Origin of the sequence: Pseudomonas sp. A34-9 (genome assembly GCF_029543085.1) — a bacterium.
Taxonomy (GTDB): domain Bacteria; phylum Pseudomonadota; class Gammaproteobacteria; order Pseudomonadales; family Pseudomonadaceae; genus Aquipseudomonas.
In genome coordinates, this window is sequence record NZ_CP119967.1 from 57,368 (window position 1) to 172,710 (window position 115,343).

The following is a 115,343-nucleotide window of genomic DNA, read 5'->3' on the forward strand; positions in this document are numbered from 1 at the left end:
CATGAAGATCGTCACCGGCAGCAGAGTCAGCGAGGAGGCGTTGAGCACCAGGAAGAGGATTTGCGCGTTGCTGGCGATGGTGGCACTGGGGTTGAGCTCCTGCAGCGCCTTCATGGCTTTCAGGCCGATGGGCGTCGCGGCATTGTCGAGGCCCAGACCGTTGGCGGCGAAGTTCAGGGTGATCAGGCCGAGGGCAGGGTGGCCTGCCGGGACTTCCGGCATCAGCCGCAAAAACAGCGGGCCGAGCACTTTGGCCAGCCATTCAACGATCCCGGCCTTCTCGGCAATGCGCAGGAAACCCAGCCACAGGGTGAGGGTGCCGAACAGCAGCACCATGACTTCGACCGAGAGCTTGGCCATGGCGAAAATGCTTTCCACCATCGCCGCAAAGATCCCGGCGTTGCCGCCGATCAGCCACTGCGCCAGCGCCGATACGGCTGCCACGATGAAGAAGCCAAGCCACAGGCCATTAAGCATCAGTCAAATCCCCCGAAGAATGCCGCGAATGATAGCGGGGTCGCCAGAAACGACAAACCCCGGATTTCTCCGGGGTTTGTATGGATCTGCTGCCACCCGATTTACCGGGTGACTTCAATCTACTGTAGGAGCTGTCGAAGGCTGCGATCTTTTGATTTTGTTTTTAAAAGCAAGATCAACAGATCGCAGCCTGCGGCAGCTCCTACAGGTGGTGTGTCAGTTCTTGGAAATCTCGCCCGCTGGCAGTTTTTCCTTGCTGCGCCAGTGCGGCAGGGAGTTCCAGTATCGCTCGCCCTTGGCGTCGTCGTACATGCCTTCCCAGCGTGCGATAACCAGCACGGCCAGCGCGTTGCCAATCACGTTCAGCGCGGTACGGGCCATGTCCATGATGCGGTCGACACCGGCGATGAACGCCAGGCCTTCCAGTGGAATACCCACGCTGCCCAAAGTGGCCAGCAGCACCACGAAGGACACGCCCGGTACACCGGCGATGCCTTTGGAGGTGACCATCAGGGTCAGGACCAGCAGCAGTTGCTGGCTGATCGACAGGTCGATGCCGTACAGCTGGGCAATGAAGATTGCCGCGATCGACTGGTACAGGGTCGAACCGTCGAGGTTGAACGAGTAACCGGTCGGTACCACGAAGCTGCAGATGGCTTTCGGCGCGCCGTAGGCTTCCATCTTCTCGATCACCCGTGGCAGCACGGTTTCCGAAGAAGCGGTGGAGTAGGCCAGGACCAGCTCATCCTTGAAGATGCGCATCAGCTTGAACACCGAGAAACCGAACATCTTGGCGATCAGGCCCAACACCACGAAGGCGAAGAAGGCGATGGCGAAGTAAACCAGGATGACCAGCTTGGCCAGCGGCAGTAGTGAAGCGAAGCCGAAGTTGGCCACAGTCACCGCGATCAGTGCGAATACGCCGATCGGCGCATAGTTCATGATCATGTGGGTGACTTTGAACATGCTTTCCGAGACGCCCTGGAACATCTTCACCAGCGGCTCGCGCAGGTCCGACTGCAGGCTCGACAGACCGAGACCGAACAGCACGGAGAAGAAGATGATCGGCAGCATTTCGCCGCGAGCCATGGCCGCGAAGATGTTCGACGGAATCAGGTTGAGGATGGTCTCGATGAACGCGTGTTCATGCTGTACTTCGGCAGCGGTCGCCTGGTACTTGGAGATGTCCACCGTGCCCAGCGTGCTCATGTCGATGCCGGCACCTGGATGGACCAGGTTGGCCAGCAGCAGGCCGACGACGATGGCGATGGTGGTGACGATTTCGAAATAGATGATCGTCTTCAGGCCGATTCGCCCGAGCTTCTTGGCGTCGCCCACGCCGGCGATGCCGACAATCAGGGAAGAGATGACGATCGGGATCACGATCATCTTGATCAGACGGATAAAGATATCGCCTGCCGGTTGCAGGACATTGCTGATCCACCAGGCCTTCTCGGCACTGAAGTGGTTGAGCAACGCACCAATTGCAATACCCAAAACCAGACCGATGAGGATCTGCCAGGCGAGGCTAATTTTTGCCTTCTTCATTATCTTTACCCTTACTTGCGTTTGACTCAGGCACATGCAGGAACTGGAACGCTCTTTAGCGGAAAAGTCTGTGCATCTGCCTCCGTATAAGGTGCCCCGAAGCGCGTATTTACGGCTCTTCGGCAGGCGAAAAAAGGCGCAACTATTCCGATGCAAGGTTGCGCCGTCTAATGCCGTAAACGCCTACCCTATGCCGAATCGGCATGAGCTTTTTTAAATGAAACTGGCGTCCCAACCGGTTCGATTGTGACATTTCGGCCGGCATAAGTGCCGTGAACCGGCCATCACAGCCGAGGTTGGTTATTTTTTGAACGAGAAAAATCGACGAAATAATTAGGAAAAAGCCTACGCAGGAAGACTAGAAGTCCTACTGTTTAAGCGGTCTCTTTGTCGATATACGGTCGCCAGGAAACACCGCGTAATGTTTTTGCGCGCAGTGTCAGCGATAAAAAGGATGAGCTGGCCGCTCTGGATCAATGTATTGCGTGTTTGAAAGCTCAGCGCAAGCTCGTCGAACCGCTGTGGGTCGGCGAACCTGCGACGCAGCTTTTACCCTGACCCGGCCCTCGCGCAGGCACTCCCTGTACCCGTAGGTCACTCCGACCCTGCAACAGTCAGAACGTCCCGGCCCCTTGGTCATGCGCCTGCCTTCCTCAGGTGGGCGCAATGGAAGGCAGCAGGGCTGCTGCCTTCATGTTCAAATCAGTACCACTTCGGATCTTTCTTCAGGGTTTCCATCAGCAGATTCTGCATGCCCTGATCAGGCTTGCCGAAGAACCTGTAAGTGGCATGTCGCGTTGGCGACTTGTCGGAAGGCAGGCCTTCGGGCACATCAACCAACATGCCGTAGGCATCGTCCTTGTCGAAGCTGAAAGCAACGATCAAGCGATGATTGAGGCACTTGTCTGCATTTTCGCAGAGCGGTCCGACAATATATTTGTCGCCATCTTCTTCCACAGCATTCATCTGCTGTTCGGAAGTCCCTGACAGATTCATCACCCATTCCGGCAGGCGCTCTTCATGCTTCACAACGCCTTGCCAGGTTTCCCGGTATTGCGGGTCCGAGCTAAGTAGCTCGTTGACCCGCGTCTGGCCGTCATTGGCCGCCATCGCCATGGCACTACCGCCCAGAAGCAGGGCGGCTGCCAGTGTCTTCAAAACAGTCATCGTTAACCTCGGCCGCGACGGCCAAAGAAGAAGGAAGCGATGAACATCACCAGGAACACGACAAAGAGAATCTTGGCGATACCCGTGGCGGTGCCCGCGATACCACCGAAGCCCAGTACTGCAGCGATGATGGCAATGATCAAGAATGTAATTGCCCAGCTCAACATGGTGATTCTCCTTACTTCTCTATTTAGGGGTGTTACGTGTTCCGGCGCTGCGCGCCCGAATTCATTCAATCAGTCAGAAAACCCAACGCTCTTCACGAGGCAGCTGATCCAGCGGCTGCGCCTGATCGACATCCATCATGCGCATCGATGCGCTTTCGGCCTGGCTGCTGCTGACGGCGCTAAAGTGCGTTTGAGTGTTGTGCTGGACCGAGATCAGCGGCTCGACCTGCTGGCTGTTTTCCCAGCGCAGGTATTGCTGGCAAGCGATCAGGGTGATCAACAGCGCAAGTACGCCAAACAGACCTTGCTGGATATGCAGTGGCGAGATACGCACTTGGGCGGCACGTTGGCGAGTCATCCTGGGTTCCTCACTCTTATTCGGTTGGGGCAGTTCAATGTCTGCCCGGGATGAATGAGGTATTGCAGCCTGCATGCCAGTTTTTTAATTGAAAAATATTCAATAAAATCAAGTAGTTAAGAGTGTAGCTAAAAATGTTTGCGACGCATCCTGCACGATGGGTCATCTGGGATCGTGCGCATTGCACGATTTTTTCGTAGGAGATTTCATTCTTATGGAATTGAGAGCAGGGCGCAGATGTCAGAAAAGTACGCAGGGAATGCCCTGCAAATCGGTAATTGTTTAAAAAACCAACAAAATCAACGTATTGGCCGTAAAGGCAGGAGAGAGCTACCCTCCTATGGCTGGCATCGTTCAGAATCAACCATGCAACTTGCCCGATTTTTCCGGGACTAACCCAAGACCAATCACTATGGAGCGTAGGAAAAATGGAATCTGCCACTGAGCAACAAGGCCGCATTCTGCTGGTGGATGATGAATCCGCCATCCTGCGTACCTTCCGTTATTGCCTCGAAGATGAAGGCTATACGGTTGCCACAGCCAACAGCGCGGCTCAGGCCGACGCCTTGCTGCAACGTCAGGTCTTCGACCTGTGCTTCCTTGATTTACGTCTGGGCGAAGACAACGGTCTCGACGTACTGGCACAGATGCGCATTCAGGCGCCGTGGATGCGCGTGGTCATCGTCACCGCGCATTCGGCCGTGGATACCGCCGTCGATGCGATTCAGGCGGGCGCCGCCGATTATCTGGTCAAGCCGTGCAGCCCGGATCAGTTGCGTCTGGCCACCGCCAAGCAGCTGGAAGTGCGCCAACTGTCAGCGCGCCTCGAAGCCCTCGAAGGCGAGATTCGTAAACCGAAGGACGGTCTCGATTCCCACAGCCCGGCGATGAAGGTGGTACTGGAAACGGCACGCCAGGTCGCCGGCACCGACGCCAACATTCTTATCCTCGGCGAGTCCGGCACCGGTAAAGGTGAGCTGGCCCGTGCGATTCACGGCTGGAGCAAGCGCGAGAAGAAATCCTGCGTGACCATCAACTGCCCGTCGCTGACGGCGGAACTGATGGAAAGCGAATTGTTCGGCCACAGTCGCGGTGCGTTTACCGGCGCCAGCGAGAGCACCTTGGGTCGAGTCAATCAGGCCGACGGCGGTACGCTGTTTCTTGACGAGATCGGCGATTTTCCGCTGACCTTGCAACCCAAGTTGCTGCGTTTTATTCAGGACAAGGAATACGAGCGGGTAGGGGATCCGGTCACCCGGCGTGCTGATGTACGCATCCTCGCGGCGACCAACCTCAATCTTGAGGACATGGTCCGTGACGGCCGATTCCGTGAAGACCTGCTCTATCGTCTCAATGTCATTACTCTGCACCTGCCGCCGTTGCGTGAACGCGCCGAGGACATTCTGACCCTGGCGGACCGCTTCCTCGCCCGCTTCGTCAAAGAGTACGCGCGCCCGGCGCGCGGTTTCAGCGACGAGGCTCGCGAGGCGCTGCTCGGCTACCGCTGGCCCGGCAACATCCGTGAGCTGCGCAACGTGGTTGAACGGGCGAGCATCATCTGCCCGCAGGAACGCGTGGAAATCAGCCACTTGGGCATGGCCGAACAACCGGCCAACAACGCACCACGAGTCGGCGCAGCGCTGAGCCTCGATGAGTTGGAGAAAGCGCACATCGGCGCGGTGCTCGCCACCGCCGGCACCCTGGACCAAGCGGCGAAAACCCTGGGCATCGACGCATCGACCCTGTATCGCAAGCGCAAGCAGTACAACCTGTGAGCGCCCGGCGATGAAACTGGCGATGAAGTTGCGGACCCGATTGTTCTTGAGTATTTCCGCGCTCATCACCGTGGCCTTGCTCGGGCTGCTGCTCGGGCTGGTCAGCGTCATGCAGATGGCGGGAACGCAAGAAGCGTTGGTGCGTAGCAACTTCGTCACCCTCGATCTGGGGCTCAAACTGCGCCAGACCCTGGGTGATCAACTGATCATCATGATGGCTGAAAAGCCCGACCCGGTGGCTTTCGAAGCGTCCAGACAACATTACTTCCAGTTGCTGGATGAGGGCATTGCCCAAGAGCAAGAGGGTGATGGTCGGCAATACGGTTTCAGTCAGGCCAAAGCGGATTACCTGAACTTCCTGCAAGCGTTGGATTTGTCGCGTGACTCCGCCGGCTCGATGAGCACCAGCGCGGACTTCAGAGAGCGTTTCAATACGCTGCGTAACGGCCTGATCGCCGAGCACAAGCATGCGTTGGACAACATCAACGCGGTACAGCGTGAGGCGCGCGACCGCGCCTTGTTGATCGCCGGTCTGCTCGGCTTCGTCGGGTTGGCTGTATTGATCATCGGTTTTATCACGGCTCACGGCATCGCCCGGCGTTTCGGCGCACCAATCGAAGCGCTGGCGAAAGCCGCGGACAATATCGGTCAAGGCAATTTTGAAGTGACCCTGCCGATTTCCTCGGCGATGGAAATGAACCTGCTGACCAAACGCTTCGGCCTGATGGCTGAGGCCCTTCGCGAGCATCAGGCGACCAACGTTGATGAATTGCTCGCCGGCCAGCAACGCTTGCAAGCGGTGCTCGACAGCATCGATGACGGCTTGCTGATGATCGACCGGCAAGGACATCTGGAGCACCTCAATCCGGTCGCTCAGCGCCAACTCGGTTGGGAAGATGACCGCCTCGGCCAAGGACTGGGCACGGCGCTGGAACGCCCGGAGCTGGATGCACAGCTGCAACTGGTGCTGCGCGGCGGCACTCTGGAGCGGGCGCCGGAGGACCTGAGTATCGAAGTCGACGGCGAATCGCGCCTGCTGACTTACAGCCTGACCCCGGTCAGCCACACCCAGGGCCATATCCTCGGCGCGGTAATGGTGTTGCACGATGTCACCGAGCAGCGCGCTTTTGAACGGGTACGCAGTGAGTTCGTCTTGCGTGCCTCCCACGAGCTGCGCACGCCGGTCACCGGCATGCACATGGCGTTCGGCCTGTTCCGCGAACGGGCAAAGTTTCCCGCGGAGTCGCGCGAGGCCGATCTGCTCGACACCGTGAACGAGGAAATGCAGCGCCTAATGCAGTTGATCAATGACCTGCTCAACTTCTCGCGTTATCAGAATGGCCTGCAGAAACTCACGCTGGCCCCGTGCTCCATCGAAGCTTTGCTGGAGCAGGCGCAATTGCGCTTTGCCGATTCGGCGGCGGCCAAGGGCGTCGCCCTGAATGTCGAAGTGCAGGGGCCGTTGCCACGTTTGCAGGCCGATCAGGCGCAACTGGATCGCGTGCTGGATAACTTGATCGACAACGCCTTGCGACATACCGCTCGCGACGGGCAGATCCGCTTGCAGGCACGTCGGCATGGCGAGCGGGTGATTATCAGCGTCGAAGACAATGGCGAAGGCATTGCCTATGGCCAGCAGGGGCGGATCTTCGAACCGTTCGTGCAGGTAGGGCGCAAGAAGGGCGGCGCCGGTCTGGGCTTGGCGCTGTGCAAGGAAATCGTCCAGTTGCATGGTGGACGTATGGGCGTTTACTCACGGCCGGGGCAGGGCACGCAGTTTTATATGGCGCTCGCTGTCTAGGCTTCATCATCCATGCGCCGCCCGGCAAGGCGCCGCCCGCGGGTAATCAGTTCGATGAACTGCACCGCGCTCAGCGCATGGGCGAATAACCAGCCCTGACCGAACTTCACGCCTTCGCTGCTGAGCAATTGCGCTTGTGATTCCAGCTCGATGCCTTCGGCAATCACCTTCAAATCCAGTGCCTGGGCCATGTGAATGATGTGCGGGGCGACGCCGCTGCTGGCCGCGTCATGGCCCAATGCATCGATAAACGCTTTGTCGATTTTCAGGCAATCGACTGGCAATGTTTGCAGGTAGGCGAGGCTGCAATAGCCGGTGCCGAAGTCGTCGATCAACACCTGATGGCCAACGTTGCGCAAGGCTTGCAGGTTCTCCCGCGCCACCACCACATCAATCAAGCCACGTTCGGTGACCTCGAAGGCAATCTGCCGCGCCGCAACGCGATGCAGGGTGAGCAGCCGCGCCATGACCTGGCCGATGCGCGGCACCATCACATCGCAAGCTGCCAGGTTGACCGAGATGTACAGCTGCGGATTGGCGCGCAGCAACTGGCCCAGTTGCTCCAGCAGACGCTGCAGGACGAAGTCGGTCATCTGGCGGATCTGCCCGGTGTTTTCCGCCAAGGGAATAAACAGGTCGGGGCTGGTCAGTGTGCCATCGGGTCGGCGCCAGCGCAGCAAGGCTTCGGCGCCGACGCAATTGCGGCTGTCGAGGTCGAAGATCGGTTGGTAGAGCACCTGCAATTCGCCTCGACGGATCGCGCCGTGGAGTTCTGCATCCAGCGACTGGCGCTGGCGCACCAGGAGAAAGGTGAGAAAACCGACAATGACACCGGCCACCAGACAGACCGGGATCATCCACCACCAGACGGCGGGGATGTGCATGCCGGTGCGTGGCGTGATCAGTACCAATTGATATTCCGGGTTGTCGGTGGGCATGCGGTAGATCAGCCGCGTTTGCGTGACTTGCAGGGCATCTCGGCTTTTCGGTGGCCAGTGCTCCGTGGGCGGCCAGTCCTGGGCCGTGCCGAGTACCGGAATCGCGCGGGAGCCATGGTCGAGTACCACCAACAGGCTGCTGCCGGGCGACAGATCAACCATGTCGGTCAAATGTCCACGCGAAGTGGCCACACGGAAATTTCCCCGACCGAGCATCAGCGCTGCGCGGTTTTCATCGGGTTCGGTGGTGGTGTTCAGCCAATAGCTGTAGGTCGGGCCTTTGATATCGGGTGCGCGGACCACCGACAGACCTTCCTGGCGCGGACGGTTCGAGCAGATCCGCGAGGCGTCCATATAAGCCGCTTCATAGACGAAGCGATAATTGAAGGTGACTTGCTGCAGGGTGGCGATCATTTCATCGTCACAACTGCGCAACGGCTGGGCTTCGAGATCGTCGAGGCTTTCGCGCAACTGGCCGAACAATTGTTCGAGGCGGGCGAGGAAACGCTCGCCTTGCGCGTTCATTTCCTGGCTTTCGCTTTGCTCGACCTGGCGCATTGCCACGAACATACCGCCGGCGATCAGCAGGCTGGCACTGAGGACAGCCGCGATCATCGCCAAAAACCAGGGGCGATAAAACCAGCTACGCAGCGTCTCTCGGGTAGCAACCATCATGGAATATCCGAAGAATTACCAATGAGTTATAGCTGCTGATTGCAATTTCGCCCTGACCGTCGGGCGGGCGTCATTATTTTGTCTGATTGAGTACCAGCAATAGCGCGGCTGTTTGCGCATCTGGCGTGCCATCGAAGCGCGAAGGGCGGAAGTGCATCTGGAACGCCGCAAGGACGTGGCGCGTGGCGACGTCCAGCTCGCCGGTCTGCGGTGTGTCATAACCCAAGTGCGCCAGTTGCGCCTGAAACCAGCTGATGCTCGGCAGTTCGCTGCTGTTGAGCAGCATTTGCTGGCGCGCCACTGCCTGTTCGTTCGGCCAGACGCCCAAGCCTTCGGCAGCGAGACGTTTCCACGGGAACAGTGGCCCCGGATCAAGTTTGCGCAGCGGTGCGATGTCGCTGTGACCGATGATGTGGCGCGGGCTGATGCCGTTGCGTTTGCTGATGTCTTTGAGCAGGGCGATCAACGATTGGATCTGCGCCTCGCTGTACGGATACCACAGACGCCCGGTCGGCGTGTCCTTGAAGCCCGGATTGACGATTTCGATGCCGATCGAGCTGGAGTTGAGCCAGGTGCGCCCCTGCCATTGGCTTTCGCCGGCGTGCCAGGCGCGTTGGTTTTCATCCATGAGTTTGTAGACGGTACCGCCCTTGTCATCGCCGATCAGGTAATGGCTGCTGACCTCGCCGTGGGTCAGTAATTGCAGCGAGCGCTCCAGTGAGGCCGACGTGTAATGGACGATCACAAACTGGATGCGACTGTCGTAATTGGCCGAAGGATGGCTGATGTCGTAATGCGGGCTGCTGGAGCAACCGGCCAGAACGAGCAGCGACGCGAGGAAGGCAAAGAATTTCATGGCAGAAGGCAGTACACGCAAGACAGTAATGCAACAGTGTAACGTACTGCCTTGCGTCTCGACGGTCAGCGGGCGGATTTAAACAAAATGGAACAATTTGCTCAGCCCAGCTCGACCCGGTTGCGTCCTGCATTTTTTGCGCGGTAAAGCGCCTGATCGGCTCTTTTCAACACCAGATCACTGTGTTCTCCGGCACGAAATGTCGCCAGGCCCATGGAAATGGTGATCGTCACCCGCTCACCCTTGAAGTGGAAAGGGCAGGCTTCGATCGCTGCGCGCAGCGTTTCCAGGAGCTTGGCGCCGACCGCAGGCGGGGTGGCCGGCAGCAGCAAGACGAACTCCTCACCGCCGAAACGGGCAATGAAGTCAGATCCGCGCAGGCGTTTGCGCAGCACCGTGGCAATGATTTTCAGCACCTTGTCGCCAGCCAGATGGCCGTAGTTGTCATTGATCCGTTTGAAGTGATCAAGGTCGAGCATGGCCAGGCTCAGCGTGTTGCCGTGCTGCTGCCACTGCTTGATTTCATGCTCGAGGCGCTCGCTCCACGCGGCGCGGTTGGGCAGGCCGGTGAGTGGGTCGATCAAGGCTTTCTGGCGCTGTTCTTCGAGGTGCTCGCGGAATCCCTGGGCTTCCTGCTCCATATGCGCCACGCGTTCGGACAGACCTTTGAGCCGCGCCGCCACTTCCTGCTCGCGGGCGTCGCGCTGCTTCTGGTGCTGATCCATGGTGCCGAGCAGGCCTTCGAGATGGTTTTCCAGCACTTGCTTGAGGTCGTCCAGGTCGGCGGCTTCCTGCATGCTGGTCTGCAAGCCGTCGACTTGCTCGCGGATCTGCGTGTCCATGGCCCGCGCCGCCGAACTGTTGTCGGCGTGGCCGTCGCTGGCAGCTTGCAGATTGCTCTGGAACGCTTCGAGGCGTTCGTTGAGTTGCTGCAGATAAGCTTCGAATTCGTGCTGGCCGCTGTCGGTGATCGCCAGCATCAATGTTGCAAGATCGTCGAGGATCGGGATCAGTTCGTACCAGTTCAACCCGTGTTTGAGCCGCTCGCGCATAGCTTCGGCTTGCGGGCGGTGGCGTTCAGGCAGGGTCAGGTCGTCGAGGAGACCGATGAGGGTGTCTTCGATGTGCTTGGCCACCGAACTGTAGGACGGCTCCGGGGAATCTGGCAGGGCGAACAGGATGTCGTGCTCGGATTGATCCGGATCGATGGCGGCCAGCGCCTGCGCGATGGGTTCGGGCAGCGGCAGGCTATCGAGGATCAGTGGCGATGTATCACCGGGGTGAATCAGTTCATCAGGATTGATGGCGGTAAGCGTGGTTGGAGTCTGAGCGGGAGCCGGGGCGAAAACAGGCTCGGGTTCGAAGCGCTCTGCTTGAAGCTCAATCGGGTCACTGCTGCCTTCGCTGCCGACCGTGGGTGGCACGAAGGCAACCACTGCTGCCGATTCCAGTTGAGTCCGGGCGTCTGGCATTGTTGTTTCGACAGGCGCAACTGCTTCGCTGGCAGCCGCTGCCATCACGGGTTCAATCGTCGCGACAGGGGCGGGCTGTGCGGTTTCTGCTGCGGGTGACGGTGCGGCAAGCGGTTGCAGCGGTGGCGCGGCTTGAAGCGGCGCGGGTGATTCTGTCGCTGGGGCTTCTTCGCTGTCGCGGCTTCCGAACAAACGCTGCAACAGACCCGGGCGCCCCGGCTCTGCCGGAGTGTCCAACTGACTTAATGCCTTACCCTGCAAACCGCTGAGCTCACTCAGCAGCAATGGCATTTCCCGCGCCGAACCAACGCGGCTATCCAGTTGTTTGGCGAACTTCTTCAAGGGCTGGGCGACTTCACGCGGCAGCGGCAACGCCTGCAACTGGGTAACCAGCGAGGTCAGCGCGGTGCTGACCTGATCGATGCGGGTTTCGCGGCGTTGCTCGGAATCGAGCACGGCTTTTTCCAGGCGCGGCAGGAGGGCGGCGAGGCCGGCGTCCATGTCGTCGGTGCGCACCACGTCGCGCATCTCTTTCATGCACTGATCAACGACTTTATCGGTGCCTTCAGCCGCCAGCGTGCTGCGCACCAGGCCGCGACGCAGCAAGTCGAGCCTGGCGGCCCAGCGGCGTTCGAGTTTGTCCTGCTGTTCGATGCTTTTGAGGTACTTCTCTTTCCAGCGCTGGGCGTCGTCGCTCATTCAGGGGTTCCGCGAGGGGGCAGGACTCAACGCGGGCAATGCATCGGCCGTGAGCGAACCCGGCAGACGAATCTCTACCGCGACCGGCAGGTGATCGGAAATCGGTTGTGCCAGCACTTCGACCTTTTCCAGGGTCAGGGTCGGGCTGAGCAAAATATGATCAAGGCAACGCTGTGGACGCCAGCTGGGGAAAGTCGCTTCCACTTGTGGCGCCAGCAGGCCGAGATCGCGTAACGGGGAGTGTTGTAGCAGATCGCTGGCGTGGGTGTTCATGTCGCCCATCAACACCTGGTGTTTGTAACCGCCGATCAGCTCACGAATGTAGCCCAGTTGCAGGCTGCGCGTGCGCGCGCCGAGGGCCAGGTGCATCATCACCACCACCAGCGCGTCCGGGCCTTCGCCGAAACGCAGCAGAATCGCACCGCGACCTTTAGGGCCGGGCAACGGGTGATCTTCAATCGCCCACGGGCGCAGGCGACTGAGCACGCCATTGCTGTGCTGGGCCAGTCGACCGAGGTTGCGATTGAGTTGTTGATACCAGTAGGGAAAGGCGCCGAGATGGGCCAGATGTTCGACCTGATTGACGTAGCCCGAACGCAGGCTGCCGCCATCGGCTTCCTGCAGGGCGACCAGATCGAAGTCGCGCAGCAGGTCACCGATCTTTTGCAGATTGCCTGAGCGTCCGTTGTGCGGCAGCAAGTGCTGCCAGCTGCGGGTCAGGTAATGCCGATAGCGCTCGGTACTGATGCCGACCTGGATGTTGAAACTGAGCAAGCGCAGACGCTGGTCTGCGGGCAGGCCCGTGGACTCCAGGTGATGCTCGTTGACCTGCGGATCATGCAGGCCAACGATGCGTTCAGACTTCCAGCGGCGCATGGCGGTCGCCGCGCTTAGTTGGCAGCAGCCTTGGTTGCCGCTCGCTCTTTGGCGACCAGTTGATCAGCCAGTTTCAAGGCTTCTTCGGCACCACCGGCGGAGCCGATGTCGAAGCGGTATTTACCGTTGACGATCATGGTAGGTACGCCAGTGATTTCATACTTCTTGGCCAGTTCGCGAGCTTTGACGATCTGCCCCTTGATGGCGAACGAGTTGAAGGTGGCAAGGAACTTGTCCTTGTCGACGCCTTGGGTGGCGAGGAAGTCAGCCATTTCTTCCGGGGTGACCAACTTCTTGTGTTCTTTCTGGATCGCGTTGAATACCGCCGCGTGAACCTTGTGCTCGACACCCATGGCTTCCAGGGTCAGGAACATCTGGCCGTGAGCGTCCCAAGGGCCGCCGAACATGGCAGGGATGCGCACGAAGTTGACGTCGGACGGCAGTTTTTCAACCCATGGGTTGATCACCGGCTCGAAGGCGTAGCAGTGCGGGCAGCCGTACCAGAACAGCTCGACCACTTCGATCTTGCCAGGCTCTGCCACCGGCACCGGGTTGGCCAATTCGACATAAGGTGCGGCAGGGGCTTCGGCGGCTTGAGCGGTCACGCCGAACAGGCTGGCAGCGACGAGGGCGGCGCTGATGATCAGATTACGCATGCTTTACTCCTGGACAATTTGGGTCGCCTCGCGCGACCTGTTTTCAGACAGATCCTGGCGGGCATGAGTTCTGTAGTGTAACGGCAGCGGCCACAAAAAAGGGCGGCCAAAGCCACCCTTTTTATACTTGCTGCGACGGATTAATCGAGCGTTAACATTGCAGGAGATGTCCATCCCCTGCAGGGCTTGATCCGTAGCGCTTAGTGCAGACCTTGAATGTAGCTTGCGACTGCCGCGATGTCTTCGTCGCTCAGGCGTTTGGCGATGGTCTGCATGGTCATGGTGTCGCCGTCGTTGGTGCGGCCGCCTTCTTCCTTGCGGAAATCGGTCAGTTGTTTGGTGATGTATTGAGCGTGTTGGCCACCCAGGTGCGGGAAGCCGGCAGCGGCGTTGCCGGCGCCATTCGGCGAGTGGCAACCGGTGCAGGCAGGCAGGCCCTTGGCCAGGTTGCCGCCACGGAACAGGGCTTCACCGCGCGCGACGAGCTTAGGATCGGCGGCGCCAACGCTGCCTTTCTGGCTGGCGAAGTAGGCGGCGATGTCGGCCAGGTCCTGATCGCTCAGGTTGGTCAGCAATCCGGTCATCTCCAGTACAGTGCGCTTGCCTGACTTGATATCGTGCAACTGCTTGGTCAGGTAGCGTTCACCTTGACCGGCCAGTTTCGGAAAGTTTGGCGCCATGCTGTTCCCGTCCGGGCCATGGCAGGCTCCACATACAGCGGCTTTTGCCTGGCCCGCTGCGGCATCACCGGCAGCATGGGCGAAGCCTGAAATTCCCACGGTCAACAGCAGACTCACGATCAATTTGTTCATCAGCTAATCCAACTACGGCTAAGGGTTAAGTTATGGACCGGGTTTACTCGCTCATCCACAGGATGATGGCTTGGTAATCCTCGGCACTGCAGTCCATGCACAAACCACGCGGCGGCATCGCCTTGAAACCCTGGGTCACGTGTTGCACCAGCGTCCCCATACCTTTCGCCAACCTCGGCGTCCAAGCTTCCTGATCGCCTCTTTTGGGCGCCATGGGTAGTTGGCCGGAATGACAGGCACCACAAACACGGTTGTACACAGCTTCCGGATCCTGTGTAGCCTGTGCGCTGTAAAGCGGCATCAAGACTCCGGCAGCCAGCAGCCATTTCGTCATAAAACGACCTTTTCAGGGTTGAGAGCGTTCTGCGTTCTAATGCGCAATCAAGGTCTGTCGCTCTCGTGAACTTCATCCTTCGCTGGGACAAAGCACACACAAAATCTGCGGCATTATATACTGGCGTCACTGAAACGGAAGCGACACCGCGTTCCGCGCCCAATCCCGGCGCCGCCCACATCGGAAATCCCATGCAACTCAAGAATCCCATCCTCGGCCTGTGCCAACAGTCCACATTCATGCTCAGTGCCGCCAAAGTCGATCAATGCCCTGACGACGAAGGCTTCGAAGTGGCGTTCGCCGGGCGTTCCAACGCCGGTAAATCCAGCGCACTGAATACCCTGACTCACGCCAGCCTGGCGCGCACCTCGAAAACTCCGGGGCGCACACAGCTGTTGAACTTCTTCAAGCTAGACGAAGATCGCCGTCTGGTCGACCTGCCGGGCTACGGTTACGCAAAAGTACCGATCCCGCTGAAGATGCACTGGCAGCGTCACCTTGAGGCTTACCTCGGTGGCCGCGAGAGTTTGAAGGGGCTGATTCTGATGATGGACATCCGTCATCCAATGACCGACTTCGACCTGCTGATGCTCGACTGGGCGGTTGCCGCCGGCATGCCGATGCACATCCTGCTGACCAAGGCCGACAAACTGACCTACGGCGCAGCGAAGAACACCCTGCTCAAAGTGCAGTCGGAAATCCGCAAAGGTTGGGGTGATCTGGTCACCATCCAGCTCTTCTCCGCGCCAAAACGCATGGGCCTGGAAGAGGCCTACACTGTATTGGCCGGCTGGATGGAACTGGCAGACAAAGGCGCCGAGGCGGCTGAGTAAACAGGGATTAGAAAATTGGCTGGGGTGCGTTCAGGCTGGCTTTCAACGCAGCCTGAGCGTGCCACAGCCGATTTTTGGGCAAAAAAAGCCCCGGATTTCATTGGGGAGGGAGAAATTCCGGGGTTTAAGTTCCGAACCGCTAGGGCGGGGTTCAGATATCTGCCAACACTTAACACAACATAGGAGCATCGAAGGGCTTCACCAGCCATTCAGTATCTCTGAGTAGTGTCCTTCCAGATTAGTTCAGATTTTTTTCAAAAAGCTTTGGAATAATCCCAAGCGCTTTTCGAAATAAGCCGGTTTTACGGGCTTGCCGCGACAACAGGTCGCGGCTGACCGCTTTCAAATGGCTCAGTGAGCCTCATCCCAATTGTTGCCGACACCCACTTCGACCAGCAGCGGCACGTCCAGTTTCGCCGCTTCGCTCATGTGCAGGCGAATCTCGGCGCTGACCTGCTCGACCAGATCCTCGCGAACCTCCAGCACCAATTCATCGTGTACCTGCAGGATGACTTTGGCGTCCAGGCCGGACGTCGCCAGCCAGTTATCTACCGCGACCATGGCTTTCTTGATGATGTCGGCAGCCGTGCCCTGCATCGGCGCGTTGATCGCCGTGCGTTCGGCGGCCGCGCGCTCCTGCGGCTTGTTCGAGTTGATTTCAGGCAGATACAGACGACGACCGAAGAACGTCTCGACATAACCCTGATCCGCCGCCTGCGCGCGGGTGCGATCCATGTACTCGCGCACCCCCGGATAACGGGCGAAGTAAGTATCGATGTAAGCCTTGGCAGTCTTGGTGTCGACGCCGATATCCTTGCCGAGCTTCTGCGCGCCCATGCCGTAGATCAGACCGAAGTTGATCGCCTTGGCGCCACGGCGCTGGTCGGAGGTCACTTCATTGAGTTCGACCTTGAACACTTCGGCAGCGGTGGCGGTGTGCACGTCCAGATTGTTGCGGAAGGCGTTCATCAGACCTTCGTCCTTGGACAGGTGCGCCATGATCCGCAGTTCGATCTGCGAATAGTCCGCCGCCAGCAGTTTGTAGCCTTTTGGCGCGACGAATGCCTGGCGGATACGGCGGCCTTCAGCGGTGCGTACCGGGATGTTCTGCAGGTTCGGGTCGCTGGAGGACAAACGCCCGGTCGACGCCACAGCCTGATGATACGAGGTGTGGATACGGCCGGTACGCGGGTTGATCTGCTCTGGCAGGCGATCGGTGTAAGTGCTTTTCAGCTTGCTCATCGAGCGGTGCTCCATCAGCACCTTCGGCAAGCGGTGATCGTCTTCAGCAAGTTTCGCCAACACTTCTTCGGCGGTGGACGGCTGACCCTTGGCAGTCTTCTTCAGCACCGGAAGACCGAGTTTCTCGTAGAGAATCACACCCAGTTGCTTCGGCGAGCCAAGGTTGAATTCTTCCCCGGCGATCTCGAACGCTTCGCGCTCCAGCGCCACCATTTTGTTGCCCAGTTCGATGCTCTGGATGCCGAGCAACTCAGCGTCGACAAACGCGCCTTGGCGTTCGATGCGCGCCAACACGGGCACCAGCGGAATCTCGATGTCGGTCAGCACGCTGGCCAGACTCGGGATGGCGCTGAGTTTTTCGAACAAGGTCTGGTGCAGACGCAGGGTGATGTCGGCGTCTTCGGCAGCGTACGGCCCGGCCTGTTCCAGGGCGATCTGGTCGAAGGTCAGCTGTTTGGCGCCTTTGCCGGCTATGTCCTGGAAGCTCACGGTGGTGTGATCCAGATACTTCTGCGCGAGGCTGTCCATGTCGTGGCGGGTGGCGGTGGAGTTGAGCACGTAGGACTCAAGCATCGTGTCGAAGGCAATGCCGCGCACGTTGATGCCTTGGCTCTGATCGCCGCCGATGGCGCAGTTGGCCAGGATATTCATGTCGAACTTGGCGTGCTGGCCGACCTTGAGCTTGCTCGGGTCTTCGAGGATCGGCTTGAGCGCGCGCAGCACGGTGTCGCGATCCAGCTGCTCCGGCACGCCGATGTAGGAGTGGGTCAGCGGGATGTACGCGGCTTCGTTGGCCTGCACCGCGAACGACAGGCCGACCAGTTGCGCCTGCTGCGCGTCGATGCCGGTGGTTTCGGTGTCAAAGGCGAACAGCTTGGCGTTGTTGAGTTTTTCCAGCCAGACGTCGAAGCGCGCCTGATCGAGGATGGTTTCGTACGCAGCTTCAGCGGGAGCGGCAGGCGCTTCTTCCGCTGGCGCGCTGAACAGATCGCCGGCCGGTGCAGGCTCGCTGGCCGCGCTCAGTTCCAGCCGCTTGGCGTCGCGATCCAGATCGTTGATCCAGCTTTTGAATTCCAGCAGGGAGTACAACTCGTAGAGCTTGGCCGGGTCTTCTGCGCCCATCTGCAAATCATCGAGTTCTATGTCCAGTGGCACGTCGACCTTGATGGTCGCCAGTTGATAGGAGAGGAACGCCATCTCCTTGTGCTCTTCAAGCTTGGCCGGCAGGGTTTTCGCGCCGCGAATCGGCAAGGTCGGGACGATGTCGAGGTTGGCGTACAGCTTGGTGAGGCCGCCGTTGACCCCGACCAACAGGCCGGAAGCGGTCTTCGGGCCAATGCCCGGAACGCCTGGAATGTTGTCGGACGAATCGCCCATCAGCGCCAGATAATCGATGATCTGCTCCGGTGCGACGCCGAATTTCTCCTTCACGCCTTCCACGTCCATCGAACTACCGGACATGGTGTTGACCAAGGTAATGTGGCCGTCGACCAGTTGCGCCATGTCCTTGTCGCCGGTGGAGATGACCACCGGACGATCCGCCGCCGCGCTGCTGCGGGCGAGGGTGCCGATCACGTCGTCGGCCTCGACGCCTTCCACGCAGAGCAGCGGGAAACCGAGGGCGATCACGCTCTGGTGCAGCGGCTCGATCTGCACGCGCATGTCGTCGGGCATGCTCGGGCGGTTGGCTTTGTATTCGGCGTACATCTCATCGCGAAATGTCCCGCCCTTGGCGTCGAACACCACGGCGAACGGACTGTCCGGGTACTGCTTGCGCAGACTCTTGAGCATGTTCAGCACGCCTTTGACCGCACCGGTCGGCAGGCCTTTGGAGGTGGTCAGTGGTGGCAGCGCGTGAAACGCGCGGTACAGGTAAGACGAACCGTCCACCAGGACGAGGGGGGCTTGGCTCATGAGCAGGATCAACCTTTTCGGCGGGTCCGGCGCTAGAATAGCGGGACCGTTGACGACAAAGGGACAAGGTTATCATGCGTACGTTAAATCGCTTGCTGCTGGTCGGTCTGATTGCTGCCTCACCATTGGCCGCGATGGCGGCGGATGATGCGCCGGCCTCGGAGCCGGAAGTTACCATCAACACGCACACGGAAGGCGACAAGGTCATCCAGGAATACAGCCGCAGTGGCTTCGTGTATGCGATCAAGGTCACACCGAAGGGCGGCAAGCCCTATTTCCTGGTGCGCGCCGATGGTTCGGATGCGAACTACATTCGCTCCGACCAGCCGGATATGCTGATTCCGTCGTGGGAAATCTTTACCTGGAAGTAAGTTTCCCGACTTTTAATCGGCGTCGCCTGATAGCGACGCCTGAACTGAGCAGTTTTTAACCATGTCTGTGTTCACTCCCCTGGCTCGGCCCGAGCTGGAAACCTTTCTCGCCCCTTACGGGCTTGGCCGTCTGCTTGATTTCCAGGGGATCGCCGCCGGCAGCGAAAACACCAATTTCTTTATCAGCCTGGAGCAGGGTGAATTCGTCCTCACCCTGGTCGAGCGCGGCCCGGTGCAGGAGATGCCGTTCTTCATCGACTTGCTCGATGTGCTGCATGAGGCCGATTTGCCAGTGCCTTACGCACTGCGCACCACCGACGGCGAGGCGCTGCGTGAGCTGAAAGGCAAGCCGGCGCTGTTGCAACCGCGCCTGTCCGGCAAGCACATCAAGCTCGCCAATGCCCAGCATTGCGCGCAGGTCGGCGAGTTGCAGGCGCACTTGCACTTGGCGACTCAGGGCGAGCGCATGATCAAGCGCAAGACCGATCGTGGTCTCGACTGGATGCTGGAAGAGGGCACGGCGTTTCTCTCGCACCTGAGTGACGAGCCGCGCGCCTTGCTGCAAAAGGCCCTGGATGAAATCACCGAGCGCAAAGAGAAGATTCTTGCGCTGCCTCGGGCGAACATTCATGCCGATCTGTTTCGCGACAACGCGATGTTCGAAGGCACGCACCTGACCGGGCTGATCGACTTCTACAACGCCTGTTCGGGGCCGATGCTGTACGACGTGGCGATAGCCTTGAACGACTGGTGCTCGGACGAGGACGGTTTGATCGATGGGCCGCGTGCCCGCGCATTCCTTGGCGCCTATGCAGCATTGCGCCCGTTCACGGCAGCCGAGGCCGAGTTGTGGCCGACGATGCTGCGTGTGGCCTGTGTGCGGTTCTGGTTGTCGCGGTTGATCGCGGCGGAGCAGTTTGCCGGGCAGGACGTGTTGATTCACGATCCGCAGGAATTTGAGCTGCGGTTGGCGCAGCGGCAGAGCGTCGGTATTCATCTACCGTTCGCGCTCTAAGATCAAAAGATCGCAGCCTTCGGCAGCTCCTACATTGGATTGATGTACACCCCTGTAGGAGCTGCCGAAGGCTGCGATCTTTTTCTATGGGGCTACAGAGATTCCAGGCATCCCGCCAAATCATTGCCCAATTTTTCCAATACTTGCTCATAACCTTGAGCCGTTGCCGGGGTGTACCCGCCCAACGCATCCAGCTCAGCCAGTTTCACCGGCAGGCCTGCCACCAGTGTCTCGGCCAGGCGCGGCCGCAACGGCGGCTCACTGAACACACAGGTCTTGCCCACTTCCTGCAACCGCTTGCGCATCGCCGCGACGTGCTGCGCGCCCGGCTGCACTTCGGCGGCCACACTGAAAACGCCGGTGTGCTTCAGGCCATAAGCCTCTTCGAAGTAATCAAACGCCTCGTGAAAGACGAAGTACGGTTTGCCTTCAACACTGGCCAGACGCTTCTTCAACCGCTGATCCAGCGCATCCAGACGCTCATCGAACGCCTTGGCATTGCTCTGATAACGCGCGGCATTCGCCGGGTCGGCAGCGCTCAAGTCAGCCGCCATCTTGTCGGCAATGACCCGCGCGTTCACCGGCGACAGCCACAAATGCGCATCCAGCGTGCCCGGGCGGTGATCGTGATCATGCTCGTCGGCATCTTCGGCGTGGGAATGACTGTCTTCAGCAAAGCGCCGCAACTTCATCCCCGGCAAATCCTGCACGGCGACGCTCGGCAGCGTGCGACCATTCAGCACGCGCGGCAGGAAACCTTCCATGTCCGGGCCGATCCAGTAGAGCAGATCGACCGATTGCACCTTCCGTACGTCGGATGGCCGCAGCGCGTAATTGTGCGGCGAGGCACCCGGCGGCAGCAGCACTTCGGGAATCGCTACGCCGTCCTGTACGGCCGCTGCAATCAGCTGCAACGGTTTGATGCTGGTGAGGACTTTGACCTCGGCCTGAGCCGAAACGATCAGCAGAAAACTGGCGACAAAAGCCACAAAAACAGAAAAAAGTCGGGACACGATGACCACTCAAGGAGGCGAGAACGGGTAACATAATAACGTCTCTATCAAAACTCGTCGCCGCCCATGCCTATTACACCGATTGCCAGCCGTCCCCACGACCACTCTCATTGCGTGCACAGCGCTTTGTCCGAGGCCGATACCTTGTGCGCCCAGAAAGGCTTGCGCCTGACCGCGTTGCGCCGCCGGGTGCTGGAATTGGTGTGGCAGAGCCACAAACCGCTGGGCGCCTACGACATTCTCGCCGTGTTGAGCGAGCAGGACGGTCGCCGCGCTGCGCCGCCCACCGTGTACCGCGCACTGGATTTCCTCTTGGAAAACGGCCTGGTGCACCGCATCTCCTCGCTCAACGCATTCGTCGGCTGCGTACACCCGGAACACGCGCATCAAGGCCAGTTCCTGATCTGCCGCGATTGCCACGCCGCCATCGAACTTGAGCAGAAAGTGATCAGCGACGCGATCATCGACAGCGCCAGGGACGTCGGCTTCATCGTCGAAGCGCAGACCGTCGAAGTCGTCGGCCTGTGCTCCGGTTGCCAGGGGGCTTGATGAGCAACGCGCTGATTCGTCTGGAACAGGTCGCCGTCAAGTTTGCCGGACAGGCCGTACTGGACAACATTGAGCTGAGCGTCGAACCGGGACAGATCGTCACCCTGATCGGTCCCAATGGCGCCGGCAAGACCACGCTGGTGCGCGCTGTGCTCGGGTTGCTCAAACCGGACAGCGGCAGTGTCTGGCGCAAGCCGAAACTGCGCGTCGGTTACATGCCGCAAAAGCTTCACGTCGACCCGACCCTGCCGCTGTCGGTGCTGCGCTTCTTGCGCCTGGTGCCGGGTGTCGATCGTCCGCGTGCGCTGGCCGCGTTGAAAGAAGTCGGCGCCGAGCACGTTATCGACAGTCCGGTGCAAAGCGTTTCCGGCGGTGAAATGCAGCGCGTACTGCTCGCTCGCGCGCTGCTGCGCGAACCGGAACTGCTGGTGCTTGATGAGCCGGTGCAAGGTGTCGACGTCGCCGGCCAGGCCGAGCTGTACAGCCTGATCACCCGTCTGCGCGATCGCCATGGTTGCGGCGTGTTGATGGTGTCCCACGATTTGCATCTGGTGATGAGCACCACCGATCAGGTGGTCTGCCTCAACCGTCACGTCTGCTGCTCCGGGCATCCCGAGCAGGTCAGCGGCGATCCGGCATTCGTCGAGCTGTTCGGCAAGAATGCGCAGAGCCTGGCGGTTTATCACCACCATCACGATCATGCTCACGACCTGCACGGTTCGGTCGTCAAAGGGCCGGTTATCGGCCAACCTCACGTTCATGGAGACAACTGCAAGCATGGCTGATTTTCTGTTGTATGCCCTGCTTGCAGGTCTGGCGTTGGCGATCGTTGCAGGTCCGTTGGGTTCGTTTGTGGTCTGGCGCCGCATGGCTTATTTCGGCGACACGCTGTCCCACGCCGCGCTGCTCGGTGTGGCGCTGGGCTTTTTACTGGATGTCAGCCCGACCGTCGCGGTGACGGTAGGCTGCCTGTTGCTGGCGGTGCTGCTGGTCACGCTGCAACAGCGTCAACCGCTGGCGTCTGACACGCTTTTGGGAATTCTCGCACCGAGCACGCTCTCTCTCGGCCTGGTGGTACTAAGCTTCATGCACGAAGTACGGATCGACCTGATGGCCTATCTGTTCGGCGACCTGCTGGCGATCAGCCCGACCGACCTGGCGTGGATCCTCGGCGGCAGCGCGGCGGTGCTGGTGTTGCTGGTGACGCTATGGCGGCCATTGCTGGCGATCACCGTGCATGAAGAGTTGGCCAGGGTCGAAGGCCTGCCGGTCGCGGGTCTGCGCATGGCGCTGATGTTGTTGATCGCGGTGGTGATCGCCGTGGCGATGAAAATCGTCGGTGTGTTGCTGATTACTTCACTGTTGATCATCCCGGCGGCTGCGGCACAGCGTCACGCCCGCTCGCCGGAGCAGATGGCACTGGGCGCGAGCCTGCTGGGCATGCTCGCCGTGTGTGGCGGGCTGGCGCTGTCGTGGTTCAAGGACACCCCGGCCGGGCCGTCAATCGTTGTGACGGCGGCCGCACTGTTTCTGTTGAGTTTTGTTCTGCCCCGTCGTGGGGTGTAGACTTGGCCGCTTTTTGCGCAAATAGAGAGTCGCAGGAATGAAGCCGTTCGCCTCCCGTTATCTGCTCCTTGTCGCATTTTCAGTGCTACTGGGCGCCTGCCAAAGCACGCCGCCGGTGGCCGAAGTCCCCGATGCGCGGGCTACGGCCATCGCACAGCTGGAGCAAAGCCTGGCCAGCAGCGAACTGGCCACCGCCGAAGATCAATTGGCGGCTTTGCAGAAAGAAACTCCAAACGACCAATCCCTTGAGCAATACCAGCGGCAGCTTGCCGAAGCGTATCTGCGTCGCAGCCAGATCGTGCTGCAGAAGGGTGATGTGAATGCAGCGGCCACGGCGTTGAGCCGTGCTCGTGCGTTGATGCCGAAAGCCCCGGCGCTGACCGGTGGCGTCAATGGCGCAATCACCGAAGCGCGCAAGGCCGAGCTGGAAAAGGCGGAGGCCGCGTTGCTGGCAGCCGAGGCCAAGCCGAAAGCCAAGGTCATCGACCCGACCGCTGAAAGCACCACGGTTGCGCTGAACATCACCGATAGTCGCAAACTTCGTCGTCAACTGGATGCGATCGCCGCTGATGTGGTGAATTACGAATGTGCAGTGACCATTCAGGCGCCGCGCACCAATGATTACCCTTGGCTGGCGACTCTGCTGAGCAAGCGGGTGAAGAAGCTGAACCCGGATTTCGATCTGAAGATTGAGAAGCAGGTCGTGCGCACCGTGCCAGCGCAGATGGTCTTGAGTCCGCGTAAACCGTAAAAAAGATCGCAGCCTGCGGCAACTCCTGCATGGGCTTGAGATACACCCTGTAGGAGCTGCCGAAGGCTGCGATTTTTTGCTTTTTACGCAGGAATGGCCTTGGCCTTAGGCTCCCGAGCCCAAACCCGATGCTGCCCGATCGCCGCAAAGAATGGCTTGGTCAGCGCACCAACATCCTTGCCCTCCAGCAACCCGGCATCCGCCTCCAGCTTCAAAACGTCCAACAACTGCTTGGCTTCGCCCTGAAGTGCAATCGCCTTCAGATGCTTGTATGCCTCCAGCACGTAATGCAGAGCCACACCGTCGCCGCTCAACGCCTTGACCGACGCCGCACCACCCGGCACGAACACCGCATCAAAGATCACTGACGGCATGCCTTCCATTGAGGCATCCACCGGCAATGATTTGCCGTCGGCGGTTTTCACCGGTGCCGATGTTGGGCCGAGCAACTTCGCATGCGCACCTTCAGCCGCCAATGCCTTCTTCATCGCATCAATCGCCGCACCATCGACGCCGTTAGCAGCAAGAATCGCCACTTTTCGCGTCTTGATGTTTTCCGGCAGCAGGTTGGCCTGGCTCAACGAAGGCGAGTTGTCGAAGGAGGTTTTGCGCACCTCGACCGTGCCTTTGCTCGGTGCGGGCAGGCCCAGATTGGCCGCTACACGCTTGGCCAGTTCCAGATCGATGTTGGCGAGAATCTCGTTCACTTCCCGCGCACGGATGAACTCGCGCTCCACCTTGCCTAATTCGAAGCTGTAGGCGGCGATGATGTGCTCTTTCTCATGGGCACTCATGCTGTTGAAGAACAACCGCGCTTGCGAGAAGTGATCGCTGAACGACTCGCTGCGCTGGCGGATCTTGGCGGCGTCGATGCGTTCCGGATACGTTTCAAAGCCGCCGTCTTGTGCGGCCGGCGGCGTTTCTTTCGGCCAGCCACCGTCAATCGAGTTCGGCTCGTAGGACGCACGACCCTTGTCGATCACCGTGCGGTGCTGCGCATCGCGCTGGCCGTTGTGGAACGGTGCGACCGGCCGGTTGATCGGCAGCTCGTGAAAATTCGGCCCACCGAGTCGGCTGATTTGCGTGTCGGTGTAGGAAAACAGCCGACCTTGCAGCAACGGGTCGTTGGAGAAGTCGATGCCTGGCACGATGTGGCCCGGGCAGAACGCGACCTGCTCGGTCTCGGCAAAGAAGTTGTCCGGGTTGCGGTTCAACGTCATCTTGCCCAGCGGCGTGATCGGCACGATCTCTTCGGGAATCAGCTTGGTCGGGTCGAGGATGTCGAAATCGAAGTCGTGCTCGTTTTCCTCCTCGATGATCTGTACGCCGAGCTCCCATTCCGGGTAGTCGCCCATCTCGATCGCTTCCCATAGATCGCGACGGTGGTAGTCAGTGTCTTTACCGGCAAGCTTCTGCGCCTCGTCCCAGACCAGCGAGCAAGTGCCGGCGGTAGGGCGCCAGTGGAATTTGACGAAGCGCGATTTGCCCTCGGCATTCACCAGCCTGAACGTATGCACGCCAAAGCCCTGCATGCTGCGCAGGCTTTTCGGAATCGCGCGGTCGGACATCGCCCAGATGACCATGTGCGCCGATTCCGGTACCAAGGACACGAAATCCCAGAACGTATCGTGCGCCGAGCCACCGGTAGGGATTTCATTGTGCGGCTCGGGTTTCACCGCATGGACGAAGTCGGGGAACTTGATCGCGTCCTGAATGAAAAACACCGGCATGTTGTTGCCGACCAGGTCGAAGTTGCCTTCATCGGTGAAGAACTTCACCGCGAAGCCACGCACGTCACGCACGGTATCACCGGAACCACGCGGCCCCTGCACCGTGGAAAAACGCACAAACGCTGGCGTCTTTTTCCCCGGATCCTGTAGGAAGCCGGCCTTGGTCAGCGTCGAATGGTTCTCGTACGCCTGAAAGAAACCATGCGCGCCGGTGCCGCGGGCGTGGACGATGCGCTCCGGGATACGCTCATGGTCAAAGTGCGTGATCTTTTCACGCATGATGAAGTCTTCCAGAAGCGATGGGCCGCGGGCGCCCACCTTGAGGGTGTTCTGGTTGTCGGCGATTTTCACGCCCTGGTTGGTGCGCAGGGCCTGGCCGGTGGCGTCGGAGCGAAATTTCTCCAAGCTGTCGAGTTTGGTATTGGTGTTGGCTCGATCCGGGGTATCGGTTCCAGCCAGTTCACTTTTGCCGGTGGTAGGTTTCTTGGTACTCATCAGACGTAAACTCCTCGTTTGACCCCTTTTCAACGGGGACTCTTGAGCGTTTCCGGGCACGGTTACCCAGGGTTTCAAGTCGCTTAACTAGTGACCGATGAGCAGGAACGGGCGTTCCTTTTTTATGACCTTTGATCTTGTTATTGCCAAATCGAAGGTTAATTGAGAAATAAATGCTAAGAACCTCTATACGGACAGGCTAAAATGCGCGCCCGGCTAACCGCTGATCCTTTTCTAACGCGCCCCACAAGGTTCGCTACGTGATCGAGTTTCAAAACGTCCACAAGACTTACCGCGTCGCCGGTAAGGACATTCCCGCGCTGCACCCGACCAGTCTCGCCATCGAGAACGGGCAGGTGTTCGGCCTGATCGGCCATTCCGGTGCGGGCAAAAGTACCCTGCTGCGTCTGATCAATCGCCTGGAAGACTCCAGTGGCGGCAAGATCTTCGTCGACGGCGAAGAAGTCACCGCGCTGGACGCCAATGGCCTGCGCCGTTTCCGCCAGCAAGTCGGGATGATCTTCCAGCACTTCAACCTGCTCGCTTCCAAGACTGTCGCCGACAACGTTGCGTTGCCGCTGACCCTGGCCGGCGAACTGTCGGGCAGCGAGATCGACAAGCGTGTTGCCGAGTTGCTGGCGCGAGTCGGTCTGTCTGATCACGCCAAAAAGTATCCGGCGCAATTGTCCGGCGGCCAGAAACAGCGCGTCGGCATTGCCCGCGCCCTGGCGACCAAGCCGAAGATTCTGCTGTGCGACGAGGCCACCAGCGCCCTCGACCCGCAGACCACCGCGTCGGTCCTGCAATTGCTGGCCGAGATCAACCGCGAACTGAAACTGACCATCGTCCTGATCACCCACGAGATGGATGTGATCCGTCGCGTCTGCGATCAAGTGGCGGTGATGGACGCTGGCGTGATCGTCGAGCAAGGTTCGGTGGCCGAGGTGTTCCTGCATCCGCAGCACCCGACCACCAAACGCTTCGTTCAGGAAAGCGAGCAGATCGACGAGAGCGAACAGCGTGACGACTTCGCTCACGTGCCGGGGCGCATCGTACGTCTGACCTTCCAGGGCGAAGCGACCTACGCGCCGTTGCTCGGTACCGTCGCCCGCGAAACCGGCGTCGACTACAGCATCCTCGCCGGTCGCATCGACCGCATCAAAGACATTCCGTACGGGCAATTGACCCTCGCCGTCACCGGTGGCGACATGGAAGCGGCGTTCGCCCGCTTCACCGCCGCTGACGTTCACATGGAGGTATTGCGCTAATGGAAGACCTGATCAGTTTCTTCACCAATATCGACTGGTACGAAATCTGGCTGGCCACCGGCGACACGATGCTGATGCTCGGTGGTTCGCTGCTGTTCACTGTGTTGCTCGGCCTGCCGCTGGGCGTGTTGCTGTTCCTTTGCAGCCCGCGCCAGTTGCTGGAAAACCGTGCCCTCTATGCGTTCATGTCGCTGGCAGTGAACATCCTGCGTTCGTTACCGTTCATTATTTTGTTGATCGTGATGATCCCGTTCACCGTGCTGATCACCGGCACGTCGCTGGGCGTGGCCGGTGCGATTCCGCCGTTGGTCGTTGGTGCGACACCGTTCTTCGCACGTCTGGTGGAAACCGCGCTGCGGGAAGTCGATCGCGGCATCATCGAAGCGACCCAGTCGATGGGCGCGACCACCCGGCAGATCATCATCAATGCCTTGCTGCCGGAAGCCCGCCCGGGCATCTTCGCGGCGATTACGGTGACGGCGATTACACTGGTGTCCTACACGGCGATGGCCGGTGTGGTCGGCGCCGGTGGTCTGGGTGACCTGGCCATCCGTTTCGGCTACCAGCGTTTCCAGACTGACGTAATGATTGTCACCGTGGTGCTGTTGCTGATTTTGGTGCAAGTGTTGCAGATGGTCGGTGATCGACTGGTCGTGCACTTCTCGCGCAAATAACCGGTTTTATATTGAACAGATGAGCCGGCCATTCGCTGGCAGGTGCCAGACGGGCGCCTCAAAAGGAGTTAGCTGAATGAAAAAACTGATCGCTGCTTTCGCTGCCGTTGCGGCATTCTCGGCCCACGCCGAAACCCTGACCGTTGCCGCTACGCCGGTGCCGCACGCCGAAATCCTCGAGTTCGTGAAGCCGGCACTGGCCAAAGAAGGCGTGGATCTGAAGGTCAAGGTCTTCACCGACTACATTCAGCCGAACGTACAGGTTGCCGAAAAGCGCCTGGACGCCAACTTCTTCCAGCACCAGCCGTACCTCGATGAGTTCAACAAGGCCAAGGGCACTAATCTGGTTGCTGTGACCGGTGTGCACCTGGAGCCACTGGGCGCCTACTCGAGCAAACTGAAGAACATCAGTGATCTGCCAAGCGGCGCCAACGTGGTGATTCCGAACGACGCCACCAACGGCGGCCGTGCGCTGTTGCTGCTGGCCAAGGCGGGCGTGATCACCCTGAAGGATCCGACCAACATCCTGTCGACCGTCAAAGACATCGCCCAAAACCCGAAAGACCTGAAGATTCGTGAACTGGAAGCCGCGACCATCCCGCGCGTGCTGACCCAGGTCGATCTGGCGCTGATCAACACCAACTACGCGCTGGAAGCCAAGCTTGATCCGTCCAAGGATGCGCTGGTGATCGAAGGCAACGACTCGCCTTACGTGAACATCCTCGTGTCCCGTGCGGACAACAAGGACAGCGACGCGATGAAGAAACTGGCTGCTGCCCTGCATAGCCCGGAAGTGAAGCAATTCATTACCGAGAAGTACAAAGGCGCGGTATTGCCGGCGTTCTGATTTTGATTGTTGCAACGAAAAAGGGGCGCATTTAATGCGCCCCTTTTTTTGTCTTGAGTTCGGCTTTAGAGCAGCGGTGAGTCTGCCCCTCACCCCAGCCCTCTCCCGGAGGGAGAGGGGGCCGACCGAGGTGTCCTGCTTTATACATCGACCTGAAAGATATTGGCGATTATGGATTCAAAGCAGGACGTTCAATTCGGCGTAGCTTCGCAATATCCCCCATTCAGTCCCCTCTCCCTCTGGGCGGTCCGACGTTTCGGGAGGGCTAGGGTGAGGGGCTTTTCGCTCTTCAGCTTTTATTTGCGGTTAAGCATCACCGGCAACTGCGCCACCAGTTTGGCGTTATTCAGCGGCGCTCGAATAAACCCGCGCTGCGTCCCGTCCGGCCCGATCACCGCCAGATTGCCGCTATGGTCGACGGTGTAATTCGGCTTACTCGTATCCGCCGGAATAAACGGAATACTCACCGCATTCGCCACCTTCTGCAGCTCTTCAATCGAAGTCGGCGTCAGGCCAACAAACTGCGGATCGAAGTAGCCCAGGTACTGCTTCAACTGCTTCGGGTTATCGCGGTTCGGGTCAACGCTGACCAGCACGATCTGCAACTTATCCACAGCGTCCTTGGGCAGTTCACTCTTGATCTGCCGCAACTGGGCGAGGGTGGTCGGGCAGATGTCCGGGCAGAAGGTGTAACCGAAGAACAGCAAACTCCACTTACCTTTGAGCTCATTGATCGCCACCGGTTTGCCGTCCTGATCGGTCATCGTCACGTCCGGCAGATTGCGGCTCTGCGGCAGCAGGATAATGCCGGCGTCGATCAGCGCCGTGGGGTCGCCCTGGCCCTTGCCGCTCAGCACTTTGTTGACGGTCAGGCCGAGGATCAGCGCGATCACGGCGACGAGGATGAAGACGGTTTTCTGGGTTCGAGTCATAGGTTCAACAGTAAGTAGTGGTCTACGAGCAGGGCGATGAACAGCAGGAACAAGTAATAAATAGAGTACTTGAAGGTGTTGATCGCCGCGTGCGGCCGAGTGCCACGGTACAGCACCATGGCCCATTGCAGAAATCTTGCGCCCAGGGCGAGGGCGCAAATCAGGTAGAGCACGCCGCTCATGTGGATCACGTACGGCAGCAGACTCACCGCCAGCAGCGCGAAGGTGTACAGCAGAATGTGCACCTTGGTGTAGTGCTCGCCGTGGGTGACCGGCAGCATCGGGATGTCGGCCTTGGCGTATTCCTCTTTGCGATGAATCGCCAGTGCCCAGAAGTGCGGCGGGGTCCAGGCGAAGATGATCAGCACCAGCAACAATGGCTCGGCGCTGACGTGGCCGGTGGCGGCAGTCCAGCCGAGCAGCGGTGGGGCGGCACCGGCGAGGCCACCGATGACGATGTTCTGCGGCGTCGCGCGTTTGAGGAAACCGGTGTAAATCACCGCGTAACCGAGCAACGAGGCCAGCGTCAGCCAGGCGGTCAGCGGATTGGTGAAGGTCAGCAATAAAGCCTGACCGAGCAGCGCCAGGATCAATGCAAACGTCAGCGCCGCCGCCGGTGAAACCCGTCCCTCAGCGAGTGGCCGTTTGTGCGTGCGCGCCATCACCGCATCGATGCGCCGATCCACCACATGATTGACCGCCGCCGCACCCCCAGCACACAGGGCAATCCCCAGATTGCCGAACACCAGCACCGTCCACGGCACCCCGGCGCGGGTCGCGAGGAACATGCCGACCAGCGAGGTGATCAGCATCAGCACCACGACTTTCGGTTTGGTCAGCTCCAGATAATCACGCCAGATCGCCTGATGCGGGCGTTCGCCAATCAGAATCGCCACGGCGTTTCTCCTTTAATAATGATGGGCGCGGCCGCGTGTTTACGCGGGCTCAGACGCCAGCGCGCGAGCACCGGTTGTCTGACCCGAACCAGACTGGTGCGCGCGTGGTAATTGACCAGCACCATGGTCAGCAACAGCGCCGCACCGCCAGCGTTATGCGCGACAGCCACCGGCAGCGGCAGATGGAACAACACATTGCTGATACCGAGGGTGATTTGCGCGGCGAGGGCGATCAGCACCAGACCGGCCAGCCGCGTCATGCCGACCACTTTTAATTGCCAGGCCAGACCGAGCAAGACCAACGTCACCAGCAGCGCGCCGATGCGGTGAGTCAGGTGAATCGCCGTGCGCGCATCACTGTCGAGTTGTCCGCCCAGATAGTTCGGGCCGATGTGTTGAGTCAGGTGAAAACCGTTGGCGAAATCCGCTGGCGGCAGCCATTGCCCGTGACACGTCGGGAAGTCGATGCACGCCACCGCTGCGTAGTTGGAACTGACCCAGCCACCGAGCGCGATCTGGCCAATCACCAACAGCAGTCCCGCCGTCGCCCAATACTGCAAACGCTTGGGCACGGTCAGCGCCGGCAGCACACCGGACAATCGCAACGTCAGTAAAAACAACAGACTCAACGTCGCAAAGCCGCCGAGCAAATGTCCGGTGACCACCTGCGGCCAGAGCTTGAGCGTCACCGTCCACATACCGAACGCCGCTTGCGCAAACACCACTGCGAGCAGAAATAGCGGCAGTTTCAACGGCTGCCCCGGATGACGCCGATTGACCCACGCGCGCCCGGCGAGAATCGAAATCAGCAGGCCGAGGGTGCCGGCAAAGTAGCGGTGAATCATCTCGTTCCAGCCCTTGTGCGCCTCCACTGGCGAGTCGGGATAATGCAGTTCGGCATGGGCCAGTTGGGCTTCGCTTTTCGGCACACTGATAAAACCATAACAGCCCGGCCAGTCCGGGCAGCCGAGGCCGGCGTGGGTCAGGCGCGTATAGGCGCCGAGCAGCACCACAATCAGTGCCAGCAGGGTGGCAAACAGCGCGAGGCGAAATCCAGGTTTGGCCATGACGATGCCCTTATCCGATGTTCGACAGTTTCAGCAGGTGACGCAGGTCGTTGAGCAGATCCTTGCCTTTCACATTCGGCTCGTAACGCAGCACGAGGTTGCCGTGGGGGTCGATGATCCACAGCTGTGGCGTGGCTTTGTCGCCAGTCGTTTTGCTGAACACGCCAGCGTCCAGCGGATAGCGTTGCAGCTGTGGATATTCACGGCTCAGCTTGGCCTCGTAATCGGCGCTCACCGGTTGCGCAACGGCGAGGGCATGGCTGGCGCGCCCGGCATCGCGGCCCAGACCGATCTGGATCTGCCGCGCCAGATACACCAGTTGCTGGCAATCCACTGCGCACGCCTGCGGCGCGGTGACCAGCATCTGCCAGCGATCCTCGTCGGCTTGCACGCCAAGGTCGGCGCGGGTCTGGCCGTTGCCGATCAGTTCGCCGTGATAGCTGCGACCCTCCGGTACCCAGAACTGCAATTTGTACATGCCGGTGGCGAGGATCATCGGACCGATCACGCCGAGCAGGATCAGCAGCAACTGAACGCGGCCACGGCGACGACGGGTAGCGGCAGGTTTCGCCTCAGACATGCTGGGTGGATTCATGGCCGTTCCCATGGTGTTTCTCCTTTGCGTTGTGCAAGCCCAAATAGACGTAGAGGCCGAGCAGGGCGGTGGCCATGGCGAACCACTGCACGGCGTAACCGAGGTGTTTTTCCGGACCCATGGCAACCACCGGCCAATCGGCCTCGTAGCTGGCCGGGCCGGGTTCTGCGCGTAATTCGTAGGCGAAGCCGTCGCGATCGAGGGTTTTCCACAGCTTGGCGGGCTCGACGGCGGTGATGGTTTGCGGCCAGGTGTTGCTGACCGGATCAGCGTGAAGTTGAAAAGTAGCGCCGGGGGCGACGTAGACCCAGGCATCGACATTCAGCACATCGGCAGGCGTGGTGAATTGCGGCGGCACACGGCGATCCGGCCATGGCAGCCAGCCGCGATTGACCAGCAGCCACAGGCCGGTGCGTTGATCCTGAAACGGTTGCAGCAACTCGACACCAACTTTGCCGTTACGTTGGCGGTTATCCAGCAGCAGACTGTGCGCGGCATCGAACTGGCCGTGCAGATGAACGCGGCGATAAGCCGGATCGGCACTGTTCAGCAACTCGCTGCTGGCCATCGGTTCAGCCGTGCGGCGTTCGGCGTAACTGGCGAGCAGGGCGGTTTTCTCGGCGCCACGGCTCAGTTGCCAGAAGCCCAGCGCCACCAGCAGAGGCAGCAACAACGCCACCACCACGGTCGGTATCACGCCCGGACGAAAGCGCTTCATGGCTGTGCCACAAAGTCAGTCGTTGCGATCGCTATACTCAACTGCATCGCCTGTCCCCCGGAGTTCTTCCCATGCTCAAAACAGCGATCGTCCTGATGCTGATTGCCACGGTGATCAGCCTGTTCAGCGGCCTGTTTTTCCTGGTCAAGGACGACAGCAGTTCCAATCGCCTGGTCATCGCCTTGAGTGTTCGGGTGGCATTGGCCGCTGCCACCGTCGGCTTGATCGCCTGGGGCTTTTACAGCGGCCAACTGGTGTCGCATGCGCCTTGGTAGCGTTGCTCCTCAGAGCACGTAAACGAAGATAAAGAGGCCGATCCACACCACGTCGACGAAGTGCCAATACCAGCTCGCCGCTTCGAAGCCGAACTGGTGCTCATTGTCGAAGTGGCCCTTCATGATGCGCATCAGCATCACAAACAGAATGATCGTGCCGATGGTCACGTGGGCGCCGTGGAAACCCGTGAGCATGAAGAACGTCGCGCCATAAATCCCCGAACCGAGGGTCAGGCCCAGTTCGTGATAGGCGTGCATGTATTCCTCAGCCTGGAAACCGAGAAACGCGCAACCAAGTAGCACGGTGATTGCCAGCCAGATTTTCAGCGCGCCGCGATGGCCCTTTTTCAAGGCATGGTGGGCGATGGTGATGGTCACGCTGGAGCTGACCAGCAGAATCGTGTTGATCAGCGGCAGGCCCCACGGGCTGATGACTTCCTTGGGTGGCGGGAACAGTTTCGGGTCCGGCGTGTGCAGCAGCGGCCAGGTGAACTGGAAGTTCGGCCAGAGCATATGCGCGATGCCTTTGGGGCCTTCGCCGCCGAGTGCCGGTCCGGAGACGTGGCGCACATAAAACAGCGCGCCGAAGAAGGCGACGAAGAACATCACCTCGGAAAAGATGAACCAACTCATGCCCCAGCGGAACGAGCGATCCAGCTGCGCGCTATACAGCCCCGCGCGGCTTTCCTTGACCACCGTACCGAACCAGCCGAACAGCATGTACGCCAGCAACAGGCCACCGACGAAAAAGATGTACGGGCCGTGGGATTCCGGACGTGCCGCCTTCAGATCGTTGAACCAGGTGGCGAGGCCGTACACGGTGATGGCCATGCCGAAGGTCGCGATGATGGGCCATTTGCTCTGGGCCGGAACGTAATAATGCTCATGAGTCGCCATTTATTGTTCTCCTTATCGGGCACGCTCAACCGCCAGTGTTTACAGCCACCGGCGGATGTCGGGCGGTGATATCGAACAGCGTGTAGGACAGCGTCAGGTGCTTCACATCCTTGGGCATGTCGCGGTCAACAATGAAGCGCACCGGCATCTCGATCTGCTGACCGGGCTGCAGCACCTGCTGGGTAAAACAAAAGCATTCGGTCTTGTGGAAATACGCCGCCGCATTGCTCGGCGCGATGCTCGGCACGGCTTGCGCACTCATCGGTTTATCGGTGGGGTTGCGCGCGATGAAGATCATCTCGTTGACCGCGCCGGGGTTGGCGGTGAGTTCGTCATGCTTGGGGTAGAAATCCCACGGCATGTCGACGTTATTGGTCGATAGAAACTGCACACGCACCTGGCGCGAGGTGTCGACCACCTGTTCACCCTCGTACTGCCCGGCGGTCTTGCCGTTGATGCCGAAGGCTTTGCACATCACGTCGTAGATCGGCACCAAGGCAAAACCGAAGACGAACATCGCCAGCACCACCCCGAGCAGGCGGGTGACGAGTTTTTTCATCGAGATCGAGTCAGCCATGGTTCATGCCTCTCATCAGATCCCTTGTGGGAGCGAGCCTGCTCGCGAAGCAGACCACTCGGTGCATCAGATGCACCGCGTCATCGTTCTTCGCGAGCAGGCTCGCTCCCACAGGGAGATCTGTGTTCATTTCACTTCCGGCGGCGTTGTGAAGGTGTGATACGGCGCCGGCGACGGCACGCTCCACTCCAGACCTTCCGCGCCATCCCACGGTTTGGCCGGTGCCGGCGGGCCGCCGCGAATGGTCTTGATCACGATGAACAGGAAGAAGATCTGCGTCGCGCCAAACATGAACGCGCCAATCGAGGAGACCATGTTGAAGTCGGCGAACTGCAGGTTGTAGTCCGGAATCCGTCGCGGCATTCCCGCAAGGCCCACGAAGTGCATCGGGAAGAAGGTCAGGTTCATGCCGATGAACGACAGCCAGAAATGCAGCTTGCCGAGGGTTTCGTCGTACATGTGGCCGGTCCATTTCGGCAGCCAGTAGTAGGTCGACGCGAAGATCCCGAAGATCGCCCCCGGCACCAGCACGTAGTGGAAATGCGCGACCACGAAGTAGGTGTCCTGGTACTGGAAGTCCGCCGGGGCGATGGCCAGCATCAGCCCGGAGAAGCCGCCGATGGAGAACAGGATCACGAACGCCACGGCAAACAGCATCGGTGTCTCGAAAGTCAGCGAGCCTTGCCACATGGTGCTGGCCCAGTTGAACACTTTCACCCCGGTCGGCACCGCGATCAGCAGCGTGGCGTACATGAAGAACAGCTCGCCCACCAGCGGAATGCCGACCACGAACATGTGGTGCGCCCAGACGATGAACGACAGGAAGGCGATGCTCGCCGTCGCATAGACCATCGAGGTGTAGCCGAACAGCGGCTTGCGCGAGAAGGTCGGGATGATCGAGCTGACGGCGCCGAACGCCGGCAGGATCATGATGTACACCTCAGGATGCCCGAAGAACCAGAACACATGCTGGAACAACACCGGGTCACCGCCACCGGCGGCGCTGAAGAAACTGGTGCCGAAGTGGATGTCCATCAGCATCATCGTCACGCACCCGGCCAGTACCGGCATCACCGCAATCAGCAGAAACGCGGTGATCAGCCAGGTCCAGACGAACAGCGGCATTTTCATCAGCGTCATGCCGGGGGCGCGCAGGTTGAGGATGGTCGCGATCACGTTGATCGCGCCCATGATCGAACTGATCCCCATCAAGTGGATGGCGAAGATGAAAAAGGTCACGCTTTCCGGTGCGTAGGTCGTCGACAGCGGCGCATAGAACGTCCAGCCGAAGTTCGGCCCGCCACCGGGGGTGAACAGGGTCGACACGAGGATCAGGAACGCCGCCGGCAGCAGCCAGAAGCTGAAGTTGTTCATCCGTGGCAGGGCCATGTCCGGCGCGCCGATCATCAACGGGATCATCCAGTTGGCGAGGCCGACGAACGCTGGCATCACCGCACCGAAGACCATCACCAGACCGTGCATGGTGGTCATCTGGTTGAAGAACGCCGGCTCGACGATTTGCAGCCCCGGCTGGAACAGTTCGGCACGAATCACCATCGCGAACGTACCGCCGAGCAGGAACATGGAAAACGCGAACCACAGGTACAGCGTGCCGATGTCCTTGTGGTTGGTGGTCAGCACCCAGCGCATCAGGCCTTTGGCGGGGCCGTGGGCGTGGTCGGCATGACCGTGGTCATCGATTACAGCGCTCATGGCCGGTCTCCTTTACGTGAACAGGCGAGGTGATTCGCGGCGACTGGCCGCGAACCGTGGCGGGTAGATGTGATAGGCCGGCTCATTTGTCCCCCGCCTGTTTCATCTCCAGCACTTCTTTTGGCGTGACCATGTCGCCCTTGTTGTTGCCCCAGGCGTTACGTTCGTAGGTCACGACCGCTGCGATATCGACTTCCGACAGCTGCTTGCCGAACGCCGCCATGGCGGTGCCCGGTTTGCCGTAGACCACCCGATGCAAGTGATCGGCCTTGCTGCCTTTCATGATCAGTTCGGAGCCCTTGAGCGCCGGGAACATCGGCGGCAGGCCCTGACCTTCGGCCTGGTGACAGGCCACGCAAGTGGTGTGATAGATCTTGTCGCCGCGTTCCTTGAGTTCGTCGAGGGTCCAGTCCTTGCTGGTCAGCTCTTTGAGCTGCGCGGCCTCGGCTTTGCGGTCGGCGAGCCACTTGTCGTAGTCGGCCTTCTCCTTGACCTCGACCACGATTGGCATGAAGCCGTGATCCTTGCCGCACAGTTCGGCGCATTGACCACGGTAGATGCCGGGCTTGTCGATGCGCGTCCACGCCTCGTTGACGAACCCCGGAATCGCATCGCGTTTCACCGCGAAGGCCGGCACCCACCAGGAGTGAATAACGTCGGCGGACGTCACCAGGAAGCGCACTTTGGCGCCGGTCGGCAGCACCAACGGCTTGTCGACCTCGAGCAAGTAGTGCTCGCCCTTGGTTTCCTTGTTGTGGATCTGTTCGGCGGGGGTGGCCAGGTTGCTGAAGAACTCGACGTCCTGACCCAGGTATTTGTAGTGCCACTTCCACTGATAACCGGTGATCTGGATATCGATATCCGGCTCACTGGTGTCGTACATCTTGATCAGGGTGGCGGTCGCCGGCACGGCCATCGCCACCAGAATCAGGAACGGTACGACGGTCCAGAAAATTTCGACGGTGGTGCTTTCGTGGAATTTTGCGGCGACCTGCCCGGTAGAACGGCGGTGCACCATCATCGACCAGAACATGGCGCCGAAGACGATGATCCCGATCACCACACAGATCCAGAAAATGGTCATGTGCAGGTCGAATACTGCGTGACTGATTTCAGTCGCTCCAGGCGCCATATTCACAGTCCATGCGGCATGCGCCGGACTGAAAATCGACCACAACAGGAGGCCCATCCAGACGTGTGGATGTCGCATCATTGCGGGTTCCCCTTATCGTTCTTGTTATCCCGTAGGCGCAACGCCTTCGGCAAGGGAGCGGCTGCATCAGACTACGAACTTGAATCGCCGGGCCTTGCTGCGTGGGCAGTCGGGCGTCATCAGCTAACTCCATTCACTGGCGAGTATAGACAGCGACGGGAAATTGCAATGTGCACACGTAAATCAACTGAAACAGCTGGTACTTGCGTTCAAGGGCACGAATGGAGAAGGATGCAGACGAGTGGTGGCAAACCGATATAACGCAGGTGCATCAAGGATGAAATAATTATGACAAATGCGTCTTAGCATTTTTCGTAAGCCAGCTAAGTTATGTCTTCCCTATTTCACTGCCTTGTTTCCTGGAGTTTTCATGAACACCGCCGCATTGCGCGAGCAGATTAAAAAAGCCCGACAACACGAAAATGAAACCGGACGGCTGACCCGTCAGCTGGAAGAACAACTGCCTCATCTACACCCGTCAATCCAATTGCCGGAGACCGATGCCAAGGCTGTATTGACGCGTTTTGTCGAAGCCTACATCGATGAAGTACCTGACCTGCTGGACGCAGCGAATGAAGTTGCCAGGGAAGCGGGAATCGAATCGCAGATCAAACCGGTGCTGAAAATCGCCGAGCAGTATTTCCTTCAGCCTCCCGTTGGCCTGGAACATCTGCTGGACGAAGCCTATCTGGCGCACCGCTTTGTCGAAGAGGTCAACGACCTGTACATCAAGCATTTCGGCCAGCCACTGATCCCCTTGGACATGACGGTCGCCAATCTGATTGCTCACCAGTTGCTCGGTGAGAAATTTGCCAACGAACTGGATGAAGTCGTCCACCACGCGGTGGACAGCATGCTCGACGATGACAGCTTTGCGCTGGAGTCGGTGGAAGCCTACCGCGAGAAACTCAGCAGCCCGGACACCGGCGCCGCGTGGAAACGCTGGCCGTGCATGGGCCGTCGACTGGGCGTGGGCCTGGAACTCGACCAGCCTGCCGCATAACCTTCATACGCCATAGATCCAATGTGGGAGCGAGCCTGCTCGCGAATGCGGTCGATCATTCAACATCTCTGTTGGCTGATACACCGCTTTCGCGAGCAGGCTCGCTCCCACAGGGTTTATATTCACAACGGATTGTTTAGCCGGCCGCACCGATTCCGGTATTGGTCCGCACCCTGCCCTCAAGCCTGCGCTTCAACCCCCGCGACTCGATCAACAGCTTCGACCCCTTCGCTGCATTCGCCCGGCCCCACTCTTCCAGCAACTCCAGACAGGAATGGTCGATGTAGCTCAGATTATTGAGCGGCACATGCACCGTCGTCCCCTGCGGAATACTGCCCAGCACTTGCGTCAGCGCCGGCACCTTGAGGAATGTCGCCGCACCGACCAGGCGCAATTCCATCTCACCGTCCTGCGGCAGATCGATCAGGCTGATCTTCAGGCGCGAGGCTTTGAACGCCAGTTTCAACAGCGTCAGACCGAAACCGATCAGCACACCGGTCAACAGGTCGGTGAAGATGATCGCCAGCGCCGTTGCGGCGTAGGTGAACATCGGCATCCGCCCATAACGACCCAAGCCTCGAAACGCCTTGAGGTCGACCAGTTTGAAACCGGTATACACCAGCACACCGGCCAGACTCGCCACCGGAATGCTTTGCAGCACGCTCGACAGCAACAGCACGAACGCCAGCAGCCACAGGCCATGGAAGATCGTCGAGTAACGCGTGGTCGCGCCGGCCTGGACGTTGGCCGAACTGCGCACGATCACCCCGGTCATCGGCAACGCGCCGACCAGACCGCAGAGCATATTGCCGACCCCTTGCGCCGACAGCTCACGGTCGAAGTCCGAGCGTACGCCGCTGTGCATGCGATCTACCGCAGCGGCCGACAGCAAGGTTTCCGCACTGGCAATGAACGCTACGGCGAACGCGGCGATCAATAGCGTCGGATCGGCCAGACTGAGCAGGTCAGCAGGCTTCAGCCAATCAATGGCCTCCGCCAGATTCGCCGGCACTTCGACGCGTTTGACCTGCAACGCCAGCAGCAGACTGGCACCCGTCGCCAGACCCACACCCAGCAATGCGCCAGGAACAAAACGCAGCGAATGCGGGCGAAACTTCTCCCACAGCCACATCACCGCAATCGTCGACAGCCCGAGCAGGCCGGCCTGCCAGCCAAACGACGGCAGCGCTTGTGCCACTGCCGCCGGGAATGCCGTGAGGTTATCCAGCCCCGAAGGCTTGGGTGACGCATCAAGCATCACATGCACCTGCGACAGCACGATCAACACGCCAATCCCCGCCAGCATCCCGTAGACCACCGCTGGCGCCGTAACCCGAAACCAGCAACCCAGCTTCAATCGGCCGGCGACCAGTTGCAGGAAACCGGCAAGCAACAGAATCGGCCCGAGCATCTCGATGCCGTGCTGGCGCACCAGTTCGAACACCAACACCGCCAGCCCCGCCGCCGGCCCGCTGACCTGCAACGGTGAGCCCGCCAACCAACCCACCACCAGACCGCCGATGATCCCGGTGATCAGGCCTTTGGCCGGTGGCAACCCTGAGGCGATCGCAATGCCCATGCACAGCGGCAGGGCGACCAGAAACACAACCACTGAAGCGAGCAACTCCCGTGGCAACACCGCTTTCAATTGAGCCGCACGCATGGCGATTCTCCCGAAGTTTTCTTCAGGCATGGCAAGGCCGGGCCGCTGAATCAGCGACCGGCGTCAAACCACACAGATGTTTAGGAAGATTTAGAAGCGCGCTTTGGGCGTCGCCACCGGAATCGGATGGCTGCCATCGAGCGGCAGGAAACGTCCCTGATCCGCGTCGTAAGCTTTGATTTCGCTGGTTTCGATGTCGTAGACCCAACCATGGATGAACAAATGACCGTTCGCCATGCGCGAGGCTACCGAAGGATGGGTACGCAAGTGCTGCAATTGGGCGATGACGTTTTCCTCGGTGAGGATCGGCATGCTTTCTTTTTCGTCGGCGCAGTTACAGTTCTCATGCACCATGGTTTTCGCCACTTCAGCGTGGCGCAGCCAGGCTTTGACCGTCGGCATTTTTTCCAGGCTGTCCGGATTGAGCACTGCACGCATGGCGCCGCAATCGGAGTGGCCGCAGATGATGATGTGCTGTACGCCGAGCGCCAGTACCGCGTATTCGATTGCGGTGGAAACGCCGCCGTTCATCTGCCCGTAAGGCGGGACAACGTTGCCGACGTTACGGGTCACGAACAGATCGCCGGGCGAGCTGTGGGTAATCAGCTCGGGGACGATGCGCGAGTCAGCGCAGGTGATGAACATCGCCTTGGGCGCCTGGGCCGTGGCGAGTTTCTTGAAGAGTTCTTCCTGCTGTGGAAAGACCTCATGATGAAAATGCAAAAAGCCGTCTACGATCTGGCGCAGCGCTGCATCGGCGGATTCCGCTTCAGGGGTTTGCGCCGACGCAGCCAACGGCTGTTTATCCTTGTCACTCATGATTCATCCTCTTTGGCGGATTAGGGGAGTCGTTCCCATGTATTCCGGTATGAAGCCAGTGGCTGTTTAAACATCCGGGCCATCCCGACCCGTCAGTCACTCGATGAACAAGGTAGCCGCCGAAACTTAACTCAAACTGAATCAAACGCTCTAGCACGTGTGTTCCAGGTCACAAAAAACGTGACTGAGTGATTTCGGCGGAAGGATTCCAACCCCTCAACCATAGGCCAATTGTCGCTAAATCAAAGACATCTGGCGACCCGGCGGACAGAAGGCGGTGCAATCGAGGTTATAGCCTTCGCGGTGATTCAAGCCAAGGCGCTTGATCACTTTGGCGAAACGTTGCGCGAGCAGATCGGCGAACACTCCTTCACCGCGCATGCGCGCGCCGAAACGGCTGTCGTAGAGCTCGCCGCCCCGGCTCTGGCGAATCAGGCTCAGCACGTGGGCGGCGCGTTGCGGATAGTGCCCCTGAAGCCATTCTTCGAACAGCGGCGCCACTTCCAGCGGCAGGCGCAGCATCATGTAGGCCGCGCTTTGCGCACCGGCGGCGTGGGCTTCGGTGAGCAGGTTTTCGATCTCGCTGTCATTGATCATCGGAATCATCGGCGAACACAGCACGCCAACGGGAATGCCTGCTTCGCGCATCACCCGAATGGCACGCAATCGCGCCTTGGGCGCCGCAGCGCGGGGTTCGAGGATACGTTTGAGTTCGTCGTCCAGCGTGGTCAGGCTGATCATCACCGCCACCAGCCGTTGCTCGGCCAACTCGGTCAGCAGGTCGAGATCGCGCAGAATCAGCGAACCCTTGGTGACGATGGTCACCGGGTGCCGATAGCGCAGCAGCACTTCGAGGGTCTGGCGGGTGATTTTGTGTTCACGCTCGATCGGCTGATACGGATCGGTATTGGAGCCCAGATTGATCGGCGCGCATTGATAGCCTTTTTTCCCGAGCTGCTCTTCCAGCACTTGCGCGGCGTTGGTCTTGGCAATCAGCTTCGTTTCGAAATCCAGCCCGGGCGACATGTCCCAATAGGCATGGCTGGGCCGTGCATAGCAATAGATGCAGCCGTGTTCGCAGCCACGATAAGGATTGATCGAGCGGTCGAAAGGCAGGTCCGGTGAAGTGTTGCGGGTGATGATGGTTTTTGCGGTTTCGATCATCACCTCGGTGTTTTGTGTCTCAGGCACTTCCTGATACCAGCCGTCATCCTCCACCACCGAGCGGCGCGGCGCGAAGCGGTTGTGCGGGTTGGTCGCGGTGCCGCGACCACGGGGAGGGAGAAGATTGATCATTGGGCAGGCTCCTGATCTGTATATACATACAGTACCTGAGCAAGCCCGGTGTGTTCCAGTACCGTTCAGCGATGGGAGACTGGCGAACTGGAAAAATTTATAGAGAGCTGCAAAAACGAAGTACAACTAGAGACACATATGTTCCGTTGTCGCGACTGGTTATCGAATATAGTCTTGGCTACTTCCATCGGCACGTGTCCGATAACTAGATTAAAAGGATTTAATACATGTCTTATCTTAATCAGCGTGGCGTCTTTATGCAGATGATGCTGCCAAGTGCTTCTGAACCCAACACCATTGTTTCGATGCAACTGGCGCGCAAGGAGCTCGGCTGGAATGCCGAGCAGGAGCTGCCCACCGAGGCTTTGGTGGACTCGACCTACGTGGTGGCGGTGTCCAGCGACCGTGGCATGACATTCACTGTTCGCACCAACAATAACGATGTGGACGGTGATGGCGATATTGATAACGATGACAAAGCGAAGTTGATTGCACTGGCCAAGGCTTATGTAAGTATCGTTAATCCGTAAGTTCGCAGTTTATTGCACTGTACGTATATTAAAAACCCTGCATGAACTGTTCATGCAGGGTTTCTGTTTTTAATGATGTTCTGTTACTTGGCCAAGATCATCAGTGGATGTTGTTTTCATATCGTCACTGCGTAGGCCGGCAACCTCCTTGGCGCTGACCGGCGCACCTTTGTTACCCCAACTGCCGCGGATGAAACTCACCACATCCGCCACTTCCTGATCCGACAGACGCCAGGCGAAACCGGGCATGGTGAAGGTCGACGGCGCCGTGTGCGTCGCCGGCAACGTACCACCCTTGAGCACGATATGGATCAACGAGGTCGGATCTTCCGATTGCAGCACCGGATTGCCCGCCAGCGCCGGGAACACCCGCGTGTAGCCGTGGCCGTCAGTGCGGTGGCACGCCGCGCAGTTATCGATGTACACCGCCGCGCCACGCTGGCTGTCATCACCGCTCCACAAAGCTTTCGCCGCTTTTTCGTCGTACTGATGCGGTTGATCGTTCGGATCAGTGGCCGGCAATGACTTCAGGTAGCGGGCAATGGCGGTCAGGTCGGCGTCGGTCATGTATTGCATGCTGTGGGTGACCACATCGCTCATGCCACCGAACACGGCGCTGCGATCGCTGCGTCCGGTCTTGAGGAACTGCACCAGTTGCTCCTCGCTCCAGCTGCCGAGGCCATCCTTGTGATCGCCGCGCAGGCTCTTGGCGATCCAGCCTTCAAGCGGCGCACTGCCGGCGAGGAAGTTTTTGCCGTCGGCCGCGCTCAAGGATTTTTCCTGCATGGTCAGCGCGCGTGGCGTATGGCAGGCACCGCAATGGCCGAGGCCTTCGACCAGATACGCACCACGGTCGATCACCGGGTCGGCACTTGTTGCCTTGTAGTCCTCGACCTTCGGCGCAAACATCCAGCGCCAGCCCATCAGCGGCCAGCGCATGCTGAGTGGCCAGGGAATATCGCTGGCCTTGTTCTCCTGCGCCACCGGTTCTACGCCGTGCATGAAGTACGCGTACAGCGCTTGCATGTCGGTTTCGCTGACACGGGCGTAGGACGGATACGGCATCGCCGGGTACAACGTACTGCCGTTTTTGGCGACGCCATGGCGCACGGCCTGATCGAAGTCCGCGAAGCTGTAATCACCGACGCCGGTTTTGTCCGGAGTGATGTTGGTCGAATAGATCGTGCCGATCGGGGTTTCCATCGGCAGACCACCGGCAAACGGCTTGCCGTCCTTGGCGGTGTGGCAGGCCACGCAGTCACCGGCGCGGGCGAGGTATTCGCCCTGTTTGATCAAACTTTGATCAACTTCAGCCGCATGGATTGCGGCACTGCCGAGCAGCGCCAGGGTCGCGATAACGAGTGTCTTCATGGTCATCGCTCCTTAAGCCTGAACCAGCGGGCCGGGGTTTTTCAGGTACTGCTCGCGGATCGCCTTCGCCGACCAATAGGTCAATGCGGCAACCAGGCCGGTCGGGTTGTAACCCAGGCCCTGCGGGAACGCCGAGGCGCCCGGAACGAAGACGTTATGCACGTCCCAGCTCTGCAAGTAGCGGTTCAGTGCGCTCTTTTTCGGGTCGGTGCCCATGATCGCGCCGCCGTTAAGGTGGGTGGTCTGGTAGGACGCGGTGTTGAAGTGGTCACCGACTTTCTTGCCGATCACGGCAATGGCTTTCGGCCCCATCGCTTCGGCGACCTTGCCCATTTTCTCGACCATGAAGCGGTTCATCTTGATGTCGTTTTCCTGCCAGTCGAACGTCATCCGCAGCAATGGCAAGCCGTAGGCATCGCGATACACCGGATCGAGATCGAGGTAGTTGCCCCGGTAGGACTGATGCGCGCCGTGGGCGTCCATCGACACCTGATGGGTGTAGTAATCGGCTGTGGCGCGCTTCCACGCACTGCCCCAGGCCGGCGTGCCTGGCGGGTTCGACGTGCCGGCAATCGGCCGGCTACCGGCCTGGTTGACCCACATCGGCGAGCCGCCGACGAAGCCGTGCGGGCCGTGGTCGAAGTTGTCGGCGTTGAAATCGTCCAGCGCCACGCCGTTGCCGCCGGCGCCAATGAAGTTGTTGGTGTGGGTGTCCTTGTCGAAGAACGCCTTGATGGTGGCCATGTTCTGGTAGGCGAAGTTACGCCCGACCACGCCTTCGCCGCTGATCGGGTCGTAGGGCTTGCCGATGCCGGAGAGCAGCATCAGACGCACGTTGTGCAACTGGAACGCGCCGAGGATCACCAGATCGGCCGGTTGCTCGATCTCACGACCCTGGCCGTCGATGTAGGTCACGCCGGTGGCTTTGGATTTGCTGCTGTCGAGATTGACCCGCAGTACGTGCGAATTAGGGCGCAACTCGAAATTCGGCAGTGGCTTCAGCGCCGGCAGAATGTTCACGTTCGGCGAAGCCTTAGAGTACATGTAGCAAACGTAACCGCTGCAAAACCCGCAGAAATTGCACGGCCCCATTTGTGCGCCGTAGGGATTGGTGTACGGCCCTGAAGTATTCGCGGACGGCAGGTTGTAGGGTTTGTAACCGACTTCTGTCGCCGCTTTGCCGAACAGTTGTGCGGAAACCGTATTCTTCTGCGCTTCCAGCGGGAACGGGTTGGAACGATCCGGCGCGTACGGGTTGCCGCCCTTGCCCTGACCGACCAGTTGACCTTTCACTGTCCAGGCCTGACCCGAGGTGCCGAAGACTTTTTCAGCGAAATCGAAGAACGGCTCCAGCTCTTCATAGCTGACGCCGAAGTCCTGAATGGTCATGTCCTTGGGGATGAAGCTTTTGCCGTAGCGCTCTTCATAGTGGCTGCGCATGCGCAACTCGATCGGGTCGACCCGGAAGTGCACGCCCGACCAGTGCAGGCCGGCACCGCCAACGCCATTGCCCGGAAGGAACGCGCCCAACTGGCGGTTCGGCAGGGCGATGTCATTGACGCTGTGGCGAATGGTGACGGTTTCTTTGGAGATGTCCTGAAAGAGTTTTTTCCGCACGCTGTAGGTGAGTTCGTCGATTACCTGCGGATAGTTGCCGTCCGGGTAGGTGTCCTGCATCGGCCCGCGCTCCAGCGCCAGCACGTTGAGACCCGCTTCGGTCAGTTCCTTGGCCATGATCGCGCCGGTCCAGCCGAAACCGACGATGACTGCGTCAACCTTCTTCATTACCGTTGCCATGCTTACGCCCTCTCGCCGCGAATCGAAACTGCCGGGAAGGGGTATTGCTCGTTGCGTTCCACCCAATCCATGAAATCGGCGCGGGCGCCGGGGAAGCCGATCATGGTCCAGCCGACCATGCCTTTGTTGCCGCCGTGGATCGGGTCGCAGAAGAACCCTTCCTTGGTGTTTTGCAGCAGCAGATTGAAGAAAATCTTCGCCGGCACCGCGTCGAATTGCGGTTTGCCGGCTTCGAGTTGCTTGAGCAAATCGTCTCGGGTAGCGCTGTCTTGCTCAGCAAATACTTTACCGTTGAGAGATTTTGCCCACTGATCCGTGGCGGCGATGCCGAGACGATAGATCTCTTTGGGCACCAGTTTGCTCTGCCAACCCATCTCCGGCGCGGCATCGGCGTTGAACGGGCCTTGCATGTACCACAGGGCGCCAGCGGCGTACGGCGTGTTCATCTGGCGGTCGATGTATTCCGGCACACCGGCTTCAAGCGCGCCCGGGCCTTGGGCATCGTTGGGGATCAATTGCGCGACAGCGGCATTGATGAACGCCCATTCTTCAGTCGTGAAGTAACTTGGTTGATAAACACTGGCGTCAGTGCGAGCCGGTTGCGGCGCGGGCGCAGCAGGTGCGGCTTCAGGCGCCGCTTGCAGCACGCTGCTGCCCAGACCGGTGCCGGCCAGGGTGACCAACGGGATCAGGGTCAGGGATTTGCGCAAAAACTCACGCCGCGGGTTGTCTCGACTTTCATCAGACATGGGAGTGCACCTCATCAGGCATCAGGGGTAGCCGTTTCTGCGAACGGCTTGAGGATTTATCGTCGAGACGGATTCGGTCTGACCCGGGAAAGGGCGACGCGTCTGCAACATCGTGTGACAAATGGTAGCAGGCTAAGCTTCGGCATGAACCGATTCAGCGGAAAAAAGAGCGGTTTTTATTAGCGGCCTTCAATGAAACAGCGCGGATTCACGATTCTTTGACAAACGGCTCACGGGGCTTTGACCGCCCAACATCGAAGCTACGGTTCCTCTCATCGATAAATCCCGACACGGTTACCCCAGCATGTCCCGAGTGCGCTTATTTCCTGCTTTGTGTTTATCGCTTGTTGCGCTGTTGCACTGGCTGCCAGCCCAGGCTGCGGCGACAGCGACGGCCCGTCCCTCTGATTGGGCGCAACCGGTCGAAGTGCAATACAACTTGTTCCAGATGTCGCCGACGCTCTATCGCAGTGCACTGCCGGATGGCGGCGCCTTACCGTTGCTGAAAAATCTCAAGGTCGCCACGGTGATCAACTTCCTCCCGGAAGCGGACAGTAATTGGTTGTCCGAGCCGGGCATTAACCAAGTGCAACTGCCGTACCGCACCAATCATGTTGACGACGCCGACGTGCTCAAGACCCTGCGGGCTATTCAGTCTGCCGAAGCCAATGGTCCGGTGTTGATGCACTGCAAGCACGGCTCCGACCGCACCGGCCTGATGGCGGCGATGTACCGCGTGGTGGTGCAGGGCTGGAGTAAGGAAGACGCCCTGAGCGAGATGACCCAGGGCGGTTTTGGTGAAAGCGGGCACTTTCGCGACAGCGTGCGCTATGTGATGCAGGCCGATGTCGACAAGTTGCGCACCGCACTGGCCAATGGCGATTGCAGCACCAGCGCATTCGCCACCTGCTCGATGAAGAGCTGGTTCCAGACCGTCAATCTGAAATGATCGGCCAACTCAATGGGCGATTGCTCCAAACAGCTCGGGATCGACCGGCTGACCGAGGAAGGTTTCCAGAGCGTTCAGCATCGAGTGTGAATCGCCCGGCGCAAGGAACGCCTGGCGAAAATCCCGGCCCGTTTGCGGGTTGAACACCCCGTCGCGCTGAAACCGCTTGAACACCTCGCTGGCCATCACGCCAGACCACAGGTAGGCATACACCGAAGCCTCGTAACCGGTTACCAGAAAATCAAAACTGTTGGCAAAGCGCTGGTAACCCGACAGTTGCAAATGGGGAATTTCGCGTTGCACGTCCGTGAATACCGCTTCGATGCTGCGCCTATCGTCTTGACCGCTGTGCAGTTCCAGATCAAATAGCGTCTCCATTAACAATAGGGCGCTTGCCCGATGGGTGTGAGCGCCAATGGCCTTCAGCGCGGTATTGATCCGCGCTTCGGTCAGTCGCTCGCCGCTCTGGTAATGAGCCGCCAGCCACAACAGAAACTCGGCTGACAGGCAAAAGTGTTCGAACACCTGCCCGGTGAATTCGGTGGTGTCGCGTCCCTGTTGGGAGATATCCGACAAGTTGCGATGGGGCGATTGCGCCAGAACATATTGCAGACAGTGTCCGAATTCGTGGAACAGCGCCCGCAGATTCTCGTGTGAGAGCAGGCAGGGATGCTCATCGGTGGCGGGCGTGAAGTTGCTGTACAGGTGCGCAATTGGCAGCGATGGCCGCCCCTCGGCGTTGATTCGGCGGGTGCGCAAGGCAGTGGTGAACGGGTAATCGGCGTCGTCTTCGCGGTGATAAGGGTCGAAGTAGATATGCCCGATCACTTGCCCGTGTTCGCTGATTTCCAGCAGTCGCACATCGGCGTGCCAGTGGCTGAGCGAGGTCTGCTCGACGATGCTGATCCCGAACAGGCGTTCGCTGAACCGACAGAGCCGGCGCCAGGTGCCATCAAGCGGGAAGTATTCACGCAAACCTTTCAGCGCACCGTTCAATTGCTGCAGACGCAGTTGCTCGGCAAGGAAGTCTTCATCCCACGGCTGTACTTGCGCAATCCCTTGGGTCAGCGCGAACGTTTTCAGAGCCTGGGCATCACGCAACAGGCCCGGCGTGTTCAGCGCCACCAGCCGGCGCACAAAGGCGCCGACTTGCGCAGGCGAAGTGGCCATGCGGTTTACGAGGCGCAACTGGACGAAATCCTCAAACCCCAATAACCGGGCTTTCTCGTGACGCAAAGCGACCAGAACTGTCAGCACTGGCTCGTTATCGAATATACCGGCGTATAAGCCCTGGTCGGACGCGCGAGTGAACCAGGCAGTGAAATACGCTTCGCGTAGCGCCCGGTCCTGCGCATGGGTCATGACTTGGTCGTAGGTGTTTTGATCCAGGGTGAGCAACCAGTCGTCGCGTCCGTCTTCTCGGGCATTGCGGGCCAGGCGCGCCTTCACCGCAGCGGACAGGCCTTCGAGCTGCGTAACGTCGGTGATGTGCTTGGCCCACGCCGCGCTGGACAGCTCCAGATTGCTTTTAAACAGTTGCTGCATACTGGCGATTTCACGGTTCAGGCGCGCGAGGGTCTGCTGTTGTGCAGGCTGCAGTTCGATACCGGACAAGCGAAATGTGCGCAGAGTCTTGGCCAGCGAGGCCTTGCGCTGATCATCGAAACTCTCGGCGATCGAACTCTTCGACAGCTGTTGATAGGTGCGGTACAGCGCCAGATTGGCGTTCTTCTCGGCGATGTACTCAGTTGTGGTGAGACTGCACAGCGCACTTTCCCTGAGCCAGTCGACATCGTCGGTTTTGACCGACGAGAGCGTTTCGATAACGGCCATGGTTTCATCCAGACGGGCATCGGCCTCATCAATCGCCAGCACCAGATCATCCCAGCCTGGATGCTCGGCCTGGCTGGCGATCACTTGGGCAATGACCTGGCGGTTTTCGGCAACGATCACGTTGATGGCCGGCACCAGATGCTCGGCGCGAATCGCCGACCACGGTGGTAGGGTCCAGTGTTGCAGCAGCGGGTTGATATCAGGCATGGCGTCTTCCTTGAGGCGGGGCTGAAAGTGCCAGCCTAGGCAGGAAGCGCAGGGGAAGGGTGGTACATAGTTACCACCTTCCACCGTTGATCGGCGGAAGGTGGTAGCACTCAGTGCTGCTCGTCAGGCTTTTTCGCAAGCTTCGGGTTGGGGAAGAACTGCACGGCCTGGACTTTTTTGTCCGCCGGTGGCTTGAGCGCGCTGGTGTTGACACGCGTGCCCAGTTCTTTCGGTACCGACAGCCCTTGCTCGTTCAGCGTGTCGGAGTAACCGCAGGCCACACACTCGCGGTGCGGCACGCTGTCCTCGTTCCACATCATCAACTTGTCCGGCTCGCTGCACGCCGGGCAGACCGCCCCGGCGATAAATCGCTTCTTGGTAATCACAGGCCCCTCGCTCATGCTGCCGCGTCCTCACTCAGGCCGCTGTGGCGCAACAGTGCGTCAATCGACGGCTCACGGCCACGGAAGTCGACGAACAGCACCATCGGCGCCTGCGAACCGCCGCGCGCCAGAATCGCTTCGCGGAACGCACGACCGGTTTCTGCGTTAAGCACGCCGTCTTCTTCAAACTTCGAGAAGGCATCGGCCGACAGCACTTCCGCCCACTTGTAGCTGTAGTAACCCGCCGCGTAACCGCCGGCAAAGATGTGCGCGAAGCTGTTCGGGAAGCGGTTGTAGGCCGGCGGACGCATCACCGATACCTCGTCACGCACGCCTTCGAGCACTTGCAGTACGCTGCGACCGTCGCCGTGAGTGGCGTGCAGTTCGAAGTCGAACAGCGAGAACTCAAGCTGACGGACCATCATCAGGCCGGACTGGAAATTCTTCGCCGCGAGCATTTTTTCCAGCAGGTCCTGTGGCAGCGGCTCGCCGCTTTCATAGTGACCGGAAATCAGCGCGAGGCCTTCCGGCTCCCAGCACCAGTTTTCCATGAACTGGCTCGGCAGCTCGACCGCATCCCATGCCACACCGTTGATGCCGGAAACACCGGCGTGATCAACACGGGTCAGCAGGTGATGCAGGCCATGGCCGAATTCGTGGAACAACGTGGTCACTTCATCGTGGGTCAGCAGCGCAGGCTTGCCGCTGTCGGCCGGGGTGAAGTTGCACACCAGGTTGGCCACCGGGCTTTGCAGCACGCCGTCGACGGTACGACGACGGTCGCGGGCGCCGTCCATCCACGCACCGCCACGTTTGTTGGCGCGGGCATAGAGGTCGAAGAAGAAGCGGCCGACGTGCTGGCCGTTTTCCTTGATTTCGAACAGGCGAACATCCGGGTGCCAAGTGTCGAAGCCTTTTTGCTCAGCGATTTCGATGCCATACAGACGCTGGACGATGGCGAACAGACCGCCCAGCACTTTATCGATCGGGAAGTACGCACGCAGGGTTTCCTGAGCAACGCTGTAGCGTTGTTCGCGCAGCTTCTCACCGTAGAAACCGCTGTCCCAGCTTTGCAGGTCGGCGCAGCCCTGTTCGGCGGCGTAGGCGCGCAGCTGTTGCAGGTCCTGTGCGGCAAACGGCTTGCTGCGCTTGGCCAGATCACGCAGGAAGCTCAGTACCTGATCGCTGGATTCAGCCATTTTGGTCGCGAGGCTAAGCTCGGAGAAGCTGGCGAAGCCCAACAGTTTGGCCAGCTCCTGACGCAGGTCGAGGATCTCTTCCATCACCGGGCCGTTGTCGTTCTGGCCGGCGTTCGGGCCTTGATCCGACGCGCGGGTGCAGTAGGCGGCGTAGACTTCTTCACGCAGCGCACGGTCTTGCGCGTAGGTCATCACCGCGTAATAGCTCGGGAATTCCAGGGTGATCAGCCAGCCATCGAGGCCTTTGGCCTGTGCGGCGGCAGCCATTTGCGCCTTGGCCGAGTCGGTAAGGCCGGCGAGGGCGGCTTCGTTGGTGACGTGCTTGGTCCACGCTTGCGTGGCGTCGAGCAGTTGATTGGAGAAGCGGCTGCCCAGCTCGGACAGTTTGCTCTGCACTTCGGCGTAGCGTTTCTGTTCGGCTTCCGGCAAGTCGATGCCCGACAGGCGGAAGTCACGCAGGGCGTGTTCCAGAATAGTCTTTTGCGCCACATCGAAACCGGCGGCTTCCGGGCTGTTGGCCAGTGCTTCATAAGCCTGGAACAGTTCGCGGTTCTGGCCCATCTCGGTGGAGTAGGCGCTCAGGGCCGGCAGGCACGACTCGTAGGCTTCGCGCAGTTCGGCGCTGTTGCACACGGCATTGAGGTGGCTGACCGGGCTCCAGGCAGCGCCGAGGCGGTCATTGAGTTCGTCCATCGCCAACACCAGACCGGCCCAGGTTGGATTCTGCACTTGGGTCTTGAGGATTTCGGCAATGGCGGCGCGGTTGTCGGCCAGGATCGTTTCGATAGCGGGCAGGACGTGTTCGGCACGGATCGTGGAGAACGGTGGCAGGTCGTAGGACTGCAGCAGAGGGTTGTTCACGCTCACGGTTGGCACCTTGGCTGGGGAAACATGCAACCATCTTAATTACAATCGGCATTCACCGCAGCTATCGGCGACAGAGAGAGAAATTATCGTGTCCGTTCGCAAGTACCAGAATCACACCCCAAGCCTTTGCAAAGGCGCGTTTGTCGACGGCTCGGCGGTGGTTATCGGCGACGTCGAAATCGGTGAAGACAGCTCGGTCTGGCCGCTGACCGTGATCCGTGGCGACATGCACCGCATCCGCATCGGTGCGCGCACCAGTGTCCAGGACGGCTGCGTACTGCACATCACCCACGCCGGCCCGTTCAACCCGGACGGCTTCCCGCTGCTGATCGGCGACGACGTGACCATCGCCCATAAAGTCATGCTGCATGGCTGCACCGTCGGCAGCCGTGTATTGATTGGCATGGGCAGCATCGTCATGGACGGCGCAGTGGTCGAGGACGATGTGATCATCGGCGCCGGTAGCCTGGTGCCACCGGGCAAGCGTCTGCCAAGCGGTTTCCTTTATGTCGGCAGCCCGGTGAAACAGGTGCGGGCGCTCACCGACAAGGAAAAGGCCTTCTTCACCTACAGTGCGGCGAACTACGTGAAGCTCAAGGACCTGCATTTGGCCGAAGGCTACGACACACTCTGAATCGAATTCGCGACTGCTCAGGAATTCCCATGCATTACCAAACCGTATTGTTTGACCTCGATGGCACCCTCACCGACCCGCGTGAGGGCATCACCCGCTCCATTCAATTTGCCCTGGCCAAGCTCGGCATCGATGAGCCTGACCTGACCAGACTCGAACACTTCATCGGCCCGCCGTTGTTGCAGGCATTCATGCAGTTTTACGGTTTCGACGAGGCCAAAGCCTGGGAAGCAGTGAATTTCTATCGTGAGCGCTTCAAGGTCACGGGGTTGTACGAGAATCATGTGTTCGAAGGCGTCACGCCGTTGCTCGAAACCCTCAGCGGGCAAGGGCGGCAGCTGTATATCGCGACGTCCAAGCCCTGGATATTCGCCCGCGAGATTGCCCGGCACTTCGACTTCGCCAAACACTTCAAGGTGATCTACGGTAGCGAGCTGGATGGCACGCGGACCAACAAGGTTGAGCTGATTGCACATCTGATCAAGGAAGAAGGGCTGGATCCGGCGGATACGCTGATGATCGGCGACCGTAAGCATGACCTCATCGGTGCGCGCAGCAATGGTCTGGATGCGGCGGCGGTCGGTTATGGGTTTGGCAGTTTTGAAGAGTTGAATGCGGAAGCGCCGGCTTATCACTTTGAAACGCTGGACGCGTTGCATCAGGCATTTCTGCGGCGCTGATCAAATTGCTATCGCGAGCAAGCTCACTCCTACATTTGGAATGCATTCCCCTGTAGGAGTGAGCCTGCTCGCGATGACGCCCTTTCAGCCACCTCAGACTTGCGGATCTGCCAACGCTTTCAGTGCCGCCTTTCGCTCAGCCACCGGCAACCGACCCAATCTCTCAACCGCCGCATAAAACCTCACCCAATCCCCCCCGACCTGCTTGAACAACGCCGCAATCGCCGGTACCCACTGGTCATACAGCCCAAACGGCAGCAACCGCGCGTTGTTCAACGGCGCATTCACCCAAGCGTCATAACGCTTGTCGCCGGCCCATTGGCTATCGCGCATCACCCGATAATCCCGGCGAAATTGTTCGAATTCTGCTGCTTTGCGTTCGCGCATGTGCTCAACCGCCAATGGCTGGGTGTAAAGCTTCTCCAGCCGTGCGCGGGTACGTAGCACCAATGCGATGAACTGATCGCGCTGCTGCAGCCGTGAGTCAGTGTCCGCCGGCAACCCGCGAAACGCCCGCCACTGCCGCGTGCCTTCCTGCTCGACAAACGTGGCGAAGGACTCGTTAAACTCGGTGTCGTCCTTCACATAGAAGCGTTGATGCGCCAGCTCATGAAAGATCAGCGTGGCCAGGCGCTCATCACCCCAGCCCATCATCGTGTTGATGATCGGGTCATTGAACCAGCCGAGCGTCGAATAGGCCTCGACGCCGCCAATCGATACATCCATGCCCTGCAATCGCTGGATGGCCGCCTCACCGCGCGCCGCGCCCTGGCTGTAGTAGCCGCGATAGGCCACACACCCGGCAATCGGGAAGCAATGGTTTTGCGGCGTCAGGGAGAACTCCTGGGTGGCGAACACATTCCACACCACGTACGGGCGATGGATGTCGGCGTAAAGACGATAGCTCTGGTTATCCGGCAAATGCAGATGCTCGCTGGCGAAGGCGCGGGCCTTCTGCGATTTAGCCAGATGGTTTCGCAGTGTCGCGTCGCGGCTCGGGTCGTTGATCACCTTTTCCACAGGCTCGCGCGCCCGCAGCAATTGCAACTGGCCGCTGGCCAACTGGCTGTAATAGCTGACGCTGGAACAACCGTTGAGCAACAAAAGCATCACACCCGGAAACAAAACCCGAAAAACACGATCAAGTAACCCAAGGCTTGGAAACGGCCTGCTCAAAATAAGAAATCCCCCGGAGAGTCTGCCCGCAAGACTATCCCGCCTAAAGGAGCACCGCTATGCGCATGTTGATGCTGTCAGGAGGCCTGCTGACGCTGGCCGGTTGTGCCGGATTTGGAATGCCCGATCCTGACCCTTCGCAAGCCTGGATCGATCTCGATGCCCGGCAACAGGACACGGCGCTGCAAGCGCTGCAGGTTGATACGCAGGCGACCGCCGACAAACGCTATTTTGAAGTGCAGCCCGGCAGCCATGAGTTGAAAGTGCGTTATCAATTCCCGGTGGCGGCGACCAACATCGGTCCCGACGCTGAACCGCTGTGGCGCGATTGCCAGTTGAGCGTGAAATTCAAGGATTTCAATGCCGGCCAGCGATACCAGTTACAGGCTGGCAGTATCGGGTTCAGGCCGTGGGCCAAACTCTATGACGAGCAGCGCAAGGTGGTAGGCCAAGGCACGCCAGCGGGCTGTCAGCGCACCTGATCGGCGCTATGCTGAGTATTCAGATCCGTGGATATTCGTCATGCGCCAGTTGCTGTTGTTGCTCGTTGCCAGTCTTGTGGCCGGTTGTCAGACACCGCTGCCCCCGGTCGATCCGCACATGGCCTGGGTCGATTTTTCTACACCGACACCCGGCGGCAAAGTGCTGATGGCCGAGCGCCTCGACAAACAGCGACTGAATGACGGGCGCTACTTTCAGGTCACCCCCGGCAGTCACGAATTGCGCGTGCGGTTCGATTTCGAAGTGTTTGGCGGTGGCGGCAGTTTGATGAACGGCCCGGTAGAGCGGCTGTGTTATCTGTACATCCGCTATGACCATTTCGAGGCCGGGCAGCGTTATGTGCTGGAGGGGCGCTCGCTGGCGTTCACCCCGAGTGCCCGACTGTACAACGCCAAGCGCGAAATCGTCGCCGAGGATTACGACTACGACTGCATTATCTGAGGCGACTCAGCTGTCGTTCTTCTGATAGATGATCGCTTTGGTGCCGTTCTCACATGAACCGACCACCATGGCGATGTCATGTTTTGCGGCCTCTTCCTTGCTGACGATTTCCAGTGTGTAGGACGGCACGGCTTTGGCCTGAATCTTCACTTCGATTTCTTTTTTCAGTTCTTCGCAGTCTTTGGGTGCCGCAATGACAGAAGTGGCCAGTGCACTGCAGAGGATCGCCAAGCCAATACGTTTCATGAGTGAAGCTCCCTGAGGCAGCGCGCACGGGTGTGCGCTGAAGCTGCTGTCATTGATTCGACCATACTTTTACAGCGAGGGTTCTGACTTCGCTCACAACTTGTGTTTACGGTTTCAGATCTGCAGTGATTTTCAGATTGCTATCGCGAGCAGGCTCACTCCTACAGGGGGTCTCGGCTGTTCACAATTGCTGTGTCCGCTGGAGATCAAATGTAGGAGTGAGCCTGCTCGCGATAGCGTCAGACGCAGTCAGCGTTGAATCAACTGACCAGCGAAGCCTCAAGCGTAATCTTCGCATTCAGCACTTTCGATACCGGGCATCCTTCCTTGGCCTTGTTGCTCAGTTCTTCGAACTGCGCCTGGGTCGCCCCCGGGATTTTCGCCTTGAGGATCAGCTTCACCGCGGTGATGGCAAAGCCGCCGTCCACCTGATCAAGCGTGACTTCAGCATTGGTATCAATGCTTTCCGCCGTCAGGCCCGCATCGCCGAGAATCATCGAAAACGCCATGGAAAAACAGCCTGCATGGGCCGCGCCGATCAATTCTTCCGGGTTGGTGCCCTTGCCGCCTTCGAAGCGGGCCTTGAAGCCATAGGGCGCCTCTCTGAGGACACCGGTTTCGGTCGAGATCGAGCCGATGCCGGTTTTCAGATCGCCTGCCCAATGTGCGGATGCTTTCTTCACGATAGCCATGTCTGCCTCCTCAAGATCAGGCGCGGAAACGCCGCGCCGTCGTGGTTTTACTTGCAAGGCTTCTGAGGATAGACGCCGGAACAAAGTTCAGCCCGGCTGAATCGTTGACTTTTTTAGTAGGAAATTTCATCGCTGCTATTGAAACTCGGGTATATGCCCTCATTGCACAAAACACGCTTATGGATTCGGCAGGTTTTCGTTCGCAAGAAAAACCTGCCTCCTCACTCGGAGACGCAGGTTTATGAAACAACTGTCCGACGTAAAATTTTCTACCCTCGATCTGGTGCCAGTGCGCGAGAACGGCAGCCCGGCACAATCGCTGCGCAACTCGCTGGACTTGGCGCAGCATGTCGAGAAGCTCGGCTACACGCGGTTCTGGGTGGCTGAACACCACAACATGGATGGCATTGCCAGCTCCGCCACCTCGGTGTTACTCGGTTATCTGGCGGGCGGGACCTCGTCCATTCGCGTCGGCTCCGGCGGGGTGATGCTGCCCAACCATGCGCCGCTGGTCATCGCCGAGCAGTTCGGCACACTGGAAAGCCTGTATCCGGGCCGGATCGACCTCGGTTTGGGCCGTGCCCCCGGTTCTGACCAGATGACCGCCCGCGCCTTGCGCCGCGAACGCTCCGGCAGCGCCGATGACTTCCCCGAAGATGTCGCCGAACTGGTGCGCTTCCTCGGCCCGCGCACTCCGGATCAACGCGTCATCGCGATGCCGGGGACTGGCACCAATGTGCCGATCTGGTTGCTCGGTTCCAGTCTGTTCAGTGCGCAATTGGCCGGCGAGCGCGGTTTGCCGTACGCCTTTGCCTCGCATTTCGCGCCGCGGTTCATGCACGAGGCGATTCGCGTTTATCGCAATCACTTCAAGCCGTCGGCGGTGCTCGACAAGCCGTATGTGATGCTCGGGGTGCCTTTGGTGGCGGCTGATACCGATGAGCAAGCCGATTACCTGGCGACGTCGGTGTACCAGCGCATTCTCGCGTTGATGCGTGGGCAGAGTCTGGTGCAGCGTCCGCCGGTGAAAACCATGGACGGCTTGTGGCTGCCTCACGAACGTGAGGCGGTGGGCGATTTCCTCGGTCTGGCGATGGTCGGCAGCCCGCAGAAGATTCGCGCCAAGCTGGAGGTGCTGGTCGAGCAGACCCAGGCGGATGAGCTGATCTTTACCTGTGATTTGTATGAGCATGCTGATCGGGTGCATTCGTACGAGTTGCTGGCGCAGGTTATGAAGGGCTGAAAAACCCCTCACCCTAACCCTCTCCCGGAGGGAGAGGGGACTGACCGGGTTGAATGTTCGAGGTACGCCGACCTGAAATATCAAGTCGAACTCAAGTTTTGAATAGCCCCCGATCTGCCCCCTTTCCCCCTCTACCCCTTGGGGGCGGTCCGACGTTTCGGGAGGGTTGGGATGATGGGGGCGATTTCAAATCCACTGAATATCCAAATCCCGGACACAAAAAAGCCGACGCCTTCACGTCGGCTTTTGCATTTCAGGCGCGATCAACCGCGCTTGTAGACGATTTCCTTGGAGCCAGCTTCGCAGGTGCCAACGACTTTGCCGCCATTAGCGCCCTTGTCGACAATCTCCAGCGAATACCCGGAAACGCCCTTGGCATCCAGCTTCGCCGCAATCTCGCTTTTCAGCTCTTCACAAGGCTTGCCGGCAGCAAACGCACCACCCGCAAGGCTCAACAAACCTACTGCCAACATCAACTTCTTCATCGGTCGCACTCCCTGGTCGGATTAAAAGAGGCGGGCATCAGGTCGTTCACCTGATGCAGCCACCCTGTAGCGCTTTGCCATTCCTATGGCACTCGGCCAGCGCGCAAGTTCAGAAGACTAGACCAAACTCAGCTGCTGGCAATCTTGAAGCCCACTTTCAGTGTCACCTGAAAGTGCGCTGCCTTGCCGTCCTTGATATGGCCACGGGTTTCGGTCACTTCAAACCATTCCAGATTGCGAATGGTCTTGTTTGCTTCAGCAATTGCGTTGTTGATGGCGTCTTCGATGCTGGTAGTAGACGAACCGACCAGCTCGACTTTCTTGTACGTGTGATGGTCACTCATGGCGATCTCCTTGGCGTGTGGAATTGAGACTAGCAGTGAATCTGCACTGTTGATTTCGGTGGCTGTGCGCGAGCGAAGTTCAGATTTTCTGCACTTTCTCGAACCGGCGAAGTCCCAACCAACACACGCCACTCATCACCAATGCAGGAGAGCCACCATGGCCAACACCTCTTTACGTAAAGCCTCGTTGCAAAGCATGGAAGCCGAGATCGAGAGTCTGCTCAAATCGTTGGAAAGCTTGAAGGACGACGCTTCGGACGAGTCGCGCAAGACCCTCAAGGCGCTGAAAAGCAATGCAGAAAGTGCGCTGAAACATTCGCGTCACCTGCTCAGCGATGCCTATGAAGAAGTCAAAGTGAAAACCCGCGAAACCGGGATCGCCACCCGCGACTACGCGCAGGAACATCCGTGGACGACGGCCGGTGTCGCAGTCGGTGCGATTGGCTTGCTTGCCGCTTACTTGCTGATCAAGCGCGGCGAGTGATCGCTCTGGCGCAGCTCGTTCTTGAGCCATTGCGCCAGTTGCCGGGCGCGCCCGTCTGCGGCGCGCTTGGGTAGCCACAATGCCAGTTGCGCCGGGGTTTCACAGAAGCCCCATGGCGCAACCAGGCGACCAGCCTTCAAGTCTTCGATCACCAGCGGTTCCGGCGCGATGGCCACGCCAAGGCCCGCCACTGCTGCTTCCAGCAAGTAATACAAATGCTCGAAACCTTGCCCCAGCTTCAACGCTTTTGCGTCGAGTGCGTACTGCTGTGCCCAACTCGGCCAGGCTTGCGGGCGTGAAGTGGTGTGCAGCAGCGGTTCATTGAGCAGCGCCGAGGCTGGCGCGGTTGCCAGACGGTGATAACCGCTAAACAGTGGGCTCATGACCGGGCCGATGCGTTCAGCGGCCAGCTCGTAAACCTGCATGTCCGCTGGCCATGGCGGCTCGGCAAACAGCAGCAGCGCATCCAGACCCGGCCGCCGAGGATCAAGATCGCCTTCTCCGGCCGACAGATGCAGACGCAAGTCCGGCAGATCGGCATTCAATCGGCCCAAACGCGGAATGAACCAGCGCGCCAGCAAGCTCCCGGAGCAGCCGAGTACAAACGGGGCGTCGGCGGTACTTTGCGTGAGTTCTGCGCAAACGCTGCGCAACCGATCAAACGCCTCTGCGCTGGCATCGCGTAAACGCACACCGGCATCTGTGAGTTTCAAGCCGCGCCCATCCTTGACGAACAGACTGACGCCCAGGTGCTCTTCGAGCACCTTGAGCTGCCGGCTGACTGCACCATGGGTGACGTGGAGCTGCTCGGCGGCCTGACTGACGCTGTTCAGTCGGGCGGTCGCTTCGAATGCGCGCAAAGCGTTCAGCGGGGGAAGGTCGTGGCTCATGGTATCTGTGAGTTTTTCTGACAGGTTGTGGCGATCTTATCGGTTTTCAGCCTGGAGCGTCAGGGGTAGAGTGGACGTCATTGTCTTTTGACCCGAATTCACCTGGAGCGACTCATGACCCAGACTTCGAACACCTCTGATCTGCGCAACGGCCCGGACGATAATGGCCTGTTCGGCTCGTTCGGTGGCCGCTACGTGGCGGAAACCCTGATGCCGTTGATTCTCGATCTGGCCCGCGAATACGAAGCGGCCAAGGAAGATCCGGCGTTCAAAGAAGAACTGGCCTACTTCCAGCGTGACTACGTCGGGCGTCCGAGCCCACTGTATTTTGCTGAACGCCTGACCGAGTTCTGCGCCGGCGCGAAGATCTACCTCAAGCGCGAAGAGCTGAACCACACCGGCGCGCACAAAATCAACAACTGCATCGGCCAGATCCTGCTGGCACGGCGCATGGGCAAAAAACGCATCATCGCCGAGACCGGCGCCGGCATGCACGGCGTGGCTACCGCCACCGTGGCCGCACGTTTCGGTCTGGATTGCGTGATCTACATGGGCACCACTGACATCGAACGCCAGCAGGCCAACGTGTTCCGCATGAAGCTGCTGGGTGCAGAGGTGATTCCGGTTGTGGCCGGCACCGGCACCCTGAAAGATGCGATGAACGAAGCCCTGCGTGACTGGGTGACCAACGTCGACAGCACCTTTTACCTGATCGGCACCGTGGCCGGCCCGCATCCTTATCCAGCCATGGTTCGCGACTTCCAGGCCGTTATCGGCAAGGAAACCCGCGATCAGTTGCAGGCACAGGAAGGGCGTCTGCCGGACAGTCTGGTGGCGTGCATCGGTGGCGGTTCCAATGCCATGGGCCTGTTCCACCCGTTCCTCGACGACACAAGCGTTGAAATCATCGGCGTTGAAGCGGCGGGTTTCGGCATCGAAACCGGCAAGCACGCAGCGAGCCTGAATGGTGGCGTTCCGGGTGTGTTGCACGGTAACCGTACTTTCCTGCTGCAGGACGACGATGGCCAGATCATCGACGCCCACTCGATTTCCGCTGGCCTCGATTATCCAGGCATTGGCCCGGAACACGCGTGGTTGCATGACATCGGCCGCGTTCAATACACCTCGGTGACTGACGACGAAGCGCTGGATGCGTTCCACAAATGCTGCCGCCTGGAAGGGATCATTCCTGCCCTGGAAAGCGCACACGCCCTGGCTGAAGTGTTCAAACGCGCACCGAAGCTGCCGAAGGATCACCTGATGGTGGTCAACCTGTCGGGCCGTGGCGACAAAGACATGCAAACCGTGATGCACCACATGGAACAGTCGAAGCAGGAGAAACACTGATGAGCCGCCTGCAAACCCGTTTTGCCGAACTCAAAGAAGAGAACCGTGCTGCGCTGGTGACCTTCGTCACCGCCGGTGACCCGGATTACGACACTTCGCTGGCGATCCTTAAAGGCTTGCCGGGTGCTGGCGCCGACGTGATCGAGCTGGGCATGCCGTTCACCGACCCGATGGCTGATGGCCCGGCAATTCAACTGGCGAACATCCGTGCCTTGGGCGCCAAGCAGAATCTGGTGAAAACCCTGCAAATGGTTCGCGAGTTCCGTGAAGTCAACAGCGATACGCCGCTGGTGCTGATGGGTTACTTCAACCCGATCCACAAGTTCGGCGTCGAGCGCTTCATCGCTGAAGCCAAAGAGGCCGGCGTCGACGGTCTGATCGTCGTCGACATGCCGCCTGAGCATAACGCCGAGCTGTGTGACCCGGCACAGGCTGCAGGTCTGGACTTCATTCGCCTGACCACGCCAACCACCGACGATGCGCGTCTGCCGAAGGTGCTCAACGGCAGCTCCGGGTTTGTGTACTACGTGTCGGTCGCCGGTGTGACCGGTGCCGGTGCTGCAACCCTGGAGCACGTCGAAGAGGCGGTTGCCCGTCTGCGTCGTCACACCGATCTGCCGATCAGCATCGGTTTCGGTATCCGTACGCCGGAGCAGGCTGCAGCCATCGCGCGTCTGGCCGACGGTGTTGTGGTCGGTTCGGCATTGATCGATCACATCGCCAATGCGACGACGCCGGCACAAGCCATCGACGGTGTGTTGAGCTTGTGCTCGGCGCTGTCCGAAGGCGTGCGTAAGGCCCGCGTCAGCTGAAGGTAAAGTTCCTGATACAGAGGAATTAGCGCTTCGCGGCACAGACTAATCCAGCAAGACCGAGGGATTCAGAACCACGTTCTGAGTCCCTTTTTGCTGTTTGTGCTGTGAGGAAAGACCCGATGAAAATGCCGAAACGTCTGATGGCCGGACTGGGCGTACTGATGATCAGTGCGACACCGCTGCTGGCCAGCGCCGATCCGCGCGATGATCACGACCATGGTGGCCCGCAGCAGGGCCAGTACAACAACCATGGTAATGACCATCGCGACGATCATCGTGGCCCGCAGAACGATCACCGTGGCGGTCCGCCACCGCGCGACTTTGGCCCGGTGCGCCAGACCATTCGTGACAATCATGGCTATTTCGTACGCGGTGCGCCGCCGCCTCCGGGAATTCATCTGGAGCGTGGCCGGCCGTTGCCGCACGGCTATTACGGCGAGCGTCTGGATAATCGGGCGCTAGGTCGATTGCCGGTGTATCCGGGCTACGAGTGGCGCCGGGCGGGAGGCGATATCGTGCTGATCGCGGTGGGCACCGGGATAATTTATGAAATTCTTGATGGGGTTTTGTATTAATCGTTAATCAGTCAAAAGATCGCAGCCTGCGGCAGCGTCTACAGGGGATTGTAGGAGCTGCCGCAGGCTGCGATCTTTTACTTTAAGGCAGTTCCAGCCCGCCTGAGGCTTTGTGCAGTTTGCGCAGATGCGCGCCAATCTGCTTCACATTCTCCTCACTGGCCGCAATTTCTGCAGCCCGCTTGGGCTCCAGCAACTTGCGCACTTCGGCGTCCAGATCGCCGGACAGTGCGAGCAGCTTCTTCTGCCGCTGACTGCTCTCCGCTTCCAGTCGAGTGAACTCGGTCGGCTGCGGCAATCCGTAACCCTTGGCGTCGAGCAATTCCGCCGGACGGCTGAGGAAGCCGCTATTGGCGAGGATTTCCTGCAAGGTCGCATTGGCCTTGTCCATGCCGCCGTTTTCCAGCTCGCGCGCACCGAGGTAACGCTGCTTGACCTCGTCCTGAGCCAGCAGCAACTGGCGCCGATAACTGGCTTGTTCCAGCAGCAGCAACGCGGCGCTGGTACGCAAATCCGCGCGCTCGAACCACTCGCGGCGTTCCTCGGCTGTGAGCGATAGCCATTCTTCAACGGTGTTCTGCTTGATCGGCAATTGCTTCTTCAGCACATCGAACATCGCCTGATAGCGATCGCGGAACGAGTCGAAGCGATAGCCCAGACGCAACGCTTCCTTTGGGTCATCCAGCACACTGGTATCCGCCAGGCCACGGCCCTTCATCACTTCCAGCAAGCCGTTGGGCATGATGCTGTCCAGGCCTACGAACTGTGTGTTGTTGCTGCCGCTGCGCAACAGCTTCAAGCCTTCCACCGCACAGTTGTTGGAGAGGAAGAAGTAGTTGCCGTCATAGCTCCAGTGCATTTCGGCGGCGTGTTCGACCACGCCTTCGATCTCGTCGCGGGACAGGTTCAGCGGCACCGAGGCGAGGCTGCGCAGTTCGGTCTTGGTGTATTCGTCGATGACCTGCGCAAGCGGCAGCACGAACAGACGCGACGGGTATTTGCCGACCAGTCCGTCCCAGCTCGACAGCTGCACATCACCGACAAAGGCGCGGTAGGACAACACCAGATGCTGATCCAGGTCGAGTCGGCAATCCGGCCCGCGCGGGCGGCCGGGTGCGCAGATTACAAGACGCAACATGCTGTGGCCCCAGCGGCTGACCCAGTTCTGATTGGCCTCGGCCAGCAGATAGTCGACGGCGTAGACCCGCTCGGGATCGACCTGCCCCAAGGGCTGCTTGGCGAAGTCGTTGCCGGCATTGAGGAAGGAGAAGGTCTTGCTGCATGTGTCCTTGGCCGGCGGCGCCCAGCCGAAGTGCTCCTGGTAATAGCGATACAGCGCCGGGCGGCGGCAGGCGTAGCTCGGGTCGAGGAGGAAATACTCCATGTTGACTGCTACGAACTCCTTGGGACTGGAGATTTCGTACAGGTCCGGGCTGCGGGCGATCTGGCGGTTGTGCTGTTCACGTTCACCGCGACGACCGACGTATTGCTGCCAACCGGCGAGGTCGAGCAGGCGCGGGTCATCGCTGAGGGTGAAGCGCCGACCGTTCTGGCCACGGCATTCGTCAGGGATGCCGATCAGCCCGGCGCTGTTGAAGCGGCGGGTGCAGCGCTGGATCAGCGTGCGTTCGGCGTCCGGCCACAAGCGCGCACGGTCGTAAATGTGGGTGATTTCATGCAGCACCGTGGCGAGCAGTTCCTGGCGCACAGTGCCGTGGGGGCGATTGGTTTTTTCTTTGGCCGCGCTGCCATCGGTGAGGCCCGCGAGCAGTTTTCGATTCAGATCAAGCTCGGCCACCAGCGTGGCCTGACCATAGGCATTGCCGGGCATGTCATCGGTCCAGCCGACATCGATGCGCCGATCCAGCCGCTCGATAAAACTCGGCGGCAGCTTTTCCATCGCCTCATCGATCAGCGCCTGGCTGGCCTGTTGTTGGGCGGGGCTCAGACCGTCGGTCTTGAGCCGCAATTGCAGGCCCGCGTGAGCGCTGTTGCCAAGCAGCAACAACGCCCCGGCCAGCAGCCAGGTGCCGAGTGACTTCACAGTGCGAGGATGGCTTCGGCGAGAACCTGATCACTGGCGTCGCGCGCTTCCGGCACACGAGTGCGCAGGGTATTGAGCGCAGCTTCCAGATGCGCGCCACGGATATCACCGTTGGTGGCGACGAAACTGGCAGCGTCGTCGTGGGCTTCGCGGATGATTTTCGAATCGCGAATCGACGTAGTGGTGTCGGAGGTGAAATCGATCGTGCGCTGGGAGGCACGAACGATGATGTTACTGGTGGCTACCAGGGTGTGCGCCTGGGCCACGTCGGCCAACAAAAACAGGCCAAGGGCGGCAGCAATCAGCGGGCTACGCATGGAACGACTCCGGAAGGGCAAGGATAACTGGGGGTACAGGATAACTATTGGACGAGAATTGCTTCTGCCAGTTCAAGGTCGCTGACATGAAGTTTCGGCCGGGTTTTGCGCAAGTAATGCAGCGCGGATTCCAGACGAGCGCCTCGCCATTCACCGTCACTGGCAACAAATGCGGCCGCATCATCGTGGGCGGCGAGCAGTAGTTTACGGTCGAAAGGTGCGGAAGACACCATGCTGGTGGCGTAACCGCTGACGACAGTGCCTTGCGTCGACGCATTGAAAGCATCAAAGGCATCGACGGACGTCGCCCAGCAGGCGGTGAACAATAAGGAAGGGATCAGCAGATTTGGAAGAAAGCGCATTGGACTCGGTAACTGTTGGCGAGCCCAAAGGCTAGCGCAATGCCCGGGCCAGAGCCAGCGCCGAAACATCGGGACACGCCCGGCGTGTCCCGAATCGTGTCTGTCGCTTAGATCGTCAGAATTGCTTGAGCCAGTTGTGCGTCAGTGGCTTGCAGTTGTGGCGCCTGATGACGGATGTGATCCAGCGCGCTTTCCAGTTTCACCCCACGGATTTCGCCTTCGCTGGCCACGAAGCTGGCAGCGTCGTCACGGGCGGCAAGCACGATCTTGTCGTCACGGAAGGACGAGGTGACGTCGGAAGTCGCGTCGGATGAAGACTTCAGTGCACCGACAACGGCGTCGGTGGTGACGATGAAGCTGGTGGCGCTGGCGTTGGCAGCCACGGCCAGCAGGGCGGCAGCGCTGAGCAGACGAAGACGGGACATGGGGTAACTCCTGTGGATAAACCGTATTGAGAGGTGGCTCGGTATCTGAGGAGTCAGACGCCAGTGACACTGCATTCGCCACGTTCTGCGTGGATATTAGGCCTGCTGATCAGGTTCGGACAGTGGGCAGAATGCTAGCGCCAGAACGGTTTATCCAATTCATTCAGGCGATCGGCGTGGCTGAGGCCTAGATCGGCTAGACCTCGACTGTCGAGTTGAAACAGCAGGCGCCGCGTTCTCGCGCGCTCCAGGGACTCCCACAGGCCGCGAAACAAGCGCCGCAAAGCGTTGGGGCGAGCAACCGGCCGGCTCGGCGTTTCTGAAACATCCTGTAAGTCTTTCATGGCGTATTCCTTTCACAGTGAAGGCGAAAGGTCATGTTGAGCCTGTGACAGACAAAGGTGCAGTTACACTCGAGTGAAATTGTACTGGTTCAGATGCTGTATAAATAAAACTGTACCTGTTGGATGTATCAGCAGGTGTACCGGGACTTTCTACCCCCAAAACGACAAAACCCGTCGTGGTTTCCCACGACGGGTTTTGCTTGTTCAATTCGGGTTGCTGGCGGTGGGTCTAACGACCAGAGCCAGCGACGCTACTTAGCGCCAGAACGGCTTGCTCAGCTCTTCGTAGCGTTGTGCTTCGCTGATACCGGCGTCAGCCAGCAGACGCGAATCCAGACGAGCCAGTTGATGGCGGCTGGAGATGCGGCGCTGCCACAACATCAGGTTGGCGATAACGCGCAGAGGCAGGGAAGCCTGGGTGTTTACAGCTTTGTCTTCGAAGAACAGTTCGGAACTGAGTGTACGTTCCATGGTTGACATCCTTCCGCTTGTGGCGGGATCAGGTAGTGGTTTGACTGGTGCCCATGATCCTCTCGTTTGCCAAGTCTCTCTAGATACAGTTCAACTGTATTGTGAGTGACCAGTTAACTGTTTATAGGGGGTGTACGGGTCAAAATTGAGCAAACTGTACCTGTCGGCACTAAAGTGGTGCGTTTTCATACGATTTAGCTGAAAAGGTAGGCAAACGCTGTAGGAAATGACCGGTACAGCAGTACAGTTTTTGTCGGGCTGGAGGCTTTCGAAAGTTCGCTGACGCAAACTGTGTTTGCGTCAGCGGTTTATCTGTGTGAATCAGACAGCGAGCATGCGCCCGGTTTCTTCCAGATTAATGTGCCAGCTCAAGGCTTCCCGCAGGATGTGCGGGGTGTGGCCACCGATTGCACAAGCCGCCGTGAAGTAGTCATTCAACGCCTCACGGAAGTCCGGGTGCACACAGTTGTCGATGATTACCCGTGCGCGTTCGCGTGGTGCCAAGCCACGCAAGTCGGCCAGACCCACCTCGGTCACCAGAATGTCAACGTCGTGCTCGGTGTGGTCAACGTGGCTGACCATTGGCACCACGCTGGAAATCGCGCCACCCTTGGCGATCGACTTGGTCACGAACACTGCCAGATGCGCATTACGCGCGAAGTCGCCGGAACCGCCGATGCCATTCATCATCCGCGTGCCGCAGACGTGCGTGGAATTAACGTTGCCGTAGATGTCGAACTCCAGCGCCGTGTTGATCCCGATGATGCCCAGCCGGCGCACCACTTCCGGGTGGTTGGAGATCTCCTGCGGCCGCAGCACCAATTTGTCCTTGTACTTCTCCAGGTTGCCGAACACGTCGCTGTTGCGGCGCTCCGACAACGTGATCGAGCTGCCCGAAGCAAAACTCAGCTTGCCGGCGTCGATCAGGTCGAAGGTCGAATCCTGCAGCACTTCGGAGTACATGGTCAGGTCTTCGAACGGCGAATCGATCAGACCGCACATCACTGCGTTGGCAATGTTGCCGATCCCGGCCTGCAACGGGCCGAGCTTATTGGTCATGCGCCCGGCGTCGACCTCCTGCTTGAAGAAGGTGATCAGGTGATCGGCGATGGCATTGGTGTCGACATCTGGCGACGACACGGTGGACGGCGAATCCGCCTGCTGCGTGATGACGATGGCGACGATCTTCTCCGGCGGGATCGGAATCGCCGTGCTGCCGATGCGGTCGTCGACTTTTACCAGCGGGATCGGTGTGCGGGTCGGGCGGTAAGTCGGGATATAGATGTCATGCAGGCCTTCGAGGTTGGCGTTGTGCGCCAGGTTGATCTCGACAATCACCTGTTTGGCGAAAATCGCGAAGCTTGCCGAGTTACCCACCGAGGTGGTCGGCACGATGTGACCTTGCTCGGTGATGGCCACGGCTTCGATGACCGCGATGTCCGGCAGCTTCAGTTGTTGGTTGCGCAGTTGCTCGACGGTTTCCGACAGGTGCTGGTCGATGAACATCACCTCGCCGGCGTTGATCGCCTTGCGCAGGGTGCTGTCGACCTGGAACGGCATGCGCCGCGACAGTACGCCGGCTTCGGTCAATTGCTTGTCGAGGTCGTTGCCGAGGCTGGCGCCGGTCATCAGGCTGATCTTCAGCGGCGTGACCTTGGCCCGCTCGGCCAATGCGTGGGGAACGGCCTTGGCTTCGCCGGCGCGGGTGAAACCGCTCATGCCGACGGTCATGCCGTCTTCAATCAGAGCGGCGGCGTCGGCAGCGCTCATCACTTTATCCAACAACGAAGGCAGGCGAATACGGTCACGGTACATGGATAATTATCTCGGGCAACGAGTAGCAGGATGCGCAGTCTAGTGAATTTGACGGGCGCCTGTCCCGCTACCAAGGTCGCAAACGAGGCGTCTATTTAGCGGGTTTCAAGTAAAACACCGTTACTGGATCTGCAACAACGCGGCAAATTGTCCGACGTTTTGCGCAAACAAAAACGCCCCGACAGGTCGGGGCGTTCGGTGCTGCAACGGCGGATTACTCGACCGCTTTGACCATGTCTTCGATGACCTTCTTCGCGTCGCCGAAGACCATCATGGTTTTGTCCAGATAGAACAGTTCGTTGTCCAGACCCGCGTAGCCGCTGGCCATCGAGCGCTTGTTGACGATGATGGTCTTGGCCTTGAACGCTTCGAGAATCGGCATGCCGGCAATCGGCGATTTCGGATCGTTCTTCGCGGCCGGGTTGACCACGTCGTTCGCGCCGAGCACCAGCACCACGTCGGCCTGGCCGAACTCGGAGTTGATGTCTTCCATCTCGAACACCTGGTCGTAAGGTACTTCGGCCTCGGCGAGCAGAACGTTCATGTGCCCCGGCATCCGCCCGGCAACCGGGTGGATCGCGTACTTCACGGTCACACCACGGTGGGTCAGCTTTTCGGTCAGCTCCTTCAGTGCATGTTGTGCACGGGCTACCGCCAGACCATAGCCTGGCACGATGATCACGGTGTCGGCGTTGGTCAGCAGGAAGGTCGCGTCATCAGCCGAACCGGATTTCACCGGGCGTGCTTCTTTCGCGCCGGCCGGGCCAGCATCGGCCGTATTGCCGAAACCACCGAGCAGTACATTAAAGAAGGAACGGTTCATCGCCTTGCACATGATGTACGAGAGGATCGCGCCGCTCGAACCCACCAGCGAACCGGCAATGATCAGCATCGAGTTGTTCAGCGAGAAGCCAATTCCCGCCGCCGCCCAGCCCGAGTAGCTGTTGAGCATCGACACCACGACCGGCATGTCGGCGCCGCCAATCGGGATGATGATCAGCACACCCATCACGAACGCCAACGCCAGCATCAGCGCGAACGCGGTGAGGTTGCCGGTGAACATGAAGGTCAGGCCGAGAGCCAGCGTTGCCAGCCCCAGCACGGCGTTCAGCTTATGCTGACCGGCGAACTGTACCGGTGCGCCCTGGAACAGACGGAACTTGTACTTGCCCGACAGCTTGCCGAACGCGATGACCGAACCGGAGAAGGTAATCGCACCGATTGCCGCACCGAGGAACAGCTCCAGACGGTTGCCCGTCGGAATCGAATCGCCCAGCTGTTTAACGATCCCCAGCGATTGCGGCTCAACCACGGCGGCAATTGCAATGAACACAGCCGCGAGGCCGATCATGCTGTGCATGAAGGCGACCAGCTCCGGCATTTTGGTCATTTCAACGCGCTTGGCCATGATCGAACCGGCAGTGCCGCCGATCAGCAGGCCGACGATCACATAACCGATGCCGGCAGTGGCCAGCTCAGCGCCGAGCTTATAAATGAGGCCGACGGTAGTCAGGATGGCTAATGCCATGCCGAGCATGCCGAACAGGTTGCCGCGCCGCGAGGTGGTCGGGTGCGACAGGCCTTTGAGGGCCTGGATAAAGCAGATCGACGCGATCAGGTAGAGCGTCGTGACGAGATTCATGCTCATTACTTCGGCGCCTCTTCTTTTACTTTCGGGGCTTTCTTCTTGAACATCTCAAGCATGCGGCGGGTGACCAGGAAGCCACCGAACACATTGACCGCGGCCAGCGCCACGGCGAGGGTGCCCATGGTTTTGCCCAGCGGTGTGACGGTCAGCGCAGCCGCCAGCATGGCGCCGACGATCACGATTGCCGAGATGGCGTTGGTCACCGCCATCAATGGCGTGTGCAGCGCAGGCGTAACGTTCCAGACCACGTGGTAACCGACATAAATCGCCAGCACGAAGATGATCAGGTTGTAGATACCGGGGGAGATAAGCTCTTCCATCGTCTGAATCCCTGCTTAGGCGTTTTTGCGGATGACTTGGCCGTCGCGGCACATCAGGCACGCGGCGACGATGTCGTCTTCGAGGTTGACGTCGAACTGGCCTTCTTTGGTGAAGACCAACTTGAGGAAGTCCAGCAGGTTGCGCGCGTACAGCGCCGAAGCGTCTGCAGCGACTTCACCGGCCAGGTTGGTCGGGCCGCAAATGGTCACGCCATTCTCGACCACGACCTGATCGGCCACGGTCAGCGGGCAGTTGCCACCCTGAGCCGCTGCGAGGTCGATGACCACCGAGCCTGGTTTCATCTGCGCCACGGTCTCCGCGCTCAACAGCGTCGGTGCCTTGCGGCCCGGAATCAGCGCGGTGGTGATGACGATGTCAGCCTGCTTGGCGCGCTCGTGCACGGCCTGGGCCTGACGCTGCATCCAGCTCGCCGGCATTGGTCGCGCGTAACCGCCGACACCGACGGCGCATTCACGCTCTTCATCGGTCTCGTAAGGCACGTCGACGAACTTCGCGCCGAGGGATTCGATCTGCTCTTTCACCGCCGGACGCACGTCAGACGCTTCGATCACCGCACCCAGACGTTTCGCCGTGGCAATCGCCTGCAACCCGGCCACACCGGCGCCGAGAATCAGCACGCGCGCCGCTTTCACGGTGCCCGCAGCGGTCATCAACATTGGCATGAAGCGCGGATAGTAGTGCGCGGCCAGCAACACAGCCTTATAGCCGGCAATGTTCGCCTGCGACGACAACACATCGAGACTCTGCGCGCGCGAGGTGCGCGGCGCCGCTTCAAGGGCGAACGCGGTAATGCCGCACTCGGCCATCTTCGCGATGGTTTCGTTGTTGAACGGGTTGAGCATGCCCACCAGCACCGTACCGCGCTTGATCAGCGTCAGTTCGGCATCGCTCGGGGCGACCACTTTGAGAATCAGCTCGGCGGCAAACGCGTCATTGGCGCTGCCAATGGTTGCGCCTGCCGCTTCATAGGCACTGTCGACAACGCTGGCTTTAACGCCGGCGCCGGTTTGCACAGTGACCTTATGACCTTGGCTGATCAGCTTTTTAATGGTTTCCGGGGTTGCAGCAACCCGTGTTTCACCGGTCTGGGTTTCGAGAGGAACACCAATGTGCACGTCAAATCTCCTGCGTGATCTTATTGAGTAAACCCATGCACTACGGATGGTGCGACTGGGGCGGCCGATCAGCACGATCCCACCAAATCAGGGCGGGGCGCGGCATTTTGCAGGCGAACTTTATGCCCTTCAAGGGATTATGACGGGTGACGGAAAATTAACTACAAGTCATCCCGTGACCGAATGTCGCAGATGGGCGGCTGAATCCCTTGCAGGCCGTGCCTTGTAAGGATTCTGGCCGAATATCGAAAAATTTCTCATCGGTGGCGTGAATAGCCAGTAATGCGTCGTTGATGAAGGCTCAAAGCCACGTGGTCAGGCGCTTGTGGGACGTCTGTACGACTTTCGGATACAGTCGGTCAAATTGCGACAAATACTTATATCTGTAGGGCTTTTATTTTCCTGACTACGAGGTTAGTTATCGCTGTAAGCCTTTATCCTTCTAGGCTGTAGCTCTGGGCTTGAGTTACCAGCCAGTCACGAAATGCCTTTAATGACGCTGATTCGACTTTTCGTTCGGGAATCATCAGGTAATAGGCCTTGATGCTCGAGAGTGCCTGCGGGTTGGCAATCACCAGGCGCTTCTCGGCTAACTCACGCTGAATCAGGAACGGTGGAATCAGCGCGATACCCATGTCGTGCATGGCCGCTTGGGCAAGCATGGAGAATAGCTCGTAGCGCGGACCTGTCATGTCGCGGGGGATATTCAGGTGTTGCGAGTTGAACCACTGGCGCCAGGCGTAGGGCCGGGTGGTCTGCTGCAGCAGTGGCAGTTCGGCGATGGCTTCGGCTGTCAGATGCGTCTTGTTGCCGAGTAGGGTAGGGCTGCATACCGGCATCGGATTTTCACCCATCAGCCTGTGGGATTCGGTACCAGACCAATCGGCATCGCCGAAGTAGATCGCTGCATCGAATTCCGTATCCGCGAACAGGAACGGGCGGGTGCGGTTGGTCAGGTTGACGGTGACTTCAGGGTGCTTGAGCTGAAAATCCTTGAGGCGCGGCAGTAGCCACTGCGTGCCGAAGGTCGGCACCACCGCGAGTTCGATCACATTGGTGCCTTGCTGGCCCATCACTGAGAGAGTGTCGCGCTCAACCGCATCGAGTTGCGTCGCGACTCGGCGGCTGTATGAAAGCCCCGCCTCGGTCAACTTCACCCCGCGTCGCGAGCGTCGGAACAGTTCCACACTAAGGAACTCCTCAAGGCTGGCGATCTGCCGGCAAATGGCGCCTTGGGTGAGGGAAAGCTCTTCGGCGGCCCGGGTAAAGCTCTCGTGGCGCGCGGCGGCCTCGAAGCTGATCAGGGCCGTGGTGCTGGGGATCTTTCTGCGCATGTACGTCAACCTCACTAATGCGCCGCATAAAAGGCATTTCGCGACGTTTCGGAGTGAGAAATTAGCACAACAGAATGCGAAATCCTCGTTTGCCGCGACAGCGAACCGCGCCTAGGATCAATGCCACGTTAATTCACCCGATTTGCGAGGACACACTCATGGGCGGTAAAGCTAGCTTCAATTGGATCGATCCCCTGCTGCTGGATCAACAGCTCACCGAAGAAGAGCGCATGATCCGCGACACCGCCGAGCAGTTCGCTCAACAGAGCCTCGCCCCGCGTGTCCTTGAAGCTTTCCGTCATGAGAAGACTGACCCGGCGATCTTCCGCGAAATGGGCGAAGTTGGCCTGTTGGGCGCGACCATTCCCGAGCAGTACGGTGGCAGCGGCCTCAACTATGTCAGCTATGGCCTGATTGCTCGCGAAGTGGAGCGTGTCGATTCCGGCTACCGCTCGATGATGAGCGTGCAGTCGTCGCTGGTCATGGTGCCGATCAATGAGTTCGGTACCGAAGCACAGAAACAGAAATACCTGCCGAAACTGGCGTCCGGTGAATGGATCGGCTGCTTCGGCCTGACCGAGCCGAACCACGGTTCCGATCCGGGCGCGATGATTACCCGTGCGCGCAAAGTTGACGGCGGCTACAGCCTGACCGGCGCGAAGATGTGGATCACCAACAGCCCGATCGCCGATGTGTTCGTAGTCTGGGCCAAGGACGATGCCGGCGACATCCGTGGCTTCGTGCTGGAGAAAGGCTGGAAAGGCCTGAGCGCTCCGGCGATTCACGGCAAGGTCGGTCTGCGTGCATCGATCACTGGTGAGATCGTCATGGACAACGTGTTCGTGCCGGAAGAGAACATTTTCCCTGACGTGCGCGGCCTGAAAGGCCCGTTCACCTGTCTCAACTCTGCGCGTTATGGCATCTCCTGGGGTGCATTGGGCGCCGCCGAATTCTGCTGGCATACCGCCCGTCAGTACACCCTTGATCGTCAGCAGTTCGGTCGCCCATTGGCCGCTACTCAGCTGGTCCAGAAGAAGCTGGCCGACATGCAGACCGAGATCACTCTGGCCCTGCAAGGCTGCCTGCGTCTGGGTCGTATGAAGGATGAAGGCACCGCTGCGGTCGAGATCACTTCGATCATGAAGCGCAACTCCTGTGGCAAGTCGCTGGATATCGCCCGCATGGCTCGTGACATGCTCGGTGGTAACGGTATCTCCGATGAGTTCGGCGTAGCCCGTCACTTGGTCAACCTCGAGGTGGTGAATACTTATGAAGGGACTCACGACGTTCACGCGCTGATCCTGGGGCGTGCACAAACCGGCCTGCAGGCGTTCTATTAATAGGAGAGCGACCATGGGCGCGCTGTCGCATCTGCGGGTACTGGATTTATCGCGTGTGTTGGCCGGGCCGTGGGCCGGGCAGATCCTCGCTGACCTTGGTGCGGAGGTGATCAAGGTTGAGCGCCCGGGTAATGGTGACGACACGCGCGCCTGGGGGCCGCCGTTTCTTAAAGACGCTCATGGCGAGAACACGTCAGAGGCCGCTTATTACCTGTCAGCCAACCGCAACAAGCAATCGGTGACCATCGACTTCACGCGTCCCGAGGGGCAGAAGCTGGTGCGCGATCTGGCGGTCAAGTCGGACATCCTTATCGAAAACTTCAAGGTCGGTGGCCTTGCGGCGTATGGGCTGGACTATGCGTCGCTGAAGGCGCTCAACCCGAATCTGATCTATTGCTCGATTACTGGCTTCGGTCAGACCGGGCCGTATGCCAAGCGTGCCGGCTATGACTTCATGATCCAGGGGCTGGGCGGGCTGATGAGTCTGACCGGTCGTCCCGAGGGAGACGAAGGTGCGGGGCCGGTGAAGGTTGGCGTGGCGTTGACAGACATCTTGACGGGGCTCTATTCGACTGTCGCGATACTGGCGGCGCTGGCACACCGTGATCATGATGGTGGTGGTCAGCATATCGATATGGCTCTGCTGGATGTTCAGGTGGCTTGTCTGGCTAACCAGGCGATGAATTATCTGACCACGGGCAATGCACCTAAGCGTTTGGGAAATGCTCATCCGAACATCGTTCCCTATCAGGATTTTCCTACGGCTGACGGTGATTTCATTCTTACCGTGGGTAATGACGGGCAGTTCCGCAAGTTTGCCGAAGTGGCGGGGCAGCCACAGTGGGCTGATGATCCGCGGTTCGCGACCAATAAGCTGCGCGTGGCTAATCGGGCGGTGTTGATTCCTTTGATTCGTCAGGCGACTGTCTTCAAGACTACAGCCGAGTGGGTTGCCGAACTGGAGCGTGCAGGCGTGCCGTGTGGGCCGATCAATGATCTGTCGCAGGTGTTTGAAGATCCACAGGTTAAGGCGCGTGGCTTGGCCATAGCGCTGCCGCATGCATTGGCGGGGATGGTGCCTCAAGTCGCTAGCCCGATTCGTCTGTCGCAGACCCCGGTTGAATATCGCCGTGCGCCTCCTTTATTGGGTGAGCATACGCTGGAGGTTCTACAGAGTGTGTTGGGCTTGGGGGCAGGGGCGGTGGCTGAGTTGAAGGCGGCTGGCGTGCTCTGACGATCCCTTCTATATAGAAGGATCGTGTTTTCTATATATCTGGGGGTTTTTGGTCGCTTTTTAACCAATCTGCAAGTGATTGAAAGAAAAGCGAAAATAACGGTTGACGGCGAATTTCAGATGTCTATAATTCGCCCCACTTCCGGCGCAGTCGAAACGGAAAACTCCTTGAGATTCAATGAGTTATGTAGGTTTCGGCGGCAGGTTGCTTCAGTTCATCGAAGCCAGAAGGAAGTTGAAAAAGAGGTGTTGACAGCAGCGTGTAACGCTGTAGAATTCGCCTCCCGCTGACGAGAGATCGGAAGCGCAAGTGGTTGAAGTTGTTGAAGAATTCTTCGAAAACTTCTGAAAATAATCACTTGACAGCAAATGAGGTTGCTGTAGAATGCGCGCCTCGGTTGAGACGAAAGATCTTAACCAACCGCTCTTTAACAACTGAATCAAGCAATTCGTGTGGGTGCTTGTGGAGTCAGACTGATAGTCAACAAGATTATCAGCATCACAAGTTACTCCGCGAGAAATCAAAGATGTAACCAACGATTGCTGAGCCAAGTTTAGGGTTTCTTAAAAACCCAAAGATGTTTGAACTGAAGAGTTTGATCATGGCTCAGATTGAACGCTGGCGGCAGGCCTAACACATGCAAGTCGAGCGGATGAGAGGAGCTTGCTCCTGGATTCAGCGGCGGACGGGTGAGTAATGCCTAGGAATCTGCCTGGTAGTGGGGGACAACGTTTCGAAAGGAACGCTAATACCGCATACGTCCTACGGGAGAAAGCAGGGGACCTTCGGGCCTTGCGCTATCAGATGAGCCTAGGTCGGATTAGCTAGTTGGTGAGGTAATGGCTCACCAAGGCGACGATCCGTAACTGGTCTGAGAGGATGATCAGTCACACTGGAACTGAGACACGGTCCAGACTCCTACGGGAGGCAGCAGTGGGGAATATTGGACAATGGGCGAAAGCCTGATCCAGCCATGCCGCGTGTGTGAAGAAGGTCTTCGGATTGTAAAGCACTTTAAGTTGGGAGGAAGGGTTGTAGATTAATACTCTGCAATTTTGACGTTACCGACAGAATAAGCACCGGCTAACTCTGTGCCAGCAGCCGCGGTAATACAGAGGGTGCAAGCGTTAATCGGAATTACTGGGCGTAAAGCGCGCGTAGGTGGTTCGTTAAGTTGGATGTGAAATCCCCGGGCTCAACCTGGGAACTGCATTCAAAACTGTCGAGCTAGAGTATGGTAGAGGGTGGTGGAATTTCCTGTGTAGCGGTGAAATGCGTAGATATAGGAAGGAACACCAGTGGCGAAGGCGACCACCTGGACTGATACTGACACTGAGGTGCGAAAGCGTGGGGAGCAAACAGGATTAGATACCCTGGTAGTCCACGCCGTAAACGATGTCAACTAGCCGTTGGGAGCCTTGAGCTCTTAGTGGCGCAGCTAACGCATTAAGTTGACCGCCTGGGGAGTACGGCCGCAAGGTTAAAACTCAAATGAATTGACGGGGGCCCGCACAAGCGGTGGAGCATGTGGTTTAATTCGAAGCAACGCGAAGAACCTTACCAGGCCTTGACATCCAATGAACTTTCCAGAGATGGATTGGTGCCTTCGGGAACATTGAGACAGGTGCTGCATGGCTGTCGTCAGCTCGTGTCGTGAGATGTTGGGTTAAGTCCCGTAACGAGCGCAACCCTTGTCCTTAGTTACCAGCACGTTATGGTGGGCACTCTAAGGAGACTGCCGGTGACAAACCGGAGGAAGGTGGGGATGACGTCAAGTCATCATGGCCCTTACGGCCTGGGCTACACACGTGCTACAATGGTCGGTACAAAGGGTTGCCAAGCCGCGAGGTGGAGCTAATCCCATAAAACCGATCGTAGTCCGGATCGCAGTCTGCAACTCGACTGCGTGAAGTCGGAATCGCTAGTAATCGTGAATCAGAATGTCACGGTGAATACGTTCCCGGGCCTTGTACACACCGCCCGTCACACCATGGGAGTGGGTTGCACCAGAAGTAGCTAGTCTAACCTTCGGGGGGACGGTTACCACGGTGTGATTCATGACTGGGGTGAAGTCGTAACAAGGTAGCCGTAGGGGAACCTGCGGCTGGATCACCTCCTTAATCGACGACATCAGCTGCTCCATAAGTTCCCACACGAATTGCTTGATTCATTGAAGAAGACGATAGAAGCAGCTTTAAGCTCCAAGCTGATAGCTCCAAGCTAACAGTTACGCGCTCGAAATTGGGTCTGTAGCTCAGTTGGTTAGAGCGCACCCCTGATAAGGGTGAGGTCGGCAGTTCGAATCTGCCCAGACCCACCAATTTTGTTATGGGGCCATAGCTCAGCTGGGAGAGCGCCTGCCTTGCACGCAGGAGGTCAGCGGTTCGATCCCGCTTGGCTCCACCATATAACTGCTTCTGAAAGCTTAGAAATGAGTATTCCATTGAGAATATTGATTTCTAGTCTTTTGATTAGATCGTTCTTTAAAAATTTGGGTATGTGATAGAAAGATAGACTGAACGTTACTTTCACTGGTAACGGATCAGGCTAAGGTAAAATTTGTGAGTTCTCTTAACTGAGAAATTCGAATTTTCGGCGAATGTCGTCTTCACAGTATAACCAGATTGCTTGGGGTTATATGGTCAAGTGAAGAAGCGCATACGGTGGATGCCTTGGCAGTCAGAGGCGATGAAAGACGTGGTAGCCTGCGAAAAGCTTCGGGGAGTCGGCAAACAGACTTTGATCCGGAGATGTCTGAATGGGGGAACCCAGCCATCATAAGATGGTTATCTTGTACTGAATACATAGGTGCAAGAGGCGAACCAGGGGAACTGAAACATCTAAGTACCCTGAGGAAAAGAAATCAACCGAGATTCCCTTAGTAGTGGCGAGCGAACGGGGACTAGCCCTTAAGTGGCTTTGAGATTAGCGGAACGCTCTGGAAAGTGCGGCCATAGTGGGTGATAGCCCTGTACGCGAAAATCTCTTGGTCATGAAATCGAGTAGGACGGAGCACGAGAAACTTTGTCTGAATATGGGGGGACCATCCTCCAAGGCTAAATACTACTGACTGACCGATAGTGAACTAGTACCGTGAGGGAAAGGCGAAAAGAACCCCGGAGAGGGGAGTGAAATAGATCCTGAAACCGTATGCGTACAAGCAGTGGGAGCAGACTTTGTTCTGTGACTGCGTACCTTTTGTATAATGGGTCAGCGACTTATTTTCAGTGGCGAGCTTAACCGAATAGGGGAGGCGTAGCGAAAGCGAGTCTTAATAGGGCGTCTAGTCGCTGGGAATAGACCCGAAACCGGGCGATCTATCCATGGGCAGGTTGAAGGTTGGGTAACACTAACTGGAGGACCGAACCGACTACCGTTGAAAAGTTAGCGGATGACCTGTGGATCGGAGTGAAAGGCTAATCAAGCTCGGAGATAGCTGGTTCTCCTCGAAAGCTATTTAGGTAGCGCCTCATGTATCACTGTAGGGGGTAGAGCACTGTTTCGGCTAGGGGGTCATCCCGACTTACCAAACCGATGCAAACTCCGAATACCTACAAGTGCCGAGCATGGGAGACACACGGCGGGTGCTAACGTCCGTCGTGAAAAGGGAAACAACCCAGACCGTCAGCTAAGGTCCCAAAGTTATGGTTAAGTGGGAAACGATGTGGGAAGGCTTAGACAGCTAGGAGGTTGGCTTAGAAGCAGCCACCCTTTAAAGAAAGCGTAATAGCTCACTAGTCGAGTCGGCCTGCGCGGAAGATGTAACGGGGCTCAAACCATACACCGAAGCTACGGGTATCATCTTCGGATGATGCGGTAGAGGAGCGTTCTGTAAGCCTGTGAAGGTGAGTTGAGAAGCTTGCTGGAGGTATCAGAAGTGCGAATGCTGACATGAGTAACGACAATGGGTGTGAAAAACACCCACGCCGAAAGACCAAGGTTTCCTGCGCAACGTTAATCGACGCAGGGTTAGTCGGTCCCTAAGGCGAGGCTGAAAAGCGTAGTCGATGGAAAACAGGTTAATATTCCTGTACTTCTGGTTATTGCGATGGAGGGACGGAGAAGGCTAGGCCAGCTTGGCGTTGGTTGTCCAAGTTTAAGGTGGTAGGCTGAGATCTTAGGTAAATCCGGGATCTTAAGGCCGAGAGCTGATGACGAGTGTTCTTTTAGAACACGAAGTGGTTGATGCCATGCTTCCAAGAAAAGCTTCTAAGCTTCAGGTAACCAGGAACCGTACCCCAAACCGACACAGGTGGTTGGGTAGAGAATACCAAGGCGCTTGAGAGAACTCGGGTGAAGGAACTAGGCAAAATGGCACCGTAACTTCGGGAGAAGGTGCGCCGGTGAGGGTGAAGGACTTGCTCCGTAAGCTCATGCCGGTCGAAGATACCAGGCCGCTGCGACTGTTTATTAAAAACACAGCACTCTGCAAACACGAAAGTGGACGTATAGGGTGTGACGCCTGCCCGGTGCCGGAAGGTTAATTGATGGGGTTAGCTAACGCGAAGCTCTTGATCGAAGCCCCGGTAAACGGCGGCCGTAACTATAACGGTCCTAAGGTAGCGAAATTCCTTGTCGGGTAAGTTCCGACCTGCACGAATGGCGTAACGATGGCGGCGCTGTCTCCACCCGAGACTCAGTGAAATTGAAATCGCTGTGAAGATGCAGTGTATCCGCGGCTAGACGGAAAGACCCCGTGAACCTTTACTATAGCTTTGCACTGGACTTTGAATTTGCTTGTGTAGGATAGGTGGGAGGCTTTGAAGCGTGGACGCCAGTTCGCGTGGAGCCATCCTTGAAATACCACCCTGGCAACTTTGAGGTTCTAACTCAGGTCCGTTATCCGGATCGAGGACAGTGTATGGTGGGTAGTTTGACTGGGGCGGTCTCCTCCTAAAGAGTAACGGAGGAGTACGAAGGTGCGCTCAGACCGGTCGGAAATCGGTCGTAGAGTATAAAGGCAAAAGCGCGCTTGACTGCGAGACAGACACGTCGAGCAGGTACGAAAGTAGGTCTTAGTGATCCGGTGGTTCTGTATGGAAGGGCCATCGCTCAACGGATAAAAGGTACTCCGGGGATAACAGGCTGATACCGCCCAAGAGTTCATATCGACGGCGGTGTTTGGCACCTCGATGTCGGCTCATCACATCCTGGGGCTGAAGCCGGTCCCAAGGGTATGGCTGTTCGCCATTTAAAGTGGTACGCGAGCTGGGTTTAGAACGTCGTGAGACAGTTCGGTCCCTATCTGCCGTGGACGTTTGAGATTTGAGAGGGGCTGCTCCTAGTACGAGAGGACCGGAGTGGACGAACCTCTGGTGTTCCGGTTGTCACGCCAGTGGCATTGCCGGGTAGCTATGTTCGGGAAAGATAACCGCTGAAAGCATCTAAGCGGGAAACTTGCCTCAAGATGAGATCTCACTGGAACCTTGAGTTCCCTGAAGGGCCGTCGAAGACTACGACGTTGATAGGTTGGGTGTGTAAGCGCTGTGAGGCGTTGAGCTAACCAATACTAATTGCCCGTGAGGCTTGACCATATAACACCCAAGCAATTTGACTACTCGAGAGAGCATCAGATTGCGGTGTGTGAAGACGAAACGAACCGAAAGTTCGATGTTCACAAAACACCGAAAGCTGTCACATACCCAATTTGCTGAAGCGCGGCCCTCTGGCCACGATTCGGTACCCGAATTTCTTGACGACCATAGAGCGTTGGAACCACCTGATCCCATCCCGAACTCAGCAGTGAAACGATGCATCGCCGATGGTAGTGTGGGGTTTCCCCATGTGAGAGTAGGTCATCGTCAAGATTAAATTCCGAAACCCCAATTGCGAAAGCAGTTGGGGTTTTGTTTTAGTAGAAGTAACCGTTTTTGCTGGCTCGTTACCGTGTTGACGAGCCAGATACAGAATTTCTTGACGACCATAGAGCGTTGGAACCACCTGATCCCATCCCGAACTCAGCAGTGAAACGATGCATCGCCGATGGTAGTGTGGGGTTTCCCCATGTGAGAGTAGGTCATCGTCAAGATTAAATTCCGAAACCCCTGTCTGCTAACGCAGACAGGGGTTTTGTCATTTCAGGGCTCACAAAATCATTGATCAAACAGCTTTACGTGCCTTGCTGATACGTCGAGCCTGCCATTTGCGCCACCAGATGTAGACGCCAGTCCCCGACAAACCCGCAATCAAAATACCTGACACCGCGATCAATACCTGACCTGTAACTCCAATGATCCGTCCTCCATGTATCGGTAACTGCAACCGGTAAAACTGCTCTCCCAACGTTCCCTGCCCAGCAATCTCCTGCCCTAACAACCGCCCGTCCGTACCATGAAAGAACAACCAGGATTTGCCATGGGCTTCGGTGTCGTGCTGTCCAAACCCTGCGCCGTAGAAGTTGTACTCAAAGCTGTAATACAACTCGCCGATCGCCGCTGTCAGTCCTAACCTTTTCCCCTCCTGTAGCGCCCTCTCGTATGCCTGTTGATAACTCAACTGCGTCACCCCCAACTGTGAAGGAGGCATTCGCCCTCGGGTTTCATAGACGCTGGGTTCTATCGGAGAAAACAACGACACCGCTGGCTTGAATACCTGACTCGGCAGGTTCATGGCCACGCTGCTCACGGCGATCGGCAATAACAGCAGCCACAGCCACAATCCCCCGGCGCGATGCAGATCGAAGTTGAGCCGATAGGCATGACCGCCCTTCACTTTCCAGGCGGTTGTCCACTTCCTCCAGAACGGCTTTCCACGCGGCAATGTCAGCCATAGCGCGACGAAACAGTCGATCACCCAGGCGACGGCCACCAACCCCATCAGCCACAATCCCCAGTTCCCCGGTAATGTCAGGTTGTAGTGGAACTCAAGGATGAACGGGACAAAATTCTCCCGTCCAAAACAGCATTCCCCCCAATAACGCTGACCCGTCTGTTCAGCACTCACCGGGTCCAGGTAAAACACCTGATTACGCTCATCGAATGGCTTCCCTGTCGCCGGATCATTACGTGGAACTGCCGCCAGTAAAGCCGTATGTCCCGCCTCATGCGGATACTCCATGTACCAGACCTGCAGCTTCGGATGCGCAGATTGCACGGCATCAACCAACTCGCCGGGCGGAAGTCGCGCACCCTGTGCAGAAGCCGAATAAAACTGCGGATTCAACCATTCATCCAACTCATGGTTGAACGCCAGAAGGCTGCCGGTAATCCCGGCCAACAGCAAAAACACTGCGGTAGCCAGACCGATATATCGATGCAATAAAACCAGAAACGCACGCATTGAAATTCCCCACAGAAACGACAAAGCCAGCCCCTGAAAAATCAGGGGCTGGCTTTTTATGCACAGACCAAAAGGTTTAGAACTGGTAGCTGACCGTCGCCGCCACGTTGCGCTCTTCGCCCATGTAGCAGAAGTTCAGGCTCGCGCAGGAAGCGACGTAGGACTCGTTGGTCAGGTTGTTCGCGTTCAGACGCACATCAACGCCCTTCAAGCCGACTTTGCCCAAGTCATAGCCGATCGAGGCATCGAACAGCGTGTAGGCAGGCACCTTCAAGGTGTTTTCCGCATCGGCCCAGCTGTAGCCGACATAACGCACGCCGCCGCCGAGTCGCAGGCCATCGAGGGCCGCGTTGTCGAACTTGTAGTCCGCCCACAACGACGCCATATGACGCGGGGCCTGCGTCGGCGAGTTGCCCTTGTTCTCGATGACGTCTGTCGGCGTACTCAAGGTGCTGACCATCGACTTCGAGTATTCGATATCAGTGAAGGTGTAGCTGCCGAGGACTTTGAGGTGATCGCTCAACTGCATGTGCGCTTCCAGTTCCAGACCCTGAGAGCGGACGGCACCGACCGCACGATAGAAGTTTTCCTGCGGCAGTTTGGTCGCCAGGTTCTCCTGGTCGATGCGGAACAGCGAGGCGGTGAACAAATGATCAGTGCCCGGCGGCTGATACTTCAAGCCAGCCTCCCATTGCGTGCCGTCGGTCGGGGCCAGCGGGTTACCGGCGCTGTCGGCATAGGAGTTCGGGTTAAACGATTCGGAATAGCTGATGTACGGCGCCAGGCCGTTATCGAACAGGTACAGTGCGCCGGCACGGCCAGTGAGTTTGGTACGGCGATCATTGATTTGCGTGCCGACCGGACGTCCGGCTTCAGCGATACGGTTTTCGTCCGAAGTCTCGACCCAGTCCTGACGCAGGCCCAGCGAGAAGCGCCACTTGTCCATCTCGATCAGGTCTTGCAGATAAACCCCGGTCTGCTCCAGACGCCGCAGGTAACTGGTCTGGCCATACATATCGATCGCTGAGTTGCCGTACACCGGGTTGAACGCATTGATCGGTGCAAGGCCGCCGCTGGTCCAGTCGACCACGGTTTTGCGCCGCTGATAGTCAGCGCCCATGAGCACCGTGTGTTTGGTCGCGCCGGTGAAAAATTCGGCCTGCAGCATGTTGTCGACGATAAACGCATGCAGACGCTCGTCACCGCCGGTGTAGTAGCGGTTCAGCTCGTTGCTGGTCGGCGTGGTCCAGCCATAGGCGTAGACCTGATCCATGTTCACTTTGGAATCGAGGTAGCGAAAGTTCTGCCGTGCGGTGAAGACATCGTTGAAGCGATGTTCAAATTGGTAACCGAACGATTGCTGATCACGCGAATAACCATCGACGCCCGGCTCGCCTTCGAAGAAGTGCGGCGAGATGCGGTTGCCATTGCGCTGATGAATGGTGCCGTCGGCCGGTACACCGCCGTGGTAGCCGCCATCCGGATCGTGTTGCAAATAAGCCTGCAGGGTCAGCGAAGTGTCTTCACTGAAATCGATACTCAGCGTTGGTGCGAGGGCGAAGCGCTTTTCCTTGTTGTGGTCGAATTGCGTGTCGGATTGATCCGTTAAGCCGATCAGGCGATAGGCGATGCGCTTGTCGTCATCGACCGGCCCGCTGAAGTCAAAACCGACCCCGCGCTGGCCCTGCGTGCCGACCGTGGCTTGCACCTGATGGTAAGCCTCATAGAGCGGTTTTTTGCTGGTCAGCGCCACCAGGCCGCCCGGCGAACTGCGACCGTACAGCACCGAAGACGGTCCCTTGAGAATGTCGATACGCTCAAGAAAATACGGATCGACTTGCATGGTGCTGTAAGTACCGCTGTCACCCATCGACTTGAGGCCGTCGAGGTAGATGTTGTCGACCGAGCCGTCGTTGAAACCGCGCATCGCCACATAGTCATAGCGATGGGTCGCGCCGTACGGATTGGTCAGCACACCCGGCGTGTAACGCATTGCCTGCGAGACAGTCTGCGAGCCTTGGTCATCCATTTGTTCGCGAGTGACTACCGATACGCTTTGCGAGGTTTCCAGCAACGCCGTACTGGTCTTGGTGGCGATCTGGCTGTGCGTGGCGTTGTAGCCATCCATGCTGCCCAATGCGTTGCCGAGGGCGAAGCCTTTGATATCGGTGGTTGGCAGGGCCAGTGCTTCGGATTCAGCGAGCGGTCGCAGGATATAGCTGCTGCCATCCTGGCTGACCGCTTGCAGACCAGAGCCGCCGAGCAAATGGCTCAGCGCCTGATCGGTCGAATAATCGCCCTGTACCCCCGGCGATTGTCGGCCTTGAGTCTGCTGCGGGGTCATCGACAACGTGATGCCAGCCTGACGGGCAAACTGATTCAGCGCCTCACCCAGCGGGCCCGCTGCAATGTTGTAGCGATGGCTGACTTCATTGGCCGCCGGACTATCCGCCATGCTCAAACCGGGCATCACACCAACGCCCAGCACCGTGGAAAAAAGCGCTGCCCGAACGGCCTGGCGCAACAGGCCCGATTCGGCAGTTAAATTCAGAGTGTTCTTACAGGTGGCGGGGACAGTCATTGTAGGTTTCCGTAGGAAGTCGCAAACGCTTGAGTTGAAGTGCTTACTGACTAAGCCGGACCTGCTGCGAAAACCCGCCAAAATAATTTCAGGCGACGCGCTCCAGCGTCACCCACCAGCGCGTGCGATAGCGCAATTGCACCGGCAACGTCTGCGGCAGAATCGCCAACAGCTTGTCGGTGTCTTCCAGACGGAATACGCCGGACAAGCGCAGATCGGCAACTTCCGGGGCGCAGTTCAGAAAGCCCTGACGATAACGCCCGACTTCAGCGATAAAGTCGCCCAGACGCATGTTGCGCGTGGCGATCAAGCCGTCGACCCAGGCGCCGGCATCCATAGCCAGCGGCGGTGCAGGGCGAATCCGATGGTGATCGATCAGATAACTTTGCCCGGCCAATGCTGCCACCGAAGTGCCGCCGGAGCGGATCGCAACTTGACCATGGGTGACGCTGAGCCGCGTGCAATCAGGTTCCTGACGCAGGATGAATCGGGCATTGAGGGGGTCATAAGTCCCGTGACGGTTTTGTACACGCAGCGGCCGATCAGTCGGCGCGCCCTCATCGGAGCCACCACACGTAACAATGATTTCACCGCGCGTCAGTTTGATCAGCCGCTGCTGCGCGGTGTAATCCAGATCCACTGCACTCGCGGTGTTCAGTTCGATTCGCGTGCCATCCGGCAACTGAAAGCCGCGCCGCTCGCCCGTCGCCGTAGCGTAATCGGCGCTCCACTGCTGCCACGCGGCCGTGTCTTTGGCCAGCCAAGCGGCAGAGCCCATCAGCAATGCGCCAGACAACAGCTTCAAGGCTTGTCGCCGGCCAAGACCCTGGGCACTGTTTTCCAGGGTGTGGAACGCCACTTGCGCACCGGGCACCGCGCGTAAATTGTTGCTCAGTTCGGCTTGCAGCGACTGCACCCGTTGCCAGGCCAGTTCGTGCTCATGGTGTTCGGCACGCCATTGTTCGCACTGACGATTCAAACGCGGGTTGTCATGGTTGTTGCGCAAACGCAGCAGCCAATGAATGGCTTGTTTGACCACGTGCTGCCGGGGTTCGGCGCGGCGACCGAGTGCGACGTTATCCACAGGCATCAGCTTTCGTACCGCAGCACGTAGCAGTGATACAGCGCGTCGGCGACGTAACGCTCAACCGAACGCAAAGAGAGCCCCATCTGTTCGGCGATCTGCTTGTGGGTCAAACCTTCGCACTGCGCCAGCAGAAAGGCCTGACGCACTTTCGGCTTCAGTCCTTCAAGCATCCGCGCAATGCTCTCCAGCAATTCGATCACTAGCGCCCGTGCCTCGGCACTTGGTGTTTCGGCTTCGGGCAAATGCGCGATGGTTTCGAGATAGGCGCGTTCGATTTCCTCACGACGCCAATGGTCGATCACCAGGCCGCTCGCAATGGTGCTCAGGAAGGCGCGAGGCGATTTGAGTTCGAGGCGTTCGGTGCGCTGCAGCAGGCGCAGGAAAGTGTCCTGCGCCAGGTCTGCCGCATCCGCCGCGTTGCCCAACCGCGCGCGCAGCCAGGCGTTGAGCCAGCCGTGATGACTACTGTAAAGCGCCTGTACTGCAAACTCAGGTGAGGACATCAACGTAAACGTCACAAATGATAATTACTCGCATTGTCATCAAGGGTTACGGAATTTGCAACCGTCGCTCGAACATTGCCCCTGAAAATATCGCCGCGAACGCTCTGGCACGCCGTTCGGCGGGAATCCGACAGAAATGCCATCCATTTCCTGCACAACCCTAAGATTTCGCCAACACGTGCCGACAGACTGGTGAGACATGCGTGCACCAAAGTAGAGCGGCCAGAAGAACGCTGCCTGCGCTGTACATGGAATGTTGCATCCGGAACGCATCCCCACTTTTGGCATAAGAAGTCCCATGAAATGAATCTCAAGTTCAGCCATAAAATCCTGTTGGCCGCCTCGGGCGTCGTGGTCCTGGCGTTCGCGCTGTTCACCCTCTACAACGACTATCTGCAGCGAAACACCATTCGCCAGAACCTTCAGTCCTCCGTGCAGCAGGCCGGTGACCTGACCGCCAGCAGCGTGCAGAACTGGATGAGCGGGCGGATTCTGGTGCTGGAAAACCTCGCGCAGAACGTTGCCCATCAAGGCAAGGACGCGGATTTCCCGGGTCTGGTCGATCAACCAGCGTTCACCTCGAACTTCCAGTTCACCTACGTCGGTCAGGCCAACGGTGTGTTCACCCAGCGCCCTGACGCGAAGATGCCGGACGGCTACGACCCGCGTCAGCGCCCTTGGTACAAGCAAGCCGTTGCGGCCGACAAAACCATGCTGACGCCGCCGTACATGGCAGCGGTTGGCGGGTTGGTGGTGACCATCGCCATGCCGGTGAAAAAGAACGGCGAGCTGCTCGGCGTCGTCGGGGGTGACCTGAGCCTGGAAACCCTGGTGAAGATCATCAACTCGGTGGACTTCGGTGGCCTCGGCCACGCTTTTCTGGTCAGCGCCGACGGTCAGGTGATCGTCAGCCCGGACAAAGATCAGGTCATGAAAAACCTGAAAGACATCTATCCGAACACCAGCGTACGCATCGAGAAGGGCAACCAGAACGTCGTGCTCAATGGCCAGGAACGTATTCTGTCGTTCACCCCGGTGAGCGATCTGCCGAATGCGCAGTGGTACATCGGTCTGTCGATCGATCGCGATAAAGCCTACGCCGCACTCAGCCAATTCCGTACTTCGGCACTGATCGCAATGTTCGTTGCGGTGGCCGCGATTGCACTGCTGCTGAGCCTGTTGATCAACGTCCTGATGCGTCCGTTGACCACAATGGGTCGTGCGATGCAGGACATTGCTCAGGGCGAAGGCGATCTGACCCGTCGTCTGGTGGTCGAGAGCAAAGACGAATTCGGTGAATTGGGCAGTGCATTCAACCAGTTCGTTGAACGGATTCACGCGTCGATTTCCGAAGTGTCCTCGGCAACCCGCCACGTGCATGATTTGTCGCAACGCGTAATGGCGTCGTCCAACGCCTCGATCGTCGGGTCTGACGAGCAAAGTGCGCGCACCAACAGTGTCGCTGCCGCGATCAACGAGCTGGGCGCCGCCACGCAGGAAATTGCGCGCAACGCCGCCGATGCTTCGCAACACGCCAGCGGCGCGAGCGAGCAGGCCGACGATGGTCGTCAGGTGGTCGAGCAGACGATCCAGGCGATGACCGAGTTATCGCAGAAAATCAGCCTGTCGTGCACGCAGATCGAAACCCTGAACGCCAGCACCGACAACATCGGTCACATCCTCGATGTGATCAAAGGCATCTCGCAACAGACCAACCTGCTGGCGCTCAACGCGGCGATCGAAGCGGCGCGTGCCGGTGAAGCCGGGCGTGGTTTTGCGGTGGTGGCGGACGAGGTGCGTAACCTTGCCCATCGCACCCAGGAGTCGGCGGAAGAGATCCACAAGATGATCACTTCGTTGCAGGTCGGTTCGCGTGAAGCGGTGACCACCATGAACGCCAGTCAGGCCTCCAGCGAGCAAAGCGTTGAAGTGGCCAACCAGGCCGGCTTGCGTCTGGTCAGCGTGACCCAGCGTATCGGCGAAATCGACGGTATGAACCAGTCGGTGGCAGCGGCCACTGAAGAGCAGACCGCCGTGGTGGAAACCCTCAACGTCGACGTTAACCAGATCAACCTGCTGAACCAGCAGAGCGTGGCCAACCTCAACGAGACGTTGAAGGATTGTGATGCGCTGTCGCAGCAGGCCAACCGCCTGAAGCAATTGGTCGACAGTTTCAAAATCTGACCTGAATCAACACCGCGTTATCGTTCATCGCGAGCAGGCTCACTCCTACAAATTGATCGGGTTCCGTCTGGAGAAACCCGATCACTGTAGGAGTGAGCCTGCTCGCGATAGCGGTCTGAAAATCACCGCCACACTCAAGCCTTAGACAAACAGCTTCAGCACATTCCCCATCGCATCATCGGCAAACCCCTGCACGAAATCCTTGAACCCCGGCAGCGCCTCGGCGCCTCCGCTGGCCGGCTCGGCAATGATCGTCCACGTCGCCCGGGATTTGCCTGCGCCCAGCGATTCCACATTCATCGCCGCCCACAGATTGGCCACCCCCAACGTGTTGTAAATCGTCGTCCAGGTCATGCTTCGTGCGTGTTCATCGCGGGAGTTGAGCTGTTCAACCACCACGTTGCCATCCTTGAAGCATTTCTTGCGCAGCGAGGACACGCCCTCGCCGATTGTTTCGATGTGCGACAGCGCCGGAATGAAACGGTCGAAACCGCCAAAGTTGCCGACCACCGCCCAGACCTGCGCGGCGTCCGCCGGCACTTCCACCGACGACACAACGTGGCAGCCATGCGGGTTTTTGATCAGGGTGTCGGGTTGCAAAGTGCTCATGGTGTTGCTCCTTTTTTGTGGCTTCAGATGAAGTTGATTTCTTTCAGGTAGTCGCAGCCGCGACGCAGCAGCGCCGGGGATTTCTGCGGGTAATGCGCGCCCATCTGCTGCACGCCGGCCTCGGCGTTGGCGTGGCCGATCAGGGAGATGTCGCCGATGTCTTCTTCAAAGCCGTTGAGGTAGAAACCGAGCACGCCGAACAGCGCGTTGTCGGCATCGACACGTCCCAGTTGCTGCTGCCAGTCGGCAACGCTGACCAGCGAGAACTCGCTGCCGGTTTCGCGGAACGACGCGACGTAGGCATCCCAGCTCAATGGCTCGGGGTTATGCAGGTTGAACACCGCGCGTTCGGGCGAATAACGGCTGGCGTGGAAGGCGATGAAGCGGGCGAGAAAGTCCACCGGCATCAGGTCGAAATTCAGCGTGAAGGCCGGCACCTGGCCGAGCTGAATCGAGCCTTTGAGCATCAGCATCAAGCGGTTTTTGTGCGGCTGACACACGCCGCTCAAGCTGTTGAAACTGATGTTGCCGGGGCGATACACATTGACGCTCACACCACGCTCCCGCGCCCGTTCGAGGATGCGTTCGCCGACCCATTTCGACAGGTTGTAACCATTGCGAATGTAGATCGGTGGCGTCAGCGCGGCGGGCAGTTCGAGCACCCGTCCCGCCTCATCGACCGTGCTTGAAGCCGACAGCGTCGAGACGAAATTGAAGATCTTTTTGCTCTGCCCTTCACACAGCCGCAGCAGCGCGAAAATCGGCTCGACGTTATCCGCCGCCAGCGACTCGTAATCGAGCACGTGATTGACGTTGGCGGCGTTGTGCACCAGCGCGCCGAACTCGCGATCCAGACGTTGATAATCTTCGTCGTTCAGACCCAGTTGCGGGCGCGTAATGTCTGCCGCGTAAACCCGCACCCGACTCAGATCCAGATGCTCCAGGCGGTTTTCCCGCAGTGACCCGGCAAAGCGTTGCGCCGCCGTTTGCCCGCCGCCATCACGCACCAGACATGCCACTTCGCTGGCGCCCCAACCGAGCAGTGCCTCGACAATGTGCACACCGACAAAGCTGTTGGCGCCGGTGACGATCACCTTGTGCACATCACCCATGCGGCTGATGGGTAGTGGTTCGATAGCCAGCGGGCGTTGCGCGTCGGCCATGGCCTGGGCGCTGAGCACCGCACTGTCATCGGTGCCGCGCACCAGCGTTGCCAGTTTGATGATGGTCGGCAGTTCAATGAAGCGATTGATCGAGATGCTGCGCCCGAACTCCTCACGCAGTCGCAGTAACATCCGCGACAGCAGAATCGAGTGACCGCCGAGATTAAAGAAGCTTTCGTCAGTGGATATATCGCTGTTCGGCAACTCCAGTAATTCTGCCCAGATTTCCAGCAGCAGTGCTTCGTCGGCATTCGCCGGCAGGCATTTCGGCCCGTTGTCTTGCACGCTCACCGGCAGTTCCAGCAGTGCTTTACGGTCGACCTTGCCGTTGCTGGCGAACGGCATGCTCGACAGCTCAGTCCACGCCACGGGTTGCATGTAGTCGGGCAAAAATTGCCGGGCGTGGGCCTTCAGCGCTTCGCGTGCGACGTCCGATTGCGGCTGGGCAAGGAACGCCAGAATCCGCCGCTGGCCGTCGATCACCACCGCCACTTGCCGGTACAACTGGCTCTCGCGCAGGCAGCGTTCGATCTCTTCCGGCTCGACCCTGAAGCCGCGGATCTTCACTTGATTGTCGCGTCGTCCGCACAGCTCGATACCGTGCTCGCCCCACTTGGCCATGTCGCCGCTGCGGTAGGCGCGCAGCGTTTGGCCGTCCGGCAATTGCAGGGTCAGATAGCGTTCGGCAGTCTGCTGTGGATTGTTCAGATAACCGAGGCAGACGCCCGGGCCAACGATGAACAATTCGCCGACGGTGTTCTGCGGCACCGGTTGCAAATCGTCGTCGAGAATCAGCACCTGACTGTTGGCAATCGGCGCGCCGAGGCTGCGGTTGCTGTCACCCGGTGTGAGCTGGCGGGCGGTAATCAGCACCGTGGCTTCGGTCGGGCCGTAAAGGTTGTGCAGCGTGCCCTGACGGGTCAGTTGCTCGATGACGAACGGCTCGCAGACATCGCCGCCGGTCATCACTTGCACGCCTTCGAGTTGCTCCAGCGGCAGGATGCTCAACAGCGCCGGCGGCAGGAAGGCGTGGGTCAGTTGCCGGCGCCGGATCAACGCGATCAGTTGCAGCGGATCACGCCGCTGGGTGTCATCGGGCACCACCAGTTCGGCGCCTTCGAGCAGGGTCGGGAAGATGTCGATCAGCGACGAATCGAAGCTCAGCGAAGAGAACTGCAACACCCGACTCTCGGCCTGCAACTGCACGTAATCGGCGTACCACGCGCTGAAGTGGGCAAGGTTGGCCTGGCTGAGCAACACACCCTTCGGATGCCCGGTGGTGCCCGAGGTGTAGAGCGCCATGCACGGCGCATTGAGGGCGGGGCGCTGACGCATCAAAGGTTGGCTCAGGTCCGCGTCTGCGTTGTCAATGTGACTGACATCCAGTCCCACCATGGTTTCGCCCAGCGGATGCTCACCATCGTGCAGCAGCAACAACGCACCGGCGTTCTGCAGAATGTATTGCTGGCGCTGCAACGGATGGCTCGGTTCCAGCGGCAGGTACACCGCACCGCTGCCGAGTATCGCCAGAATCGAGGCGAACAGCGCCGGGCTTTTTGGCAGGCAGATGCCGACTACCCACGGCTGTGGATGTTGTTCGAGCAAGGGCTGCAAGCGCTGTTGGATCGCGCGACTGTGGGCATGCAACTGCCGATAGCTGATCGACTGTTCGGCGAGGTGCAGCGCCGGCCTTTCGGCATGATGGATCAGGCTTTGTTGCAGGCGTTCGATCACCGGGGTCTGCGCCTGTTCCAGCAGCGCCGGATTCGCCGTGTCGTTGAGGCGATGGACGTAAGCCAGGCTGTCGAGGAACAACAGGTTTTCCATCCGTTCGAAATCCGGCGCCTTGACCAGCGTGGCCTGCTGAAAATAGTCAGCGTCGCGCGAGAAGCGGCTGACCAGCAGCGCCACTTCGTCCACCACCTGCGTCAGCACCCGCTGGCGCAGTGCCTGACCGTTGCCGGACGGCTCATCGCCGATCGGCACGCGGCTGATCAATGACGAGCCGAGGAAACACAGCAGGTCGAGTGACGGCAGACTCGCACGGCTCTGCACGCCAACCCCCAAACGCAGGTGCAGGTGGGGGATCGCGCAGAAATCGCCGGCACCGATGAAGCCATCGTCGATGATCAGATCCACCGTCGATTGCGCAACACCGCTGCGCGTCAATGAGTGACCGTGTTGTTCAAGTTCTTGCGCCAGGTCGGTCATGGCCTGGCTGGCGCCAATCAGCAAAATGTCGAGACGTTTCATGTCGGCCTCCTTGTCAAACCAGATAGTCGCGCAGGGCGTGCTGCACGCACGGGGTGTCGAGCAGCGAGCTGTTGTGGAAGAACTTGACGATGTTGCCCACCAGCGGATGGTGGCGATTGATCGGGAACGCGAGCCCGGCCATTTCATCCCTGAGCGAACGGCGCGTGGTCTCGCTCACCGGCAGTGCGTCGATCAGGCGCAGGTCGAAGGATTTCTGGATGTCGTTGGTCAGGTAATGGCCGATGAACACCGGCAGGATCTGCGCGATGGTCTCGCGATCCGCCGCGCTGGCGGTGTACCAATAGATACGCACCATCCGCGCCCAGAAACTCGAATGGCGCCCTTCATCGAGCAAGTGATCGGCCATCAGGCCTTTGATCGACGGCTTGACCGTGTCGTCGCGGGCGAACGCCGCGACATCGCCGGTCACGGTGTTTTCGGCGATGGCCACGCAGATCAATTCCACCGCGCTGCGCAGGTGTTCCGGCGCCAGCGCTACGGCCGCAGGAATCGCCCGGCTCAGTTCGATTTCATCGGGCAACTGAATGGGGTCGATGCCGGTCATCGCTACCGTTTGCTGCATGAAATCCATCGCCACCAAGGCGTGATAATCCTCGTCGACCACCACGGTCATCGCGTCGTAACGGCAAGCAAAGGGGAACGCCACAGCGAAGCGATTCTTGGCGATGCTGCGCGCGGTCTTATCGACGATCTCGGTCTCGAAAATCACCACGTCGTTGATGAACTTGTACAGCGTCTGCACCAGGGCGAAATCACGCTGTTGCGGGCACTCGCGCAGGAAGGTTTCGCTGAGCACCAGTGGTTGCCGGCTGAGCGGGTAGATCAAGCGTTCATCGTCTTCCAGCACGCGACGCGGGCGGGTGCGGATGGTGGCGCGGTTCTCCCAGGCATCGGCAAAGGATTGATAGTCGGCGGCATTCATTGGGCCACCTCCGCCAACGGTTCACGCATGCTCAGGCGCAGGCCGTCCCATAAGGCGATGCGGCTTTCCACGGCAGCGATGGCGCTGGCGTAGACCTCGGCCTGACGTTGCGGATCGCCGTCGACCAGACGTTCGAGCAGGTGTTCCGCCGCCGGGCCGTGATCTTCGGAGTCGACCTCGATGTGGCGCTCCAGGTAATAGCGAAAGGTCGGCGCCTGTTCGATGCCGATGCCCCAGTCGTCAAGAATGCGCTGGAACATGGTCGGGATCACACTCTCCCGACCATGCAGAAACGCCGCCGCCACGCTGTGTCCCGGTGCATGCAGGGCGGTGCCCAGGGTGTCGCGGACAAACTGCGCGGCGGCCGGATCAACCTCGACGCTTTGCAGCGCGACGTCATAGCTCACGCCTTCCTGTTGCAGGGCGACAAAGCGCTCCACGGCGGTGGTACTCGCGCCGATTTCGCGCATCGCATCCAGGTACAACTCAAAATGGCTGTAGTGACCCTCCGTCAGGCGATCATCCGATTCTTCACCCAGAACGATCTCGTTGATCAACCGGGCGGCGTGAGGGTCACGCGGCGGTAACCACGGCAATCGGGTGCACGTCAGCTCCTGCTGCAGGCGTTTGGTCAGCGACATGAAGTCCCACACGGCAAACACGTGGGTTTCCATGAAACGACGCAGGACCGATAACGAGGTGATCTCGGAAAAGATCGGGTGAACGCTAAGTTCGGCTTTCTTCAGGGCGAGTTGGTTCTTATTAGGCATCATGATGTCCTTTATCGTTGATATGAAATAGAACTGCTCTGGCAACTGCGCAATCAGTGGAACTACGACTTACTTGTTTTCTGTCGGCGGGCGACAGCCTTCCTTCCTGATAGGTAAGTACGGACCGGATATACCTGTGACATGGCGTCATGTCTGCCCATAAAGCGTTGCTGCTGTACCGCAGGCATTGGGCGGGTGCCGAGGTAAAAGGCGAAGTTCACACTTGGCGAGGAAAAACTAATACACCGGCAAAGTATTTAACAAGTACATTTTTAATTATTTTAAGTTTGCTGTTTTTTGAAGTTGAGTAGTTCCGATAAAACTTTCAAATGAAGTTTTATTTGGGCGTAGTTGCTCCTTTCGGCGAACAGTGGCCAAAATTGATAAACAAGAGTGAATGCCTCACTCGAAGCAACTTTCCAATAAAAAGAATTGAATGATTAAAAGGGGCGGAAGTTGGCCGTGACCCCGCGCCATGACTTCCTTTTTCCCGTGGCAAGGCTCCTTCCGTAGGTTCCTGGTGCGGGGACTGCGCCGTCAGGGCGGCGCGTCGCCCGTTCTTTATGGGGTTGGCCGTTCAAGAGTGCGGGTAAATCAGCGCCACGGCTATTACCGATTCATCACCGGCAGGGTGCAAATTGCGGACTTAACGACGTAGGGAGGTTAGAGCGGGAACGCGGATCCGCCCGCCAGAGGGCTGGCAGATCGCTTGGGGATTTGTAAGCGGGTGATTCGCGGGAGGCGCGCGTTCAGCGCGCGGCTTTGCGGCTTTGTGCGGCGGGAGTGGCGAGATAGCGGGTAATCACCTCGACACCGCGATTGAGGTGCTGCTCAAGGAGTTTGATTGACAGTTCAACGTCACGGTCCTGCACGGCTTGCAGCATTGCCCGGTGATCGTCCTGGGACAATTTGCCCAGACCCATGGCCTCAAGGTTGAAACGCAGAAAGCGCTCCTCTTCGTTGAGGCCGTCTTCGACCAGGCGCAGCAAGCGTTGATTGGGCGCCTTGCTGTACAGGGCCATGTGGAACAAACGGTTGAGCCGGCCGATTTCCGTGTAATCGTGTTGCGCCTCCAGTTCCTCGATGTAACCGGCCGCGAGGGCGTGATCGGCAGCAGTCAGCAGCGGAATCGACTGCCGCATGGCTTCGGATTCGAGCAAGATGCGCAGTTCGTAGGTTTGCGTGGCATCGCCTTGAATCAGCGGGGCAACCACTGCGCCTTTGTGCGCAGTAACGCTGAGCAGTTCCTGGGCTTCGAGCTGGCGCAGGGCTTCGCGCACCGGCATGCGGCTGACGCCGAACAAATCGGCCAGATCCTGCTGGCGCAAGGCAGTGCCGCAGGGCAGACGCCCATCGAGGATCGCCGAGCGCAGGGTTTCTTCGATCACCGACCGGGCCAGATGCGCAGGAATCGGTCCGTCGACTTTAATGCTGTGCAGCGGTTTGGGCTTCTGTGTCACGACTACGCACCCTGTATGTCGGCCTGATTTGGATCCAAATGACACTAGTGATTGCTCTACAGGTTGTCAAACCTTGTAAAACATTGCGCTGGCAAATGAAGTTTAGCGCGACAGCGATGATCTCATGGTGCCATTGTTTTTTACCGGGCTAAGCTTCACCATCAAACGCTTTCCTTCCTGCCCTCTGGAAACCTGCTGTGGCGGTACGTTTCGCAATCCCCCGGACGCTGCGCTGGCTAGGCTGCGCACTGCTGCTGGCCGGCGTCATGCTGGGCGGTCTGCATGCCGATTGGGATTTTTCCACGATCAGCCGCAAGGCCACGGCACTCTACGGACCGCTGGGTGCCGGGCAGCAGCGTATTGATGCCTGGCAGAATCTGCTGGCCACGCAGAAGCAGGTCAGCGAGATGGAAAAGCTCAAAGTGGTGAACCTGTTCTTCAACAAACAGGTGCGCTACGTCGAGGACATCGATCTGTGGCACGAGGTCGATTATTGGGAAACGCCGATCGAAGCATTGTGGAAAGGCGCCGGTGACTGCGAAGACTATGCAATTGCCAAGTATTTCAGTCTGCGCCACCTCGGGGTTTCCAGTGACAAGCTGCGCATCACCTATGTCAAAGCGTTGCGCCAGAACCGCGCGCACATGGTCCTGACTTACTATGCCACCCCCGATGCCATGCCGTTGGTGCTCGACAGCCTGATCGACCCGATCCAGCCGGCGTCGCAGCGAACCGATTTGCTGCCGGTCTACTCTTTCAATGCTGAAGGGTTGTATCTGCCGGGCGCCAAGGGCAACAAAAAGGTCGGTGATACCAAACGCCTGTCGCGCTGGCAGGATGTCTTGAAGAAAATGCAGGCCGAAGGTTTCCCGGTCGAGACGACTAACTAGGAGCACGCGCTCAGATGTCTTTGTTCAAACAGCTGTTGATCGCTATCTGTCTGTTCCTGGTGGTCGCCTTCACTGGCAGCTTCATGGTCAGTCTGGAGAGCTCGCGCACCCAGTACGTCAACCAGTTGCGTTCGCATGCGCAGGACGCCGCGACGGCGCTGGCCTTGTCGCTGACACCGAATATCGACGATCCGGCGATGGTCGAGTTGCTGGTCAGTTCGATTTTCGACAGCGGTTACTACGCGAGCATCCGCGTGGTCGACCTGAAGACCGATCAGACCATTGTCGAGCGCAGCGGCATTCCGGCCGTCACCAATGTGCCCGATTGGTTCGTCAAACTGATCGGCCTGGAACCGGCCGGTGGCGATGCACTGGTCAGCCGTGGCTGGGAGCAGGCGGCGCGGGTCGAGGTGGTCAGCCATCCGATGTTCGCCGTCGCCAAACTGTGGCAGAGCGCATTGGGCAGCCTCGGTTGGCTGCTGATCTGCGGTGCAATCAGTGCCGTGCTCGGCGCGCTGCTGCTGCGCCGGCAGTTGAAGCCGCTGGATTACATGGTCAAGCAGTCCCACGCCATCGCCCGTCGCGAGTTTCTCAGCCTGCCGGAATTGCCGCGCACGCCTGAGTTGCGTCGCGTGGTGCAGGCGATGAACCAGATGGTCGAGAAGCTCAAGGCGCTGTTTCAGGAGCAGGCCGAGCGGAGTGAAAAACTGCGCGCCGAATCCTATCAGGACAATCTCACCGGATTGGCCAACCGCCGTTATTTCGAAATGCAGTTGAATAATCGGGTGAGCAACCCGGAGCAGGCCAGTTCCGGTTATCTGCTGCTGTTGCGGGTCAAGGATCTGGCCGGGCTCAACCAGCGTCTCGGTGGCCAGCGCACCGATGAATTGTTGAAAGCAGTCGGCGAACAGTTGTCGCGCGAATGCGCCAAGTACCCGGAAACCCAGAACCTTGTCACGCGTATTCGTGGCGGTGAATTTGCCGTACTGGCGCCGGGGCTGGTCCGAGAGGAAGCGCTGCAACTGGCGCAGAACCTCGACAGCGCCTTGAGCAGTCTGCACGCCACCGGGGCGACCGACGTGGCTGCCGTGGCGTCGATCGGCCTGGCGCCGTTCACTCACGGTGATTCGCCGCAACAGGTACTGTCGCTTGGCGATCAGGCGCTGGCGCAAGCCGAAGGGCAGGGCGAGCAAAACTGGGCGTGCATCGATCAGAGCCTGACGGCGGATGTCGGCGACGATCACCACGCCTGGCACCGCTTGCTCGATCAGGCCTTGAGTCAGCAACGTTTCGAGCTGTATTTCCAGCCGGTGGTCGCCGCCGCAGACACGCAGCTGGTGCTGCATTACAAAGTGCTCTCGCGCTTGCTCGATGATCAGGGCCAGACCATTCCGGCCGGGCGCTTCCTGCCGTGGCTGGAGCGCTTCGGCTGGACCGCTCGACTGGATCGCCTGATGCTCGAGCGCGTGCTGGAGCAGATGAAAGCGCATGAGGAATCGCTGGCGCTGAACCTGTCCTCGGCGACCCTCGCCGACCCGCAGGCGTTGAACAGAGTCTTCGAGATTCTGCGCGCACATTCCAACCTCGGCGCGCGGCTGACCCTGGAGATCGGTGAGGAGCAATTGCCCGAGCAAGCGGTGCTGGAGCAATTGACCCGGCGCCTGCGCGAACTCGGTTTCTCGCTGAGCCTGCAACGCTTTGGTGGGCGCTTCAGCATGATCGGCAACCTGGCGCGGCTGGGGCTGGCGTATTTGAAGATCGATGGCAGCTACATTCGAGCGATTGATCAGGAGAGTGACAAGCGCTTGTTCATCGAGGCGATCCAGCGTGCGGCACACAGCATTGACCTGCCGCTGATTGCCGAGCGGGTCGAGACGGAGGGGGAGTTGTCGGTGATTCGCGAGATGGGGTTGTATGGGGTTCAGGGGCAGTTGTTCGGTGAGCCCAAGCCTTGGCGTTGAGTCATCGCAAAAGCAACCCTCACCCTAGCCCTCTCCCGGAGGGAGAGGGGACTGACCGTGGGATATTGACGTAGTACGCCCACGTGAACGATTTGCGCTGAATCCATAATCGACTCGATTCCTCAGGCCGATGTATGACGCCAGACACCTCGGTCGGCCCCTGCTGAATCCATAATCGACTCGATTCCTCAGGCCGATGTATGGCGCCAGACACCTCGGTCGGCCCCTGCTGAATCCATAATCGACTCGATTTCTCAGGCCGATGTATGACACCAGACACCTCGGTCGGCTCCCTCTCCCTCCGGGAGAGGGCTGGGGTGAGGGGCTTTTGATTCTGAGCGGATCAGATCAACCCGGTCTCGTCATCATCAATCAACTGGCTCAACCCGCCCAACGCCTCCCGCGCCTGGGTGCGGTCCATCAACTTGGCCTGGGCCGCCGGCGGCAGGTCGGTAACGCGGATCACGCCTTTCTGGGTCAATACCTGAATCAGGTCGTCGAGGACCCGAATCATTTCAAAGTCGCTCTGCTTGAGCTGTTTCAGGCTGGTTTCCACCACTTCGTTGGCGAACCAGGCCTGGATTTCATGGCTGTCGGCCGGCAGCGTTTCCGTGGCCTCGGCGTAGGCCGCGGCTTCCACGCGAATCAACAGACCTTGCGCATCGCGTTGCACGTAAAACATTGAGCATCCCTCAGAAATGAACCAGCGTCATGCTGTCAGCAGCATAGCCAACTGCGCGCGAGTATGCGGTGCGGCGACGCGATCGTCACCGGTCCGGTCAGCACAAACGTGACGGCCGCCCCATTGGGGCGGCCGTTTTGTTCACGGATCAGCTGTTGTTGTGGTCGACTTTGATGGTCGGGTCGCTGCCGGCAATCAGGTTGTGAATGTTGGCGCTCGACCAGTTGTTGCCTTCCAGTTTGATCGTCACGTCCGGGGTTGCCGCAGCGGCGTCGCCCGAATTGAACTTGCCCGCCGAGCTGACTTGCAGCGACGACGTGCCGTCGACCGTGGTGATCTTCAGGAAGTTGTCAATGGTGCTGCCGGTCTCGCCCTGCAGCAAATCGCGCAGATCGATGCGGTCACCGTCGGCGGCCTTGAAGTCCTTGATCACGTCGTTGCCGGTGTCGCCCGCCTTCCAGACGAAGGTGTCGGCACCCGAACCGCCGATGAGGATGTCGTTGCCCTGACCGCCGATCAGCGTGTCGTTGCCGGTGCCGCCGAGCAGGATGTCATTGCCTTTGCCGCCATCGAGCAAGTCGTTGCCGCCCGAGCCGAAGAGGATGTCATTGCCCGCGCCACCCAACAGCGTGTCGTTGCCGTCATGCGCGCCGGACACATCGAATGCCTGATAGTGCTCGGTGATGTACTGGTGCACATTGCTGGTGGTGACTTTGCTGACGTCGACGCCGGTCTGCTGCGCGACGAACGCCTGCATCGCCTGATAACCCTCGCCGGCAATGCCGTTGAAGCTGACCAGGTCGCCGAACAGGATGTCATTGCCGTCGCCACCGCTGACGGTGTCGTTGCCCGGCAGCGTTGCTTCGGTGTGGCCGATAATCGAGTTGGCCAGATCCTTCGGATCGATGTTGGTCTGCGGCGTCTTGTCCGAATCGTAAGGCTTCAGATCGTTGAGGCTGACGCCGCTGTTCAGGCCGATGGCCTCCACGTTCGACAGGCCACTGAGCAACGCGAAGCTGCTGGTCGAGTTGTCGGTGGTGGTCGAGGTGGTGCTGCTGCCGCTACCGGCCAGACTCGACAACTCGTAAGTGCCGTCGCCCTGCGCGTGAACGGTGCCCAGATTGGTGGTGCTCCAGCCATAACGGGCCGTGTAGGTCTGCAACTGGGCAAAACCGCTGGCGTTGATGCTCAGGTAATGCGTGTTGTCGATATAGGTGCTGAAGGTGTCGCCCAGCTTGTAGTTGCTGGTGGTCACCACGCTGTCGAACTTCACGCTGCCGTACAGCGTCGGGTTGGTCTGCTCGCCACTCTGGTAGTAGGTCGGCTGGCCGTCGGTGATGAAGTACGTGAGGTTTTTCGCCCCGGTGTTGGCCACAGCGTCGGCGCTCTGGAACCAGTTGGCCGTGGTTTTGAACACGTCCTCGTAGTTGGTGCCGCCGCCGGAGCTCATCGAGTCCAGTACTGCTTTGAGCAGGGTCAGCGCATTCGGGTCGTTGAGGTTCACCGACACCGACTTGTTGACCTGGGTATCGAAGTCCACCAGGAAGATGTTCACCGTGCCCGAGTTGCTGCCGCCCAGGCTCTGCTTCAGGGTGTTGAACACCGAGGTCAGCGAGTCCTTGGCCGCATTGATCGACGAGCTGCTCATACTGCCGGAGCTGTCGACCATGAAGGCGATGTTGTAGTTGGTGCCCGGCACCACGGTCAGGCCGCCGATGTCGGCAACCATGATGTCGTTGCCATCGGTGCCGCTGAAGGTGTCATCGGCCGAGGTGGCAACAATGGCGTTGTAGACCGCCGGCACCACAGTGACTGGAATGGTCGCGGTGCTGCTGGCCGAACCGCCGACCATCTCGGTGGAGGTCGAGGTCACGGTCAGGTTGAACTGGCCGTTGTAGTACGGCGGCGGGGTCACGGTCAGGCTGCCGAGGTTCCAGCCGGTGATGTTGGCGTCGCCGCTGGTGGCGGTGACGGTGAAGGTATGCCCCGCACCATCGCTGAGCACCGAGCCGACTGGCGCGCCGCTGATCTTCACGCTCAGGGTTTCCGAGCCGTCGGTGTCCGTCAGCGCGGTGGTGATTGCCGACAGTTTCACCGTGGTGCCTTCGGCGCCGGTGTTGAGCTTGTAGCCGTCGTAATAGCCTTCGCCGTTGCTGCCGTGCAGATCGGAGACGGTCACGCCCGAGTTCACCAGATCCTGCACGCCGGTGTAGATCGGCACGCCGGTGCTGCTCAGGTCGATTGGCGTGCTGCCATTGACCGACAGGTTGACGTCATAGCTGCCCGGGCCGCTCTGGTTGTGGTGGTAGATGTCCAGGGTGTAGTAACCGCTGGTGGTCGGGGTGAACGAACCGTTGAGGTTGCCGCCCGCGCCCCACGTTGTCGAGGCCACGTTCTTGCCACCGATGGTCACCAACAGGCTGTCATCACCGATACCGCTGAAGGTGTAGGTCTTGCCGGCTTCCAGATAGATCAGGCCCGACGTCTTCGAGGCAGTACCGGCCGTCACGCTGCCGTCAGACTGCACGTTGTTCACGTTAGTGCTGGTGTTCGGAGTGCCGGCACCGTCGATGACGTTTTTCAACGTGGTCGAATCCGCGCCATTGCCGTTGGTGCCCAGACCCGACAGACCGGTCCAGACTTCCTTGATCAGCCCGGTGGACTTCACGCTGTTGTCGGCGACGCTCACGGTCGGTGCATCCGCCACCGGCGTGATGTCGATCTTCACGGTGCCGGTGTTGCCCAGCAGTTGGCCGTCGGTTGGCTGGAATTTGATCTGTGCGTAGTCCGCCTGGTTGTTGCCCAGGCCGGTGCCGCCGTAACCGTTGACGCCCGACTCGTTGGCATCCGGCAGGAAGCGCAGCTTGCCCGCGTCGATGTCAGCCTTGCTGAAGGTCTGGTTGTTGGCGACGTCTTTCCAGGTCGAACCGTCGAGGTACTGCAGTTTGCCTTCGCCCGGCAGCTGGGTGATTTTCACCCCGAGGCTGCTGGCCGGGCTGTCGACGTCTGTTACACCGAAGGTCGACCAACCGAGGATCAGTGGCGTGTCTTCAGTGCCGGTGACGTTGACCGGTGCAGCTACCGGGGCATCGTTGATCGCCACCACGTTGACCGTAGTGGTCGCGGTGTTGGAGTAGTTGCCACCATCCGTCACGGTCACGGTGATGATCCGCGGCACGGTGCTCGGGTCTTCACTGCTGTTGGTGAAGCTGATGTTCTTGATCGCCTGCATGTAGTCGGCCAGCGTCGCGTTGCCCGACAAGGTCAGGGTCACGGTGCCGTTGGTGCTGTTGGCATTGATGGTGATGCCGTTGACGCTGTTGCCCAGGTTCAGCGCATCGCCGTCCTGACGGTTGGTCAGGACCACGGTGGCGCCGGTGAGCATGGTGCTGTCCGGGTCGGTGATCTTGATATCGGTGTCGGCAATCGACACACCCGCGCCCGGGGTGTTCTCGGTGAACGTCACTTTGTAGTCGGCACCGGTGGCGCCGCTGGAGTTGTTGGCATCCAGGTCGATGACCGGTGGCGCATCGTTGTCGATGATCGAAGTGCTGACGCTGCCGTTGGTGCTGCTGACCGCGAGGTTCTCGAAGTTGCCGCCGGTGGCCGAATCGATCTTGACCACGAAGTTCTCGGTGCCTTCGGTGATCTTGTCATCGATGGTGGCGACGTTGAACTGCGCGCTGCTCGCCCCGGCCGGGATCTTCACGGTGTACACACCAGTGAAGTCCGAACCGTCGGCGGCGGTGCCGCTGTAGACGATTTTCAGGGTTACTTCGGTTTGCGCCGGGTGGTTCAGGCTGACCGTGTAGCTGGCGGTCTGGCCTTCGGTCACCGAACTGCTGCCAGTGATGCTGACCGTGGTGGTGTCGATGGTGTCAGTGACGTTGGTCACCGCTGGCGTGGTGTTGGTCACAAGGTTTTCGAAGCTGCCGCCGCTGGTGCCAGTGATGGTTGCCTGCACGGTGCCGGCGTCTTTGTAGACGTCGTCAGCCGGTGCCGGAACAGTCACGGTGCCAGTGGTTTTGCCTGCTTCGATGGTGATCACCGAGCCATTGCTTAGAGTGACGGTCACTGGCGAGCCAGCGGCGTTGGTCAGGGTCGCGGTGTAGGTGATCTGGCCACCCTCGGCCACGGTACCTGTCGCGGACAGCGTCAGGTTGGTGGTGTCGACGGTGTCGGTCACGGTGGTGCTGACCGGGGTTTTGTCGGCCACCAGATTTTCGTAGTTGCCGCCGCTGACGTTGCTGATCGAGTTGGTCAACGGTGCATGACCGGTCAACGCATCGTTCGGTGCGGTGGTGGTCACCGTGCCGGTGGTTTTGCCGATGTCGATGGTGATCTGTTGGCCGTTGGCCAGAGTTACGACAACAGGTGAACCGGTGACTGGCGCACCGACGGTGGCGGTGTAGACGACGTTGCCGCCTTCAGCCGCTGTGCCGGTTGCGGTCAGCTTCACCGTGGTGGTGTCGATGGTGTCGGTGACGCTGGTCACCGCTGGTGTGTTGCTGGTCACCAGGTTTTCGAAGCTGCCACCGGTTGCGGTTTTGATCGTTGCCTGCACAGTGCCGGCGTCTTTGTAGACGTCATCGGCTGGTGCTGGGACGGTCACGGTGCCGCTGGTTTTGCCGGCGTCGATGGTGATGACCGAACCATTGCTCAGGGTCACTGTGACTGGCGAGCCGGCGGCGTTGGTCAGGATCGCGGTGTAGGTGATCTGGCCACCTTCAGCCACGGTGCCGGTCGCGCTGAGCGACAGATTGGTCGTGTCGACAGTGTCGGTCACCGTAGTGCTGACCGGCGTCTTGTCGGCCACGAGGTTTTCGTAGTTGCCGCCGCTCACGTTGGTGATCGAGTTGGTCAGCGGTGCATGACCGGTCAACGCGTCGTTCGGTGCGGTGGTGGTCGCGGTGCCGGTGGTCTGGCCAACACCAATGGTGATGGTCTGACCGTTCGACAGGGTGACCACAACTGGCGAACCTGTCACTGGCGCACCGACGGTGGCGGTGTAGACGACGTTGCCGCCCTCTGCCGCCGTGGCCGTTGCTGTCAGCTTCACGGTGGTGGTGTCGATGGTATCGGTGACGCTGGTGATAGCCGGAGTCGTGCTCGGCACCAGGTTTTCGAAGTTGCCACCGGTGGCGGTGCTGATCGTGGCCTGCACGGTACCGGCGTCTTTGTAGACGTCATCGGCTGGCGCTGGAACGGTCACGGTGCCGGTGGTTTTACCCGCCTCAATCGTGATGACGGCGCCGTTCGACAGGGTCACGGTCACTGGCGAGCCAGCGGCGTTGGTCAGGGTTGCGGTGTAAACAATCGAACCGCCTTCCGCCACGGTGCCGGTCGCGCTGAGCGACAGATTGGTCGTGTCGACAGTGTCGGTCACCGTAGTGCTGACCGGCGTTTTGTCAGCCACGAGGTTCTCGTAGTTGCCACCGGTCACGTTGGTGATCGAGTTGGTCAGCGGTGCGTGACCGGTCAGCGCATCGTTCGGTGCGGTGGTGGTCACGGTGCCGGTGGTTTTGCCGATGTCGATGGTGATCTGCTGACCGTTGGCCAGAGTCACGACAACAGGTGAACCGGTGACAGGCGCACCGACGGTGGCGGTGTAGACGACGTTGCCGCCTTCAGCCGCTGTGCCGGTTGCGGTCAGTTTCACGGTGGTGGTGTCGATGGTATCGGTGACGCTGGTCACAGCCGGCGTAGTGCTCGGCACCAGGTTTTCGAAGCTGCCACCGGTTGCGGTTTTGATCGTTGCCTGCACAGTGCCGGCGTCTTTGTAGACGTCATCGGCCGGGGCAGGAACGGTCACGGTACCGGTGGTTTTGCCCGCTTCGATGGTGATGACCGAGCCGTTGCTCAGGGTCACGGTCACTGGCGAGCCAGCCGCGTTGGTCAGGGTCGCGGTGTAAACGATCGAGCCACCCTCGGCGACCGAGCTTGTAGCGCTGAGCGACAGATTGGTCGTGTCGACAGTGTCGGTCACGTTGGTGCTGACCGGGGTTTTGTCGGCCACGAGGTTTTCGTAGTTGCCGCCAGTAACACCAGTAATCGCGTTGGTAATCGGCGCATGACCGGTCAGCGCGTCGTTCGGCGCAGTGGTGGTCACGGTGCCGGTGGTTTTACCGACTTCGATGGTGATGTTTTGACCATTGGCCAGGGTCACGACCACAGGCGAGCCAGTCACTGGCGCACCGACCGTGGCGGTGTAAGTGACGGTGCCACCTTCCGCTGCCGATTCGGTAGCGGTCAGTTTGACGGTGGTGGTGTCGATGGTGTCGGTGACGTTGGTCACGGCCGGCGTGTTGCTGGTCACCAGTTTTTCGAAGCTGCCACCGGTGGCGTTGCTGATCGTGGCCTGCACGGTGCCGGCGTCTTTGTAGACGTCATCGGCTGGCGCTGAAACGGTCACGGTGCCGGTGGTTTTGCCTGCTTCGATGGTGATTACCGAGCCGTTGCTCAGGGTCACGGTCACTGGCGAGCCTGCCGCATTGGTCAGGGTCGCTGTGTAGGTGATCTGGCCACCCTCGGCCACGGTGCTGGTCGCGGACAGCGTCAGGTTGGTGGTGTCGACAGTGTCGGTCACGGTGGTGCTGACCGGGGTTTTGTCGGCCACCAGATTTTCGTAGTTGCCGCCGCTGACGTTGGTGATCGCGTTGGTCAACGGTGCATGACCGGTCAACGCGTCGTTCGGTGCGGTGGTGGTCACAGTGCCGGTGGTTTTGCCGATGTCGATAGTGATCTGCTGACCATTGGCCAGGGTCACGACAACCGGCGAACCGGTCACTGGCGCGCCGACCGTGGCGGTGTAGACGACGTTTCCGCCTTCAGCCGCTGTACCGGTCGCCGTCAGTTTGACGGTGGTGGTGTCGATGGTATCGGTGACACTGGTGATAGCCGGAGTCGTGCTCGGCACCAGGTTTTCGAAGTTGCCACCGGTGGCGTTGCTGATCGTGGCCTGCACGGTGCCGGCGTCTTTGTAGACGTCATCGGCTGGTGCTGGGACGGTCACGGTACCGGTGGTTTTGCCCGCTTCGATGGTGATGACCGAGCCGTTGCTCAGGGTCACGGTCACTGGCGAGCCAGCCGCGTTGGTCAGGGTCGCGGTGTAAACGATCGAGCCACCCTCGGCGACCGAGTTCGTAGCACTCAGCGACAGGTTGGTGGTGTCGATGGTGTCGGTCACGTTGGTGCTGACTGGCGTTTTGTCGGCCACGAGGTTTTCGTAGTTGCCACCGGTCACGCCAGTGATCGCGTTGCCAATCGGTGCATGACCGGTCAGCGCATCGTTCGGCGCGGTGGTGGTCACGGTGCCGGTGGTTTTACCGACTTCGATGGTGATGTTCTGACCATTGGCCAGGGTCACGACCACAGGCGAGCCAGTCACTGGCGCACCGACAGTGGCGGTGTAAGTGACGGTGCCACCTTCCGCTGCCGATTCGGTAGCGGTCAGTTTGACGGTGGTGGTGTCGATGGTATCGGTAACGCTGGTGATAGCCGGAGTCGTGCTCGGCACCAGGTTTTCGAAGTTGCCACCGGTCGCGGTCGAAATGGTTGCTTCGACTTTGCCTGCATCTTTGTAAACGTCGTCCGCCGGCGCTGCGACGGTGACGGTGCCGGTGGTTTTACCGGCCTCGATGGTGATCACGGCGCCGTTCGACAGGGTCACGGTGACCGGCGAGCCAGCCGCGTTGGTCAGCGTTGCGGTGTAAACGATCGAGCCACCTTCAGCGACCGAACCAGTCGCGCTCAGCGAAAGGTGGGTGGTGTCGACGGTATCGGTGACCGTGGTCGAAACCGGGGTCTTGTCGGCCACCAGATTTTCGTAATTGCCGCCGCTGACGTTGGTGATCGAGTTGGTCAGTGGCGCCTGACCGGTCAGCGCATCGTTCGGCGCGGTGGTGGTCACGGTGCCGGTGGTTTTGCCCACTTCGATGGTGATGTTCTGACCGTTGGCCAGCGTCACGACCACGGGCGAACCGGTTACTGGCGCACCGACAGTCGCGGTGTAGGTAACGGTGCCACCCTCAGCCGCCGACTCGGTCGCGGTCAGTTTGACGGTGGTGGTATCGATGGTGTCGGTGACGCTGGTGATAGCCGGAGTCGTGCTCGGCACCAGGTTTTCGAAGTTGCCACCGGTGGCGTTGCTGATCGTGGCCTGCACGGTGCCGGCGTCTTTGTAGACGTCGTCGGCCGGGGCTGGAACGGTCACGGTGCCGGTGGTTTTACCGGCGTCGATGGTGATCACAGCGCCGTTCGACAGGGTCACGGTGACTGGCGAACCCGCAGCGTTGGTCAGGGTCGCGGTGTAGGTGATCTGGCCACCTTCGGCGACGGTGCCAGTGGCGGACAGCGTCAGGTTGGTGGTGTCGACGGTGTCGGTGACATTGGTCGACACCGGTGTCTTGTCGGCCACGAGGTTTTCGTAGTTGCCGCCGGTGACGCCGGTGATCGAGTTGGTCACAGGCGCGTGGCCGGTCAACGCATCGTTTGGTGCGGTGAAGGTCACGGTGCCGGTGGTTTTGCCGACTTCGATGGTGATGTTCTGACCGTTGGCCAGGGTCACCACGACCGGCGAACCGGTCACTGGCGCGCCAACAGTGGCGGTGTAGGTGACGGTGCCGCCTTCAGCCACGGAGGTATCAGCCGTCAGTTTCACGGTCGAGGTATCGATGGTGTCGGTGACCTGGGTCACGGCCGGTACAGTGCTTGGCACCAGGTTCTCGAAGTTGCCACCGGTGGCGGTGGAAATGGTCGCTTCGACTTTGCCCGCGTCTTTGTAAACGTCATCGGCTGGCGCTGGAACAGATACGGTGCCCGTGGTTTTGCCGGCTTCGATGGTGATCACCGCGCCGTTACTCAACGTCACGGTCACTGGCGAGCCAGCGGCGTTGGTCAAGGTCGCGGTGTAAACGATCGAACCGCCCTCGGCCACAGAACCCGTAGCGCTCAGCGTCAGGTTGGTGGTGTCGACGGTATCAGTGACATTGGTCGACACCGGTGTCTTGTCGGCCACGAGGTTTTCGTAGTTGCCGCCGGTTACGCCGGTGATCGAGTTGGTCACAGGCGCGTGGCCGGTCAGCGCATCGTTTGGTGCGGTGAAGGTCACGGTACCGGTGGTTTTGCCGACTTCGATGGTGATGTTCTGACCGTTGGCCAGGGTCACTACAACTGGCGAACCGGTCACGGGAGCGCCGACAGTGGCGGTGTAGGTAACGGTGCCGCCTTCAGCCACGGAAGTATCAGCCGTCAGTTTCACGGTCGACGTGTCGATGGTGTCGGTGACCTGAGTGACCGCTGGAACAGTGCTCGGCACCAGGTTTTCGAAGTTGCCGCCAGTCGCGGTCGAAATGGTCGCTTCGACTTTGCCCGCGTCCTTGTAGACGTCATCGGCTGGCGCAGCGACAGTCACGGTGCCGGAAGTCTTGCCCGCTTCGATGGTGATCACGGCGCCGTTCGACAGGGTCACGGTGACCGGGGTGCCGGCCGGGTTGGTCAGCGTTGCGGTGTAAACAATCGAGCCGCCTTCAGCCACGGTACCGGTCGCAGTCAGCGACAGGTTAGTGGTGTCGACGATGTCGGTGACGTTGGTCGAAACCGGGGTCTTGTCGGCTACCAGGTTTTCGTAGTTACCACCGCTCACCTCAGTGATTGCATTGGTGATCGGCGCATGGCCGGTCAATGCATCGTTCGGCGCGGTGGTGGTTGCGGTGCCGGTGGTCTGGCCAACACCAATGGTGATGGTCTGACCGTTAGCCAGGGTCACGACCACCGGCGAACCGGTGACTGGCGCGCCAACAGTCGCGGTGTAAGTAACGGTGCCACCCTCAGCCGCCGACTCGGTAGCGGTCAGTTTGACGGTGGTGGTGTCGATGGTGTCGGTGACGTTGGTCACGGCCGGAACGGTGCTCGGCACCAGGTTCTCGAAGTTGCCGCCGGTGGCAGTCGAAATAGTCGCTTCGACTTTGCCCGCGTCTTTGTAAACGTCATCAGCCGGAGCCGGGACAGTGACGGTGCCAGTGGTTTTACCCGCGTCGATGGTGATTACGGCGCCGTTCGACAGGGTCACAGTCACCGGTGTGCCGGCCGGGTTGGTCAGCGTTGCGGTGTAAACGATCGAACCGCCTTCAGCCACCGAATCGGTCGCGGTCAGGTTCAGGTTGGTGGTGTCGGTGGTGTCTGAAACCGCGGTGTCGGCAGACTTGCCGTCGACCGCGAGTTTTTCGTAGTTGCCACCAGTCGCGCCGTCGATGGTCACGCTCAACGAGCTGCCGCCCGCCAATGGGCTGTTCGGCGCGACGAAGTTCACGGTGCCAGTGGTTTCACCGACAGCGATGGTGATGGTCTGGCCGTTGGACAGGGTCACGACAACCGGCGAACCGGTCACTGGCGCGGTCACGGTCGCGGTGTAGACCACGGTTTCGCCTTCGGCGACGTTGGCCGTGGCGGTCAGCGACACGGTGGACGTGTCGATGGTGTCGTTGACGGTGGTGACCGCCGGAGTCGTGCTGGTGACGAGGTTTTCGAAGTCGCCACCGGTCGCGCCCTTGATAGTCGCTTCAACAGTGCCGGCGTCTTTGTAGACGTCGTCCTTCGGTGCGTCGACGGTCACGGTGCCGGTGGTTTTACCGGCCTCGATGGTGATGGTCGCGCCATTGCTCAACATTACGGTGACCGGGCTGCCGGCAGCGTTGGTCAAGGTCGCGGTGTAGGTGATCTGGCCACCTTCGTTCACCGCGCCAGTGGCACTGAGCGACAGGTTGGTGGTGTCGACGGTGTCGGTCACCGTGGTGCTGACCGGGGTTTTGTCGGCCACGAGGTTTTCGTAGTTGCCGCCGGTGACGTCAGTGATCGAGTTGGTCAGCGGCGCGTGACCGGTCAGCGCGTCGTTTGGCGCGGCGGTGGTCACGGTGCCGGTGGTTTTGCCCACTTCGATGGTGATGTTCTGGCCGTTGGCCAGGGTCACGACAACCGGCGAACCCGTCACTGGCGCACCGACAGTCGCGGTGTAGGTGACGGTGCCACCTTCAGCAGCGGACTCGGTGGCGGTCAGTTTGACGGTCGAGGTGTCGATGGTGTCGGTCACGTCAGTGACGGCTGGCGTCGTGCTCGGAACAAGGTTCTCGAAGTTGCCGCCGGTGGCGTCCTTGATGCTCACTTCGACCTTGCCGGCATCTTTGTAGACGTCATCGCCTGGGGCTGGAACGGTCACGGTGCCCGTTGTTTTGCCCGCTTCGATGGTGATCACGGCGCCGTTCGACAGGGTCACGGTGACCGGGGTGCCAGCCGGGTTGGTCAGGGTCGCGGTGTAAACAATCGAGCCGCCTTCCGCCACGGTGCCAGTGGCGGTCAGCGACAGGTTGGTGGTGTCGACGGTATCGGTGACGCTGGTCGAAACCGGGGTCTTGTCGGCCACCAGATTCTCGTAGTTGCCGCCGCTCACATCAGTGATCGCGTTGGTCAGCGGCGCGTGACCGGTCAACGCATCGTTCGGTGCGCTGGTGGTCACGGTGCCGGTGGTTTTGCCTACTTCAATGGTGATCTGCTGACCATTGGCCAGGGTTACGACGACCGGCGCACCGGTCACTGGAGCGCCAACAGTCGCGGTGTAAGTAACGGTGCCACCTTCCGCCGCCGACTCGGTCGCGGTCAGTTTGACGGTGGTGGTGTCGATGGTATCGGTGACTTCAGTCACGGCCGGAACGGTGCTCGGCACCAGGTTCTCGAAGTTGCCGCCAGTCGCGGTCGAAATGCTCGCTTCGACTTTGCCCGCGTCTTTGTAAACGTCATCAGCCGGGGCTGGAACGGTCACGGTGCCAGTGGTTTTGCCAGCCTCGATGGTGATCACGGCGCCGTTCGACAGGGTTACGGTCACTGGCGAGCCAGCGGCGTTGGTCAGTGTCGCGGTGTAGGTGATCGAACCGCCCTCGGCGACCGAGTTGGTGGCGCTGAGCGAGAGGTTGGTGGTATCGACAGTGTCCGTCACGCTGGTACTGACCGGGGTTTTGTCTGCTACGAGGTTTTCGTAGTTGCCGCCGCTGACGCCAGTGATCGAGTTGCCCAGCGACGCCTGACCGGTCAGCGCATCGTTCGGCGCGGTGGTGGTGACGGTGCCGGTGGTTTTACCGACTTCAATGGTGATCTGCTGACCGTTGGCCAACGTCACCACGACCGGCGAACCGGTGACTGGCGCACCAACGGTAGCGGTGTAAGTGACAGTGCCACCTTCAGCCACGGTGGTGTCGGCGGTCAGTTTTACGGTGGTGGTGTCGACGGTGTCAGTGACTTCGGTGACGGCTGGGGTAGTGCTCGGAACGAGGTTCTCGAAGTTGCCGCCGGACGCATCCTTGATGGTCACTTCGACTTTGCCGGCGTCTTTGTAGACGTCATCGGCAGGGGCTGGAACGGTCACGGTGCCAGTGGTCTTGCCCGCTTCGATAGTGATGACCGAACCGTTGGAAAGCGTCACGGTGACTGGCGTGCCAGCCGGGTTGGTCAGGGTCGCGGTGTAAACAATCGAACCGCCCTCAGCCACAGTCCCGGTCGCACTCAGCGACAGATTGGTGGTGTCGGTGGTGTCGGTCACGCTGGTGCTGACCGGGGTTTTGTCGGCCACGAGGTTTTCGTAGTTGCCGCCGGTGACGCCAGTAATCGAGTTGCTCAGCGGCGCCTGGCCCACCAGTGCGTCGTTCGGTGCCGTGGTGGTGATGGTGCCCGTGGTTTTGCCGACTTCGATGGTGATGCTCTGGCCGTTGGCCAGGGTCACGATCACAGGCGAGCCGGTGACTGGCGCGCCAACGGTAGCGGTGTAAGTGACGGTGCCACCCTCAGCCACTGTGGTGTCGGCGGTCAGTTTCACGGTCGAGGTGTCGATAGTGTCAGTGACTTCGGTGACGGCCGGAACGGTGCTCGGCACCAGGTTCTCGAAGTTGCCGCCAGTGGCAGTCGAAATGGTCGCTTCGACCTTGCCCGCGTCTTTGTAAACGTCATCCGCCGGCGCCGGAACGGTCACGGTGCCAGTGGTTTTGCCGGCCTCGATGGTGATGACTGCGCCGTTGCTCAGGGTCACGGTGACCGGCGAGCCCGCAGCATTGGTCAGGGTCGCGGTGTAAACGATCGAACCGCCTTCAGCCACGGAACCGGTGGCGCTCAACGACAGGTTGGTGGTGTCGACAGTATCGGTGACGTTGGTCGAAACCGGCGTCTTGTCGGCCACGAGGTTTTCGTAGTTGCCACCACTGACTTCAGTGATCGAATTACTCAGCGGCGCGTGGCCGGTCAGCGCGTCGTTCGGCGCAGTAGTAGTCACGGTGCCGGTGGTTTTACCCACTTCGATAGTGATCTGCTGGCCGTTGGCCAAGGTCACTACGACAGGCGAACCGGTGACTGGCGCGCCAACGGTAGCGGTGTAAGTAACGGTGCCGCCCTCAGCCACCGAACTATCAGCGCTTAGTTTTACGGTCGAGGTGTCAATGGTGTCGGTGACTTCGGTGACGGCCGGAGTGGTGCTCGGTACCAGGTTCTCGAAGTTGCCGCCGGTGGCGTCCTTGATCGTCACTTCGACTTTGCCGGCGTCTTTATAGACGTCATCGGCTGGCGCTGGAACGGTCACGGTGCCCGTGGTTTTGCCTGCCTCGATGGTGATCACCGAGCCGTTGCTCAGCGTCACGGTCACTGGCGAACCCGCAGCGTTGGTCAGCGTGGCGGTGTAAGTGATCTGGCCACCTTCAGCCACGGAACCGGTCGCACTCAGCGACAGGTTGGTGGTGTCGGTGGTATCGGTCACGCTGGTGCTGACCGGGGTTTTGTCGGCCACGAGGTTTTCGTAGTTGCCGCCGGTGACGCCAGTAATCGAGTTGCTCAGTGGTGCCTGACCCACCAGCGCGTCGTTCGGCGCCGTGGTGGTGACGGTGCCAGTGGTTTTACCCACTTCGATGGTGATGCTCTGGCCGTTGGCCAGGGTCACGATCACAGGCGAGCCGGTGACTGGCGCGCCAACGGTCGCGGTGTAAGTAACGGTGCCGCCTTCAGCCACGGTGGTGTCGGCCGTCAGTTTGACCGTTGAGGTGTCGATGGTATCGGTCACATCGGTGACGGCTGGCGTAGTGCTCGGAACGAGGTTCTCGAAGTTGCCGCCAGTAGCGTCCTTGATCGTGACTTCGACTTTGCCGGCGTCTTTATAGACGTCATCGGCAGGTGCCGGAACGGTGATGGTGCCGGTGGTTTTACCGGCTTCGATGGTGATGACCGAACCGTTCGACAGGGTCACGGTGACTGGCGAGCCAGCGGCGTTGGTCAAGGTCGCGGTGTAAGTGATCTGGCCGCCTTCGGCCACGGTGCCCGTCGCGCTCAGCGTCAGGTCTGTGGTGTCAGTCGTGTCAGTGACCGTGGTGCTGACCGGGGTTTTATCGGCAACGAGGTCTTCGTAATTGCCGCCGCTCACGCCCGTGATCGCGTTGGTGATCGGCGCGTGACCGGTCAAGGCGTCATTTGGCGCGGTGGCTGTTACGGAACCGGTAGTTTTGCCGATGTCGATGGTGATGGTCTGGCCGTTGGCCAAAGTCACCACAACTGGCGAACCGGTCACCGGCGCACCAACGGTGGCGGTGTAAGTGACGGTGCCACCTTCAGCCACGGTAGTGTCGGCGGTCAGTTTCACGGTCGAGGTGTCGATGGTGTCAGTGACTTCGGTGACGGCCGGAACGGTGCTCGGCACCAGATTCTCGAAGTTGCCGCCCGAGGCGTCCTTGATGGTCACTTCGACTTTGCCGGCGTCCTTGTAGACGTCATCGGCAGGTGCCGGAACAGTCACGGTACCCGTGGTTTTACCCGCCTCGATGGTGATCACCGAGCCGTTGCTCAGGGTCACTGTCACCGGCGTACCGGCCGGGTTGGTCAGAGTGGCGGTGTAAACAATCGAGCCGCCCTCAGCCACAGAACCCGTCGCGCTCAGCGACAGGTTGGTGGTGTCGGTGACGTCAGTGACAGTGGTCGAAACCGGGGTCTTGTCGGCCACCAGGTCTTCGTAATTACCGCCGGAAACACCAGTGATCGAGTTGGTCAGCGGTGCATTACCAGCCAACGCGTCGTTCGGCGCGGTGGCGGTCACGGTGCCGGTGGTTTTGCCGATGTCGATGGTGATCTGCTGACCGTTGGCCAGGGTCACGACGACGGGCGAACCGGTCACTGGCGCACCAACGGTGGCG

General features: G+C 59.4%; 91 protein-coding genes, 2 tRNA genes and 4 rRNA genes (2 of these 97 running past the window's edge). 36 read left to right on the forward strand and 61 right to left on the reverse strand.

Annotated features, from left to right (window positions below; all coding sequences use genetic code 11):
- The 5 genes from P3G59_RS00270 to P3G59_RS00290 form a co-directional block, all read right to left on the reverse strand.
- Positions 1-477: the beginning of a spore maturation protein gene (locus P3G59_RS00270; protein WP_007911793.1), read on the reverse strand. It extends 753 nt beyond the left edge of the window; the window shows 477 of its 1,230 coding nt (coding positions 1-477); it begins with the start codon at positions 475-477; its stop codon lies beyond the left edge, outside the window.
- A gap of 216 nt (positions 478-693) precedes the next feature.
- The gene (gltP, locus tag P3G59_RS00275) at positions 694-2,025 is read right to left on the reverse strand and encodes a glutamate/aspartate:proton symporter GltP (RefSeq protein WP_277759999.1); all 1,332 of its coding nucleotides are present in this window, start codon (positions 2,023-2,025) and stop codon (positions 694-696) included.
- 702 nt (positions 2,026-2,727) lie between these two features.
- Positions 2,728-3,192, reverse strand: a complete 465-nt coding sequence (locus tag P3G59_RS00280; RefSeq protein ID WP_277760000.1) for an inhibitor of vertebrate lysozyme family protein — start codon at positions 3,190-3,192, stop codon at positions 2,728-2,730.
- Positions 3,193-3,194: 2 nt separating this feature from the next.
- Positions 3,195-3,359, reverse strand: coding sequence for a DUF1328 domain-containing protein (locus tag P3G59_RS00285; RefSeq protein WP_003177151.1), 165 nt, complete (start codon positions 3,357-3,359; stop codon positions 3,195-3,197).
- 73 nt (positions 3,360-3,432) lie between these two features.
- Positions 3,433-3,717, reverse strand: a complete 285-nt coding sequence (locus tag P3G59_RS00290) for a hypothetical protein (RefSeq protein ID WP_277760001.1) — start codon at positions 3,715-3,717, stop codon at positions 3,433-3,435.
- Between the two features lie 428 nt (positions 3,718-4,145).
- On the opposite strand from P3G59_RS00290, the gene algB reads away from it, so the two are divergent.
- Positions 4,146-5,492 carry a sigma-54-dependent response regulator transcription factor AlgB gene (algB, locus tag P3G59_RS00295; protein WP_053125387.1) on the forward strand — a complete coding sequence of 449 codons (1,347 nt, stop codon included), beginning with the start codon at positions 4,146-4,148 and terminating at the stop codon, positions 5,490-5,492.
- 10 nt (positions 5,493-5,502) lie between these two features.
- Entirely contained in the window at positions 5,503-7,293 is a 1,791-nt protein-coding gene (locus P3G59_RS00300) for a KinB sensor domain-containing domain (protein WP_277760002.1), read from the forward strand.
- On the opposite strand, the gene P3G59_RS00305 is transcribed toward P3G59_RS00300, so the two are convergent.
- From P3G59_RS00305 to P3G59_RS00335, 7 genes are all read right to left on the reverse strand, one after another.
- On the reverse strand, positions 7,290-8,903 hold the full coding sequence (locus P3G59_RS00305; RefSeq protein WP_277762220.1) for an EAL domain-containing protein: 1,614 nt from the start codon (positions 8,901-8,903) through the stop codon (positions 7,290-7,292). The two genes, P3G59_RS00300 and P3G59_RS00305, sit on opposite strands and share 4 nt — an antisense overlap.
- 76 nt (positions 8,904-8,979) lie before the next feature.
- Positions 8,980-9,762: an N-acetylmuramoyl-L-alanine amidase gene (locus tag P3G59_RS00310; RefSeq protein ID WP_277760003.1), complete on the reverse strand. Its 783-nt coding sequence runs from the start codon at positions 9,760-9,762 to the stop codon at positions 8,980-8,982.
- A gap of 101 nt (positions 9,763-9,863) precedes the next feature.
- A complete protein-coding gene (locus tag P3G59_RS00315; RefSeq protein WP_277760004.1) occupies positions 9,864-11,933 on the reverse strand; it encodes a diguanylate cyclase in 2,070 nt (689 codons plus the stop codon).
- The gene (locus tag P3G59_RS00320) at positions 11,934-12,809 is read right to left on the reverse strand and encodes an endonuclease/exonuclease/phosphatase family protein (RefSeq protein WP_277760005.1); all 876 of its coding nucleotides are present in this window, start codon (positions 12,807-12,809) and stop codon (positions 11,934-11,936) included. It lies immediately after the preceding gene.
- 14 nt (positions 12,810-12,823) lie between these two features.
- A complete protein-coding gene (locus P3G59_RS00325; RefSeq protein WP_277760006.1) occupies positions 12,824-13,465 on the reverse strand; it encodes a thiol:disulfide interchange protein DsbA/DsbL in 642 nt (213 codons plus the stop codon).
- A 200-nt stretch (positions 13,466-13,665) separates the two neighbouring features.
- Positions 13,666-14,277, reverse strand: a complete 612-nt coding sequence (locus P3G59_RS00330) for a c-type cytochrome (protein ID WP_277760008.1) — start codon at positions 14,275-14,277, stop codon at positions 13,666-13,668.
- Positions 14,278-14,320: 43 nt separating this feature from the next.
- On the reverse strand, positions 14,321-14,611 hold the full coding sequence (locus P3G59_RS00335) for a c-type cytochrome (RefSeq protein ID WP_038365005.1): 291 nt from the start codon (positions 14,609-14,611) through the stop codon (positions 14,321-14,323).
- Between the two features lie 191 nt (positions 14,612-14,802).
- Here P3G59_RS00335 and yihA point away from each other — a divergent pair, with 191 nt between their 5' ends.
- Complete coding sequence (gene yihA / locus P3G59_RS00340; protein WP_007911767.1) at positions 14,803-15,444, forward strand: ribosome biogenesis GTP-binding protein YihA/YsxC; 642 nt, start codon at positions 14,803-14,805, stop codon at positions 15,442-15,444.
- A 351-nt stretch (positions 15,445-15,795) separates the two neighbouring features.
- Here yihA and polA read toward each other — a convergent pair whose 3' ends face one another.
- Positions 15,796-18,600, reverse strand: a complete 2,805-nt coding sequence (gene polA / locus P3G59_RS00345; protein WP_277760009.1) for a DNA polymerase I — start codon at positions 18,598-18,600, stop codon at positions 15,796-15,798.
- 74 nt (positions 18,601-18,674) lie between these two features.
- On the opposite strand from polA, the gene P3G59_RS00350 reads away from it, so the two are divergent.
- Together P3G59_RS00350 and P3G59_RS00355 are read left to right on the forward strand one after the other, a co-directional pair.
- Positions 18,675-18,971, forward strand: a complete 297-nt coding sequence (locus P3G59_RS00350; protein WP_122593142.1) for a DUF2782 domain-containing protein — start codon at positions 18,675-18,677, stop codon at positions 18,969-18,971.
- A gap of 61 nt (positions 18,972-19,032) precedes the next feature.
- On the forward strand, positions 19,033-19,986 hold the full coding sequence (locus P3G59_RS00355) for a homoserine kinase (protein ID WP_277760010.1): 954 nt from the start codon (positions 19,033-19,035) through the stop codon (positions 19,984-19,986).
- Positions 19,987-20,078: 92 nt separating this feature from the next.
- On the opposite strand, the gene znuA is transcribed toward P3G59_RS00355, so the two are convergent.
- On the reverse strand, positions 20,079-20,999 hold the full coding sequence (znuA, locus tag P3G59_RS00360; protein ID WP_277760011.1) for a zinc ABC transporter substrate-binding protein ZnuA: 921 nt from the start codon (positions 20,997-20,999) through the stop codon (positions 20,079-20,081).
- Between the two features lie 66 nt (positions 21,000-21,065).
- On the opposite strand from znuA, the gene P3G59_RS00365 reads away from it, so the two are divergent.
- The 4 genes from P3G59_RS00365 to P3G59_RS00380 are packed head-to-tail and all read left to right on the forward strand — an operon-like array spanning position 21,066 to position 23,865.
- Entirely contained in the window at positions 21,066-21,548 is a 483-nt protein-coding gene (locus tag P3G59_RS00365) for a Fur family transcriptional regulator (RefSeq protein ID WP_277760012.1), read from the forward strand.
- Complete coding sequence (gene znuC / locus P3G59_RS00370; protein ID WP_277760013.1) at positions 21,548-22,333, forward strand: zinc ABC transporter ATP-binding protein ZnuC; 786 nt, start codon at positions 21,548-21,550, stop codon at positions 22,331-22,333. Before P3G59_RS00365 ends, znuC begins: the two co-directional genes overlap by 1 nt.
- Positions 22,326-23,114, forward strand: coding sequence for a zinc ABC transporter permease subunit ZnuB (gene znuB, locus P3G59_RS00375; RefSeq protein ID WP_150595857.1), 789 nt, complete (start codon positions 22,326-22,328; stop codon positions 23,112-23,114). Before znuC ends, znuB begins: the two co-directional genes overlap by 8 nt.
- Positions 23,115-23,151: 37 nt before the next feature.
- Entirely contained in the window at positions 23,152-23,865 is a 714-nt protein-coding gene (locus P3G59_RS00380; protein WP_277760014.1) for a PA5502 family lipoprotein, read from the forward strand.
- An 83-nt stretch (positions 23,866-23,948) separates the two neighbouring features.
- On the opposite strand, the gene katE is transcribed toward P3G59_RS00380, so the two are convergent.
- The gene (gene katE, locus P3G59_RS00385; RefSeq protein ID WP_277760015.1) at positions 23,949-26,090 is read right to left on the reverse strand and encodes a catalase HPII; all 2,142 of its coding nucleotides are present in this window, start codon (positions 26,088-26,090) and stop codon (positions 23,949-23,951) included.
- 260 nt (positions 26,091-26,350) lie between these two features.
- On the opposite strand from katE, the gene P3G59_RS00390 reads away from it, so the two are divergent.
- The 3 genes from P3G59_RS00390 to P3G59_RS00400 all read left to right on the forward strand — a co-directional run bounded on the left by P3G59_RS00390 (position 26,351) and on the right by P3G59_RS00400 (position 28,879).
- Complete coding sequence (locus tag P3G59_RS00390; RefSeq protein WP_277760016.1) at positions 26,351-27,358, forward strand: methionine ABC transporter ATP-binding protein; 1,008 nt, start codon at positions 26,351-26,353, stop codon at positions 27,356-27,358.
- Entirely contained in the window at positions 27,358-28,032 is a 675-nt protein-coding gene (locus P3G59_RS00395) for a methionine ABC transporter permease (RefSeq protein ID WP_277760017.1), read from the forward strand. Before P3G59_RS00390 ends, P3G59_RS00395 begins: the two co-directional genes overlap by 1 nt.
- Positions 28,033-28,108: 76 nt before the next feature.
- On the forward strand, positions 28,109-28,879 hold the full coding sequence (locus P3G59_RS00400; protein ID WP_277760018.1) for a MetQ/NlpA family ABC transporter substrate-binding protein: 771 nt from the start codon (positions 28,109-28,111) through the stop codon (positions 28,877-28,879).
- Positions 28,880-29,175: 296 nt separating this feature from the next.
- On the opposite strand, the gene P3G59_RS00405 is transcribed toward P3G59_RS00400, so the two are convergent.
- From P3G59_RS00405 to P3G59_RS00425, 5 genes are read right to left on the reverse strand one after another with little or no spacing between them, the layout of a single operon-like run.
- The gene (locus P3G59_RS00405; protein WP_007911741.1) at positions 29,176-29,811 is read right to left on the reverse strand and encodes an SCO family protein; all 636 of its coding nucleotides are present in this window, start codon (positions 29,809-29,811) and stop codon (positions 29,176-29,178) included.
- The gene (cyoE, locus tag P3G59_RS00410) at positions 29,808-30,707 is read right to left on the reverse strand and encodes a heme o synthase (protein ID WP_277760019.1); all 900 of its coding nucleotides are present in this window, start codon (positions 30,705-30,707) and stop codon (positions 29,808-29,810) included. The genes P3G59_RS00405 and cyoE overlap by 4 nt, the downstream gene beginning before the upstream one ends.
- Positions 30,695-31,774, reverse strand: coding sequence for a COX15/CtaA family protein (locus P3G59_RS00415; RefSeq protein ID WP_277760020.1), 1,080 nt, complete (start codon positions 31,772-31,774; stop codon positions 30,695-30,697). The genes cyoE and P3G59_RS00415 overlap by 13 nt, the downstream gene beginning before the upstream one ends.
- Before the next feature lie 10 nt (positions 31,775-31,784).
- Complete coding sequence (locus P3G59_RS00420; RefSeq protein WP_277760021.1) at positions 31,785-32,381, reverse strand: hypothetical protein; 597 nt, start codon at positions 32,379-32,381, stop codon at positions 31,785-31,787.
- A complete protein-coding gene (locus P3G59_RS00425; protein ID WP_277760022.1) occupies positions 32,347-33,087 on the reverse strand; it encodes an SURF1 family protein in 741 nt (246 codons plus the stop codon). Before P3G59_RS00425 ends, P3G59_RS00420 begins: the two co-directional genes overlap by 35 nt.
- A 71-nt stretch (positions 33,088-33,158) precedes the next feature.
- Between P3G59_RS00425 and P3G59_RS00430 the strand changes: the two genes are divergently transcribed.
- Positions 33,159-33,362 (forward strand): twin transmembrane helix small protein, encoded by a 204-nt coding sequence (locus tag P3G59_RS00430; protein ID WP_007911731.1) that lies wholly within the window; start codon positions 33,159-33,161, stop codon positions 33,360-33,362.
- 9 nt (positions 33,363-33,371) lie between these two features.
- On the opposite strand, the gene P3G59_RS00435 is transcribed toward P3G59_RS00430, so the two are convergent.
- From P3G59_RS00435 to coxB, 4 genes are all read right to left on the reverse strand, one after another.
- Complete coding sequence (locus P3G59_RS00435; protein WP_277760023.1) at positions 33,372-34,259, reverse strand: cytochrome c oxidase subunit 3; 888 nt, start codon at positions 34,257-34,259, stop codon at positions 33,372-33,374.
- Positions 34,260-34,284: 25 nt separating this feature from the next.
- Complete coding sequence (locus P3G59_RS00440) at positions 34,285-34,836, reverse strand: cytochrome c oxidase assembly protein (protein ID WP_064116612.1); 552 nt, start codon at positions 34,834-34,836, stop codon at positions 34,285-34,287.
- Between the two features lie 126 nt (positions 34,837-34,962).
- Positions 34,963-36,549 (reverse strand): cytochrome c oxidase subunit I, encoded by a 1,587-nt coding sequence (gene ctaD, locus P3G59_RS00445; protein WP_277760024.1) that lies wholly within the window; start codon positions 36,547-36,549, stop codon positions 34,963-34,965.
- An 82-nt stretch (positions 36,550-36,631) separates the two neighbouring features.
- Positions 36,632-37,762, reverse strand: coding sequence for a cytochrome c oxidase subunit II (gene coxB, locus P3G59_RS00450; protein WP_277760025.1), 1,131 nt, complete (start codon positions 37,760-37,762; stop codon positions 36,632-36,634).
- A gap of 370 nt (positions 37,763-38,132) precedes the next feature.
- On the opposite strand from coxB, the gene P3G59_RS00455 reads away from it, so the two are divergent.
- Positions 38,133-38,765 carry a hypothetical protein gene (locus P3G59_RS00455; protein WP_016986468.1) on the forward strand — a complete coding sequence of 211 codons (633 nt, stop codon included), beginning with the start codon at positions 38,133-38,135 and terminating at the stop codon, positions 38,763-38,765.
- 136 nt (positions 38,766-38,901) lie between these two features.
- On the opposite strand, the gene P3G59_RS00460 is transcribed toward P3G59_RS00455, so the two are convergent.
- The 3 genes from P3G59_RS00460 to P3G59_RS00470 all read right to left on the reverse strand — a co-directional run bounded on the left by P3G59_RS00460 (position 38,902) and on the right by P3G59_RS00470 (position 42,543).
- Entirely contained in the window at positions 38,902-40,428 is a 1,527-nt protein-coding gene (locus P3G59_RS00460) for a SulP family inorganic anion transporter (RefSeq protein WP_277760026.1), read from the reverse strand.
- A 90-nt stretch (positions 40,429-40,518) separates the two neighbouring features.
- On the reverse strand, positions 40,519-41,247 hold the full coding sequence (locus P3G59_RS00465; RefSeq protein WP_007911720.1) for a carbonic anhydrase: 729 nt from the start codon (positions 41,245-41,247) through the stop codon (positions 40,519-40,521).
- Between the two features lie 237 nt (positions 41,248-41,484).
- Positions 41,485-42,543 carry a PA0069 family radical SAM protein gene (locus P3G59_RS00470; protein WP_277760027.1) on the reverse strand — a complete coding sequence of 353 codons (1,059 nt, stop codon included), beginning with the start codon at positions 42,541-42,543 and terminating at the stop codon, positions 41,485-41,487.
- A 227-nt stretch (positions 42,544-42,770) separates the two neighbouring features.
- On the opposite strand from P3G59_RS00470, the gene P3G59_RS00475 reads away from it, so the two are divergent.
- Positions 42,771-43,073, forward strand: coding sequence for a hypothetical protein (locus P3G59_RS00475; RefSeq protein ID WP_277760028.1), 303 nt, complete (start codon positions 42,771-42,773; stop codon positions 43,071-43,073).
- A 69-nt stretch (positions 43,074-43,142) separates the two neighbouring features.
- Here the strand turns inward: P3G59_RS00475 and P3G59_RS00480 are convergent, their stop codons facing one another.
- Genes P3G59_RS00480 through P3G59_RS00490 form a run of 3 tightly spaced genes read right to left on the reverse strand, consistent with a single transcriptional unit; the run spans position 43,143 to position 46,990 of the window.
- Positions 43,143-44,444, reverse strand: coding sequence for a cytochrome c (locus P3G59_RS00480; RefSeq protein WP_277760029.1), 1,302 nt, complete (start codon positions 44,442-44,444; stop codon positions 43,143-43,145).
- A 12-nt stretch (positions 44,445-44,456) separates the two neighbouring features.
- On the reverse strand, positions 44,457-46,241 hold the full coding sequence (locus P3G59_RS00485; protein WP_116254160.1) for a GMC family oxidoreductase: 1,785 nt from the start codon (positions 46,239-46,241) through the stop codon (positions 44,457-44,459).
- A gap of 2 nt (positions 46,242-46,243) precedes the next feature.
- A complete protein-coding gene (locus tag P3G59_RS00490; RefSeq protein ID WP_277760030.1) occupies positions 46,244-46,990 on the reverse strand; it encodes a gluconate 2-dehydrogenase subunit 3 family protein in 747 nt (248 codons plus the stop codon).
- 304 nt (positions 46,991-47,294) lie between these two features.
- Between P3G59_RS00490 and P3G59_RS00495 the strand changes: the two genes are divergently transcribed.
- Complete coding sequence (locus P3G59_RS00495) at positions 47,295-47,939, forward strand: dual specificity protein phosphatase family protein (protein ID WP_277760031.1); 645 nt, start codon at positions 47,295-47,297, stop codon at positions 47,937-47,939.
- Between the two features lie 9 nt (positions 47,940-47,948).
- Here the strand turns inward: P3G59_RS00495 and P3G59_RS00500 are convergent, their stop codons facing one another.
- The 3 genes from P3G59_RS00500 to prlC all read right to left on the reverse strand — a co-directional run bounded on the left by P3G59_RS00500 (position 47,949) and on the right by prlC (position 52,428).
- On the reverse strand, positions 47,949-49,979 hold the full coding sequence (locus P3G59_RS00500) for a M3 family metallopeptidase (RefSeq protein WP_277760032.1): 2,031 nt from the start codon (positions 49,977-49,979) through the stop codon (positions 47,949-47,951).
- 110 nt (positions 49,980-50,089) lie between these two features.
- Positions 50,090-50,380: a YheV family putative zinc ribbon protein gene (locus tag P3G59_RS00505; RefSeq protein WP_277760033.1), complete on the reverse strand. Its 291-nt coding sequence runs from the start codon at positions 50,378-50,380 to the stop codon at positions 50,090-50,092.
- Positions 50,377-52,428 (reverse strand): oligopeptidase A, encoded by a 2,052-nt coding sequence (gene prlC / locus P3G59_RS00510; RefSeq protein WP_277760034.1) that lies wholly within the window; start codon positions 52,426-52,428, stop codon positions 50,377-50,379. Before prlC ends, P3G59_RS00505 begins: the two co-directional genes overlap by 4 nt.
- 88 nt (positions 52,429-52,516) lie before the next feature.
- On the opposite strand from prlC, the gene P3G59_RS00515 reads away from it, so the two are divergent.
- Entirely contained in the window at positions 52,517-53,062 is a 546-nt protein-coding gene (locus tag P3G59_RS00515; RefSeq protein ID WP_277760035.1) for a gamma carbonic anhydrase family protein, read from the forward strand.
- Between the two features lie 29 nt (positions 53,063-53,091).
- A complete protein-coding gene (locus tag P3G59_RS00520; RefSeq protein WP_277760036.1) occupies positions 53,092-53,742 on the forward strand; it encodes an HAD family hydrolase in 651 nt (216 codons plus the stop codon).
- Between the two features lie 93 nt (positions 53,743-53,835).
- On the opposite strand, the gene P3G59_RS00525 is transcribed toward P3G59_RS00520, so the two are convergent.
- On the reverse strand, positions 53,836-54,918 hold the full coding sequence (locus tag P3G59_RS00525; protein ID WP_277760037.1) for an aminopeptidase: 1,083 nt from the start codon (positions 54,916-54,918) through the stop codon (positions 53,836-53,838).
- A 59-nt stretch (positions 54,919-54,977) separates the two neighbouring features.
- Here P3G59_RS00525 and P3G59_RS00530 point away from each other — a divergent pair, with 59 nt between their 5' ends.
- Positions 54,978-55,400, forward strand: a complete 423-nt coding sequence (locus P3G59_RS00530) for a hypothetical protein (protein ID WP_277760038.1) — start codon at positions 54,978-54,980, stop codon at positions 55,398-55,400.
- Between the two features lie 40 nt (positions 55,401-55,440).
- The gene (locus P3G59_RS00535; RefSeq protein ID WP_277760039.1) at positions 55,441-55,860 is read left to right on the forward strand and encodes a hypothetical protein; all 420 of its coding nucleotides are present in this window, start codon (positions 55,441-55,443) and stop codon (positions 55,858-55,860) included.
- Positions 55,861-55,866: 6 nt separating this feature from the next.
- Here the strand turns inward: P3G59_RS00535 and P3G59_RS00540 are convergent, their stop codons facing one another.
- Together P3G59_RS00540 and P3G59_RS00545 are read right to left on the reverse strand one after the other, a co-directional pair.
- Positions 55,867-56,106, reverse strand: a complete 240-nt coding sequence (locus P3G59_RS00540; RefSeq protein WP_134178481.1) for a DUF1161 domain-containing protein — start codon at positions 56,104-56,106, stop codon at positions 55,867-55,869.
- Positions 56,107-56,366: 260 nt separating this feature from the next.
- Positions 56,367-56,798 carry an OsmC family protein gene (locus P3G59_RS00545; RefSeq protein ID WP_123536992.1) on the reverse strand — a complete coding sequence of 144 codons (432 nt, stop codon included), beginning with the start codon at positions 56,796-56,798 and terminating at the stop codon, positions 56,367-56,369.
- A gap of 241 nt (positions 56,799-57,039) precedes the next feature.
- Between P3G59_RS00545 and P3G59_RS00550 the strand changes: the two genes are divergently transcribed.
- The gene (locus tag P3G59_RS00550) at positions 57,040-58,041 is read left to right on the forward strand and encodes an LLM class flavin-dependent oxidoreductase (protein ID WP_277760040.1); all 1,002 of its coding nucleotides are present in this window, start codon (positions 57,040-57,042) and stop codon (positions 58,039-58,041) included.
- A gap of 263 nt (positions 58,042-58,304) precedes the next feature.
- On the opposite strand, the gene P3G59_RS00555 is transcribed toward P3G59_RS00550, so the two are convergent.
- Both P3G59_RS00555 and P3G59_RS00560 read right to left on the reverse strand, forming a co-directional pair.
- Positions 58,305-58,526, reverse strand: a complete 222-nt coding sequence (locus tag P3G59_RS00555) for a DUF1161 domain-containing protein (RefSeq protein WP_277760041.1) — start codon at positions 58,524-58,526, stop codon at positions 58,305-58,307.
- A 128-nt stretch (positions 58,527-58,654) separates the two neighbouring features.
- Positions 58,655-58,870 (reverse strand): dodecin, encoded by a 216-nt coding sequence (locus P3G59_RS00560; protein ID WP_008081151.1) that lies wholly within the window; start codon positions 58,868-58,870, stop codon positions 58,655-58,657.
- A gap of 157 nt (positions 58,871-59,027) precedes the next feature.
- Here P3G59_RS00560 and P3G59_RS00565 point away from each other — a divergent pair, with 157 nt between their 5' ends.
- Positions 59,028-59,354 carry a DUF883 family protein gene (locus P3G59_RS00565; RefSeq protein ID WP_277760042.1) on the forward strand — a complete coding sequence of 109 codons (327 nt, stop codon included), beginning with the start codon at positions 59,028-59,030 and terminating at the stop codon, positions 59,352-59,354.
- On the opposite strand, the gene P3G59_RS00570 is transcribed toward P3G59_RS00565, so the two are convergent.
- The gene (locus P3G59_RS00570) at positions 59,327-60,244 is read right to left on the reverse strand and encodes a LysR family transcriptional regulator (RefSeq protein WP_277760043.1); all 918 of its coding nucleotides are present in this window, start codon (positions 60,242-60,244) and stop codon (positions 59,327-59,329) included. The genes P3G59_RS00565 and P3G59_RS00570 overlap by 28 nt on opposite strands.
- Positions 60,245-60,358: 114 nt before the next feature.
- Between P3G59_RS00570 and trpB the strand changes: the two genes are divergently transcribed.
- The 3 genes from trpB to P3G59_RS00585 all read left to right on the forward strand — a co-directional run bounded on the left by trpB (position 60,359) and on the right by P3G59_RS00585 (position 62,981).
- Positions 60,359-61,591 carry a tryptophan synthase subunit beta gene (gene trpB / locus P3G59_RS00575; protein ID WP_277760044.1) on the forward strand — a complete coding sequence of 411 codons (1,233 nt, stop codon included), beginning with the start codon at positions 60,359-60,361 and terminating at the stop codon, positions 61,589-61,591.
- Positions 61,591-62,403 carry a tryptophan synthase subunit alpha gene (gene trpA / locus P3G59_RS00580; protein WP_277760045.1) on the forward strand — a complete coding sequence of 271 codons (813 nt, stop codon included), beginning with the start codon at positions 61,591-61,593 and terminating at the stop codon, positions 62,401-62,403. The genes trpB and trpA overlap by 1 nt, the downstream gene beginning before the upstream one ends.
- A gap of 122 nt (positions 62,404-62,525) precedes the next feature.
- Positions 62,526-62,981 carry an anti-virulence regulator CigR family protein gene (locus P3G59_RS00585; RefSeq protein ID WP_277760046.1) on the forward strand — a complete coding sequence of 152 codons (456 nt, stop codon included), beginning with the start codon at positions 62,526-62,528 and terminating at the stop codon, positions 62,979-62,981.
- An 82-nt stretch (positions 62,982-63,063) separates the two neighbouring features.
- Here P3G59_RS00585 and P3G59_RS00590 read toward each other — a convergent pair whose 3' ends face one another.
- From P3G59_RS00590 to P3G59_RS00640, 11 genes are all read right to left on the reverse strand, one after another.
- Complete coding sequence (locus P3G59_RS00590; RefSeq protein ID WP_277760047.1) at positions 63,064-65,025, reverse strand: DUF4105 domain-containing protein; 1,962 nt, start codon at positions 65,023-65,025, stop codon at positions 63,064-63,066.
- A complete protein-coding gene (locus tag P3G59_RS00595; RefSeq protein WP_007911662.1) occupies positions 65,022-65,342 on the reverse strand; it encodes a DUF2388 domain-containing protein in 321 nt (106 codons plus the stop codon). Before P3G59_RS00595 ends, P3G59_RS00590 begins: the two co-directional genes overlap by 4 nt.
- A gap of 44 nt (positions 65,343-65,386) precedes the next feature.
- Complete coding sequence (locus P3G59_RS00600; RefSeq protein ID WP_007911660.1) at positions 65,387-65,704, reverse strand: DUF2388 domain-containing protein; 318 nt, start codon at positions 65,702-65,704, stop codon at positions 65,387-65,389.
- A 107-nt stretch (positions 65,705-65,811) separates the two neighbouring features.
- A complete protein-coding gene (locus P3G59_RS00605; RefSeq protein WP_007911658.1) occupies positions 65,812-66,129 on the reverse strand; it encodes a DUF2388 domain-containing protein in 318 nt (105 codons plus the stop codon).
- Positions 66,130-66,263: 134 nt separating this feature from the next.
- Positions 66,264-66,473 carry a DUF1127 domain-containing protein gene (locus P3G59_RS00610; RefSeq protein WP_277760048.1) on the reverse strand — a complete coding sequence of 70 codons (210 nt, stop codon included), beginning with the start codon at positions 66,471-66,473 and terminating at the stop codon, positions 66,264-66,266.
- 255 nt (positions 66,474-66,728) lie between these two features.
- Positions 66,729-66,944, reverse strand: a complete 216-nt coding sequence (locus tag P3G59_RS00615; RefSeq protein WP_007911656.1) for a DUF1127 domain-containing protein — start codon at positions 66,942-66,944, stop codon at positions 66,729-66,731.
- A 321-nt stretch (positions 66,945-67,265) separates the two neighbouring features.
- Positions 67,266-68,759 carry an acetyl-CoA hydrolase/transferase family protein gene (locus P3G59_RS00620; RefSeq protein WP_277760049.1) on the reverse strand — a complete coding sequence of 498 codons (1,494 nt, stop codon included), beginning with the start codon at positions 68,757-68,759 and terminating at the stop codon, positions 67,266-67,268.
- Positions 68,760-68,973: 214 nt separating this feature from the next.
- Positions 68,974-70,407 carry an NAD(P)(+) transhydrogenase (Re/Si-specific) subunit beta gene (locus P3G59_RS00625; protein WP_166222251.1) on the reverse strand — a complete coding sequence of 478 codons (1,434 nt, stop codon included), beginning with the start codon at positions 70,405-70,407 and terminating at the stop codon, positions 68,974-68,976.
- On the reverse strand, positions 70,407-70,727 hold the full coding sequence (locus tag P3G59_RS00630) for an NAD(P) transhydrogenase subunit alpha (protein ID WP_003187417.1): 321 nt from the start codon (positions 70,725-70,727) through the stop codon (positions 70,407-70,409). The genes P3G59_RS00625 and P3G59_RS00630 overlap by 1 nt, the downstream gene beginning before the upstream one ends.
- 15 nt (positions 70,728-70,742) lie before the next feature.
- Positions 70,743-71,864, reverse strand: coding sequence for a Re/Si-specific NAD(P)(+) transhydrogenase subunit alpha (locus tag P3G59_RS00635; protein ID WP_277760050.1), 1,122 nt, complete (start codon positions 71,862-71,864; stop codon positions 70,743-70,745).
- A 434-nt stretch (positions 71,865-72,298) separates the two neighbouring features.
- A complete protein-coding gene (locus P3G59_RS00640) occupies positions 72,299-73,198 on the reverse strand; it encodes a LysR family transcriptional regulator (RefSeq protein WP_277760051.1) in 900 nt (299 codons plus the stop codon).
- A gap of 158 nt (positions 73,199-73,356) precedes the next feature.
- On the opposite strand from P3G59_RS00640, the gene P3G59_RS00645 reads away from it, so the two are divergent.
- The 8 genes from P3G59_RS00645 (at position 73,357) to rrf (P3G59_RS00680) (ending at position 81,801) form a co-directional block, all read left to right on the forward strand.
- The gene (locus tag P3G59_RS00645) at positions 73,357-74,538 is read left to right on the forward strand and encodes an acyl-CoA dehydrogenase (RefSeq protein ID WP_039757058.1); all 1,182 of its coding nucleotides are present in this window, start codon (positions 73,357-73,359) and stop codon (positions 74,536-74,538) included.
- Between the two features lie 13 nt (positions 74,539-74,551).
- A complete protein-coding gene (locus P3G59_RS00650) occupies positions 74,552-75,772 on the forward strand; it encodes a CaiB/BaiF CoA-transferase family protein (RefSeq protein WP_277760052.1) in 1,221 nt (406 codons plus the stop codon).
- 584 nt (positions 75,773-76,356) lie between these two features.
- Positions 76,357-77,893, forward strand: a 16S ribosomal RNA gene (locus P3G59_RS00655).
- Positions 77,894-78,016: 123 nt separating this feature from the next.
- A tRNA-Ile gene (locus P3G59_RS00660) sits at positions 78,017-78,093 on the forward strand.
- Positions 78,094-78,103: 10 nt separating this feature from the next.
- Positions 78,104-78,179 (forward strand) — tRNA-Ala (locus P3G59_RS00665).
- A gap of 234 nt (positions 78,180-78,413) precedes the next feature.
- Positions 78,414-81,307, forward strand: a 23S ribosomal RNA gene (locus P3G59_RS00670).
- 157 nt (positions 81,308-81,464) lie between these two features.
- A 5S ribosomal RNA gene (rrf, locus tag P3G59_RS00675) occupies positions 81,465-81,580 on the forward strand.
- A 105-nt stretch (positions 81,581-81,685) separates the two neighbouring features.
- Positions 81,686-81,801: ribosomal RNA gene (rrf, locus tag P3G59_RS00680) — 5S ribosomal RNA — on the forward strand.
- Together the 16S, 23S and 5S rRNA genes with 2 tRNA genes alongside form the textbook arrangement of a ribosomal RNA operon.
- 71 nt (positions 81,802-81,872) lie before the next feature.
- On the opposite strand, the gene P3G59_RS00685 is transcribed toward rrf (P3G59_RS00680), so the two are convergent.
- From P3G59_RS00685 to P3G59_RS00700, 4 genes are all read right to left on the reverse strand, one after another.
- On the reverse strand, positions 81,873-83,051 hold the full coding sequence (locus P3G59_RS00685; protein ID WP_277760053.1) for a PepSY domain-containing protein: 1,179 nt from the start codon (positions 83,049-83,051) through the stop codon (positions 81,873-81,875).
- A gap of 76 nt (positions 83,052-83,127) precedes the next feature.
- On the reverse strand, positions 83,128-85,632 hold the full coding sequence (locus P3G59_RS00690) for a TonB-dependent siderophore receptor (protein WP_277760054.1): 2,505 nt from the start codon (positions 85,630-85,632) through the stop codon (positions 83,128-83,130).
- A gap of 88 nt (positions 85,633-85,720) precedes the next feature.
- Positions 85,721-86,722, reverse strand: coding sequence for a FecR family protein (locus P3G59_RS00695; RefSeq protein ID WP_277760055.1), 1,002 nt, complete (start codon positions 86,720-86,722; stop codon positions 85,721-85,723).
- Complete coding sequence (locus P3G59_RS00700) at positions 86,722-87,222, reverse strand: sigma-70 family RNA polymerase sigma factor (protein WP_277760056.1); 501 nt, start codon at positions 87,220-87,222, stop codon at positions 86,722-86,724. The genes P3G59_RS00695 and P3G59_RS00700 overlap by 1 nt, the downstream gene beginning before the upstream one ends.
- A 303-nt stretch (positions 87,223-87,525) precedes the next feature.
- On the opposite strand from P3G59_RS00700, the gene P3G59_RS00705 reads away from it, so the two are divergent.
- Positions 87,526-89,406 (forward strand): methyl-accepting chemotaxis protein, encoded by a 1,881-nt coding sequence (locus tag P3G59_RS00705; RefSeq protein WP_277760057.1) that lies wholly within the window; start codon positions 87,526-87,528, stop codon positions 89,404-89,406.
- A 141-nt stretch (positions 89,407-89,547) separates the two neighbouring features.
- Here the strand turns inward: P3G59_RS00705 and P3G59_RS00710 are convergent, their stop codons facing one another.
- From P3G59_RS00710 to P3G59_RS00730, 5 genes are all read right to left on the reverse strand, one after another.
- Positions 89,548-90,015, reverse strand: a complete 468-nt coding sequence (locus tag P3G59_RS00710) for an SRPBCC family protein (protein ID WP_277760058.1) — start codon at positions 90,013-90,015, stop codon at positions 89,548-89,550.
- 23 nt (positions 90,016-90,038) lie between these two features.
- Complete coding sequence (locus tag P3G59_RS00715) at positions 90,039-93,431, reverse strand: non-ribosomal peptide synthetase (protein WP_277760059.1); 3,393 nt, start codon at positions 93,429-93,431, stop codon at positions 90,039-90,041.
- Between the two features lie 13 nt (positions 93,432-93,444).
- The gene (locus tag P3G59_RS00720) at positions 93,445-94,374 is read right to left on the reverse strand and encodes a diiron oxygenase (RefSeq protein ID WP_277760060.1); all 930 of its coding nucleotides are present in this window, start codon (positions 94,372-94,374) and stop codon (positions 93,445-93,447) included.
- Positions 94,371-95,147 carry a DUF3050 domain-containing protein gene (locus P3G59_RS00725; RefSeq protein ID WP_277760061.1) on the reverse strand — a complete coding sequence of 259 codons (777 nt, stop codon included), beginning with the start codon at positions 95,145-95,147 and terminating at the stop codon, positions 94,371-94,373. Before P3G59_RS00725 ends, P3G59_RS00720 begins: the two co-directional genes overlap by 4 nt.
- A 746-nt stretch (positions 95,148-95,893) precedes the next feature.
- Complete coding sequence (locus P3G59_RS00730; protein ID WP_277760062.1) at positions 95,894-96,604, reverse strand: GntR family transcriptional regulator; 711 nt, start codon at positions 96,602-96,604, stop codon at positions 95,894-95,896.
- 197 nt (positions 96,605-96,801) lie between these two features.
- Here P3G59_RS00730 and lapG point away from each other — a divergent pair, with 197 nt between their 5' ends.
- Positions 96,802-97,494 carry a cysteine protease LapG gene (lapG, locus tag P3G59_RS00735; protein WP_095113878.1) on the forward strand — a complete coding sequence of 231 codons (693 nt, stop codon included), beginning with the start codon at positions 96,802-96,804 and terminating at the stop codon, positions 97,492-97,494.
- A 14-nt stretch (positions 97,495-97,508) separates the two neighbouring features.
- Entirely contained in the window at positions 97,509-99,455 is a 1,947-nt protein-coding gene (gene lapD, locus P3G59_RS00740) for a cyclic di-GMP receptor LapD (RefSeq protein ID WP_277760063.1), read from the forward strand.
- A gap of 343 nt (positions 99,456-99,798) precedes the next feature.
- Here lapD and P3G59_RS00745 read toward each other — a convergent pair whose 3' ends face one another.
- Both P3G59_RS00745 and P3G59_RS00750 read right to left on the reverse strand, forming a co-directional pair.
- Positions 99,799-100,137 carry a tryptophan synthase subunit beta gene (locus P3G59_RS00745; RefSeq protein WP_158834481.1) on the reverse strand — a complete coding sequence of 113 codons (339 nt, stop codon included), beginning with the start codon at positions 100,135-100,137 and terminating at the stop codon, positions 99,799-99,801.
- 148 nt (positions 100,138-100,285) lie between these two features.
- Positions 100,286-115,343, reverse strand: partial view of an immunoglobulin-like domain-containing protein gene (locus tag P3G59_RS00750; RefSeq protein WP_277760064.1) — the 3' portion only. The gene runs 2,081 nt beyond the window's last position; the window shows 15,058 of its 17,139 coding nt (coding positions 2,082-17,139); the start codon falls outside the window, past its right edge; it ends in the stop codon at positions 100,286-100,288.

Coding starts and splice junctions, on each gene's coding strand:
- P3G59_RS00570 (WP_277760043.1), bottom strand. CDS start 60,244: ATGAGCCACGACCTTCCCCCGCTGAACGCTTTGCGCGCATTCGAAGCG.
- P3G59_RS00315 (WP_277760004.1), bottom strand. CDS start 11,933: ATGAGCGACGACGCCCAGCGCTGGAAAGAGAAGTACCTCAAAAGCATC.
- P3G59_RS00355 (WP_277760010.1), top strand. CDS start 19,033: ATGTCTGTGTTCACTCCCCTGGCTCGGCCCGAGCTGGAAACCTTTCTC.
- P3G59_RS00350 (WP_122593142.1), top strand. CDS start 18,675: ATGCGTACGTTAAATCGCTTGCTGCTGGTCGGTCTGATTGCTGCCTCA.
- P3G59_RS00420 (WP_277760021.1), bottom strand. CDS start 32,381: ATGGGAACGGCCATGAATCCACCCAGCATGTCTGAGGCGAAACCTGCC.
- polA (WP_277760009.1), bottom strand. CDS start 18,600: ATGAGCCAAGCCCCCCTCGTCCTGGTGGACGGTTCGTCTTACCTGTAC.
- P3G59_RS00610 (WP_277760048.1), bottom strand. CDS start 66,473: ATGAAAGACTTACAGGATGTTTCAGAAACGCCGAGCCGGCCGGTTGCT.
- P3G59_RS00565 (WP_277760042.1), top strand. CDS start 59,028: ATGGCCAACACCTCTTTACGTAAAGCCTCGTTGCAAAGCATGGAAGCC.
- P3G59_RS00480 (WP_277760029.1), bottom strand. CDS start 44,444: ATGAAGACACTCGTTATCGCGACCCTGGCGCTGCTCGGCAGTGCCGCA.
- P3G59_RS00625 (WP_166222251.1), bottom strand. CDS start 70,407: ATGAGCATGAATCTCGTCACGACGCTCTACCTGATCGCGTCGATCTGC.
- P3G59_RS00310 (WP_277760003.1), bottom strand. CDS start 9,762: ATGAAATTCTTTGCCTTCCTCGCGTCGCTGCTCGTTCTGGCCGGTTGC.
- trpB (WP_277760044.1), top strand. CDS start 60,359: ATGACCCAGACTTCGAACACCTCTGATCTGCGCAACGGCCCGGACGAT.
- P3G59_RS00715 (WP_277760059.1), bottom strand. CDS start 93,431: ATGAAACGTCTCGACATTTTGCTGATTGGCGCCAGCCAGGCCATGACC.
- P3G59_RS00535 (WP_277760039.1), top strand. CDS start 55,441: ATGCGCCAGTTGCTGTTGTTGCTCGTTGCCAGTCTTGTGGCCGGTTGT.
- yihA (WP_007911767.1), top strand. CDS start 14,803: ATGCAACTCAAGAATCCCATCCTCGGCCTGTGCCAACAGTCCACATTC.
- znuB (WP_150595857.1), top strand. CDS start 22,326: ATGGCTGATTTTCTGTTGTATGCCCTGCTTGCAGGTCTGGCGTTGGCG.
- P3G59_RS00490 (WP_277760030.1), bottom strand. CDS start 46,990: ATGTCTGATGAAAGTCGAGACAACCCGCGGCGTGAGTTTTTGCGCAAA.
- P3G59_RS00430 (WP_007911731.1), top strand. CDS start 33,159: ATGCTCAAAACAGCGATCGTCCTGATGCTGATTGCCACGGTGATCAGC.
- P3G59_RS00720 (WP_277760060.1), bottom strand. CDS start 94,374: ATGAATGCCGCCGACTATCAATCCTTTGCCGATGCCTGGGAGAACCGC.
- lapD (WP_277760063.1), top strand. CDS start 97,509: ATGTCTTTGTTCAAACAGCTGTTGATCGCTATCTGTCTGTTCCTGGTG.
- P3G59_RS00555 (WP_277760041.1), bottom strand. CDS start 58,526: ATGAAGAAGTTGATGTTGGCAGTAGGTTTGTTGAGCCTTGCGGGTGGT.
- P3G59_RS00405 (WP_007911741.1), bottom strand. CDS start 29,811: ATGACTCGAACCCAGAAAACCGTCTTCATCCTCGTCGCCGTGATCGCG.
- algB (WP_053125387.1), top strand. CDS start 4,146: ATGGAATCTGCCACTGAGCAACAAGGCCGCATTCTGCTGGTGGATGAT.
- P3G59_RS00300 (WP_277760002.1), top strand. CDS start 5,503: ATGAAACTGGCGATGAAGTTGCGGACCCGATTGTTCTTGAGTATTTCC.
- ctaD (WP_277760024.1), bottom strand. CDS start 36,549: ATGAGCGCTGTAATCGATGACCACGGTCATGCCGACCACGCCCACGGC.
- P3G59_RS00545 (WP_123536992.1), bottom strand. CDS start 56,798: ATGGCTATCGTGAAGAAAGCATCCGCACATTGGGCAGGCGATCTGAAA.
- P3G59_RS00330 (WP_277760008.1), bottom strand. CDS start 14,277: ATGAACAAATTGATCGTGAGTCTGCTGTTGACCGTGGGAATTTCAGGC.
- trpA (WP_277760045.1), top strand. CDS start 61,591: ATGAGCCGCCTGCAAACCCGTTTTGCCGAACTCAAAGAAGAGAACCGT.
- P3G59_RS00540 (WP_134178481.1), bottom strand. CDS start 56,106: ATGAAACGTATTGGCTTGGCGATCCTCTGCAGTGCACTGGCCACTTCT.
- P3G59_RS00705 (WP_277760057.1), top strand. CDS start 87,526: ATGAATCTCAAGTTCAGCCATAAAATCCTGTTGGCCGCCTCGGGCGTC.
- P3G59_RS00465 (WP_007911720.1), bottom strand. CDS start 41,247: ATGAGTGACAAGGATAAACAGCCGTTGGCTGCGTCGGCGCAAACCCCT.
- katE (WP_277760015.1), bottom strand. CDS start 26,090: ATGAGTACCAAGAAACCTACCACCGGCAAAAGTGAACTGGCTGGAACC.
- P3G59_RS00550 (WP_277760040.1), top strand. CDS start 57,040: ATGAAACAACTGTCCGACGTAAAATTTTCTACCCTCGATCTGGTGCCA.
- P3G59_RS00615 (WP_007911656.1), bottom strand. CDS start 66,944: ATGGAACGTACACTCAGTTCCGAACTGTTCTTCGAAGACAAAGCTGTA.
- P3G59_RS00495 (WP_277760031.1), top strand. CDS start 47,295: ATGTCCCGAGTGCGCTTATTTCCTGCTTTGTGTTTATCGCTTGTTGCG.
- P3G59_RS00435 (WP_277760023.1), bottom strand. CDS start 34,259: ATGGCGACTCATGAGCATTATTACGTTCCGGCCCAGAGCAAATGGCCC.
- P3G59_RS00380 (WP_277760014.1), top strand. CDS start 23,152: ATGAAGCCGTTCGCCTCCCGTTATCTGCTCCTTGTCGCATTTTCAGTG.
- P3G59_RS00710 (WP_277760058.1), bottom strand. CDS start 90,015: ATGAGCACTTTGCAACCCGACACCCTGATCAAAAACCCGCATGGCTGC.
- P3G59_RS00285 (WP_003177151.1), bottom strand. CDS start 3,359: ATGTTGAGCTGGGCAATTACATTCTTGATCATTGCCATCATCGCTGCA.
- P3G59_RS00605 (WP_007911658.1), bottom strand. CDS start 66,129: ATGTCCCGTCTTCGTCTGCTCAGCGCTGCCGCCCTGCTGGCCGTGGCT.
- P3G59_RS00645 (WP_039757058.1), top strand. CDS start 73,357: ATGGGCGGTAAAGCTAGCTTCAATTGGATCGATCCCCTGCTGCTGGAT.
- coxB (WP_277760025.1), bottom strand. CDS start 37,762: ATGATGCGACATCCACACGTCTGGATGGGCCTCCTGTTGTGGTCGATT.
- P3G59_RS00630 (WP_003187417.1), bottom strand. CDS start 70,727: ATGGAAGAGCTTATCTCCCCCGGTATCTACAACCTGATCATCTTCGTG.
- P3G59_RS00455 (WP_016986468.1), top strand. CDS start 38,133: ATGAACACCGCCGCATTGCGCGAGCAGATTAAAAAAGCCCGACAACAC.
- P3G59_RS00640 (WP_277760051.1), bottom strand. CDS start 73,198: ATGCGCAGAAAGATCCCCAGCACCACGGCCCTGATCAGCTTCGAGGCC.
- P3G59_RS00425 (WP_277760022.1), bottom strand. CDS start 33,087: ATGAAGCGCTTTCGTCCGGGCGTGATACCGACCGTGGTGGTGGCGTTG.
- P3G59_RS00560 (WP_008081151.1), bottom strand. CDS start 58,870: ATGAGTGACCATCACACGTACAAGAAAGTCGAGCTGGTCGGTTCGTCT.
- P3G59_RS00685 (WP_277760053.1), bottom strand. CDS start 83,051: ATGCGTGCGTTTCTGGTTTTATTGCATCGATATATCGGTCTGGCTACC.
- P3G59_RS00530 (WP_277760038.1), top strand. CDS start 54,978: ATGCGCATGTTGATGCTGTCAGGAGGCCTGCTGACGCTGGCCGGTTGT.
- P3G59_RS00520 (WP_277760036.1), top strand. CDS start 53,092: ATGCATTACCAAACCGTATTGTTTGACCTCGATGGCACCCTCACCGAC.
- P3G59_RS00400 (WP_277760018.1), top strand. CDS start 28,109: ATGAAAAAACTGATCGCTGCTTTCGCTGCCGTTGCGGCATTCTCGGCC.
- P3G59_RS00600 (WP_007911660.1), bottom strand. CDS start 65,704: ATGCGCTTTCTTCCAAATCTGCTGATCCCTTCCTTATTGTTCACCGCC.
- P3G59_RS00280 (WP_277760000.1), bottom strand. CDS start 3,192: ATGACTGTTTTGAAGACACTGGCAGCCGCCCTGCTTCTGGGCGGTAGT.
- P3G59_RS00415 (WP_277760020.1), bottom strand. CDS start 31,774: ATGGCCAAACCTGGATTTCGCCTCGCGCTGTTTGCCACCCTGCTGGCA.
- P3G59_RS00305 (WP_277762220.1), bottom strand. CDS start 8,903: ATGGTTGCTACCCGAGAGACGCTGCGTAGCTGGTTTTATCGCCCCTGG.
- P3G59_RS00460 (WP_277760026.1), bottom strand. CDS start 40,428: ATGCGTGCGGCTCAATTGAAAGCGGTGTTGCCACGGGAGTTGCTCGCT.
- P3G59_RS00335 (WP_038365005.1), bottom strand. CDS start 14,611: ATGACGAAATGGCTGCTGGCTGCCGGAGTCTTGATGCCGCTTTACAGC.
- P3G59_RS00700 (WP_277760056.1), bottom strand. CDS start 87,222: ATGTCCTCACCTGAGTTTGCAGTACAGGCGCTTTACAGTAGTCATCAC.
- P3G59_RS00320 (WP_277760005.1), bottom strand. CDS start 12,809: ATGCGCCGCTGGAAGTCTGAACGCATCGTTGGCCTGCATGATCCGCAG.
- P3G59_RS00500 (WP_277760032.1), bottom strand. CDS start 49,979: ATGCCTGATATCAACCCGCTGCTGCAACACTGGACCCTACCACCGTGG.
- P3G59_RS00395 (WP_277760017.1), top strand. CDS start 27,358: ATGGAAGACCTGATCAGTTTCTTCACCAATATCGACTGGTACGAAATC.
- P3G59_RS00505 (WP_277760033.1), bottom strand. CDS start 50,380: ATGAGCGAGGGGCCTGTGATTACCAAGAAGCGATTTATCGCCGGGGCG.
- P3G59_RS00290 (WP_277760001.1), bottom strand. CDS start 3,717: ATGACTCGCCAACGTGCCGCCCAAGTGCGTATCTCGCCACTGCATATC.
- P3G59_RS00365 (WP_277760012.1), top strand. CDS start 21,066: ATGCCTATTACACCGATTGCCAGCCGTCCCCACGACCACTCTCATTGC.
- P3G59_RS00690 (WP_277760054.1), bottom strand. CDS start 85,632: ATGACTGTCCCCGCCACCTGTAAGAACACTCTGAATTTAACTGCCGAA.
- P3G59_RS00595 (WP_007911662.1), bottom strand. CDS start 65,342: ATGCGTAGCCCGCTGATTGCTGCCGCCCTTGGCCTGTTTTTGTTGGCC.
- P3G59_RS00475 (WP_277760028.1), top strand. CDS start 42,771: ATGTCTTATCTTAATCAGCGTGGCGTCTTTATGCAGATGATGCTGCCA.
- P3G59_RS00695 (WP_277760055.1), bottom strand. CDS start 86,722: ATGCCTGTGGATAACGTCGCACTCGGTCGCCGCGCCGAACCCCGGCAG.
- P3G59_RS00440 (WP_064116612.1), bottom strand. CDS start 34,836: ATGGCTGACTCGATCTCGATGAAAAAACTCGTCACCCGCCTGCTCGGG.
- P3G59_RS00620 (WP_277760049.1), bottom strand. CDS start 68,759: ATGTACCGTGACCGTATTCGCCTGCCTTCGTTGTTGGATAAAGTGATG.
- P3G59_RS00725 (WP_277760061.1), bottom strand. CDS start 95,147: ATGATGCCTAATAAGAACCAACTCGCCCTGAAGAAAGCCGAACTTAGC.
- P3G59_RS00650 (WP_277760052.1), top strand. CDS start 74,552: ATGGGCGCGCTGTCGCATCTGCGGGTACTGGATTTATCGCGTGTGTTG.
- P3G59_RS00485 (WP_116254160.1), bottom strand. CDS start 46,241: ATGGCAACGGTAATGAAGAAGGTTGACGCAGTCATCGTCGGTTTCGGC.
- P3G59_RS00585 (WP_277760046.1), top strand. CDS start 62,526: ATGAAAATGCCGAAACGTCTGATGGCCGGACTGGGCGTACTGATGATC.
- P3G59_RS00470 (WP_277760027.1), bottom strand. CDS start 42,543: ATGATCAATCTTCTCCCTCCCCGTGGTCGCGGCACCGCGACCAACCCG.
- P3G59_RS00745 (WP_158834481.1), bottom strand. CDS start 100,137: ATGTTTTACGTGCAACGCGATGCGCAAGGTCTGTTGATTCGCGTGGAA.
- P3G59_RS00325 (WP_277760006.1), bottom strand. CDS start 13,465: ATGCGTAATCTGATCATCAGCGCCGCCCTCGTCGCTGCCAGCCTGTTC.
- gltP (WP_277759999.1), bottom strand. CDS start 2,025: ATGAAGAAGGCAAAAATTAGCCTCGCCTGGCAGATCCTCATCGGTCTG.
- znuC (WP_277760013.1), top strand. CDS start 21,548: ATGAGCAACGCGCTGATTCGTCTGGAACAGGTCGCCGTCAAGTTTGCC.